The 115343-nt window shown below is 37.9% G+C and carries 96 protein-coding genes, 1 pseudogene and 1 riboswitch (1 of these 98 only partly in view); of the genes and pseudogenes, 70 read left to right on the plus strand and 27 right to left on the minus strand.

The window, feature by feature from the left end; translation table 11 throughout:
• Positions 1-61: the 5' end (the start) of an anti-repressor SinI family protein gene (locus tag AWM68_RS21130; protein WP_082820771.1), read on the minus strand. Its footprint begins 83 nt before the window's first position; 61 of the gene's 144 nt are visible here — the first part of the coding sequence; its start codon is at positions 59-61; the stop codon falls past the left edge of the window.
• A gap of 30 nt (positions 62-91) precedes the next feature.
• A riboswitch (cyclic di-GMP riboswitch) is annotated at positions 92-178 on the minus strand.
• Between the two features lie 209 nt (positions 179-387).
• Between AWM68_RS21130 and AWM68_RS18050 the strand changes: the two genes are divergently transcribed.
• Positions 388-1362 (plus strand): NAD(P)H-dependent flavin oxidoreductase, encoded by a 975-nt coding sequence (locus AWM68_RS18050; protein ID WP_066245022.1) that lies wholly within the window; start codon positions 388-390, stop codon positions 1360-1362.
• 426 nt (positions 1363-1788) lie between these two features.
• Positions 1789-2160, plus strand: coding sequence for a hypothetical protein (locus AWM68_RS18055; RefSeq protein WP_066245024.1), 372 nt, complete (start codon positions 1789-1791; stop codon positions 2158-2160).
• 418 nt (positions 2161-2578) lie between these two features.
• On the opposite strand, the gene AWM68_RS21135 is transcribed toward AWM68_RS18055, so the two are convergent.
• Positions 2579-2701, minus strand: a complete 123-nt coding sequence (locus AWM68_RS21135; protein WP_419865594.1) for an anti-repressor SinI family protein — start codon at positions 2699-2701, stop codon at positions 2579-2581.
• A gap of 429 nt (positions 2702-3130) precedes the next feature.
• Here AWM68_RS21135 and AWM68_RS18060 point away from each other — a divergent pair, with 429 nt between their 5' ends.
• From AWM68_RS18060 to AWM68_RS18115, 12 genes are all read left to right on the plus strand, one after another.
• Positions 3131-4363 (plus strand): glycosyltransferase, encoded by a 1233-nt coding sequence (locus AWM68_RS18060; protein ID WP_066245026.1) that lies wholly within the window; start codon positions 3131-3133, stop codon positions 4361-4363.
• Positions 4360-5739, plus strand: a complete 1380-nt coding sequence (locus tag AWM68_RS18065) for a sugar phosphate nucleotidyltransferase (RefSeq protein WP_066245028.1) — start codon at positions 4360-4362, stop codon at positions 5737-5739. The genes AWM68_RS18060 and AWM68_RS18065 overlap by 4 nt, the downstream gene beginning before the upstream one ends.
• Before the next feature lie 135 nt (positions 5740-5874).
• Positions 5875-6705, plus strand: coding sequence for a hypothetical protein (locus AWM68_RS18070; protein WP_156488451.1), 831 nt, complete (start codon positions 5875-5877; stop codon positions 6703-6705).
• 48 nt (positions 6706-6753) lie between these two features.
• Positions 6754-7683 (plus strand): hypothetical protein, encoded by a 930-nt coding sequence (locus tag AWM68_RS18075; RefSeq protein ID WP_066245030.1) that lies wholly within the window; start codon positions 6754-6756, stop codon positions 7681-7683.
• A gap of 53 nt (positions 7684-7736) precedes the next feature.
• Positions 7737-8465: a YveK family protein gene (locus AWM68_RS18080; RefSeq protein WP_066245032.1), complete on the plus strand. Its 729-nt coding sequence runs from the start codon at positions 7737-7739 to the stop codon at positions 8463-8465.
• Complete coding sequence (locus AWM68_RS18085; RefSeq protein WP_066245034.1) at positions 8452-9072, plus strand: CpsD/CapB family tyrosine-protein kinase; 621 nt, start codon at positions 8452-8454, stop codon at positions 9070-9072. The genes AWM68_RS18080 and AWM68_RS18085 overlap by 14 nt, the downstream gene beginning before the upstream one ends.
• Positions 9073-9087: 15 nt before the next feature.
• Positions 9088-10551 (plus strand): oligosaccharide flippase family protein, encoded by a 1464-nt coding sequence (locus tag AWM68_RS18090; RefSeq protein ID WP_066245036.1) that lies wholly within the window; start codon positions 9088-9090, stop codon positions 10549-10551.
• Positions 10535-11788 carry an O-antigen ligase family protein gene (locus AWM68_RS18095; protein ID WP_066245038.1) on the plus strand — a complete coding sequence of 418 codons (1254 nt, stop codon included), beginning with the start codon at positions 10535-10537 and terminating at the stop codon, positions 11786-11788. Before AWM68_RS18090 ends, AWM68_RS18095 begins: the two co-directional genes overlap by 17 nt.
• On the plus strand, positions 11785-12837 hold the full coding sequence (locus AWM68_RS18100) for a glycosyltransferase family 4 protein (RefSeq protein WP_066245041.1): 1053 nt from the start codon (positions 11785-11787) through the stop codon (positions 12835-12837). Before AWM68_RS18095 ends, AWM68_RS18100 begins: the two co-directional genes overlap by 4 nt.
• Positions 12838-12918: 81 nt before the next feature.
• On the plus strand, positions 12919-14292 hold the full coding sequence (locus tag AWM68_RS18105) for a sugar transferase (RefSeq protein ID WP_066245042.1): 1374 nt from the start codon (positions 12919-12921) through the stop codon (positions 14290-14292).
• A gap of 54 nt (positions 14293-14346) precedes the next feature.
• Complete coding sequence (locus AWM68_RS18110; RefSeq protein ID WP_066245044.1) at positions 14347-14664, plus strand: helix-turn-helix domain-containing protein; 318 nt, start codon at positions 14347-14349, stop codon at positions 14662-14664.
• Between the two features lie 232 nt (positions 14665-14896).
• Positions 14897-15322 (plus strand): hypothetical protein, encoded by a 426-nt coding sequence (locus tag AWM68_RS18115; RefSeq protein ID WP_066245045.1) that lies wholly within the window; start codon positions 14897-14899, stop codon positions 15320-15322.
• A 393-nt stretch (positions 15323-15715) separates the two neighbouring features.
• Here the strand turns inward: AWM68_RS18115 and AWM68_RS21570 are convergent, their stop codons facing one another.
• Positions 15716-15859 carry a hypothetical protein gene (locus AWM68_RS21570; protein WP_156488452.1) on the minus strand — a complete coding sequence of 48 codons (144 nt, stop codon included), beginning with the start codon at positions 15857-15859 and terminating at the stop codon, positions 15716-15718.
• A gap of 478 nt (positions 15860-16337) precedes the next feature.
• Between AWM68_RS21570 and AWM68_RS18120 the strand changes: the two genes are divergently transcribed.
• The 3 genes from AWM68_RS18120 (at position 16338) to AWM68_RS18125 (ending at position 18488) form a co-directional block, all read left to right on the plus strand.
• The gene (locus AWM68_RS18120; protein ID WP_066245046.1) at positions 16338-17339 is read left to right on the plus strand and encodes a hypothetical protein; all 1002 of its coding nucleotides are present in this window, start codon (positions 16338-16340) and stop codon (positions 17337-17339) included.
• Positions 17340-17421: 82 nt separating this feature from the next.
• Positions 17422-17574: an anti-repressor SinI family protein gene (locus AWM68_RS21140; protein WP_231868450.1), complete on the plus strand. Its 153-nt coding sequence runs from the start codon at positions 17422-17424 to the stop codon at positions 17572-17574.
• 569 nt (positions 17575-18143) lie between these two features.
• Positions 18144-18488: a hypothetical protein gene (locus AWM68_RS18125; RefSeq protein ID WP_066245047.1), complete on the plus strand. Its 345-nt coding sequence runs from the start codon at positions 18144-18146 to the stop codon at positions 18486-18488.
• 161 nt (positions 18489-18649) lie between these two features.
• On the opposite strand, the gene AWM68_RS18130 is transcribed toward AWM68_RS18125, so the two are convergent.
• From AWM68_RS18130 to AWM68_RS18140, 3 genes are read right to left on the minus strand one after another with little or no spacing between them, the layout of a single operon-like run.
• A complete protein-coding gene (locus tag AWM68_RS18130; RefSeq protein ID WP_066245048.1) occupies positions 18650-19099 on the minus strand; it encodes a hypothetical protein in 450 nt (149 codons plus the stop codon).
• Entirely contained in the window at positions 19089-19697 is a 609-nt protein-coding gene (locus AWM68_RS18135) for an ABC transporter ATP-binding protein (protein ID WP_066245050.1), read from the minus strand. The genes AWM68_RS18130 and AWM68_RS18135 overlap by 11 nt, the downstream gene beginning before the upstream one ends.
• Before the next feature lies 1 nt (position 19698).
• Positions 19699-21678, minus strand: a complete 1980-nt coding sequence (locus AWM68_RS18140; protein WP_066245052.1) for a hypothetical protein — start codon at positions 21676-21678, stop codon at positions 19699-19701.
• Positions 21679-22316: 638 nt separating this feature from the next.
• On the opposite strand from AWM68_RS18140, the gene AWM68_RS18145 reads away from it, so the two are divergent.
• The 7 genes from AWM68_RS18145 to AWM68_RS18175 all read left to right on the plus strand — a co-directional run bounded on the left by AWM68_RS18145 (position 22317) and on the right by AWM68_RS18175 (position 31138).
• Positions 22317-23555 carry a glycosyltransferase family 4 protein gene (locus AWM68_RS18145; protein ID WP_066245054.1) on the plus strand — a complete coding sequence of 413 codons (1239 nt, stop codon included), beginning with the start codon at positions 22317-22319 and terminating at the stop codon, positions 23553-23555.
• Positions 23509-24807 (plus strand): glycosyltransferase, encoded by a 1299-nt coding sequence (locus AWM68_RS18150; RefSeq protein WP_066245055.1) that lies wholly within the window; start codon positions 23509-23511, stop codon positions 24805-24807. Before AWM68_RS18145 ends, AWM68_RS18150 begins: the two co-directional genes overlap by 47 nt.
• A gap of 232 nt (positions 24808-25039) precedes the next feature.
• Entirely contained in the window at positions 25040-26188 is a 1149-nt protein-coding gene (gene wecB / locus AWM68_RS18155) for a non-hydrolyzing UDP-N-acetylglucosamine 2-epimerase (protein ID WP_066245057.1), read from the plus strand.
• Between the two features lie 266 nt (positions 26189-26454).
• Positions 26455-27489: an ABC transporter substrate-binding protein gene (locus AWM68_RS18160; RefSeq protein ID WP_066245060.1), complete on the plus strand. Its 1035-nt coding sequence runs from the start codon at positions 26455-26457 to the stop codon at positions 27487-27489.
• Between the two features lie 22 nt (positions 27490-27511).
• Positions 27512-28642, plus strand: coding sequence for an ABC transporter ATP-binding protein (locus tag AWM68_RS18165; RefSeq protein WP_066245062.1), 1131 nt, complete (start codon positions 27512-27514; stop codon positions 28640-28642).
• Positions 28639-30339 (plus strand): ABC transporter permease, encoded by a 1701-nt coding sequence (locus AWM68_RS18170; protein WP_066245063.1) that lies wholly within the window; start codon positions 28639-28641, stop codon positions 30337-30339. Before AWM68_RS18165 ends, AWM68_RS18170 begins: the two co-directional genes overlap by 4 nt.
• Positions 30340-30361: 22 nt before the next feature.
• Positions 30362-31138 carry an HAD-IIA family hydrolase gene (locus AWM68_RS18175; protein WP_066245065.1) on the plus strand — a complete coding sequence of 259 codons (777 nt, stop codon included), beginning with the start codon at positions 30362-30364 and terminating at the stop codon, positions 31136-31138.
• On the opposite strand, the gene AWM68_RS18180 is transcribed toward AWM68_RS18175, so the two are convergent.
• Positions 31133-31696: a glycerol-3-phosphate responsive antiterminator gene (locus AWM68_RS18180; RefSeq protein WP_066245067.1), complete on the minus strand. Its 564-nt coding sequence runs from the start codon at positions 31694-31696 to the stop codon at positions 31133-31135. The two genes, AWM68_RS18175 and AWM68_RS18180, sit on opposite strands and share 6 nt — an antisense overlap.
• 179 nt (positions 31697-31875) lie before the next feature.
• On the opposite strand from AWM68_RS18180, the gene AWM68_RS18185 reads away from it, so the two are divergent.
• Both AWM68_RS18185 and AWM68_RS18190 read left to right on the plus strand, forming a co-directional pair.
• Positions 31876-34188, plus strand: coding sequence for a glycerophosphodiester phosphodiesterase family protein (locus AWM68_RS18185; RefSeq protein ID WP_066245069.1), 2313 nt, complete (start codon positions 31876-31878; stop codon positions 34186-34188).
• A 411-nt stretch (positions 34189-34599) separates the two neighbouring features.
• Positions 34600-35586, plus strand: coding sequence for a hypothetical protein (locus AWM68_RS18190; RefSeq protein ID WP_066245071.1), 987 nt, complete (start codon positions 34600-34602; stop codon positions 35584-35586).
• Between the two features lie 136 nt (positions 35587-35722).
• On the opposite strand, the gene AWM68_RS18195 is transcribed toward AWM68_RS18190, so the two are convergent.
• Both AWM68_RS18195 and AWM68_RS18200 read right to left on the minus strand, forming a co-directional pair.
• The gene (locus AWM68_RS18195) at positions 35723-36646 is read right to left on the minus strand and encodes a hypothetical protein (protein ID WP_066245073.1); all 924 of its coding nucleotides are present in this window, start codon (positions 36644-36646) and stop codon (positions 35723-35725) included.
• 456 nt (positions 36647-37102) lie between these two features.
• Positions 37103-37969 (minus strand): SDR family oxidoreductase, encoded by an 867-nt coding sequence (locus tag AWM68_RS18200; protein ID WP_066245075.1) that lies wholly within the window; start codon positions 37967-37969, stop codon positions 37103-37105.
• 496 nt (positions 37970-38465) lie between these two features.
• Between AWM68_RS18200 and galU the strand changes: the two genes are divergently transcribed.
• The 5 genes from galU to AWM68_RS18225 all read left to right on the plus strand — a co-directional run bounded on the left by galU (position 38466) and on the right by AWM68_RS18225 (position 41792).
• Positions 38466-39356, plus strand: coding sequence for a UTP--glucose-1-phosphate uridylyltransferase GalU (galU, locus tag AWM68_RS18205; protein WP_066245078.1), 891 nt, complete (start codon positions 38466-38468; stop codon positions 39354-39356).
• A 70-nt stretch (positions 39357-39426) separates the two neighbouring features.
• Positions 39427-40455 (plus strand): UDP-glucose 4-epimerase GalE, encoded by a 1029-nt coding sequence (gene galE / locus AWM68_RS18210; protein ID WP_066245079.1) that lies wholly within the window; start codon positions 39427-39429, stop codon positions 40453-40455.
• Between the two features lie 113 nt (positions 40456-40568).
• Complete coding sequence (locus AWM68_RS18215) at positions 40569-40802, plus strand: hypothetical protein (RefSeq protein ID WP_066245081.1); 234 nt, start codon at positions 40569-40571, stop codon at positions 40800-40802.
• A 114-nt stretch (positions 40803-40916) separates the two neighbouring features.
• Complete coding sequence (locus tag AWM68_RS18220) at positions 40917-41318, plus strand: hypothetical protein (protein ID WP_066245083.1); 402 nt, start codon at positions 40917-40919, stop codon at positions 41316-41318.
• A gap of 39 nt (positions 41319-41357) precedes the next feature.
• Positions 41358-41792 carry a hypothetical protein gene (locus AWM68_RS18225; protein WP_066245085.1) on the plus strand — a complete coding sequence of 145 codons (435 nt, stop codon included), beginning with the start codon at positions 41358-41360 and terminating at the stop codon, positions 41790-41792.
• A 51-nt stretch (positions 41793-41843) separates the two neighbouring features.
• On the opposite strand, the gene AWM68_RS18230 is transcribed toward AWM68_RS18225, so the two are convergent.
• From AWM68_RS18230 to AWM68_RS18240, 3 genes are all read right to left on the minus strand, one after another.
• Positions 41844-43517 carry a bifunctional metallophosphatase/5'-nucleotidase gene (locus tag AWM68_RS18230; protein WP_066245087.1) on the minus strand — a complete coding sequence of 558 codons (1674 nt, stop codon included), beginning with the start codon at positions 43515-43517 and terminating at the stop codon, positions 41844-41846.
• Between the two features lie 177 nt (positions 43518-43694).
• A complete protein-coding gene (locus AWM68_RS18235) occupies positions 43695-43997 on the minus strand; it encodes a DUF3846 domain-containing protein (RefSeq protein WP_066245089.1) in 303 nt (100 codons plus the stop codon).
• Positions 43998-44232: 235 nt separating this feature from the next.
• Positions 44233-45147, minus strand: a complete 915-nt coding sequence (locus tag AWM68_RS18240; RefSeq protein WP_066245731.1) for an LCP family protein — start codon at positions 45145-45147, stop codon at positions 44233-44235.
• 412 nt (positions 45148-45559) lie between these two features.
• Here AWM68_RS18240 and AWM68_RS22070 point away from each other — a divergent pair, with 412 nt between their 5' ends.
• Complete coding sequence (locus AWM68_RS22070) at positions 45560-45718, plus strand: ribbon-helix-helix domain-containing protein (RefSeq protein ID WP_331710057.1); 159 nt, start codon at positions 45560-45562, stop codon at positions 45716-45718.
• Between the two features lie 312 nt (positions 45719-46030).
• On the opposite strand, the gene AWM68_RS18245 is transcribed toward AWM68_RS22070, so the two are convergent.
• Positions 46031-47824, minus strand: coding sequence for a hypothetical protein (locus AWM68_RS18245; protein WP_066245092.1), 1794 nt, complete (start codon positions 47822-47824; stop codon positions 46031-46033).
• A gap of 833 nt (positions 47825-48657) precedes the next feature.
• On the opposite strand from AWM68_RS18245, the gene AWM68_RS18250 reads away from it, so the two are divergent.
• The 20 genes from AWM68_RS18250 (at position 48658) to AWM68_RS18350 (ending at position 74682) form a co-directional block, all read left to right on the plus strand.
• Positions 48658-50598, plus strand: a complete 1941-nt coding sequence (locus tag AWM68_RS18250; protein ID WP_066245095.1) for a methyltransferase domain-containing protein — start codon at positions 48658-48660, stop codon at positions 50596-50598.
• 3 nt (positions 50599-50601) lie between these two features.
• A complete protein-coding gene (locus tag AWM68_RS18255; RefSeq protein ID WP_066245098.1) occupies positions 50602-51159 on the plus strand; it encodes a hypothetical protein in 558 nt (185 codons plus the stop codon).
• Positions 51159-53582 carry a CgeB family protein gene (locus AWM68_RS18260; RefSeq protein ID WP_066245100.1) on the plus strand — a complete coding sequence of 808 codons (2424 nt, stop codon included), beginning with the start codon at positions 51159-51161 and terminating at the stop codon, positions 53580-53582. Before AWM68_RS18255 ends, AWM68_RS18260 begins: the two co-directional genes overlap by 1 nt.
• A gap of 14 nt (positions 53583-53596) precedes the next feature.
• Entirely contained in the window at positions 53597-55450 is a 1854-nt protein-coding gene (locus tag AWM68_RS18265) for a heparinase II/III domain-containing protein (RefSeq protein ID WP_066245102.1), read from the plus strand.
• Between the two features lie 36 nt (positions 55451-55486).
• Positions 55487-56473, plus strand: coding sequence for a hypothetical protein (locus tag AWM68_RS18270; protein ID WP_066245103.1), 987 nt, complete (start codon positions 55487-55489; stop codon positions 56471-56473).
• 6 nt (positions 56474-56479) lie between these two features.
• Complete coding sequence (locus AWM68_RS18275; protein ID WP_066245105.1) at positions 56480-57757, plus strand: nucleotide sugar dehydrogenase; 1278 nt, start codon at positions 56480-56482, stop codon at positions 57755-57757.
• Positions 57754-58557, plus strand: coding sequence for an ABC transporter permease (locus AWM68_RS18280; protein ID WP_066245107.1), 804 nt, complete (start codon positions 57754-57756; stop codon positions 58555-58557). Before AWM68_RS18275 ends, AWM68_RS18280 begins: the two co-directional genes overlap by 4 nt.
• A gap of 22 nt (positions 58558-58579) precedes the next feature.
• Positions 58580-60196 carry an ABC transporter ATP-binding protein gene (locus AWM68_RS18285; protein WP_066245109.1) on the plus strand — a complete coding sequence of 539 codons (1617 nt, stop codon included), beginning with the start codon at positions 58580-58582 and terminating at the stop codon, positions 60194-60196.
• A 339-nt stretch (positions 60197-60535) separates the two neighbouring features.
• Positions 60536-60982 (plus strand): PH domain-containing protein, encoded by a 447-nt coding sequence (locus tag AWM68_RS18290; RefSeq protein WP_066245111.1) that lies wholly within the window; start codon positions 60536-60538, stop codon positions 60980-60982.
• Positions 60983-61088: 106 nt separating this feature from the next.
• On the plus strand, positions 61089-61427 hold the full coding sequence (locus AWM68_RS18295) for a hypothetical protein (protein WP_066245113.1): 339 nt from the start codon (positions 61089-61091) through the stop codon (positions 61425-61427).
• Positions 61428-61697: 270 nt separating this feature from the next.
• Positions 61698-64058: an immune inhibitor A domain-containing protein gene (locus tag AWM68_RS18300; RefSeq protein ID WP_156488453.1), complete on the plus strand. Its 2361-nt coding sequence runs from the start codon at positions 61698-61700 to the stop codon at positions 64056-64058.
• A 208-nt stretch (positions 64059-64266) separates the two neighbouring features.
• Entirely contained in the window at positions 64267-64824 is a 558-nt protein-coding gene (locus tag AWM68_RS18305) for a sigma-70 family RNA polymerase sigma factor (protein ID WP_066245114.1), read from the plus strand.
• Positions 64821-66134 carry a hypothetical protein gene (locus AWM68_RS18310; RefSeq protein WP_066245117.1) on the plus strand — a complete coding sequence of 438 codons (1314 nt, stop codon included), beginning with the start codon at positions 64821-64823 and terminating at the stop codon, positions 66132-66134. Before AWM68_RS18305 ends, AWM68_RS18310 begins: the two co-directional genes overlap by 4 nt.
• Positions 66135-67108: 974 nt before the next feature.
• On the plus strand, positions 67109-67552 hold the full coding sequence (locus tag AWM68_RS18320) for a VanZ family protein (protein ID WP_066245121.1): 444 nt from the start codon (positions 67109-67111) through the stop codon (positions 67550-67552).
• A gap of 369 nt (positions 67553-67921) precedes the next feature.
• A complete protein-coding gene (locus AWM68_RS18325) occupies positions 67922-68185 on the plus strand; it encodes an excalibur calcium-binding domain-containing protein (RefSeq protein WP_066245123.1) in 264 nt (87 codons plus the stop codon).
• A gap of 190 nt (positions 68186-68375) precedes the next feature.
• Positions 68376-70019 (plus strand): ArnT family glycosyltransferase, encoded by a 1644-nt coding sequence (locus tag AWM68_RS18330; RefSeq protein WP_066245124.1) that lies wholly within the window; start codon positions 68376-68378, stop codon positions 70017-70019.
• A gap of 20 nt (positions 70020-70039) precedes the next feature.
• Positions 70040-71032 (plus strand): UDP-glucose 4-epimerase GalE, encoded by a 993-nt coding sequence (gene galE / locus AWM68_RS18335; RefSeq protein WP_066245126.1) that lies wholly within the window; start codon positions 70040-70042, stop codon positions 71030-71032.
• An 18-nt stretch (positions 71033-71050) separates the two neighbouring features.
• Complete coding sequence (locus tag AWM68_RS18340) at positions 71051-71437, plus strand: GtrA family protein (protein WP_066245128.1); 387 nt, start codon at positions 71051-71053, stop codon at positions 71435-71437.
• 25 nt (positions 71438-71462) lie between these two features.
• A complete protein-coding gene (locus tag AWM68_RS18345) occupies positions 71463-72422 on the plus strand; it encodes a glycosyltransferase family 2 protein (RefSeq protein WP_066245130.1) in 960 nt (319 codons plus the stop codon).
• A 238-nt stretch (positions 72423-72660) separates the two neighbouring features.
• The gene (locus tag AWM68_RS18350; protein WP_066245132.1) at positions 72661-74682 is read left to right on the plus strand and encodes a hypothetical protein; all 2022 of its coding nucleotides are present in this window, start codon (positions 72661-72663) and stop codon (positions 74680-74682) included.
• Positions 74683-74812: 130 nt separating this feature from the next.
• Here AWM68_RS18350 and AWM68_RS18355 read toward each other — a convergent pair whose 3' ends face one another.
• Positions 74813-76984 carry a S8 family serine peptidase gene (locus AWM68_RS18355; RefSeq protein WP_066245134.1) on the minus strand — a complete coding sequence of 724 codons (2172 nt, stop codon included), beginning with the start codon at positions 76982-76984 and terminating at the stop codon, positions 74813-74815.
• Positions 76985-77498: 514 nt separating this feature from the next.
• On the opposite strand from AWM68_RS18355, the gene AWM68_RS18360 reads away from it, so the two are divergent.
• From AWM68_RS18360 to AWM68_RS18380, 6 genes and pseudogenes are all read left to right on the plus strand, one after another.
• Positions 77499-79376: a SpoIID/LytB domain-containing protein gene (locus tag AWM68_RS18360; protein WP_066245137.1), complete on the plus strand. Its 1878-nt coding sequence runs from the start codon at positions 77499-77501 to the stop codon at positions 79374-79376.
• Between the two features lie 381 nt (positions 79377-79757).
• The gene (locus AWM68_RS18365; RefSeq protein ID WP_066245138.1) at positions 79758-82139 is read left to right on the plus strand and encodes a S8 family peptidase; all 2382 of its coding nucleotides are present in this window, start codon (positions 79758-79760) and stop codon (positions 82137-82139) included.
• A gap of 128 nt (positions 82140-82267) precedes the next feature.
• A pseudogene (locus tag AWM68_RS22150) lies at positions 82268-82387 on the plus strand (Ig-like domain-containing protein); the annotation flags it as partial.
• A 169-nt stretch (positions 82388-82556) separates the two neighbouring features.
• On the plus strand, positions 82557-83846 hold the full coding sequence (locus tag AWM68_RS18370; protein WP_066245140.1) for an O-antigen ligase family protein: 1290 nt from the start codon (positions 82557-82559) through the stop codon (positions 83844-83846).
• 202 nt (positions 83847-84048) lie between these two features.
• Complete coding sequence (locus AWM68_RS18375) at positions 84049-84498, plus strand: hypothetical protein (RefSeq protein WP_066245143.1); 450 nt, start codon at positions 84049-84051, stop codon at positions 84496-84498.
• Positions 84499-84652: 154 nt separating this feature from the next.
• Positions 84653-85411 carry a TrmB family transcriptional regulator gene (locus AWM68_RS18380; RefSeq protein ID WP_066245145.1) on the plus strand — a complete coding sequence of 253 codons (759 nt, stop codon included), beginning with the start codon at positions 84653-84655 and terminating at the stop codon, positions 85409-85411.
• A gap of 141 nt (positions 85412-85552) precedes the next feature.
• On the opposite strand, the gene AWM68_RS18385 is transcribed toward AWM68_RS18380, so the two are convergent.
• The 3 genes from AWM68_RS18385 to AWM68_RS18395 all read right to left on the minus strand — a co-directional run bounded on the left by AWM68_RS18385 (position 85553) and on the right by AWM68_RS18395 (position 89895).
• Positions 85553-87712, minus strand: coding sequence for a S8 family serine peptidase (locus tag AWM68_RS18385; RefSeq protein WP_066245147.1), 2160 nt, complete (start codon positions 87710-87712; stop codon positions 85553-85555).
• A gap of 209 nt (positions 87713-87921) precedes the next feature.
• On the minus strand, positions 87922-88635 hold the full coding sequence (deoD, locus tag AWM68_RS18390) for a purine-nucleoside phosphorylase (protein ID WP_066245149.1): 714 nt from the start codon (positions 88633-88635) through the stop codon (positions 87922-87924).
• Between the two features lie 90 nt (positions 88636-88725).
• Positions 88726-89895 (minus strand): MFS transporter, encoded by a 1170-nt coding sequence (locus AWM68_RS18395; RefSeq protein ID WP_066245152.1) that lies wholly within the window; start codon positions 89893-89895, stop codon positions 88726-88728.
• A gap of 227 nt (positions 89896-90122) precedes the next feature.
• Between AWM68_RS18395 and AWM68_RS18400 the strand changes: the two genes are divergently transcribed.
• Positions 90123-90470 carry a hypothetical protein gene (locus tag AWM68_RS18400; RefSeq protein WP_066245154.1) on the plus strand — a complete coding sequence of 116 codons (348 nt, stop codon included), beginning with the start codon at positions 90123-90125 and terminating at the stop codon, positions 90468-90470.
• Between the two features lie 43 nt (positions 90471-90513).
• Here the strand turns inward: AWM68_RS18400 and AWM68_RS18405 are convergent, their stop codons facing one another.
• Positions 90514-92487, minus strand: a complete 1974-nt coding sequence (locus AWM68_RS18405; protein ID WP_066245156.1) for a M6 family metalloprotease domain-containing protein — start codon at positions 92485-92487, stop codon at positions 90514-90516.
• Between the two features lie 483 nt (positions 92488-92970).
• On the opposite strand from AWM68_RS18405, the gene AWM68_RS18410 reads away from it, so the two are divergent.
• From AWM68_RS18410 to AWM68_RS21145, 4 genes are read left to right on the plus strand one after another with little or no spacing between them, the layout of a single operon-like run.
• Positions 92971-93810, plus strand: coding sequence for an electron transfer flavoprotein subunit beta/FixA family protein (locus tag AWM68_RS18410; RefSeq protein WP_066245158.1), 840 nt, complete (start codon positions 92971-92973; stop codon positions 93808-93810).
• The gene (locus AWM68_RS18415; protein WP_066245160.1) at positions 93800-94825 is read left to right on the plus strand and encodes an electron transfer flavoprotein subunit alpha/FixB family protein; all 1026 of its coding nucleotides are present in this window, start codon (positions 93800-93802) and stop codon (positions 94823-94825) included. Before AWM68_RS18410 ends, AWM68_RS18415 begins: the two co-directional genes overlap by 11 nt.
• Complete coding sequence (locus AWM68_RS18420) at positions 94818-96113, plus strand: FAD-dependent oxidoreductase (RefSeq protein ID WP_066245162.1); 1296 nt, start codon at positions 94818-94820, stop codon at positions 96111-96113. Before AWM68_RS18415 ends, AWM68_RS18420 begins: the two co-directional genes overlap by 8 nt.
• Positions 96114-96407 (plus strand): ferredoxin family protein, encoded by a 294-nt coding sequence (locus tag AWM68_RS21145; RefSeq protein WP_082820778.1) that lies wholly within the window; start codon positions 96114-96116, stop codon positions 96405-96407.
• Positions 96408-96490: 83 nt separating this feature from the next.
• Here AWM68_RS21145 and AWM68_RS18430 read toward each other — a convergent pair whose 3' ends face one another.
• The 4 genes from AWM68_RS18430 to AWM68_RS18445 all read right to left on the minus strand — a co-directional run bounded on the left by AWM68_RS18430 (position 96491) and on the right by AWM68_RS18445 (position 101670).
• Complete coding sequence (locus AWM68_RS18430; protein ID WP_066245166.1) at positions 96491-97609, minus strand: Ger(x)C family spore germination protein; 1119 nt, start codon at positions 97607-97609, stop codon at positions 96491-96493.
• Entirely contained in the window at positions 97606-98667 is a 1062-nt protein-coding gene (locus AWM68_RS18435) for a GerAB/ArcD/ProY family transporter (RefSeq protein ID WP_066245169.1), read from the minus strand. Before AWM68_RS18435 ends, AWM68_RS18430 begins: the two co-directional genes overlap by 4 nt.
• The gene (locus AWM68_RS18440) at positions 98654-100057 is read right to left on the minus strand and encodes a spore germination protein (protein ID WP_066245171.1); all 1404 of its coding nucleotides are present in this window, start codon (positions 100055-100057) and stop codon (positions 98654-98656) included. The genes AWM68_RS18435 and AWM68_RS18440 overlap by 14 nt, the downstream gene beginning before the upstream one ends.
• A 335-nt stretch (positions 100058-100392) precedes the next feature.
• Positions 100393-101670, minus strand: a complete 1278-nt coding sequence (locus AWM68_RS18445) for a helix-turn-helix domain-containing protein (protein WP_066245173.1) — start codon at positions 101668-101670, stop codon at positions 100393-100395.
• 214 nt (positions 101671-101884) lie between these two features.
• On the opposite strand from AWM68_RS18445, the gene AWM68_RS21575 reads away from it, so the two are divergent.
• The 3 genes from AWM68_RS21575 to AWM68_RS22075 all read left to right on the plus strand — a co-directional run bounded on the left by AWM68_RS21575 (position 101885) and on the right by AWM68_RS22075 (position 102632).
• On the plus strand, positions 101885-102043 hold the full coding sequence (locus AWM68_RS21575) for a hypothetical protein (RefSeq protein WP_156488455.1): 159 nt from the start codon (positions 101885-101887) through the stop codon (positions 102041-102043).
• Positions 102044-102156: 113 nt separating this feature from the next.
• Complete coding sequence (locus tag AWM68_RS18450) at positions 102157-102396, plus strand: hypothetical protein (RefSeq protein ID WP_066245174.1); 240 nt, start codon at positions 102157-102159, stop codon at positions 102394-102396.
• On the plus strand, positions 102393-102632 hold the full coding sequence (locus AWM68_RS22075; RefSeq protein ID WP_331710061.1) for an immunoglobulin-like domain-containing protein: 240 nt from the start codon (positions 102393-102395) through the stop codon (positions 102630-102632). Before AWM68_RS18450 ends, AWM68_RS22075 begins: the two co-directional genes overlap by 4 nt.
• Here the strand turns inward: AWM68_RS22075 and AWM68_RS18455 are convergent.
• The 5 genes from AWM68_RS18455 to AWM68_RS18475 all read right to left on the minus strand — a co-directional run bounded on the left by AWM68_RS18455 (position 102620) and on the right by AWM68_RS18475 (position 106880).
• Entirely contained in the window at positions 102620-103108 is a 489-nt protein-coding gene (locus tag AWM68_RS18455) for a hypothetical protein (protein WP_066245176.1), read from the minus strand. The two genes, AWM68_RS22075 and AWM68_RS18455, sit on opposite strands and share 13 nt — an antisense overlap.
• A gap of 1128 nt (positions 103109-104236) precedes the next feature.
• The gene (locus AWM68_RS18460) at positions 104237-104593 is read right to left on the minus strand and encodes a hypothetical protein (protein WP_066245178.1); all 357 of its coding nucleotides are present in this window, start codon (positions 104591-104593) and stop codon (positions 104237-104239) included.
• Positions 104594-104691: 98 nt separating this feature from the next.
• Positions 104692-104967 carry a hypothetical protein gene (locus tag AWM68_RS18465; protein WP_066245180.1) on the minus strand — a complete coding sequence of 92 codons (276 nt, stop codon included), beginning with the start codon at positions 104965-104967 and terminating at the stop codon, positions 104692-104694.
• Positions 104968-105045: 78 nt separating this feature from the next.
• Positions 105046-105771 carry a CDP-diacylglycerol--serine O-phosphatidyltransferase gene (pssA, locus tag AWM68_RS18470; RefSeq protein ID WP_066245181.1) on the minus strand — a complete coding sequence of 242 codons (726 nt, stop codon included), beginning with the start codon at positions 105769-105771 and terminating at the stop codon, positions 105046-105048.
• Between the two features lie 362 nt (positions 105772-106133).
• A complete protein-coding gene (locus AWM68_RS18475; protein ID WP_066245184.1) occupies positions 106134-106880 on the minus strand; it encodes a MurR/RpiR family transcriptional regulator in 747 nt (248 codons plus the stop codon).
• Between the two features lie 166 nt (positions 106881-107046).
• Between AWM68_RS18475 and AWM68_RS18480 the strand changes: the two genes are divergently transcribed.
• The 4 genes from AWM68_RS18480 (at position 107047) to AWM68_RS18495 (ending at position 115188) form a co-directional block, all read left to right on the plus strand.
• Entirely contained in the window at positions 107047-109005 is a 1959-nt protein-coding gene (locus AWM68_RS18480) for a fructose-specific PTS transporter subunit EIIC (protein WP_066245186.1), read from the plus strand.
• 451 nt (positions 109006-109456) lie between these two features.
• Positions 109457-112114 carry a glycoside hydrolase family 38 C-terminal domain-containing protein gene (locus AWM68_RS18485; protein WP_066245188.1) on the plus strand — a complete coding sequence of 886 codons (2658 nt, stop codon included), beginning with the start codon at positions 109457-109459 and terminating at the stop codon, positions 112112-112114.
• A complete protein-coding gene (locus tag AWM68_RS18490) occupies positions 112115-113788 on the plus strand; it encodes an alpha-amylase family glycosyl hydrolase (protein ID WP_066245190.1) in 1674 nt (557 codons plus the stop codon).
• 236 nt (positions 113789-114024) lie between these two features.
• The gene (locus AWM68_RS18495; protein ID WP_066245192.1) at positions 114025-115188 is read left to right on the plus strand and encodes a glycerate kinase; all 1164 of its coding nucleotides are present in this window, start codon (positions 114025-114027) and stop codon (positions 115186-115188) included.
• Positions 115189-115343 lie beyond the last annotated feature (155 nt).

Consider the following 115343-nt stretch of genomic DNA (forward strand, 5'->3'; position numbering starts at 1 on the left):
GATCTCTCGCTTCTTTCATTAACTCAATCCACTCGTGATCCAACGTTAAAGTATTATCCACTAAAAAATCCCTCCAGAAAGTATGTATTGTCCAGGTAACCCGGCCATCATAGCTTTGTTAGCTTTAGACCCGTGGCTTTGCGCCCATTTCTTTCGAATATGTTTGCCCTTAACTGAAGGATAATTAGGTATAAGTTCCTAACACAAATTGATTATATACAAGCAGAAAAGAAAATGTTGTCAGAAAATGACTGTAATATAAATGTAATGTAATAAAATTTTGTTCACCCCCTAAAAACGAATTTAAAGGAATGATTGGGATTATGTTGAAGATACTTCCTAGAACTTCACTGAAACAAAACTAGGATACGGAAAGGATGAAGCAGATTGTCGAATAAATTACCTTTAGATTTGTCGAATCAACTCAGTTTACCAGTCATCAATGCCCCCATGTTTTTAGTTTCAAGTCCAGAGACGGTCATTGAAAGCTGTAAAAATGGTATTATAGGGACCTTTCCTTTGTTGAACGCAAGAACTTCCGATCTTTTAGAAAATTGGATGAAGCACATTTCAAAAGAGCTTCATACAGTAAAAGAAACAGATCCATCTGCCAAAATTGCACCGTGGGGAGTAAACTTAATCGTCCATCGCACTAACAAGCGTTTTGACGAGGACTTAGCGCTCATTAAAAAGTATGAGCCACCTGTTGTCATTACATCATTAGGAAATCCAAGTGATGTAACCAAAATGGTCCATAGCTATGGTGGCCTCGTATTTTCAGATGTTATCTCACTCGATCATGCAAGAAAAGCCGCAAAAACGGGCATTGATGGGCTAATTTTAGTTTGCAGTGGTGCTGGCGGCCATGGTGGTACATTAAATCCGTTTGCCTTTTTAAAAGCCGTAAAAGAATTCTGGGATGGGATGACGATTCTAGCTGGGGCAATTTCAACAGGTGAGGAGATTCTTGCTGCAAAGATTCTTGGAGCCGACCTCGTGTATATGGGAACGCGTTTTATCGCGACACAAGAATCATCAGCAAGTGAGGAATACCGCCAGATGCTAATCGACTCTACACTTGAGGATCTCATATACACAGACGCAATTAGCGGCATAAAAGGAAACTACCTATTGCCGTCACTTCAGAAAGCTGGATTTGATGTAGAAAATTTAATGAAAAAAGATTCAATTGACCTTTCATTCTCTGAATCAAAAGCAAAGGCATGGAAAGATATTTGGTCGGCAGGACAGGGTGTTGGTAGTGTGAAAAAAAACTCCTCTATAAAAGAAGTTGTAGATGAATTAAAAGCTGAGTATCAACAGGCACTTCAAATAAAAGAAGAGAACATTTTAATAAAATAGTTTCATAGTCCTTTAGAACTAAATCCCCCAAATTCACTGAGGATAAACGTGAAATTGGGGGATTTTGGATTTTTAATCGGTAATTCTATTTAAATTATGTGAGCGTTTTATATAATTCGTTGATTTATTATGAACTTGAATTTAAGTTTTCTATGAATACAACTTTTAAAAAAATCTTTTTTACATACGGGGTCTGACCCCAAACAAATACATAACACTAAATTCGTCCATTAGGAAAGGACACGGTATATGCCGTGTCCTTTCCTAAATGATCTTTTGTTACCAAATTTTTATATGAAAGAGGAGTACACAAGAAGAGGGCGAAAGTATAAGTATTATATTTATGTAATGAAACGGTGTAAAATGTAGGGGAATCATTAAAATAAAACGTTTGTATGTTCAGCCATTTAAATTGGAGGTGTTACCATGAATTTATTCTCATCCATTACGGAAGAAAGTTTTAACTACTTAATACATGATTATGGATTTTCTGAACCGGTCGATACAGATGGGAGCTGGAAGACAACCTTCTTATACGCAAACGACCAGCTAGAAATTGAAATAGAATTAAATTATCGAGATATGGACACATTTATTTTCTTGAGAAGGTTAGAACATAAACAAGGCGATACGTCTGCTCGCTTGCAGTTAGAAAATATTATTAATGTTGAGCCGGTTAAAAGTAACGGCGATCAAACAACAATCGAAGAGTTTGAAAAAGGAATAGTGAATAAGTCTGTATTATTAAAGCTAAACATTAGTCAAATCATGAACAAAACAGAAAAAATCTTCTCCTAAAAAATGAAGAGATAATTCCAACAAGCATTTATCTTTTTTATTTAGTTATAATTTGAGACATAGTCAAATTATAACTTTAAGTGAACTTTAGCTAATAGGTCCCACACAATAAGCAACTCTTAAACCAGAGAGTTGCTTTTTTGTATATGTGTTAATATTGGTGAAGCCCCAAATAGCAACATATCTATTTTTTGTTTGTGTGCTTGCATTAATTGGAGGGTACTCATTATTTTTTATTCTTGCTTAACTGATCAAGCTTATAAAGTGATATATATTGAGGACGTGCTATACCCTAGCTTAGGTTATTAAGGGACAGGCTATTTCTGTCTGCAGTATACATGTTAATCAGTACAGTATAGAAAGTCAGAAAAATGTCCGTCCGATATGTACAAAAGAGCAATTTTGTATTTGTTTGGGGTCAGACCCCTATTTTGTTAGGATTCTTTAGAAAATCTATTATTTCTTCCTTTGTAAACCCTTGTTCTCTCGCTTCTAGTATTAACTCAACCCACTCTTGATCCAACGACAAGGTATTTTCCACGTAGATATCCCTCCATTTATGCTTTTATTCAGGTGAATTGGGCTTACCCATCTTTATAGTATTTTTTTAAGATAATAGCTAGGTTTACTTATTATATTGGCATTTTTCATAGATAATATATTTCGATTATAATCAGGTGTTTTTGAAAATGTTGTCAAAAAATAGATGTAACAAAATTGTAATATATGTTCAACTGGTTGACCCCCAAATAAAATTCCGATTTTGTAAGTAACCATAATTAAAGGTTTTTCATCCTGTACATTTGATTTTTTCTATGAGTATGAAAAAATGTCAATTCTGTTCTTAAAAATGAATGTAATGTTTTAAAATTCTTGCATTATTGTCTAGTACCTTCTATAATCATAAAAAAGTGTTCTTTTTAGTGAACAAAAAGACTACTATAAAAAACAAACAATGGCAGGTGATTTCTTGAAGATCTTATACGTTTCACCAAGAATCCCTTATCCTCCTAAAAAGGGAGATCAATTGAGAGCTTATAATCAGCTAAAAGGTTTAAAGTCTTTAGGTCATGAAGTTCATCTCATCTCCTTTGGCAAAGAAGCTTCCATCCCTTATCAACTTCAACAACTGTGCAGCGAGATCTCTGTCGTACCTTTTAGCAGAATAGAAGCTTTAAAAAATATGATGATCGGGTTGTTGAAAGCTTGGCCCTTACAAACCTCACTCTACTACTCTGATGAACTTCTTCAAGCGATAGGACAGGCTACCTCAAAGAACGATTATGATATTGTTCACCATCAACTTGTGCGTTTACTTCCATATCAATCTTCTATTAAACACTTGCCTAACGTAATAGATTTTGTCGATTCAATTTCCCTAAATCTTAAGCGGTCCTTAAAAATGAAAAAATCGCTTGCAAACCCTTTCATCCGTTGGGAAGCAAATAACATACATAAGATGGAACAGCTGGCGAGTTCACGTTATGACGGGGGCATTTTTATCTCCGAGGTGGACAAGAATAATGTATCTATGAACCGCAGTACGATAACTACAATTGCAAACGGGGTTGACCTCGACTATTTTTCCTTTCAACAACAGTTAACAAATGAGAACAACCTAATTTTTGTAGGGAATATGAGTTACGCTCCTAACCGGGAAGGTGTTAAGTATTTTATCAAGCACATCTACCCTCTTATAAAAAAACAAAGAGAAGATTTTACATTCTATATAGTAGGCCGTAATCCAACAAAGGATCTTCTACGACTCTGTGAAGAACATGAAAATATTATTGTAACGGGGGAAGTAGACGATGTCCGGAAATATCTTTGGAATGCTAAACTGTTCGTCTGTCCTTTGAAATCGGGAGCAGGCTTGCAGAACAAAGTGTTAGAAGCGATGTCAAGTGGTATACCTGTCATTACGACTTCAATCGTCAATGATCCGATTAAAGCGAGAGAAGGTCAAAGTATTATTGTAAGAGATCAAGATGAAGAATTTGCTGAAGCTGTCGTTCAATTGCTTTCTGACGGATACCAGTTAAACAATATTCGACACCAGGCAAGAACATTTGTAGAGAAAAATTACCAATGGGGTCACTTAAATGCTCAATTAGTAGAGTTTTATAAAAAAACAATTGAACATCATGGAATTAAACAAAACCGTTCATCACAAACTCAAATAAAGGTTGAGGTGACACGATGAAAATAGTTCTTTTATCTGGTGGGTCAGGGAAGCGGTTATGGCCGTTATCAAATGATGCGCGATCAAAACAGTTTTTGAAAGTGTTAAAAGATGAGAACAATGAAAGCCAATCTATGATTCAGCGTGTATGGAGTCAATTAAAGGAAGCGGATCTTGCAGATTCTACTCTCATATCCACCAGCATCTCACAAGTGGATATGATCTCGAATCAACTGGATTTTACAAACGGTATCATAGTCGAGCCTGAGCGGCGAGACACATTTCCAGCGGTTTGTCTAGCTGCCTCTTATCTGTATTCAGAGCTAAATACAGATTCCAATGAAGTAATCGTTGTTCTACCTGTTGATCCTTATGTAGAGAAGCAATTTTTTAATAAAATAAAAGAACTTGAAAAAGCTCTTCAGCAATCTGAAGCAAACATTGCTTTAATGGGTGTACAGCCAACCTTTCCATCTGAAAAGTACGGCTACATCATCCCGCAGCATGAAGAGGATGTTCTCTGGAAAAAAGTAATGCATTTTAAGGAAAAACCATCACAGACCTTAGCTGAAGAATTTATAAGACAGGGCGGACTTTGGAATTGCGGTGTTTTTGCTTTTAAATTAGGATATATTCTATCACTGTTACGAGATATGGATATTACACCCAATTATGAAGAATTACTAGAAAACTATTCTATACTTTCTAAAGACAGTATGGACTATGCAGTAATAGAGAAGGAAAAGAACGTTATTGTTTTAAAATACGATGGGTATTGGAAAGATCTTGGGACATGGAATACGTTAACAGATGAGATGAGCAGGAACGTATTAGGGAAAGGAACAATAAGCGATGATTCTGTGAATACCCACTTAATCAATGAGCTGGGAATACCTATTACTATAGTCGGGAGTACAAATTTAATCGTTGCAGCAAGTCCTGACGGCATTCTCGTCTCTGATAAAGAGAAAAGTCCTTTGATAAAACACTACATTCCAAGTGACCCTCAAAGACCTATGTATGAAGAACGGAGGTGGGGCTGGTATAAAGTGTTGGAACATACGGCGATTGATGAACACCATGAAGTACTTACAAAAAGGTTAGTGATTAATCAGGGAAAGAATTTAAGTTATCATACGCACTTTTTTCGGCATGAAGTGTGGACCATTATTAAAGGCACGGGAGAGTTTGCCTTAAATGGAGTTATAAGAAGGGTTAGTGCAGGAGAAATACTTGAGATTCCTCCTAACGCCAAACACAGTATAAAAGCAACAACAGATCTTGAAATCATAGAAATACAAACCGGTTCAAAGTTAATGGAAGAAGATAAATTATCACTATACACGAATTGGCATGATCTAGAGAATTTATCGCTTAAAACATCTAATGTGATTTAACTGATAGAAACGGTGGCACTTTAACGGTTGACTTCATATCTTATAGTATCTATTAAGCTTGTCTTATCCTTTGGAAGAGGCGGGATTTTAATAGAATAACAAGCAGTAAAGCTTGTTAGGAAAGGTATGATAGTCATGACAATCCTAGCGGACAACTTTAAAGGTGCGAATGATACAGCAACTGTTCAGGCGGCCATAGATTATGCTTTTGCTAATAAAGGTTCCAAAACGGTTCTTCTCTCAGATCGAAATTATGTGATTACAGGCAAAATCGTCATTAAGGAAGGCATCCAATTGCTATTTGGTTACGCCTCACGCTTTGTGATCCGTGGTAATTTCCGAGTATTGGAACTGCAAAAAAATGCTTCCTTAGAAGGTGCTTATATTGCGATTGATGATGTTAACTTCAATTCGCAGGTTATCTACCTTGACGGAAAATACAAGTATTACAACACGTGGAACAAAACCAAGATAAAAGATATTAATATTGTGAACTGGAGCGGCAGTTACAAAGGAACTGGATTGCATCTTTATTCGAACGGAACAGGTCACGAAATCTCATTTGTTAATTTCGAGAACATTAACATTGCCGGATTAAATACAGCGATTCGACTACAAAGCGTAAAGCCTTCTACAGGGTATAGCTGGGTCAATGCAAATCGTTTTACCGATGTGTCTATTGATGATTGTGTGCAAGGAATCGTTTTTATCTCAAGTGAAAGTATCCCTAATGAATGCAGCGGGAATTTCTTTACAAACATGCAAATACAGCCCTCTGCTAAAACGGTTAAATTGTTAACCATATCTGGCCAGTACAATGAATTTTCTGGTATGGCATGGGATCTATCACAAGTGAAAAATAACACCCTAGTCGAATTTACTTCCCAAAGCTCTTATAACAAAATAAGCATTAGAAGCATCCCAGCATCTCGCATCGTAGATAACGGAAGGTTCAATGTAAAGTGAATAGTTAGAAACTCCAATTACTTGGAGTTTTTTAATTGGGGGTTTTACATGTTTAAAAAACTAACAGCCGCATGTTTGATCTCTGCTCTCCTGGCAGCTGCACTAACACTAGTTGTTCAAAAGATGTACAATCATTCGATGAGTTTGGAGAGCCATGGGGAAGATGCGAAAGATGATGCTAAAGTTATTCAACGAGCGATTAATCAAAGTTACAAAAATAAAGGAGGATTGGTTAAACTAACAGGCAACAAACGCTATGTGATCCGATCTGGCTTAATAATAAGAGAAGGGGTAACCTTAGAGCTCGGACAAAATACTAAAATACTCATCGATGGGGACTTTAGAGCAATCCAACTAGAAAAAAATGCTTCGATCATTAACGGAATATTAGAAGTAGTCGATCCAAGCTTTAATTCAGAAGTGATCCATTTGGATGGAAAGCATCAGTTTTGGTCCTGGGAACGAACTACCGTTCACAATGTATCCATCATCAATTCAAGCGGTTCACATAAAGGAACAGCTATTTCTCTTTATGCAAAAGGAAAAGAAAATTTTATTAGCTTTGTCAACTTTACAGACAATAAAGCAGCTGGCTTTTATACGGGAATTAAAGTGAAAGTTGATCATGACGAAAAAAAGGAAGGACAAAGTTGGATTAACGGAAATCGTTTTGTAAACATGACAATGGATGATTGCGTAAATTTTATTGATATTGACTCATCTGTATCAATTCCGAATGAAAGTTCAGGCAATCAGTTTATTGGTCTGCAGATCCAGTTATCAAAGCTTTCTAAAACAATCATGAAAGTAAGCGGCTCATACAATACGTTTCAAGGAATGGTTTGGGATCAGCACCTGTTGAATGATGAAGATAAAATCGTCCAATTTACTCAAGAATCTGCAAATAACAAAATGGATATGAACGTCGATGTTTTTTCTGTTGAAAATAAAGGAGTGCAAAATAGTTACACAAAGTAATTTTTTTTACACTAAACGTTCTTTATTTAGAACAACCCTTAAGGAGGTTAATGATGGAACAGAGAATAGACTTACAAAAATTTCTTCAAATAGTGAAAAATAGAGCTGTTACGATACTAGTAACCACCTTGTTTATTGCTTCTATTGCCGTAATAGCCTCTATCTATTTTGTCAAACCATCATACGAAGCGACGGAATATATCATTGTAGGTAAAGAACAGAACGAGAACAGCTATACAGAAAATCAGGAGCTCATTCGAATACTGGCATCCGCCGTTGATTTAATAAAAAGCCCTATTGTCCTGAATGCTGTGAGGGCAGAACTAGACAATCAAGATAGCCTTAAAGAGCTAGAGGAAAAAATATCCGTACAAAACAATAAGGATTCTCAAATTATTCACATCATTATTAAAGAATCAGATCCTGAACGATCAAAACAGATGGCGTATGCTGTTGGAAATGTCTCGGTTAAAAAATTAAACGAATTATTAAATGTAAAAAACCTAAAGATAGTGAGCAAATCAGAAACGGATATATCAGTTAAACAAGTTGGAAACCCCTTATTTAATATAGCGATTGGTTTATTTGTAGGGTTATTTCTAGGGATCGTATTAAGCATGCTGAGAGAATATCTGGATAACTCGATTCAAGATGAATCAGATGTAGAACAACTACTAGGGCTGCCTGTATTAGGTACAGTTCATGTAAAGGAAAAACAGAGATTTACAATTTCACACCCGCCTATAATGAAGCAAAGAGGTGAATTAAGTGCTAGGGGTTAAAAGAAGACGTACTAAAGTTAACAAAAGTGAAGAGCAGGTGAAAATACTAAGAAGTAATATTGAAATCCAAATGGATAACAATCAAGCTAATGTTCTTATGATAACTTCACCTAAAGGAGTATCACCGCACATATCTATTTCTTCTCAATTGGCCATCTCTTTTGCAGAACAGGGAAAAAAAGTATTGTTAGTAGATGCTAACCTAAGGAATCCTGAATTGCATACGTATTTTAACCTGCCTAATACAAAAGGTTTTTTAGACGTTATTTTACATGATGATAATGTCTTCACACATGCTCGTACAGATCATAGCAAGAGATTATCTATTTTAACAGCAGGAAATCTTTTCAGTACGCCAATCGATCTGTGGATTAGTAAAAAGATTGAATATGTCATAAACAACTGGAAAGATAAGTTTGATCTTGTTTTATTTCATGCTCCTAGCTATTTAGAATTTTCCGATGCTCAAGTATTGGTCAATCAATGTGACGGCGTTCTGCTTGTCGTTCGATCAGGAAAAACAAAAATAAAAGATGCTGATACGGCTAAGCAGAAAATCAACCGTTCTAATAAACCAATACTTGGTGTGATCTATCAAACGAGATAGAAAGGTGCATAATTGATGAAAGACGTGAAGCCGAATTCAATTACAAAGAATATTTTTCACCTATTTTATAGTACGGCAGGAGCCAGTTTTCTAAATGCACTTGTACTAATCTATTTAGCCTCTTATCTAGAAGCCTATCATTATGGAATGTTTAGTGTTGCGTTAGCATCAGCCATGATTATGGGGTACTTTACCGATTCTGGTCTAACGGAGATCGCCATTCGAGAAGGTTCAAAAAAGGATGCCGACTTAACCGCGATCTTAGCTTCTTATATTAAAGTAAGGGTGCTTCTGCTTCTGATTACCCTGTTAGGCGGTTCATGCTTTATATACTTTTTCTATTCAGGAAACCAAGTGTTAATCAACGTCGCTTATTACTTATCAATACCTATGGTAATAGGATTAGCACTGCAAGGCGTTGGAACCATGTTCTTTCAACTGATCCGAAAGATGCAATATATCGGATTTATCAAGATGTTATCAGCACTATTGCTCATTTGCACCCTTGCCTTTAGTATCCTATTTTCTCTTTCTCCACTTATGGTTTGCCTGATGTACGGGCTCTCCTATTGTATGGCAGGTGTCTTTGCCATAGTACTGGTCAAAAGGCATGTTCCGATTCACTTAAAGGTACCTTTTTTACCTGGTTTCTTAAAGAATTTTAGTTCGTTTATGTGCAGTGGGCTGTTATTTATTATAACCCCTCAGCTAGGGCCGATTATTTTAGAGAAAACATTAACACTTAAAGAAGTGGGACTATTTGCAGTTGCCTATCGGATGCCACAGGCGTTGCAACAATTACCCCTAATTGTTGCAGGAGCGTATAGGCCTGTGATGTTCAAGAGTTTCCACAACAACCAGGTTCATGAGCATTCAAAATTAAATGTGATGCTAATCAAAATCATGGCACTTTTTGGAATGATGATTACAGTCCCGCTCTATTATCTTTCCGATGAGTTGATTACTTTTTTGTTTGGGAAGAGCTGGCTGCCAGCCTCAGAAGCATTAAGCATATTGTCCCTTTTGATCTTAATCCAAGCCATAGGCATTGGATTAGCTGATGGTCTTACAACGAGAGGGCTGCAGAGTTACAGGACAGGCGTTCAAATGTTTTCGGTAGTAGCGGGTATTCTAGTTTATGTGTTATTTAGCAGTAACTATGGCGTAACAGGAGGAGCCTATGCTGGGCTAACCGTTGAACTCATTGCCCTTAGTGGTTTTTGGCTGTTTCTTCCGAATAAAAAAGTTGTAGCCAAAAAGATACTCTTACCTTATCTGATTTATTTTGGATTATTTATGGCTCTTTGTACCGCGACATTATCCGATTATCCATTCTTAGCTGCCGCCTTTCATCTAATAGGTATCTTGTTCCTTTTTTATCTTGATCAAGAGATGAAGGAAAACGTGTCTGGATTGCTTTATCAGGTCAGTTCAAGATTTAAGGTAAGGGAGAGAGTGGAAAATGCCATTCATAAATAAAAAAGAAAACCATTATGCGGCTTTATTTCTGCTGATCCTACTCGTTTTTTTAGGGAAATATAGCCTTGATTTTGGCTTTGCACTTAAACCTTATATGATCTTTTTATTTCTTTTCTTTGTCATTCATCTTTCAAAAATGCATTTTCAGAGGCTTCAACTGTTTGAATGTGGGATGCTGCTGTTTTATTTCGTCTATTGCCTTTCTGGCGTATTCGCTTTATATGGCACATCAAGTCTAAGGATCGTTTGTGGCATTGCTTTATATCTGTGCTGCTATTTCTTAATGAAGAGTTTAATGGGGCATTCTAAGGATTTACTAATTGAACGTTCATTGTCCTACGCAGGTATTGTCTTTAACATTGGCAGTCTACTTCTCTATTTTCTTGGATTAAAGAAGTTGAACTTTATCCTTCAAGGCGATGGTATTTATTCGATGGGCGTTTTTATGGATCGTGAATATCCGCGGTTGATCGGATTGGTTGCGGATCCCAACTATTTCGTATTCTATAACACGCTATTTTTCACTTATTTCTTGTGCAACCTTAACCTGAAGAGGAACAAGATTGGATTAATATTATGTATTCTGACAAGCTTGCTCACCTTTTCAAGAGGAGGGTTGGCGGCATATGCTGTTATTTTCTTTCTGTATGTTGTGTTCTTAAATCATCCAATCAAACAAGCAAAACTTTTAATCGGTGCATTTTTGTCTTTGGCTATGACCTTATACATTGCAGTTACGTTCTTTCACTTAGATATCTATCATGTTATAGAGTCTAGGATGCAAGATTTTTCAAATGATGGTGGAAGCGGCAGGTTCGAATTGTGGAGCAGAGCATGGCATTACTTTACGGAAAGTCCTTGGCTAGGAGTAGGAGCATCAAACTTTCTTCCCTATAATCAATACCAGTTCGGTGATTCATTACAAGTGCATAATACGTTTCTGGAAATCTTGTCTGAGTCAGGAGCAATAGGAATTTTCTGCTTTCTGCTTTTTCTATTCTTTACGGTGATACAGCTATTTCAACATAGAGTTCATAAAAAGAAACCGTACTTGTTCTTAGCCTTTTTTGGATTCTTGCTGCAGATGGTTTCCTTATCGGTCATTATCAATGATTTGTTCTTTATGTATTTAGCGATTCTTTCTGTTTATTTTCAGCAAGAAGAAAAGACTTGGGTTGACGAGTTTAAACCAGTTACACAACATACAAATCTATTGCGAGGAGGTACTAGCCTGTGAATGTTCTATTATTAACTGACAAACTGACTACAGGCGGAGCAGAGATCTATTTTTGCAATCTCGAAAACAATCTGCCGGAAGATGAAGTGACTATTTATACGGCAGCAGGGCCAGGAGAACTTTTTAGTCATATTAAACATAAAGATCGATTTTTAGAATTAAGGCGATCCAATCCGTTATACAATTTTTGGCGTGTTCGCAAACTAATTCTTAAGGAAAAAATTAATATGATTCACGCGAACAGTCTGCGTGCAGTCTTGTTATTGCTCTTTATTCGATTGACGATTCTTCAGTCGTTTCATTGCATATACACGAAACACAATGTAACGATATTGGAACGACAAGCACCACCGCTGATGGCTCTGCTTTTAAATTATTTTGTCACTCGGGTGATTACCGTCAGCAACTTTGAGAGAGAGAATCTTATAGATTTAGGCGTGCATAAGCATAAAATAATAACCATTTACAATGGAGTAGATTTAAACCAATTTCGGTATCAGGATAAAAAAACGGGACTAGTATTTAAAGTGGGTATTCTAGCTAGAATATCTGAAGAAAAAAATCATGCTTTATTTTTAGATGTTGCAAACGAACTAAAGGAATATAAAAATATTGAATTTTATGTAGCTGGTGATGGCCCATCCTTTCATTTAGTCAGCGAAAAGATTAAGGAATTAAATCTGGAGGATACAGTTAAGCTGGTAGGAAACATCCAAAATCCAGAACGATTTATTAATGAAATGGACGTGCTCCTTTTAACCTCAAAGAGAGAAGTGTTTCCGATGGTTGTTTTGGAAGCGATGGCAGTAGGTACCCCAATGATCTCAATCGATAAAGGAGGTATTAAAGAAGCGATTAAAAATAATGAGACAGGGATTCTCATTCCAAACCACTCGATTGAAGCATTTAGCTGCAAAATAAAAGAGCTCAAACAGGATAAGGCTTTACGGTTAAAGCTTACACAAAAAGCGAGAGTTAAAGTAATTCGTGAATTTTCATTAGATCAAATGGTCAATCTTACCTACAAAGAATACAGCAGGCATGGCTAATTTTTTTTAAGAGAAAGTTCTTTATTAAGAACAATATAAAATCTGAAAAGAACAGCTGCAGAATGGAGAGGAGTTGTAATAGTGTTAGAAGGTTACAAAAATCGTTTTTACCTGCTAATGATGGCATTCGGTGATTCCATACTTGTCTTTACGAGTTTTTTGCTGGCTAACGTTCTATATGGGTTATTAGATTATGGTGCAACTCCGCCATCGTATACCTTTGCCTTAACCGTCTCGTGTGCTTCTATCGCTCTCTTTTTCTTTTTCGATTGTTATTCTTTTTTGAAAAGAAAACGTATAAAATCGATTCTTATTAATTCTATTTTAGCTTTATTACTTTTGAATGTTCCGTTGCTCTTTGTAAGCAGTTTTGGGGTCATTCTTTTTTCCTTTATGATTCAAGCCATGTTAATTTGTCTATTTCGGTGTGGTTTATGGTTCAGGTCTCAACTGATGATGGGCCAAAAAAAGGTATGGGTCATTTCGGATGATTCTAATGAAAGAGGTAGGGTTATCGACAAGTTGATGAACCACACAACAGGTTGGTTCGAATTATCTGGTTATATTTTATCAAAGGATTATAAGAAGCTAGATCTATACAAAAGAGATTTAGATGCAATTTTGCTATGCCCCTCCGTTAAAGGCGATGAGAAAGAGGAGATCATTCACTATTTTTCCCGTGCTGAAAAAGAAATCCTGTTGATACCGGATTTTACGGACCTCTTAGTTGCAACGAGCGAACCACAACAAATGGATGACATGATGGTCTACTCAATTCGGCCCTCTGCCTTATCAAGTGGAAATCATGCCGTAAAACGATTATTCGATATCGTCATCTCATTCTGCCTTTTGGTTATAAGCAGTCCCGTCATGCTTCTGCTTTACGTGGTCATTCCGCTGAGCTCAAAAGGTCCAGCGCTATTTCTGCAAGAAAGAACTGGCTTGAATGGCAAACCTTATCTAATTTATAAATTTAGAAGCATGGAGAATAATGCTGAGAAGACGACAGGCCCAACCCTTGCCATGGATAATGATCCCCGCATTACGGCACTCGGCAAATGGATTAGAGCTACACGTTTAGATGAATTGCCTCAGCTCTTTAACGTTTTGCAAGGAGACATGAGCATCGTCGGACCTAGGCCGGAACGTGATTACTTCATCCAGCAATTTAAAGATAAAATTCCTCAGTACGAACAGCGTTTAATGGTAAAGCCAGGGATTACAGGTCTAGCACAAGTGCTAGCGAACTACACCACTTCGGTAGAAGACAAGCTTCATTATGACCTAATGTATATTCGTCAATACTCTTTGATTTTAGATGTAAAAATTCTTCTGCAGACGTTAAGAGTTATTCTGCAAAGAGATCAAGCACAAGGAATTCGAATCCAGTCGTTTACGTCACCTAAAGAATTAACCATACCTTCGATAAATATTAACAAACAACGGAAAGCTTAATCTAAGAGCTTAAGGGGGTTACATGAGGAGGGACGTGTTATTGATAACAATAGGTTGGGAGAGCGTATCAGGTTTTATCGTATGAACAAAAAATTAAGCATAACAACTCTTGCGTCATTAGCAGGAATATCCAAAGGACACTTAAGTAATATAGAGAACAATGGTTCCAATCCATCCATTCATATCTTAAATAAACTGGCTGAGGCATTAGAGATAAACGTAGAAAAACTTATCAATAACCCCGAAGATAAGCTAGATCCAGAATGGACAGAGTTAATTCTTCAAGCAAAAAACGAAGGCATTAGTAAGGAAGAAGTACGATCTTTCTTAGCTTATGAGTCTTGGAAGCAATTCTTAAAAAAAGAAGGCTAAGCGGAGTAAATTGAGAAACTTAAAAAATAATAGGAAATTTATTATAAAAGGGCACCTTTTGAAGGGGTGCTCTTTTGTTTGTAGTGTCCTTGTCAGGTGAACAAATTGTGAATTTTTGTATTTGTTTGGGGTCTGTCCCCAAAAGGGGTTTCAATATTCAAAAAAATATTGTAAAATAACATGAAAAACAGGTTTCGTTTTATCGGAATTGGGGAAGGAGAATATATTTAGCATGAAACATATTACATCCGGATTTGAACATGCTTTTGCGTTTTTGGCAGCTTTATTTATACTTGGTCTTTATCAAACTGTGATGGTATGGGGGAATATTAATCTGTTCTTTGAACGAATTATGGGCCTGACTTCCGCTTCATTTATTTCTTCCATACTCCTATTCTGGGCTATTGCGAGTATATTTTGGATCATTGCATTAAAAGTACTAGATCTGGCACATAAAACAAAGCTTTATAAAACAAAAAATGTATTATTCGGTATGGTTTTCTTATTTTTCGCTGTTCCATTCGGAGTGTGTATTCAAATTTATCATTCATTAGCTATTAATACAGCTGTTACAACTGTAACCACAGCAATTTTTATTATGACAATTGTTTCATTTATTATGGGTTTCGTTGTTAAGTTTAGAAAGCCTGTACAATAAAAAAATTATATTTCGAGTTTAAATAGCCTGCAGCTACTTTGCTGCAGCTTTTTTATAATTTCTTTCTATAATGGATTAATTAAATAAGATAGATATTAAATAAAAAATAGGGTGGAATGGTTACTTTCGAAATAAAACTGTCCCAAACCTTTCTCCATGAAAACGGCCCCTTACTCCTACAGAAGTGATAGGAACAACTTCAAAAGATAATGACTTAAAAGTATTACAGTTCTAGAAATGCACTGTCACACTGATTCTAAAGCTCTTACGTGGGAGAAAAGAATAAAAATAGGCGCACGTCTTACACACAAAAACTAAAATACTCTTCATCCCTCAACTTGATATGAATAAATAGTGATGACGGTTAAAAGCTTTGCTATTTACCACTACAAGCTATTCGTTAAAATCATCGATGTATCCTGAATCTACATTCTTATTTTCCTTTCTGCAGACAACCTTTATCTTTACCATGAGATAACGGTGATTATTAAAATCATAGTCATTCTCTAATGAACAGCCGGTAGGGATAATATACATAACTGCACTCCTTTGTGCCTATTAATAGTTCAATTGTATTATGGAAATTATTTACTGTAAAGGAAATATTATTCAAAATCTTCGGGTTTTTCATCATTTTTCATTTCAAGACTCTCTTTAACAAACTTAAAAGCCAATCTTAAAACTAGATTTCTTACCAGTTGTTACTTCTCCTTGTTTACCATGGAATTACCTCAATGATATTTTTTGTAATAAAACAACATACCTCCTCTAAATATGTTCTTTATAAAGAACGAAAAATGGACAAATTCAATGATTTTAGAAGTAATAACAAGAAAAGGATATATTTTCCTTGTTTTATGAGCAAATAGGACTAAATATAAGGTTTTCTAATTTGTGTAAATAGACTTATACTACCAATATGTTCTTTAAATAGAACTAACCGTTCTTTTTAAAGTGGTGTTTGCGATATTCATTGGATATCGTTTACATAAAAATTTTTTAGGAGGAATAACACATGGGAGTACTTAGCACAAAAGTTGCGGCTTCAGTTCTTGCAACATCTGTAGTAGTCGGGGGAGTAATGTTTACTGGTGGAGATACAATTAATACGGTTAAGGATCAATTGGACTCACTAAAGAACAAAGTAATTCAATATGAAACGAATGAAGGTTCACTGCTGGGAAAAATTAGTTTAATTAAAGCTGATGCTACTGACAAGTTAACTACAGCCAACACTATCATACAGAAAGCTAAATCAGACATTAACACCTTAAACGCACAAAAACAGCTTTTAGAAGATGAAATTTCGAGCTTGCAAAATGAAATAATTGGATTAAAGAAAGATGTTGAAAAATTAACTTTAGATTTAAATTCTACTAAAGATAAATTAACAGCAGCTAATTTAACAATTGCTGAAAAGGAAAAGATGCTGGCAGATAAAGAAGCAGAATTATCTCGTGTTAATAATGAACTTACGACCTTAGAAGGTACATATAATAGCTTAGTTGCTGAGTATAATGCACTAGTAACAACAAGTGAAGCAAATGCAACGGAAGCTAATCGTGCAAATAGTGAAATCACAAAAGCGAATGATAAGGTTGCAGAACTAAAGACAAAATCTGAAGAAATTAAAACAGCTACAGATGCTGCTCAACCACTTACTACTGAAGAATTAAACAGCATTAGTACAGTTAATCAACCAGATGTGTTTGCTAGTGAACTGGTTGTACAAAAACTGAATTTAACCTTTGTCCAAAACGGAAATACTGATAACTTTAAAAATCAGCATCCAGACTTAAATATACAAGAAGGAGATAGAGTCTGGAAGGTGACAAATGAAAATTCATTTGAAGTCCATATTACTTACGGGCTTTACGGTGGTGAAAACAAAACTTCAATTGCTAAGCCTGGTCAGTCTTTCTATTTGACAGAACAAGGTGGCACCATGATTATTAAGTGGAAAAATGAAAACGATGTATGGCAGCAAGTAACAAAGGCTGGAGATTACAATAAATAATTGATAGTATAGTGGGGTCCGTAATGGACCCCATTTTATATAAGCTCTTTAAAATTTTACATAAAACAATGTGGAGGTTTCATTGGAAAAAATATTAAAAAGTAATACTGGAACTCTTGATGCTGAATGGATAAAGCTGGTGCTTGAAGCAAAATATCTTGGTGTAAGTATAGAGGAAATTCAAAAGTTTTTAAAAAAAGAGGGTGTGATTTGTTTTAACAATTGCAACCTGTAAATAAATAAATGGTTACCGTGCTAATTCTAGAACAACGGACAAAGTTATATCTTAAATTGTAACGACTAGATAAGCCTTGAATAAAAGGGCTTATTTTTAATTTTGATGTGTATATTTTTTATAGCGGTTATTTAAGCCTTTTTTTTTAGGATAGTTCATGATTTTACCAAAAATGATGGCTAAGATCCAAGCTGTGCAGTAGGTTTGAAGAAAGGTCAAAGTAAAGGTATGAGTTACTTGGGACTTATTCTAGGGGTTGGCGCTTTCGTTTATAAGTTTGGGTTTTGGTTCTTAGTTATTATAGATGCTAGTTAAGTAGATACAACGATTTAAAGATTAAAAAGCAAAAAAGAACTTCTTTTTTGCTTTTTCTGTGTTTGCAGTTGTTAAAAAACGGTGACTAATTTGAAAAAGGTAGAGTATTTAAATATGAAAAACGTTTTAAATAAGACAAAAGTAGGGGTTTGTCTACAGAAAATGACTTTAGACTCGTTTTTCCAAAATTTAGATTTTTTATGGCATATATTGTATTTATATGTAACAATTGTAAATAGAAGGAGGTGATATTTATGAAGAAAATGAAATATGCAGTAGCGGCATGTGTACTTGCAATGTCGTTTGGAACATCAGCAAATGCAGCAACAGAATCAACGAACTCATCTGCGTTAGGTAAATCCTTTAGTTCTGCATGGTCTAAGACTGTTATCAATACATCCACAAAGACTTTTAAAGTGGGGTATAATACATCTTGGATTAATGAAGACTACACGCACACGTACCATAGCGGAAACTCTCATACAGCTTATGTTAAAAATACGGGTTCTGCACAGACTTTAAAAGGCAGCGCTGGTAGCTATGCAAAAGCTGAAATTCAGCATCACTCTGGTACTGTTTACTATAGCTATACGTACTAATTCATTTTTTATAAAACGTAGAGTGGTTACATACCAAGTGAATCTATCCTAAACTTATAGGTTAGGTAATTCAAAAAAAACAAGTTCTTATTAATGGAACTTGGTTTTTTTATTAGGTTAATAGTTTGCTAAGTAACTAAACAATTGAATAGATTCTTAACTTATAATTCCGTATTCCATTCTTCTTTTACAACAGATTTTAGTACATCAATAGCTTCTTGGTTCTGATCAAGAATTTCTTGATACTCTTTATCGTCAGTTTTGAAGTTTTGATCTACTTCAATTTCATAAGATCTTTCAGCTGCATCATCCGTTACGATGATCCCAGATCTTAAATTTCCTCCGTACAGAGGTACCCATATAATTAAGTCTACCTTATCCTTAATATTTGTAACGGAAAGGTTAGTGTAAGATTGGAATAAAGGAGCCTCATATACACAAAGCACCATGTCTGTTCTGTTTTTACAATAATCACCCAATGCATTCTTTTCAAAACCTTCAGCATAGCTTTTCTTTATTTTACTATTGGCATACGAATGAACGCCATAATAAGAACCTAAAGAAACAACAATTACTGCTATAATCCCTAAAATAACTTTTTTATAGTTCAATTATATTTCCTCCAAGCTTTTTTAAGTTTTCATCATGTGTTACCATCAAAATGGTCTTTCCTGATTCATTTAACTCTTTGATATGCTTCATAATAATGCTGGCGTTATAGCTATCTAAACTTCCTGTTGGTTCATCCGCCAAAACGATGGTGCATTTTTTCATTAATAGTCTCGCAATTGCAATTCTCTGTTGCTCCCCGCCGGACAAGGTGAATATCTTTCTTTTCTCGTAACCGCTCAATCCAACTTTGTCTAAAACAGATGCAACCGTTACATCATTACGATATTTTTTATCAATCATCAGTATGTTTTCTTCAACTGTCTTGTACTCTACTAAAGCAAAGTTTTGAAAAAGAAACCCCATTTTTTCTCTGTATAGTTTAATAATGTGATCATTAACAGATAAATCTAGGTTATCAATAAGTATTTTGCCAGAGTCAAGCGGTTCTAATCCACCTATCATGTTTAATAGTGTTGTTTTACCACTTCCACTCTTACCGCTGAATACTACAAATTCACCCTGCTGTATAGAACAGGAGAAATTGCTGAATATTGCACGCTCACCAAAACGTTTAGATAGATTATCAATTTGTATCAATTTAAATACCGCCTTTTAATACACGTGGTATACTGATTTTTTCGTATTTGTTTATAAACAATAAAAGAATGACACACGTATTAATCAACACAATTAGACTTGCAATAGCCACATATAATACTGAAAAACTATAAAATAATAACTTTCCTGCCAGAGCAGTAAGAACGCCTATAATAAATGCACTAATTAACAATCTAAATAATCCTTTATATCTTCTTAAAAGAGTTTTACCGAATATCTTATCAATTGTTATCTCAACAGCCCTTGAATTAAAATCCATCTTTAATATGGCTGACAATGAAATATTAAACAAGATCATGATGGTTACACTTAAAATAATATTGATGATAAGTACTAAGACTTTTTCAGCTCTTTTTTCCAAGTACAGATCTTTAACCTTATTTTTATAGAACACTTCGTTTTCATATCCTATACTTTTTATAAAATGATTAAAGTCACTTTCTTTATTAAACTTAACTAATGAATTAAATACATAACCGCTTAATTTTTCACTTGGCAGCACGCTATGGGTATCTAAGATGATGATCGGGTTTTCTTTGTAATTATCCGCCAAGTTGTCCATGTTGATATCATGTATCAATAATTTATAGGAATCTTGAATCGTAATAATTTCAAACGTTTCATTATCTTTATTTAATAAGAAATCCACTTCATCACTGTTTGTTTCATCGTAAATACCTTTCTGTTTCAACTCATCGTTTGAATATTTAGAGATAATATAATATGTATCCTTTTTGAGTCTATCAACATTCACACCTAATTCTTCAAGGTCCCTTTTTGCGTATTTATTCAAAAAGACAATAGATTCTTCAGTGTTTACCATACTGGAAGCAATTCCGCCATTATTTGAAAAATCAAAGGATAAGTACATACGAAATTGATCAAGATTTTCATTATAAAATTTAACTGCATACGCTTCATCCGTATCCATATTGGTTTCTTTTGTATATTCTTTAAAAAAGAATAAAACATTCTCATATTTATTAAACTTCTCCCAACTATCTTTTTGATTAATAGTTAGTATTGCATCGTGCATCGTTTTGAAATTGAATGTTAAAATTAAGATCGACATGATGGAAATAATCGATAATACAAAAAAAGCGAATAACTTGTAGCCAGCTGTGTAATAGCTTCTTACAAATGTCTTTTTTACATCTAACTTGAAAAGTAGAAGATAAAGGCTATTTGAGCAAAGTATAATAAATAGGATTGTTAAAACCGTAATGATCATGAATTTATATGATTCCGTTATAGCCATTCCACCTAATAATCCTATTATTGCAGCACATAAGATTGTAAATGAATTTGTACCTATTAAGGGTATTACTACATTTTTCTTATCAGTGCCATTTAGGTATCGAATTAAAGCTTCTTTTTTATAGTTACTAACTTCAAAAAATGTGAAAAAAATTATGATCAAAAAAACGAATATCCAAGCTGCAGTAATCATAAATGGAGCGTCATTCGAATAGCTATTGTCAGAAGGTTTGCTCATTCCATATTTGTCATTAGTCGCTGACCGTAATTTCTCTACATTGGTTTTAGTACCAAAGACATAATAGCTTTTTTCGTTTATATTAATAATTTCTTGGAATGGCTTAAATACAATTTTCCTTTTGCCGCTTACTAATGAACTGAATTTCGAGTTATCTTTTTTCGCCAATATTCTATCTTTAATAAAATCTTTGTTATGGGGTGAAGCATACACCGTGTAAGTAGCAGAGTTTCTTGAAGTGACATCAGAAGAAATAACATAAATTTTCAAATCAAAATCTTTACTGTATTTCTCCAGATCACGAACATACTCTTGTTTTAGCTTCTTATCCTTTACATCTGTCTGGTATATGAAATTACTCTCAAAAACCTTTCCATCTAAATAATAAATATACGAATCCCCAATAATTGTAAAAACAATTAAAAATAGAAAAGAAAAAAAGGTAAGCTTTTTTTTGTTAATCATAGTTACTCCTTGAACTAAAATAATCTGTTATGGAAGAAGTGAATAACTGTAAATTAAGTTATAAGTAAAATGAACCTTACCTACACCTATGAAAGAATCCGTAAATAAATAACCTTTGAATCCATACACCCCTCTTCACTTTCGTATTTTCCATTATATTACTTTTATTAATTCCTTAATATATTTTTTACAAAAAACAACAATTTTTGAGAAAATAGACCTTGTTAGACCTCGTCAAATAAGATATCTAGTCATAAGTAACTATAAATAGCCAGAATTCATGTTGGAATCAGGAGTGCTATATCGTCATTCCATACGGAATTCTTCAAAGAAAAGCATCTTTGGACATGAGATTTGGATTCATAGATACGAATCAAGCAAGGGAAGGATTATATGGATTAAGGGTCAATATACCGATGGGAAATAACCGAAGATAAACCGTGTACATTGGTCAGAGGATGACCAGTGATGATAGCGAACGAGTAATTTTTTATTACCTAAACTTTTTAATAAAAAATAAAAATATTGTCGTTTTTTGGTAGCTGAATATGGTATAATACAGCAGATTGTTTTATGTTTTTTACTATTTTAGGAAAAAGTGTAACGGTTTGCAATACACAGAATAGGTGTGTTTTTTCATGAAAAAAGTACTGATTATCACACAAAATTTCTATCCCGAGATTGGCAGTGCTGCTAATCGTATAACGAATATTTATAACGAGTTAAAAGATAAGGGATATGACGTCACAATACTTACTACAGAACCAAGCTACCCAAACCGCAACCTATATAAAGATACTGATTTTTGGAATGATCAAGGTCAGATGAATGATGTTGTTAGAATTCATACAAATACCCGCAGATATACGAGCAGTATTTTCAATCGACTGCTTCTTTATTTGGAGGTTGCGTTAAAGTTCATCTTAAAAATCAAGAAGATGAATACGAAATATGATTTTGTTTTTGTATCTACTCCGCCTATATTCGTTGGGTTAGCAGGACTTTTTGCTAAACATAAATTCAGTTCTAAACTGATTTTAGATGTCAGGGATCTATGGCCCGAATCCTTGCTCGGTGTAGGTGTTTTCACAAACAAATTTGTACTTAAATTGGCATTCGCCTTAGAGATGTTTCTATATAAAAAAGCAGATCACATCATCGTAAACAGTGAGGGCTTTATATCTTATATTGCAGCTAAAGGAATCCACAAAAAACGTATACAATTTATGCCGAATTCGTTGACAGAGGCTGAACTTAACTCCTCACTTCTGCAAGGTGCAAATGATAAGATCGAAGTTATTTATACAGGGAATATAGGATTAGCACAAGATATCAGTAAGTTGATAGAAGTAGCAGAGCTGTTAAAATCTTATACATTTATTCGGTTCAAAGTAATCGGTTATGGCTATAAGCGATCTGAACTCAAACAATTAATAGAAGAGAAGGGATTACAGAATATCGTATTCCTTAAGGCTCTAAATAGAAAGAACGCACTTAAAGAAGTAGCTTCATCTCATATCGCTTATGTTAGCCTTGTGGAAGAGACTGTCTTTAAGAAAGTGTTGCCTGGTAAGATTATTGACTACATGTCAATGGGGAAACCGATTGTTGGAGATGTTTCCGGTTATGCAAAAGAGGTCATTGAAAAAGCACAATGCGGGTTGACTTCAAACGATCGATCTGTTGAGATACTCGCCCAGCAAATCGTGAAACTTGCTAATGATGCAGTGCTGCGTGAAGAGTATGGACGAAACGGTCATCGATTTGCTTTTGAAAACTTAAGATGGAAAAAGAATATAAACGTACTTATTAATATGTTGGAGGAAAGAAATGAGTCAGAAAGTATGCATGTTCGTATGGAACCACTTCACAAATGACGCACGTGTGCTACGGGAATGCACAGCGTTATCTGAAGCGGGTTATGAAGTTGATCTCATCGCTATCCATGATTGGAAGCAGCCAAACATGGCAAAACGTGAAAAGAGAAACGAGAACTTTAACTTAATCCGTGTAAACAACCGTTTAAAGATCTTAGGTGTGGCAAACAGAGTGAAAAGAATCGCCATGCGTAATATTGTTACAAAAGCAGCATCCGTATTGTTTGCAGCTTTAGCTCTATGGCAAGCTCCTATTGTTACGTTAATTTTATTAGCATTATTCAGCATGCTGATTGTTAAGAAAATAAGACAAAATCTATCAAGAAGCTACATTGCGTCTCAAATGATTTATCATGGTTTAAAACGCAATTATTCTATATATCATTCCAATGACCTAAACACACTTCCACAAGGTGTTCTCTGTTCTAAGATTTTAACTTTTAAAAGGAAGAAACTCATCTACGATTCACATGAGATTCAAACAAGTCGGACAGGTTATAACAGCAAATGGTACGGAATTGCTGAAAATTTTTATCTGAAATTTGTTGATGTTACGATTCATGAAAACCATACCCGTGCAGCTTATCACGAAAAACTGTATGGAACGTATCCAGAGGTTCTTCATAACTATCCTTTCGTCCAAAGACCTGAACTGAACGATAGTGTGAACATGCATGAGCTTTTAGGTTTACCAAAAGACGAACCAATACTTCTCTACCAAGGCGGTATTCAAATCGGACGAGGCCTTGAGAAGATTGTAGAAGCTGTTCCAATGTTTAAACGGGGAACGATGGTATTCATTGGTGATGGTAAACAAAAGCCATCCCTGCAAAAACGGGTTATAGAGCTAGGTTTAGAAGATAAGATAAGATTCATAGATAAGATTCCGGTTGAACAGCTGCTGCATTACACGCGAAATGCTTACTTAGGTTTCCAAGTTCTCAATAACATTTGTTACAACCATTATTCTGCTTCATCCAACAAACTGTTTGAATATATGATGTGTGGAATTCCAGTAGTTGCGTGCAGTTTCCCAGAGATTAAGAAAGTAGTCGAAGGAAACCAAACGGGAATATGTATTGACTCCCATTCGCCAGAATCTATTGCAGAAGGTGTGAACTTCTTGTTAGACAATCCTGATGTTCACCAGCAGATGAAAGAGAACTGTTTTACGGCTAGACATAAATATAATTGGGATGTTGAGAAAGAGAATTTCCTTAAAATATACAAAAAATGCAATTATGCTGTTTAAAATACCTGTACTATAAAACTTAATAACAATTCCAATTTTATCTAAAAGGCCTCTTATTATTTTACTTACTTTGGTACATATACCAAAGTCTTCGATAAGCAATTTGGTGTTATGGGTACTTTTGAAGTAGTAATCGTTAAAGGGAACTTATATAAGCTTAATAAATCTATATCAAAAATAAAAATATAACATCGAACCTAAACTAGTAAGGGTTTGGAAGGGACTCGTAAATATGTCTACAAAACTAAAAGTAATGACGATCTTTGGAACAAGACCTGAAGCGATTAAAATGGCACCACTTGTTCTAGAACTTGAAAAACATGAAGAAATTGAATCCATTGTTACCGTAACCGCGCAGCACCGTGAAATGCTGGATCAAGTTCTTGAGATCTTTAACATTACGCCAGGTCATGACCTAAACATTATGAAGGATCGTCAAACGCTTATTGAAGTAACAAGCCGAGCACTTGAAGGTCTGGATCGCGTTATGAAAGGAGAGAAGCCGGATATCGTGTTAGTTCATGGTGATACAACGACAACATTTGTTGCAAGTCTAGCGGCTTTTTATAACCAAATTGCGGTAGGTCATGTTGAAGCGGGACTTCGTACGTGGAACAAGTACTCACCATACCCAGAAGAGATGAACCGTCAGTTAACGGGCGTAATGGCAGATCTTCATTTCGCACCGACAGACATTGCAGCACGTAATTTACTTGATGAGAAAAAGTCGGGAGATCATATTTTTGTAACAGGGAATACAGCAATTGATGCGCTGAAAACGACGGTTGCTGAAGAATATCACCATGAAGTTCTTGAAAAGCTAGGTGATGATCGTCTAATCCTTCTAACGGCTCACCGTCGTGAAAACTTAGGTGAACCGATGCGCAACATGTTCCGTGCGATCAAGCGTTTGGTGGAAGAGTACGATGACATTCAAGTGGTATACCCTGTACATTTAAACCCGGTGGTAAGAGAAACTGCAGATGAAATCTTAGCGAACGATCCTAGAATTCATTTGATTGAGCCACTTGGCGTAGTAGACTTCCATAACTTTGCGTCTCGCGCTCATATCATTTTGACAGACAGCGGCGGCGTACAAGAAGAAGCACCATCACTAGGTGTTCCTGTATTGGTTCTTCGTGATACAACAGAGCGTCCTGAAGGAATTCAAGCAGGAACGCTGAAGCTTGCCGGAACGGAAGAAGAAGACATTTACTCGCTAGCTAAAGAATTGTTAACGGATGAAGAAGAGTACGCAAGAATGTCCCAAGCGTCCAACCCTTATGGTGATGGAGAGGCATCTCGCCGTATTGTTGAAGCAATCCTCTATCATTTCGAGAAAAATACTGAACGTCCAGAAAGTTTTTATGTGAACGTATAATAAGTAGGAGCTGACTTCAATTAAGAAGTTAGCTCCTCTTTTTTAGGTATAATTGTCCTGTATGTGTTTAATTGTAAATTTTTTATAACAAAACAGGTTGTAAAATTCTGATAATTTTGTATAATGGAAGTAATCGAATACGGACGGGAAGAGACCATGAGAAGAAACCCAATTTGTAATCCTTTCTTTTGAAAGGGTTTACATTGGTGTTTCTTCTCTTTTTTCTTTGCCCGAAAATCGATCATAAACTTATAGGGGGTTGAACCATGAAAAGGTCTTTATCCATTTTTACTTCTTTAATTTTAATGATGAGTATACTCTTGCTCACGGCGTGTGCAGGGGATCAAGAGTCTGGAGATGGCGGAGGTAAAGGAAAGATTACGTTTTATTCTCCAGAAACACCTGATATGACAAAAGAACTTGGGCAAAAATTTGAAGAGCTGCATGGTGGCTCTGTTAACGTGCAATACGCGGGTACGAACGTATTGGTGAACCGTATGATGGCGGAAAAAGACAATCCACAAGGTGATGTTTGGTACGGAGGCGGAGGAATTCTTCCGTTTGAAGCAGCTGTTGACAAAGGCATTATCGGAAAATACATTCCTGACTTTGCGAAAGATTGGGATACGGTGGAAAACGGAATTAAAGTAATGCATCAAGACGGCAAGTATGTAGGTGTTGAAGTATTCGTACTCGGTTTTGCTTATAACACGGACCTTGTAAAACCAGAAGAAGCACCAAAGACTTGGGATGACCTGCTTGATCCGAAATGGAAAGGTAAAATTCAGTTCTCAAACCCAGCAGCATCTGGTACAGCAACGCTTATGGTGTTGAACCAAATGATGCAACGCGGTGAGGCAGAAGGTTGGGACTACTTCAAAAAGTTAGTGGATCAAGCAAACTCTATGCCGGATTCAGGATCTGCTCCAACGAAAGCCGTATCTATGGGTGAAGCACACATCGGTGTTGGATTCGACTTTATGGCTTACGAGCAAAAGGCAAAAGGGGAGAGCGTTGACTTCGTTGTGCCTGATAAGACGCCAATCCTTGTTAACCCGGTTTCAATCGTTGAAGGCGGACCAAACCCTGAAGGCGGGAAGAAGCTGATCGATTTCTTGCTCTCTAAAGAAGGACAACAAATTTTAGCGAACTGGTACCATATCCCGATCAATCCAGATGTGGAATCCAAGACTCCTCTTACACTTGAAAAAGTAAAATCTCATGCTGTCGATCTTGATATTGATTGGGTAAATGAGAACTACGACCGCGTAAGAAACGAGTGGAAAGAGAAATTTCAGTAATACACATTAGGGGTGGTAGAGGATGGGTTCAGTTAAAGTTTCACAACTAACAAAAGAGTTTTCTGGTGTTCATGCCTTGAAAAATGTAAACCTGGATATCCAAGAGGGCGAGTTCTTCGCTCTTCTTGGACCATCAGGCTGCGGTAAAACAACGACGATGAGATGTATCGCGGGCTTTGAACAGCCAACTTCAGGAACCATTCAAATCGGAGAGGCAAAAGTAAACCATATTCCTCCGAACAAAAGAAACTGTGGGATGGTGTTCCAAAGCTATGCGCTATTTCCGCATATGAACGTATTTGAAAATGTCGCCTACAGCTTGAACATTAAACAATTAAATTCAAGCAATATTGCGGCAAAACTGCCAATCTATTTAAGGCTTCTTAACAGAAAACTAGGAAAGTATCCGAAACCGATCGAGCAAAAGGTAATGGAAATCCTTGAATATGTTGAACTGGATAAGCATGCAACTCGACTCACAAGTGAACTGTCTGGCGGTCAGCAGCAGCGTGTGGCACTGGCAAGAGCGCTTGTCATGGAGCCAGCTGTACTTTTAATGGATGAACCGTTATCGAACCTGGATCAAAAGCTTCGTCACTCGATGCGTAATACGATCCGCCGCATCCAGCAAGATCTCGGAATCACAACGATCTTTGTAACACATGATCAAGAAGAAGCGATGAGTATGGCAGATCGAGTAGCCGTTATGGATAGCGGGGAAGTGAAGCAGATCGGAACACCGATTGAGCTATATAGCAGGCCTTCTACACCGTTCATTGCGAATTTTGTCGGTACGTCGAACGTGTTAAAAGGAACGGTTGTGGGTCAGGAGAATGGCTATTCTGTTGTAAAAGGACACGGCTTTCTTATCAAATCGACAAACCATGTCGAGCAAAAAGAAGTAAACGTGATCGTCCGTCCTGAAAACATTAAAGCGTTTAAACCAGGAACGATCAGCTCTGATGAATTAACCAACATCATTGAAGGAACCGTTCTCGTTTCCACCTATCTTGGTTCAATCGTCCGCTATGACATTAAAGTAGAAGAATACCAGCTCGTGGTGGATACTACGTTTGTTCCAGGTGAGTCAATTCTGACAGAAGGAGAGAAGGTGCAGTTAACAATCGATCCTGAGAGGGTGTTGTTAATATGAAGAACCGTCTCAGTTCATTCAACGGACTTACCCTTGTAAAAGTGTTGATCTATCTTTTCTTTGGAGTTTTCTTGCTGCTGCCCCTGGTTTCGGTTTTCTTAGTCAGTTTCACTGGCCAGCCAATCAACTTGTTGGGGTCCATTACCGATCCTAACATCTTAAATTCGACCATTGAAAAGTTCAGTTCAGCCTCATTCGATAACTATGAAAAGATTTTTACGAACAAGACGTACTTTTCAGCGGTTCAAAATAGCTTAGAGCTCGCAATCTTAGTTTCTCTTATCGTTATCGTGATGTGTATACCAATCGCATACGGAATCGCGCGTACAACGATGCCGTTTAAAAAGACGATCGCAGCACTCTGTACGATCCCACTAATCGTTCCAACGTTTATATCGGCATACGCCATCATCATCATGTTTGGCCGCGCGGGCTGGGTGACGTATATCTACAATTCACTTGGAGGGGAAGGGATGCTGCTGAATCCTTACTCGATGGCGGGAATCGTGCTCGTTCAAGTATTTTTCTTCTTCCCGTACGCACTTTGGCCGATGGTGGCAGCGTTTAAAGTGAGTGATATCTCGCTTGAGGAAGCATCACTGAACTTAGGTGCAAGAAACTGGTTCACGTTTATTTTTGTTACGTTTCCGCTCGCGATTCCTGGTGTGATTTCGAGTGCGCTCTTAATTTTCACCGTCTCGTTCTCAGACTTTGGTACACCGATTATCCTTGCACCAAAAGATCTGAACTTGCTGGTTGTTGAAGCGTACCGTGAAATTGCGGGGTTCTTTAACTGGGGTGGAGCGGCAATTCTGACCGTCATCATGGTACTCGTTGCAGCGTTCTTCTTCTGGCTGCAGCACCTTTTTACAAAAGGAAAGAACTATGGATCTGTTTCAGGGAAACCGAAACAGCAAAAGCTTAATGACTCTAAAGGGTTAACACGCACGCTATCGGTTTATTCGCTCGTACTTGTGATCATCCCTGTGCTTGCCATGATATCGATCTTGCTTCAATCTCTTGCGACAACATGGGGCAAGAATCCGCTTCCGAACGGATACACACTATCACACTATCAAACGATTTTCTCGAGTTCGATGGGCAATATTCAAAACAGTATCGTGCTAGCACTTGGCGCTCTTATCTTGAGTGTAATTATCGCGACATTCGTTTCGTACTTTGTGGTAAGACAGAACTCGTCTAAACTTGACTTCATGACGTCCATTCCACTCGTTGTACCAGGTATTGCGTTTGGTATCGCGCTCATTCAGACCTTTAACACGGCACCACTTCATCTTACGGGAACGGCACTTCTATTGATCGTTGCCTACACGATCAGAAGACTTCCTTACATGGTCCGTTCAACAATGGGTACGATGCGCGCCATCAAGCAAGATATTGAAGAGGCAGCGGTTAACTTAGGTGCAACACCGTTAACAGCGGCGATTACAATCATCGGACCATTGATGCTGCCTGGAATTGCAGCAGGATCGATTCTTGTTTTTATCACCGTTATTAAAGAAACGAGTATATCTATATTATTAGCACCAGCAGACTGGGCACCAATGAGTTTAGCGATTTTCCAGAACATTTTGCGGGGTGAATATTACACTGCAGCGGCCATGTCGGTTGTTCTCGTAATAATCGTTTTAATTCTGCAAGCCATAGCAAACCGCATTTCGAAAAATCAACTATAAGATGGATGGTGGAGGAAGAACATTGACTAGAGGGTTTATTTTTGATTTGGACGGAACGGTATATTTAGATGAAGAGTTGATTGAGGGAGCGGCAGAAGCGATTGCCGCCCTCAAACAGCGGGGGGATAAGGTCGTTTTTTTAACAAACAAGTCCATATCCACCCGCATGGATTATGTACAAAAACTTAGAAAACTAGGCATTGAAGTCGAGTTGGATGAAGTAATCAACTCCAACTTCATTACGGCAAAGTTTTTAAAAGAAGCACTAGAATCTGGTGAAGCGGCACTCGTGATAGGGGAGCAGCCACTTATTGAAGAGCTAGCTGACGAAGGTATCCCGATGACGTATGATGCGAAACAAGCAAAATTCGTCGTACTCGGCTGGGACCGACAGTTCAGCTATGAAAAAATCAATCTAGCTTTTCAAGCATGGCTAAACAAAGCGACCATTATCGCGACAAATCCAGACCGAACATGTCCTGTGCTAGGAGGAGAGATACCGGATTGCGGTGCCATGATCGGTGCACTAGAAGGTGTAACGGGTCAGCGGATTGAGTCCATTACAGGAAAGCCTTCCAAATGGATGGCTGAGTATGTCGTCTCACAAGTTCTGAAACTAGATCCTTCTCAATGCTACATGGTCGGTGACCGGCTTGAGACCGATATCCGTATGGGAATTGAGAATGGTCTGCAATCGGTTCTCGTTATGACAGGCGTAACCAATAGAGAAATGTTAACAAAATCTTTATACAAGCCGTCCTATGTTCTTGATAGTATAAAAGAGGTAGTATATCTATAGATTAAACTTCCACATGCGTGGGTCGCCAGACGACACAGCGAGCGCGCCAGCTTCAAGTGCTAACAGGATATCCTCTTTTTCTTGAATGAGACCGCCAACGATTAGAGGAAGCTTGAGCTGATGCGACAGCTGATCAATAACTTTTGGCATCAAACCAGGCAGCACTTCTACAGCATCTGGTTTACATGATTTAACCATTTCTATACCTTTTTGAATAGCCGCACGATCAATTAAGAAAATTCGTTGAATGGTAACTAACCCTTCTTCTTTTGCATATTTAATCATGTTTATTTTTGTTGTAATAATACCAGTTGGTTTCCACACGTCCGCAATGTATTTAACGGCACTTCTGGAATTGGACAAGCCCTCCATAAAGTCAAGATGAATGAAAATATACATGCCTGCTTCACGCAATTGATTGATATAGTTTTCAACTGTCGAGATGTCCCCTGTTAAAAGAAAAGCGATGTTAGCTGAACTTTTAATCGCCTTATCAATATCTTTCTGATCCTTAATCGAAGCAATAATCTGTGACTCTACCATATTAACAAGTTCCATTTCTGTTCCCACCTCGTTAGTATTTTTTGAATATTTGTACGATTTCTCTATGAAAAGTTTACCATATGTTAGCAGAAATGCACGGTACTGATGACTTATTTAGATTCTTTTAAGGAGGTGAAGTAGGTCTTTTTGCTCATCGTTTCACAAACTATTATTTCAGGAGGGTGTTTAGTAACGTGAAAACTCATTCATTGCGTCGTTTAGTCGTAACGTCTGCCTTAGCACTAAGTCTTGTGGTTCCACAGATATCAAGTCCGGTAAAAGCGAATGACACGGTTATCGTAAACGAATCTTTTGATGGTATAAGTAACGGAGCTCTTCCGAATGGCTGGAAAGTGGTTGAAGGAGATGGAAAGGTGCAGGATGGAAAGCTTGTGTTGAGTTCACCTGCAACAAACAAACCTGCACGAGTAGTTGTACCTCTAACCGACGATAAAAACGGAAACTATGTGTTCGAAGCGGATATGACCTTTGTGTCAGCTGTAGAAAATACACGGTGGGCATCGATCATGTATCGTGTACAAAAGGAGAACTATCCGTATTATCAGTTTGCGATTAGACGCGGTACGACAGCGTTAAACGGACTGGAATTTGCGGAACGTACAGAAAAGAATGCCTGGAATGTTACCGAAACCAATTTTTATAAGGAGGACTTTCAGTACAATAAAAGCTATCGTCTAAAAGTAATTGCGAGTAAAAATCGTGTGCAGCAGTTTGTGGATGGAGAACTTGTAGTAGACACGGCTGGTGCATCCAAATGGCTGGATGGGGATATTGGCTTTCAAGCGCAGGGTTCTACTGTTCAATACGATAATGTGAAACTGACTTCTTTTAGCGGTGATTTGCCGCCGGTTCCGAGTTCAGGCGTACTCCTGCCAGAAGAAGCGCCAACAAATATGATCAACGCACCGACTTTAATTGAAGGACCTGGTGTTGCGACTTACAATGACAAGACTGGATCCGCTTTATTAAAAGTCGAGTCTAGAGAGGGTACTTTATTTGGAAACGATAAATTGTTAAAAGACCAGTTAAATAGCCTTAAAACGAAGAAGATTCCAGTATTACATATTGAACAGACTGGAATAGAAGAAGCGGTTGTTGAAGCACTAAATGAAACATCTACAACAGATGTTCAAATCGTTTCTAGTAAGACGGAAATTATTAAAGCGATAAAAGAGGTAAATCCTAAGATCCGCGGTGGACTTGTTTATGATAAAAGTGCACTAAACAAACATGACCTTCAGCAGATCGTGGGAGAAGTTCATGAAAGTGGAAGTAAGATGGTGATGATTCCGCTTAAGAACCTAACGGCGGATAATGTGTATTACTTGCATAACCGAATGGTTTCGGTTTGGGGTGTTGGCGGTGACACGATGGCCGATACACATGAGCTGCTTCATTTAGGTGTTGACGGAATCGTAACAAACCAGCCAGCAAATGCCGTTACGGCGTTCAGTCAGTATCCTGAAAGAACCATTATTCAGCGTCCAATTGTTGCAGCTCACCGCGGTGTTCCATCAATGGCTCCTGAGAACACGATGGTCGGCTACCGCATGGCATACGATTTAGGTGCCGATCAGATTGAAACCGATGTACAGATTACGAAAGATGGACATCTTGTCATTATGCATGATGATACGGTGAATCGAACGACGAACGGAACAGGTGCGGTTCATCAGTTAACGTTAGAAGAGATCCGCTCGCTTGATGCAGGAATTAAGTATGATGAGAAGTTTGCTGGTGAAAAAGTACCGACGTTTAAAGAGTTCTTACAAGAATTTATAGGAAAGGATGTTGTGCTTTTAGTTGAACTAAAAGACCACGGGATCGAACAGCAAGTAATCGACGAGATCAAAAGTGAAGGCATGATGGATCAAGTTTCGATGCAGAGCTTTTATCTCGACAGCATGCAGCTGATGAATGAGATAGCGCCTGAGCTGCCGATTGGCTATCTTTTCTCAGCTTCAGTTCCTGGCTCGTATGACGCTAAGCTTAAGAACGCCAAGAAGATGGTAGACTATGGGACAAGCAATGATGTGACGCTGAATGCCAGCTACGGCACGGTGTACGCAGAGTTCATTAAGTACATGCGCCAGCGCGGACAGATGAGCATGCACTGGACGTTCCGAGCAGAAGCACCATTTGTGGACAAGCTGAAGCAAGGGTTGATTGGACCGATTACAGACTACACACAATGGTTAACAGCGTCACCAATTCAATTGGAAACACCTTTAAAGAAGCTTAATCTGAATGTAGGGAAAACACATACGGTGAATGCGAAGGCGAAAGTGAGTTATCGTGTGGATCAGCGTGAAAATATTGAGACTGAACTTTTTGTGGCGGATGATAATGGAGTAGTGCGTGTTAACGGGAACACAGTTGAAGCTGTTGCACCAGGTAAAACACAAGTTTTTGTTAAACACACGTTTGAAATGCTAGGTGAAGAGTGGAATTTGGTCTCTGAGCCGATTGAAGTGACGGTGAAATAGCATATAGTGAGGAGCTGGGCCTCTTAGTGAGGTTTTCAGCTCTTTTTTTATAGCTTTTTTTATTGTGGAAGTGATATTTAATACTTAACCGTGTGAAAATCGCAGCATCCTGCGCGAATGTGAAAAAATTATAAGAACACGTACCGTAAAAGTTACTATATGGAAGGTTTACTGATTTACTAGATTATGCTGTTTGTAGATGAAGATAAGAGTGGATGGCCACCCAATTAAAGCTGTAGCATCAAGAAAAGTACATGGTTTTTTTAAACATACGTTTAATATGCTTGGCGAAAAGTGGAACTAATGAACCTGAAGTAACTATACATACCGACAAACGGTGTAAAAATAAGGTAAAATGTGTTAAAATAACACAAATAATATTAATTATACCGTAAAAGGTTGGGACTTAAGATGAATAAACATTTATATGCAATTTTCATTGTTCTAATATCCATTTTCGTAGGTATCATTTTAGTCTGGAGTTTGAAAAGTAATATTATTCTTACTGGCTCGCATGTAACTTTAATTCTCTTGATAGCCATTCTCGGGCTCAGCTTTTCCTTTGATAAGTTAATGTTAGGAAAATTGTTTTCTATTGAAAAGAAACTGAATGAAGTAGAGTCACAAAATGAAGATATTACGGAGCAGCAAAATGAAATTCAAAAAGAGAATATTAAATTTAAAGAAGAAATGTTTTCTTTAATGTTTAATTCTTTAAATCAAGTATCCAATCAAAAGAATAATCAAAGTCAGGTTGTAAATGTTCTACCATCTAGTACAAAAGAAGAATATGAAGACGAGGTCGCAGAGCTGCAAAATGATGAAAAAACACAAGATGAAGGAAATGATAAGAGTTCTCAACATACAACAGGTTCTGAACCGACTAATGAATCTGAAAATAAAGATGTCTCAAAAAGTCATACGATAATGTTATTAAGAGAATCTGAACATTATGCAATAGAATATGTCGCCTCTAAAATGGGTTTAACGCCTTCAGAGGTTGTACCCCAAATTAGTATGAGTTTTTCAGATCAGTTGATTAAAGGGAGGAAGAGACGTTTTGATGGATTTATGGATACTCCCGATTTTCACTATTTCTTTGAAGTTCTACATGGACCATTTCGGCATGAACGTATAGATCGGATTTATAATATGGTTGCTGATATTAAAGGATATTCAGAGATAAATAGAATTCCTACTAAGTTAATTTTAATATTGGTAAACCATCCAGATGAAAAGTTTAATAAAAATGCAGATTTGGAATATGCAAGGGAAAAATATATTAGCCACATTACACCAGCTATAGAAAATAATTTAATTAACATTGAAACCTGTGAAATTGATTATGAAAAGGCAATTGATACAAAACACATGGAAGTTGCAGCTACAAAGGGATAAAATCAAAAATGAAATTTTAAAAGAGCAACCAAAATTTAAGTTGCTCTTTTTTATATCAATTAATTTTTATATAGGTTTGTTCTCGCAAAGAACCTTTTCAGAATCAGAGTTCCTATCAAGATTCACCTTAACTATTTCACTTCGTCATATAACGAACAGGGTATTGAGTAAACTGTTCACGCCATACTTCAATGGTCTTTGGTAATTGAGCGGCATATTTTTTATTGCTCGTGTAATAGATGACTTCTTTTCCATCTTTAATGGCAGCGGCATAAATAAGACCATTCTTCTCATCTATGATGATAATGGCTTCCTTGATGGTGTAAAGGCCACGAACGCCGCCGTTCACTACTTTGGCACCCCAGCCATCATGATCTTTAATTCCTTCTCCAAACATTTGCATATTGTCTACAAAAACGTGATAGTTATCGCCAGTCATTTTTTTGAGCTGTTCATCCGCTTTCGCAGATATGATTTGAACATCAGATAACGTTTTTGTTTCAGGTTTTATATCGCCTTTGACAAACTCTCCTTCAAAGGTAGTACCATTGCCTCCATAACTAAGACAAGAATCTGTTTGCGTGATAACGATTTTATTCTCTTTGTTAGAGAAAGTAAGGACACAGCTTTCGCCTGTAGTGGTGTTGTCAGAATAAGTCGCTGAAGTTGCTTCAATACTAGCGTTCCCCTCAATCATACCGATATTTGCCCCGTCAGCTACGTTTAGTGTAAAGCCAAACGTTTTGTCAGAGACATTCTTAATCTCAAGGGAACCTCCATTAAATTTTCCGACGCGAGTCCATGGACCATCCCATGCAATAGATGAAGAGTTAGCGTCAGGTGTTCCATCTGTTTCTTGTTCAACCGGTTCTTCTTGTTCAGGTGATTCTTTCGCTTCTGGGTCTTCCTCAGGCTGTTTCGAATCTTGTTCTTCAGTAGTGGTGGTGTCTTTTGTGTAAGCTGTCTCAGATTTTGCTGGCTTGCCTGTTTCCTTTTGGTTGCAAGCAGACAAAAGGAAAATGAGGATAAGGATAAAGAAAGAAAAACGTTTTGTCTTCAAAATGGCGCCCCCTAGTGAACTCACTTTTTATATGTAAATACTTTCAAAATATAGTATACTGTATTTTCCAAAATATAGAAGGGGACGATATTACTAAACTTTCCAGGTGATCTCTTGAATCCTTAAAAAGCAACCTCAAGCCCAAAATACACTCAAACCACCTTTATCATCTGAGTTCATTTAAATGAATATTGATCATTATGACCTTTTCTAAGAGCTGAAAAGGTAGTTTTGAATGCTTTTTATATGAAAATCAATGGTAACCGGGTATAACGGCGAGCACCCTGCACGAAACGGGGCTCGATGCGCGCAAATTCAACATAACTGCGCGCAATTTCAACTCAACAGTGTAAAAACCATGAACTCGTGCGCGAATATGTAATAAATATAGAACACGTACCGTAAAACATAAAAAAAGCCCCCTTCACAAGGGGGGGCTGCAATCATATAACTTTCTTAACCATTCACTACCTTACCACCATTAATATGAATCATCTGACCGGAAACATAAGAAGAATCTTCACTCGCTAAGTACACATATGCAGGCGCTAGTTCTTCTGGCTGGCCTGGTCGGCCCATCGGTGTGTCTTTACCGAACTGTTCCACTTTATCAGCTGTAAACGTAGACGGGATGAGCGGCGTCCAGATCGGACCGGGTGCTACTCCGTTCACTCGGATTCCTTTCTTCACAAGGTTATTTGACAACGACCTCGTAAACGACACAATCGCACCTTTCGTTGAGGCGTAATCGATCAACTCCGGATGTCCTTGATAAGCTGTGATTGATGCTGTGTTGATAATCGTACTTCCTTGCTTCAAATGAGGAAGAGCAGCCTTCGTTAAGTGGAACATACTAAAGATATTTGTTCGGAATGTTTTCTCAAGCTGCTGAGCTGTTATATCCTCAAAGTTTTGTTGTGGATGCTGTTCGGCTGCATTGTTCACCAATACGTCCAGTCCACCGAACGATCCGACGACATCTCGAACGGCTTGATCACAGAATGATTCCTCACCGATATCACCTCGGATTAGCAAACACTTTACGCCTTCCTCTTCAACTTGTTTCTTTGTTTCTTCCGCATCTTGAGATTCCTCTAAATAAACAATCGCGACATTTGCACCTTCTTTGGCATAAGCGATTGCGACCGCTTTACCAATTCCACTGTCTCCACCAGTAATTAACGTCGATTTTCCTTTTAATTTTCCGCTTCCCTTGTATGTAGGGTTTTCGGATTGTGGCTTTGGCGTCATTTCAGATTCTACACCAGGTTGTTGGTTTTGATGTTGAGCGGGTTGACCAGTTGGATGATTTTGATTAGACATGTATGCAAACACTCCTTTTAGGTTTTTTTCTTCTAAAACTACCTTTCCCAACTCACAACTGAATAAACATTTCCGCTGTAAATTTAAATATCTCGTCGAACATCGCAAAAGTAAAACAGTTGATTTGTTCTTTTTAAAGAACTATACTATTTGTTATTAGTACAGTTTTTCCAAATATAAAACACAAATGGTGTTTCTTTTAAAGAACACCCCATTTTTTAATATAGTTGTTCTTTATTAAGAACCGGTGATTCCTTCTTATCGTTAACAACGAAGGGGCTCGGTCATATTGTGGGTTAGTGTATAAACTAACCTTAGACGCTTGTCGTCGCTAGTATGATGTGAGGGTGGGTTAGATGCCCAGTATGATTTTCGGAAGAATTGCATATGAATTGTAAAAAAGAAGTGAAGATTCAATAAACAGGGAAGGTAAAGAGAAGGGGGTACGATATAATTAGAAGAGCAAAGTGAAATTCGATAAAAAGGAGTTCACCATATGAAAGTTAAAAAGGCGATTATTCCTGCAGCAGGATTAGGTACACGATTCTTGCCAGCCACAAAAGCGATGCCGAAAGAAATGCTTCCGATTGTAGACAAACCGACGATCCAGTATATCGTGGAAGAAGCGGTTCGCTCTGGCATAGAAGATATCATCATCGTAACGGGTAAAGGAAAGAGGGCGATAGAAGATCATTTTGATTATTCTTATGAATTGGAACAAAACCTCTTTCAAAAAGGAAAGCTGAGTCTTTTAGAAGAAGTACAGAAACCTTCTAAACTCGCAGATATCCATTATATTCGCCAAAAAGAACCAAAGGGATTAGGGCATGCGATTTGGTGTGCGCGAAAGTTCATCGGCAACGAACCGTTTGCTGTCCTGCTTGGTGATGATATTGTTCAATCAGATACCCCTTGTTTAGCACAGCTGATTCAACAGTACAACGAGTATAAATCATCCGTTATTGGTGTCCAGCAAGTGCCAGAGAACCAAGTTTCGCGATATGGAATTATTGATGGGAAACAGCTAAACGATCGGTTGTATGGTATCAATCACCTTGTTGAAAAGCCAAAGCAACAGGAGTCGCCGTCCAATGTTGCCATTATGGGCCGCTATATCCTTACGCCTCAAATATTTGAGATCTTGGAGAAGCAACAGCCTGGTGCAGGAGGCGAAATTCAACTAACAGATGCAATCGCAGCTCTCAATCGAACAGAAAACGTGTATGCATATGATTTTGAAGGCACACGATATGACGTCGGAGAAAAGTTGGGTTTTATACAAACCACACTTGATTTTGCTCTTCAACGAGATGATCTTAAATATGACTTACTGAATTACTTAACCGAGATTGTTCATGCAGCAAAAGCTGATGTACGTGCCAAATAAAAACAACCGTTTTACGCCTTAAGGGGCTGTAAAGCGGTTTTTTTATGCATATAAAAAGGAGGAATAATGAATGGCCGTTTTGGTTACAGGTGGAGCAGGCTATATCGGAAGTCATACGTGTGTTGAACTGTTAAATGCAGGTTACGGAGTCGTTGTGGTAGACAACCTTTCGAACAGCAATCGTGATGTTGTGGAACGAATACAGCATATTACAGGGAAAACTCTAACTTTTTATGAAACGGACCTTCTCGAAAAAGAGCAGCTGGAAGCCGTTTTTTCTTATCATGAGATTGAAGCCGTGGTTCATTTTGCCGGCTTTAAAGCAGTAGGTGAATCTGTGGAAATGCCTCTTCGCTATTACATAAATAATCTGATCTCCACTTTAAATTTGTGCGAAATAATGGACAAATATCGTGTGTATAACTTAGTGTTCAGCTCATCTGCAACTGTTTATGGCGATCCCGATCAGGTACCGATTACAGAAAATTTTCCTTTGCGTGCGACGAACCCTTACGGACAAACAAAGTTGATGACTGAACAAATTCTTCAAGATCTCTCAGCATCAAACCCCATGTGGAGTATTGCTTTACTGCGCTATTTTAATCCGATCGGTGCTCATGAAAGTGGTTTGATAGGAGAAGATCCAAAAGGTATTCCGAACAACTTATTGCCTTATATTTCTCAAGTGGCTAGCGGACAGCTGCCATATCTTTCAATCTTCGGATCGGACTATGAAACACATGATGGGACAGGGGTTCGAGACTATATTCATGTGGTGGATTTGGCAAACGGACATGTAAAAGCGTTGGAATATCTAATTCAGTCGTCAGGGATAGAAGCTTTCAATCTAGGGACAGGCATAGGCCATAGTGTGCTTGAAATGGTGCGTGCTTTTGAACAGGCAACAGGGCAGCGGATTGAGTACCATGTACAAGAACGACGAGCAGGAGATGTAGCTGTATGTTTTGCTAATCCTACGAAAGCCAATCGAACTTTAAAGTGGACAGCAGTAAGAAGTGTATTTGAAATGTGTCTAGATGCATGGAAGTGGCAAACTCACTCTAAGGAGCAGGCAAAGGATCGCACGCTTATTAAGTAAATGAGCAGCATATATTTTTTTACCTAAAACGTTCTTAATTAAGAACTAAATAATTGACGTTCTTAAAACATAAGATGGCAGAAAGGTTTCTGTCTAAAGAAAGGCGTGGTTACATGATTAGGCTAACTAACGGTGGGTATGTGTGCCATCTAAATGGCCACCGTATCAAAGTCGTTTACAAAGGAAACAATGTTTGCGAACTGTACCTGGAAGACGAACTTCAAGGAACAGCTCCATTCGACTATGTAAAAAAGAAACTAAGTCAGTTTGAAAAATCATGGAGTACTTCACAAATTAAAAACTATGAGTTTAAAGAGTTTTTATCTAAATTTGATCAGTCGATATAGATGAGATGGCTTCTCTTGAGAAGCCATCTTTATTAATTTTTTTCTTCACAATGGCTCTTATTATCTTTTTCCAAACACTTATAGGATGAGTCAGTTAATGGGAGGAAGAGAAAAATGAGAGCAGGAAACATATATCAGTTCAAGCATTTGAGTAAATTTAAAAGTGTAGGAGAGTTCAACCAGCAGAAGGACAGGTTTCTTCAGCAGCATCCTGATCTTTTTACTCGATCGGAGTACATCGCGTTTGAAGTGTTAAGTCAGTACAGCGTGGTGATACCAGGGGTGGCGAATGCGAAGATCGCAACACTTGTTTCCGCATGTGCCCGAAAGCAAGGAGGAGTATCCAGGGCTTCTTTTACAAGAATGCTGCGAAAAGCGAAAACAGCAGGTTTCCTGAAGATCCATAAAACATACCGATCAAACGGAGGATTCGCTCATAATGTCTTTGTTTTTCACCCAATTGATGTAGCGGTTGAAACGCAACTGACGTATCGAGATAGCGGCAAAACCCCTTAAGAGAGTAAGGAGGAAGTTACAAAAACATCACCTGAATCTTTGAATCTCTTTCTAAATCTAGAAAATAAAGATCTAAACATACGTCAGGAAAAGAACGTTACTATCACAGCTCAACCCTCTTCAACGACTCCTCAACATCAAGACCTCGATTACACCTTTGTTCCGGATAACGTTCCACAATCGTTTATCCATTCAGTTAAACCATTCTTTGATAGAGCGGAAGAAATCTATACATTTTGGCACAAAGCACTAATTGCTTATAAAAAGTTTAACTTTCGAACACCGATCGAACAACTGACTTCTACAGTGATTGAAGCGTTCAAAACATCCGTTTTCCACTATAAAAAACGCAAAATTAAAACGAGTTTTACGCAATACTTCTATGGAACCGTAAGTGGTATGTTCAGTGCGGAGAAGAGGAGAGAGCAAGCAGCGTATCGAACAATACCTCGCTATAATTGGTTAGAGGAATAAAATAAGACTGGCTCAAAGAAAATCTTTGAACCAGCCTGGTAACTATAAGTATTATCTACCTACATCAACAATACGGCCTTCAACCACAGGGTTAACATTCACTAACTCTGCTACATAGTCACGTAGGTTTTCCCAGTCAGACGCACCAAGATCCGTAACGCGTCCTTGCTCATATGCGTTCTTGAAGACTGTAAATCCATCTCCGCCTTTAGCCGTAAACGCGTTTGTTGCGATTACATATTCTTGAGAAGGGTTGATTGCCGTAAATGTGCCATCTGCGTTCTTCACTTCCATTGATAAAACACGGCTGCCAGCAGCTTTTTTGCTGTCATAAGAAAGCTTCATGCCAGAAACGTGCAGGAATCCACCGTTTTCAATTGGTGCTATGCTTACGCTGTGCTCTAGGGCCGTCTTAATTTCTGCACCAGTTAACTTCATCGTTGCAAGCGTGTTACCGAAAGGAAGTGTCGTTAGAACTTCACCATACGTAATTTCACCTTGGTTGATCGGTTCACGAATTCCGCCACCGTTTTGGAATGCCATCACTACGTTTGGATTGTATTCTTTTGCTTTATCTAACATACCATCAGTAATTAAGTTTCCGAGTGGCGTTTCGCTATTACGTACACTTACCCCACCTGTGCTAGAACGAGGGTTTTCTAATGCTTTTACAGCCGTTGCGCCAGTTGGCGTGTTTTTAATTTCATTAATCTTACTTGAGTACTTTTTCAAAAGTTCAGCTGCTTCAGGATCTTCTGATTTCCCTTTAATCTCAATCAACTTTCCAGATTGTGCAATAACTTTACCTTTTTTATCAAATTGAACATCTAGCGTTCCTAAGAAATCGCTATATTGATAGGCTTGTACGATAACCGTAGAGTCCTTTTGTTTCCCATTTTCATCTGCTGAAACGACAACAGGAGCATTTAATTGTGTATGGCTGTGACCCCCAACAATTACATCAATGCCATCTACATACTTTGCTAGTTCAAGGTCGTTGTCGTACTCGGGATTGTCATCAAAACCAAGGTGTGTAATGGCAACGATTTTATTTACATCACGCTCTTCTAATTCTTTTACAGCTTTTTGCGCTTCTTCAATATAGTTTTGGAATTCAACAGCTTCAGGACTAGAGATATCAGCCGTTTCCTCTGTTGTTAATCCAATAAAACCAACCTTTTCACCGTTCACTTTCTTAATAACAGAAGGGTAGATCTTGCTGTCTTTCGGATTGCTTGCATATTGTTCTTTATATAGAGGGCTTAATTTTTCATCTTTAGAAAAATCAACGTTCGTGCTCACGAAAGGAAAATCAGCATTCTTAACAAAGTCTGCTAATGCTTGGTGACCTTCAGGACTTGAACCAAGATCAAACTCGTGGTTTCCGAATGTCATTAAGTCGTAGTCTAATAGATTCATAAATTCAAGATCAGCTTGTCCTTTAAATTCATTAAAATAAAGGCTGCCGGAGAATATATCGCCAGCATCCAGAAGCAATGCATCTGGTTTAGCTGCTCGCACTTCTTTGACTGCGGTTACCCGCTTTGCCACGTTATCTAGACGGGCATGTGTATCGTTAATGTGCATCAGTGATAAATTAAAGTTTGGGTCCTTTTTCTTTGTTTCCTTTGGTGCTGCAAAAGAAGTTACTGCTACCTGGGAAGAAAGTAACCCTACTGCAAGAGTGGAAGCTAGTAATCTTTTAAACGTTTGATTCATTGACATACTATTACAACCCCTTTATTCAACTTTTTTCACACGTCTTAACTATAGCATTCAGGTAAATAGATGCTAGTCGAATTCTGTCGAAAACCGTAAAGAACTTTTAAAACTTAAGTAAATAGTAAGAAGGAACTAAAAAACTGCAAAACAAAAAAGCCTGCATGGTGGCAAGGCTTTTTGTTACTTCCATTTCTTCATCTTGTCTTTTAAATAATCCCGAACTTCTTCTGCTTCTGCTCGATCCAGACTTTGAAATTCACCATCATGTTTTACAATAAAAAAACTGTCTTGTGGTTTCTTCTTTCCATATGTAAGTTCGTATCCGCTGTCAACATTACAAACCATCTTAAAAGGAGAGCGATAGAATGGCTGCATATCAAGCGGCCCGTTCACGATATTTTCAAACACTTGTAAATCATTATCAATAGATATTATGGATGGACGCTTTGAGGGTTCAACCATAAGTACGGAAATTGTAGACAATGAAGTACCTCCTTTATTTCATCATACTTATTACATGATACCATTAGCCATAAAATTGGTAAGGGGTGTAAAATGAGAGGATTTTTGTCTAAATTTCCGAAAACAGTAAATTTAGTAAGAAAGTAATATATTTACGTTCACCTTGTACTTACTTGTTATCCGGCTATGGAATACAATTCTAAAAAAGTATAAGAAAAAAAACTAACCCTTAGCAAGGGTTGGTTCTAATTACCTATTATTCTAAGTTTTCTTTCAATAGTGTTTGAATGCGTGTGCGTTCGGCATCATCTACTATTCCATAATATATGCCACCGATCATTTTCCCTGAACTCTTAAACTCTGTTGATTCGATTTGATTTCTGGCATTTTTATAATTCTTCTGAATATCTTTCATTTCGTCAAAAGTCATGTTTGTTTTTACGTTGTCTCCTAATATAGAAAGTATGTTATCAAACTTTGTAATAGAAGTCACTCTTGCACCCTTGTCAATAATGGAGGTAATAACTTGTCGTTGGCGGTCATTACGGCCTAAGTCCCCTTTTGGATCTTCATATCTCATACGGGAATAAGACAATGCCTCTTTTCCGTTTAATTCTTGTGCACCTACTGGGAATGAATTTCCTTCGTATTCAAAAGCCCGCGGGTTATTTACTTCTACTCCACCAACTGCATCTACGATATCACGGAAAGACTCCATATTTACTTTTATATAATAATCGATTGGTGTATCCAAGAAGTTCTCTACTGTATCAAGTGCCATCTGCGTTCCGCCAAATGCATAAGCATGGTTGATCTTATCTTCATAGTCTTTGCCAACAATATGTGTTCGTGTATCACGCGGAATGCTAAACATGAACATTTTTTCAGTTTTTGGGTTAACAGAAGCAACAATCATTGTGTCAGAACGTCCTTTGTCACCTTTACGTTCATCCACTCCAAGGAGAAGAACGGAGAAAGGCTTTAAGTTTTCCCCTTGAACAACTGGTTTAGGTTGATCCATTTTCACTTCCTCTTGCATGTCATTTACCGTTGTTTTGGTCTTTTCATACAAATAATAGCCATATCCGCCTATACCGAGTGCAGTGACTCCAACTAATATCCCAATAATGAGAAGTATTTTCTTCATCTTCTTCTTCGCTACTTTCTTTATAAATTCATACCCCAATTAGCAGTATATCACGGGTTTCTGAGATTGAATATTCTAATCCTCATGAGCATATCGAAAAAGAGAACGTATAAACCTAATACGATGTCCAAGGCTCGCTGGCTTTAATCTTTGAGCATCTTTAGCTAAATAATGTTTAAATCTACTAAACTAATATTCTCTAATTCTTTTTCACCGAAATGCCTAACATTAAGTCTAATTGAATATTATATATGTTTTTAATGTGTATACCGAAAAACCTAGTATCCTATTATTAGCTTCATACAATGAACAAAGTTCTTTTAAATTCATAATTACACTCCCTTTTTATAGTTATATAAGTTGTATAACAAGAAAAGAATATTAAGGGAGTTATTGTCGACTTTAGTTATATAACTTATAATACTTTTATAGTCCTTTGGCAGTTGATAAAGAGAAAGACACTCAAATATTAGTTACTTTCCCAAAAGAAATGGTAACGGATATAGTAAAATATTGGCATGATCATAAAATTAAAAACAGAAATGAAGCAATCAGACAGTTAATAGAAAAAGCATTAAAGGACTCCAACAAATAAGGAGTCCTTTTTATGTCTTCTGGCAATAACACTCTTGCATACGAACTCCATTAGTTAGAATTCTTATTTCACAATGTTCTCTGAAAGCGTATCAAGTATTCTTACCATGTTTTTATTATATGATTATTTTACTCTCGCAACATAAAAACCAAGAATCCTCTCTAGTTTCATATAGAAGAAATTACTTGGTCTCTTTTTATTTAGCAAACAATTAAACTACCCTTGAAATCTTCTTCAGTTATAGAGAGCTTATTATTTCCATTTCCTTACCTACATTTGCATTATTTAGTAAATACATCTAAAGAAATATGATTAACTATTAATATAATCATTTATACTAATTTTATTATTTAAATTTTTAAGATGATCTTCATATGAACAAATCCAGGCTATTCTTTGAAAAGTGGCTTCATAACGAGGATATAACGATTCCCCAGATATTGCTCTTCCCCATAAATCCCTTATTTCCATTTCATTAAAGAAACTCTTCCAAATATCTCTATTATTAATGATATCATTAACATACTCTTTATCCTCGTTTTGCCAAATCCTCATGTTATTAGCTGCCTTTTCATCGATACCTGTTTTTATTATATTGTCTTTATAAAAAGGCACCTCTGACCATTGAGGAATTAACGTCTCCAGTATGTTTCTGTGGAGTTTATAATTTCTTTTTTCATCTGGAGTTTGGTCAAATGCTAATCGAATAAACCCAGGTGTAGCAAAAGGTGTAAAATTGTTCATGGCTCCGCTAATAGGAGCCCAACGTCTTAATCTTTCTTTTAAGTAAAAATAGTCCATTGCATTTAATCCTTGGATTCCTAATTGCTTAGCCTCCTCAAATAACGCCCAAACTTCTTTATTTACACTTTCAGCTATTTCTTCATTCCCGGCTGAGCTTGTTAGGTACCTGGATAGTCTCCAACGAGGGCCATCATCCCCTTTTTTGATAATACTTTGATAAATACTATCATTTCCATAGTAATTTGCTGTTGCGATTTCGCCCCCAGCTCCCACACACGATGCACTAATAATATTATATAACTGGTTAACGCTAACCCTTCCACTTTGCCTTACTGGTGGGTAGTCTCCATCATATGCAAAATGCAATAAATTTAACCTTTCTTTCAAATCCACTGGATTTTCACTAGCTTTTTCACTTTTTCGGTCGTTCACTATATGTCTATCATCTAAACCCACTAAGTTCATTAACTTTTGTGCTGTTTCTATTTCTCCTTGAATCGGGCCAAATGTTGTGAATGTAGAATGAACTCCCGATTTAATTAATATTGCTGATGAAACCCTGGAATCTTTTCCACCTGATAACAAAGAATTGACTGGGAAATCAAACATCCGGAAGAAGGACCGGGTTGACTCTAAGATATTAGTAATTCCTTCTTCAAATGAATGTCTATCTAATTTTCTTGGTGACACCCATAAGGATAAACCACCTATTTGTTTCAAAACTTTCGGTACATTCATTTCATTATTTAAAGTAATTTCCATACTTGGCTTAACTCGGACCGATCCTTTAATGGGACTCGTATCCCCCATTAACCAACCTGCACTTGAAAATATTTGCCAAGCATACGTGTCCATTTCTGCTTTCTTATTCATGAAAAGGTAAAGGGCTGCAAGTTTGTTAGAATAAACTACCCCTTCATCCGTTTGAAGTTCATATAGCTTCCCCATCCCAAGGCTATCGTTATAAATCTTAATACTACTATTCGTTTTATCAAGGTAACAAAAAATTAAAGGCGGAGTCAGTAAACTCATTAACGAAGGATCCTGCTTTATTCTCCTTGTAAAAAGTAACGGAGCCTCATTAATGTCAACTGGCGAATGTAAAGTTTGCTCCCACCCTTTAGGAGCATAAGTAAAGCAAGATACATATTCATTATCTTCCTGCCAGGCTGGAAATTTATATTTTTTGTTTTCAGGTTGCCAAAAAAACAGACCAATATTACTGCAAGCAGAGTGGTTGTATTGCAATCTTTCGTTTTCTAATGACGAAAAGTAATAGTTCTCTACCCGGTCTTTCCGTTCATTTAATTCATCAGCACTTACTTCTTTAAAAAATTTATAAGCCAAAAATAATTGCATCACAAGTATACCCTCTTTTTTAACGATTTTTATATTATTTTATCATAAAATAGTAAAAGGCAGGGAAAATTGTCTATTAATTGGTTATTGTTTTTGCACTTAGCAAAGTACTGATTTGTCCATGAGAACTAGCTAGGTGACATCTTGATAAATAGTGATCCGAAAAAGGTTCTCTACTCTATATATCTGAACTACCTTTATCATTTTAGCGGTTGGAACAATTTCTTAAATCATGATCTTAAAGGAGGGGTCCAGCTTTGCTGCTCTTCCCGTCCACACGAGAAATATGATGTTATTAGTAGAGAGTTAGAAGATAAATGTTCATCATAGGATAATTTTAGGTGAAAAAAGTATCTTACCGTTGGTGGCGAGGTGCTTTTTGTCTAGTATAGATATTAATTAAAATTGGAAAATAGTCCAAGCATACTATCAATAAATATTGAGCGTTAAACACGTTTTTACATAATAATACAAATCAAAACAAAAATTTACAGGTTTTTTACAAAAACATTTAAAAAATGTTTTTTTATTACAATTTTACTGCTATAATACTATGATGTATTGGTTTATAAATACCATGATAGAAAAAGGTTAATAATCAATTCAATGTAGGTTGTTTAGAAAAAGAGATGGAAACATATATCTTAACTATAGAAGATACTATCACTAACAAACAAATATAAATAAGGTTGACCTAAATAGGTCTCTGAATATATCAAATTGAGAGATTATTATATTTGAAAAATAAAAACATGATAAATACATAATGTATTTGCAATATGTAGGAACCAAGAAATTAAGCTTACAGCTTAAAGAAGTTGAGTGGAGGACATGTAATGGAACAGTATTTAGATAAAGTTTCAGAAGCATATTGTGGTGTACTTGAGAGCAGGATGGCAATTGAGTCCCGTAAAAAGATACAATGGATTGTTAAAAAAACAACAGGCCAAAATATATTAGATGTGGGTTGCAACAAGGGTATTGTTTCAATTCTTCTAGGCAGAGAGGGCAAAAAAGTATTAGGTATAAATGATGTTGCAACTAATGCAACTGAAAATGCTAAGAAGGCTCTTAATGCAGAAATGAAAGAAACACAAGAAAACGTTAAGTTTATTGCTGCAAACTTCTTGCAGGCGGAGTTAAAAGAGAAGTGCGACACAATTATTATCACTGATGTATTAGAACATTTAATTTCTTCAAAAGCTTTTTTGGAAAAAACACATAATCTTTTAAATGAAGATGGAACAATTATTATTACTGTCCCCTTTGGAATAAACGATTCTACCGATTATAAAAGAACCTTATATGTGATAGAAATTTTATCTGAAATATTTCCTTACTTTGAATTGGAAGAAATTGAATTCTTCGGCAAATGGATTGGGATTTCAGGGAAGAGAAGCAGCAAGCTGAAAAAACACGAAAATAATTTTGCGTTAGATCCATCTATTATAGAGAGAGCAGAACAAGCGTTTTACGAAATTGAAAGAGAACTGGTTACTCAAACTGAAATACAGAAAAAAATGATTAAATATAATGAATTGAAGTACGATGAACTTCAAAGTAAAAACGAAAACCTTCTAACAGAAAAGGAAAAATATAAACAAGAAAGATATAAGCTTCTTTCACAAATTGATACGTTAAACAAAACAATTGAGATTCATGAAAAATATACAGATAAAAGGGAAGTTGATTTAGAAAAAACATCTAACCTACATTTAGAAACGTTTCAACAAATAAAAAAAGAACTCCTAGATGAAAACCATAAACTTCATGAAACTTTGAGAGTTTTAAAGGAAGAAAGTAGTAAAAATCGTCAAGCGCTTGTAAACGAACTAGATGAGAAGAAAGTATTGGTACGATCTCTTAAAGAAGACAATACAAATCTTCAAGGTAAACTTGAAAGTCTTCTTATTAAACAACGAGAAGAGATTGATAAGCTAAAAAGTGAGTTACATGTTGAAAAAATAACCATGGAAACAAAGTTAAATCATTTAGCTTCAAAAAATAACGTTCTAACAAAAGAGAAAGAAACTCTTGATTTAGAAAACCAAAAACTAAAAGAAAAACTGTTACAGCAAACTCAAACGATTCAAGAATTCACAGAATCACTTAAAACATTAAAGGACGAAAAAGGAAGTCTTGAAAACGAGAAGCAACAAATAGTCATTGAGTTTGAACGGCAAAAAGAATTAACCCTTGCCACTATGAAAGAGGAAATAAAATCAGTTGAGATAGAAAAACAACAGGTCTTAACGGAATATGTTGAATTTAAGAGTAAAGCTGTTCATCAAAAGGTGCTAGCTGAAGAATCTTTGAAAGAAAAAGAACAGATTATTAACCGGCTAAAAGAACAATACCAATCCCAAAATGAAGAATTTATTACTGTCAAACAGCACTTAGAAAGTGATGTGGAGCGTTTGACTAAAGAACTAGAACAGAGCCATCTGCTAACAGATAAATTAAAGATTGCTGAAGAAAAATTAGCAAAAGATCTAGCAGACAAGAATTCAAATATTCATGCATTAAATGATCAGATAAGCCGCCTGACAGACGATTACCAAGCTATATTGGCAGATCGTGAATACCTGACTGGAACAATGGACAAAGAACGAATAGAAGAATTAAATGAAAAAGAAAAATTATTAAAAGAATTAATAACAGCCAAAACCAAAAACACGCAGCTAGAACAGAAATATAACTCCCTAAGGAATTCCAAAATGGGCAAAATGACCGTTAAGTATTGGGAGTTAAAAAGAAAAGCAACAAAGGGAGTGTAAGGTTTGAATCTTGAACTGTTGCAAAAAAAATTGGAAGAAGTTAAGAGTAAAAAAATTGAATTAATTTCAGATTTAAAAAAAAGAGAACTAGTAAAGCCGGTTATAAGAGTCGGTAAAAGTAACTGGTGGAGCTATGAGAGTCAATTTTACACTTCTGCTAGTAATGATAGATTAAATTTTAATATACCTGATGATGGACACATTTACTTTTCATATCTTGAAAATAATTTGGTTTTTTCAGCAGCCCCTAAGTACTCACTTCCGTATCAAGGTGAGACGCTTATTCATTTTGAGGGAACAGTGACAAATTCACTTGAAGCTGTATTGTTTATAATCGAGTATAAGAATAATAAAAAAACTAAAATATCCCAAATAAAACTTAATGAGCAAAAGGTTCTTGACTTGAATGGGACAAGTGGGATTAGAGTGGCGATAAAATTTAAAGGAAAAGGAAAGTTTTCTTTAAATCGTTTGTCACTTGGAAACGAAATCATTCAGGGTTTTCAAACAGTATCAAATAATATCCATACTGAACTCCTATTAACTGAGGAAAAAAAATAATGGATTACGAGGTTATGATTTCTCCTAACCCTGAAGATTTTCAAGTATTCGGAGCGGATCAAACCTATATATCGGCCATGCCAGACGAAATAACGATTGCTCTGCCTAACAAACGTTATGCTTATGTATCTCTGTATTCAACGACACCTATTTTCCAGGTGGCAGAGGGGCGAAAGCATCATTTTAAAGTAAATAGTGACAGTCATTATAAAGTTAACTTTGGTGCAATAAAAGACTCGGATGTTAAAGCAGATTTAATTGTTATGGAATATTCAAGTGATGAGCCAGTTGATGTCAAATGTATACCTTTTTACACAGAAGAACTGCTTAAATTTAATACTGAAACAATAGATGTTCGCTTTTTTGTAAGGTTATATGGTAACGGCACGTTATCTCAGCTTGAGATTGGAATGTCGGAAGTGGCTAAACAACCATCATTTGTTACTGAAATAGAGCTGGACAAGAACCAATACTTTGTACCAAAATCTGCTCAAATTGAAGTGAGCACAAATGATGTAGGACTAACCATTTCATCAGGTGAATCTGCTGGGAAGAAAGTATACGTCTCATATAAATCTACTAATAATAGTTTTAGTAAAGTGCCAAAAGAAAGTATCTTTAATATTAATACGGACTGCACGTATGAAATAACACCAATAGCAGAAGTAAATGGAAGTGGAAGCATTACACCAATCGTTATTGGTTACTCAGAAACAGAAAAGATTGAGATTATTTCGCTTGAACTTAACAAAACAAATGTAGTGAAGTTCCAGCCGCAAACTACTCAATGTCGTCTTGCTTTTACCATTATCGGAACAATTCAGGCGACTTTCAGTGAATTTAAAATTGAAGAGTATCCAATTGTACAAACTGGCGGTCATATGCAGTGGCTGAGCCCTAAAGAAGTCAACTCTCTTGGATTAACACCTAAAAAAGATTTGTCTAAGGTGAAAATAGCAGCGATTTTTGATGAGTTCACATCACAGTGTTTTTCTAAAGAGTGTAATGTTATCAGTTTTACTCCTGATAATTGGAAAACAGTGCTGACTGATGAAATGCCAGATCTTTTATTAGTTGAATCTGCTTGGCGTGGTAATGGAGGGGCTTGGACAAAAAAGGTTCAATTCACAAATGAACAATCCATATCAGAACTAAAAGAGCTGATCAGCTGGTGTAAAGAGCAAAATATCCCTACAGCTTTCTGGAACAAAGAAGATCCAGTTCACTATAATCAATTCATAGAAACAGCAAAGTATTTTGATTATGTTTTTACCACGGATTCCAATATGGTTCCTGTATATAAAGAGGCTTGCGGACATGAACGTGTCCAGTGCCTTCAGTTTGCAGCTCAGCCTGCCATTCACAATCCAATTACCATTGGTGAAAGAGAAGATGCAGCAAGTTTTGCAGGTTCTTATTATTCGAAGCATGAAGAGCGTTCCGCTGATATGCTTCGCATTTTCAATAATGCTTTACCTTATGGATTAGCTATTTATGATAGAAATTATGAAAAGGTCAAGCAAGGTTTACTGCCTAATAATCGGTTCCCAGAACATCTAGAACCATTTATTAGAGGGTCATTAAAATACTATGAGATTGATAAGGCATATAAGGGCTTCAGGGTAATGATTAACATTAACACTGTAAAATATTCACCTACAATGTTTGCCCGCCGCGTGTATGAAGGATTAGCTTGCGGAACCCCAATCATCAGCAATGTTTCTGAAGGTGTAGAAAAGCTGTTTGGTGACTTAATCTGCGTCTCTGAAAATGAAAACGAAATCGCTGAGGCATTTAAACGTCTGTTTAATGATGAAAAAGAATATAGAAGAATTGCGGTTGAGGGAATTAGAAGAGTTCTCCAAAATCACACATACGCTAAGAGGCTAGAAGAGATCGTAAATGTACTTGGATTAAACTTTGAATCAAAAGAACAATATTTAACGGTTATCGGCAGAGCTGATTCTGCACACGAAGCGCAAAGTATTGTTTCAGCATTTAAGGAACAATCGTTTACAAACACAAGATTATTTTTGATCACAGATAGTGATTTCCAGGCGGACGATCCGGCTATTAAAGTATTTACGAATGAAGCACTTCTGCAAACTTATTCTAATATTATTGATTTAGCAGGTAATGAGTATGTTGCGGTAATGTCGCCAAATGTGAAATACAATAAAAATCATCTTTTAGATCTAGCATTAGCTACCAAATATGCAAATTGGGAAGTTGTCGGTGTAACAAATGGGGACTCCCTAAAGTTCGAGCAAGTAACTTCTGTGGATATGAACAATGCCATGGTTAGTCCTGATTTATTAGCAATTTATTCATTAAAAGAATCAATCGATATACTTACAGGTTCCTCAGACTTGAACAAGCTTTTATCCAGAGGGGCAAGGATTTTATCTATAACAACTGAATAAGAGAGGATTAATAAATGGTTACAAATGTTGCTTCAATTAAATCTGAAGACCTATTGATAGTTCATAGCAAGGTAAGCAATCCCAATAAGCTTGAAAGCATATATGAAGATTATAAAAATAATATCTACATGGTCAGTGGCAGATATACAAGCGTTCATTTAGAGGATGATGAACTTTGGACATCTGAAGCTCATGATAGAAGCTGGCTCTTTTGGCATCATTGTCTTGTAAGTGTAGCGTATTTAATAGATTCCTATTATGTAGACAAAAACAAGGATAAACTTGAACTTGCTTTCTCTATTATTGAAAAGTGGTATGAAGCAAATTATCCAAACTCATTATCTATTATGGGTTGGCATGATCATTCCACAGCACTACGTTTGCTGCACATTGTTAAGTTGTACCTAGTTTTAATTGAAGAAAAAAGAGATGAAGATAAATTAGAGAAACTGTCCTTAATTGCTGAAAAACATATGGAGAAGTTAGCAGACCCTAAATTCTATATGCCAAAGCATAATCATGGAATGGATCAAGATATATGTTTATACATTGCAAGCACAGTAATAAGTAGTAAGAAAAGCGTTGAATATAAGAAGCTTGCATTAACTAGATTTTTAGATCAAGTAAGTAATATCTTTGCGGAGGATGGATCGTACCTTGAACATTCTCCCCACTATATTTACTTGTTAGCAGAAAGATTGTTGAACTTCTATAAAATATTGCATCTTTCAAATGAACGTGAGAGCGGCAAGCTTTTAGAAAGAATTGTGAAAATTATTAAGTTCTTTATTTATACACTACAGCCAGACGGAAACTTTCCTACACTCGGTGACAGTGAACTTCAAAGCTACGATCTAGATAAAGATTATTGGAATGTGTTGCCAGAAGAACTACTTCAAGCTTTAAGGTCAATTAAAAAACAGGAAACGACTGAAATTGAGTTCCCGTTAGATGAGTTCTATACGGATGGAGGCTATGCTTTTTTCCGAAATAACTGGGAAAATGATAACAGCACTACGCAGCTTACGTTCTATAGTGCATTTCACTCACGGGTACATAAACACCATGATGATCTCTCTATCGCGTTATATGGACATGGGATTCCTCTTTTAATAGATTGCGGGAAATTCACTTATCAATATGACCGTCCTGAACGTCATTATGTTACCTCAGCTTATGGACACAACACGGTTAGGCTCAATAAAAGTGAGACAGATCTTTCTAGATTGAACATTAATAAAAGCGGTATTTTAAGTTTTCTAGCAACAAAAAATATCGGATACTCTTCTGGATTTCATGCATTGATGAAAGGTGTAGTTCATAGAAGAATAGTTTTCTATTTAAAACCAAATGATTTAATTGTATTAGATCTAATAAAAGGTGATGAGGCTACCTCAGCAGAGCTTATTTTCAATCTAAGTCCGGAACTTATATCACTCAATCAAAACAATGAGACTGTTGCTTATTTGGAAAATACGCCAGCCCTTCTATTCCAGGATTTATTAAGTGATCATAATCCTTTCAAAAAGTATCGGGGTGAAATGTCTCCACTAAAAGGATGGTCATCTGCGTTTTATGGTGAACTAAAAGCTAATGATTTATTATCAAAGTCTGCCTCTGGAAATGTGATTAAATTCGCTACTCATATTCGCTTAAAAGAAGACAACCATGTACAGAATTTTTCTTGGGAAGATGATGTCATTAGGTTTAAATGGAAGAATTTTAATATAGAAACGACACTGACAGATTTCTTTGAGCACATACAAATTAATGGTAAGTATTTCAATTCTAAAAAAGTATTTAAAAACGTTAATTTGTTAGAATCAATTACAAAAAATGAATCAACATTTTTTCAAGGAATTAAGTGAAAGTAAATGAAAGTAAATTAAGGGAGTGTTCAATTTATGGGTGTTAATTTAATTGATCATTACGTATTTAATCCATTTGAGGAACTAGAACTAGAGAGTAATACTAGACTTGTAATTTATGATAATGAAGAAGAAAAGTTTGCTTTTATTAAAGAGTTAGCACCTAAAGAAAAAGCAACAGTACCGCTAACTAGTTTACAAGAACATTTAAATTATAAATATAAATATCAAGTGAAATCTGAAAATAAATGGATCGATTATGGAAAGTATAAAAAGCTCTTGCCAGAATCTAAAACGGATAAAGGAATAAAATATTTATTTTATAAATCTGAAGGCAGTGATCAATTAGTAGTAGTGTTTCAAGCAATTAACCAGAACCCTTCCTATAACTATATTAAAACGCTTAAAGATTTACCTATTAATAAATTGTTTATTAAAGATGATTACGGTGATGACGCTGCTACAAGAAGTTCTTATTATTTGGGTAAGAACAAATCATTTGATATTTCAGAAGCTACACAAGAACTTATAACGTCATTTGTGAACAATCTTCAAATAAAAAAAGAAAATGTAATTTTTGCAGGGTCCAGTAAAGGCGGATTTGCATCACTTTATCATGGTTATAAATTTGGTTGCGGTCATATTTTGTCTGGAGGCCCACAAATTCTATTAGGAGATTATTTGGGCCATCAGTCTGAAAAATCAATTAGACCACCAATTTTAAAGTATTTAGCTGGTGAAAATACTCCAGAATCAAAAGAATGGGCAAATAAATTAATGGTTGAAAATTTGAAGAATGCCAAAAAACCATATCCACAAACGGTTATTCATATTGGGGTAGGAGAACCTCATTATGAAGAACATGTAGTCCCGTTCTTAGATATGGCGAAAAAACTGCAGATTAACAATGTATCGCTTGATGCTCAGGAATATAACACACATGAAGAATTGGCAATTTATTTCCCTAAGTTTTTTAGAACGAAAATGGAACAGTTAGTAAAAAAAATTGAAATTGCGAGGTAATGAAAAATGAAAATCTGTACAATCGGTCTAGGATATATTGGTTTACCAACGTCTATTATGTTTGCTTTACATGATGTGGAAGTAGTAGGAGTCGATATTAAGCCTGAGGTTATTGAATCATTAAATTCGGGGAAGATCCATATTGAAGAGCCAGGTCTGCAGGAAGCTTTGGAGCAAGTAATTGAAAAAGGGACTTTCCGTGCAGCATTAGCACCTGAGGATGCAAACGCATTTATCATTTCTGTTCCAACTCCGAACCATAATGACACTTATAAATCATGTGATCTTTCATATGTATTGAGTGCAGTAGAAAAGACAATTCCTTACCTAGAGCATGGAAACGTATTAATCGTTGAATCAACAATCGCGCCAAGAAGCATGGACGACCATGTGAAACCTTTGGTTGAAAAAGCTGGATTTGTTGTCGGGAAAGATATTTTCCTAGTACACTGTCCTGAACGCGTACTACCTGGACAGATCATGCATGAACTTATTCATAACAACCGTATTGTTGGTGGAATTACGCCAGAATGTACAGAAGCTGGAGTTATGGTGTACAGTACTTTTGTTCAAGGTGAAATCATCAAGACAAATGCTAAAACAGCTGAAATGTCTAAACTAATGGAAAATACGTTCCGTGACGTAAACATTGCATTAGCAAACGAGTTGGCGAAAGTGTGTAATGAACTGGAAATCGATTCGTTAGAAGTTATTCAAATGGCAAACAAGCATCCGCGTGTTAACTTGCATACACCTGGTCCAGGAGTAGGTGGGCACTGTCTTGCTGTAGACCCTTATTTTATCGTTGCAAAGGCACCTGAAACAGCAAAACTTATTAATCTATCTCGTGAGATTAATACATCTATGCCGGAATACGTTGTGCAAAACGCGGAAGCAATGTTGGAAAAAACCAATGGTAAAGTGGTTACAGTGTTTGGTTTAACCTATAAAGGCAATGTAGATGACATTCGTGAAAGTCCTGCGATGGAAATTTATGAAATGCTAAAAGGAAATGAGATGTATGAAGTGAGAGCATACGACCCTCACGTACAAGCTGATTTTGTGACAGAGGATTTAGAAGAAGCGGTTAATAACTCTGATCTAATTTTAGTTCTTACAGATCACAATGAGTTTAAATATATGGATTGGTCAAAATTAGATGGTATGAAAAACAAACAAATTTTTGACACGAAAAATATTGTGTCAAATCGTAATGAGGAATTTAACTATATCAACTACGGAAACTTATATGCTCATGTTAAGAAAGAAGTTGCCCTTGTATGAGGTTTGTTTTACAAATCTTGAAGGAGCAATTAAGTAATCTTTATTTGATATTCAGGCTGGCATCCTATGATATGAAAAGCAAATATCAAATGCATTACCTGGGGGTTTTCTGGCAATTCTTAAATCCAGCTGTACAGGTTCTTGTTTACTGGGTAGTATTTGGTTTAGGTATTAGAGCTAGAAACCCTGTTGATGGTGTTCCTTATTTAATATGGCTTTTAGTGGGACTGATTCCTTGGTTTTTCATCAGCCCCACTATTGTCCAGGGGTCAAATAGTATATATTCAAAGGTTAATCTGGTATCTAAAATGAAATTTCCAGTCAGCCTGTTGCCTACCATTACAATAATCAGCAATAGTTTGAATTTCCTGGTTCTCTTGGCAATCATGGTATTGATCATGTTTCTTAATGGATTTGTACCGACTGTTTTTTTCTTTCAGTTACCATATTATCTATTCTGTACTTTTATGTTTTTGTTGGCCATTACTTTGTTATTCTCAACAGTCTCTGTTATAATCAGAGATTTTCAAAATGTATTGCAATCGTTTATGAGAATGATTATGTTTTTGCTTCCTATCCTTTGGGACATTAATCGGCTGCCGGATAATATCCAAAAGATCCTTATGCTAAATCCCTTGTATTATTTAATTGAAGGGTTTAGGAACACTTTCTTATATGAAACTTGGTTTTATGAAGACATCCTATATATGAGTTATTTCTGGTTTGTTACTTTACTCATCTTATTAATAGGATCCATCTTACATTTGAAATTAAGAAGTAAATTTATTGATTATTTGTAATTAGAATCTGGAGGCTTATTTAATGGAGCCCATAGTAAAACTGCAAAACATTTCTAAAAAATATAGCCTATACCGTAAGAACTCGGATAAATTGATGGAACTTTTTTCCTTTAAAAAGAAGAAAGATCGAAGCTTTTTTGCTGTGCGCAACATTTCATTCGAAGCAAATAAAGGTGAAACAATTGGTATTATTGGCATAAATGGTTCTGGGAAATCGACACTTTCTAACTTATTAGCACAAGTTGTTCCGCCAACTTCTGGTGAAATGCGAATGAATGGAGAGCCATCACTTATTGCGATTTCTGCAGGGTTAAACAATCAACTTTCTGGTATGGAAAATATCCAATTAAAGTGTCTCATGCACGGAATGAAGAAAAGTGAGATCGAGGAAGTCATTTCTGCAATTATTGATTTTGCTGATATTGGAAGCTTTATCAATCAACCAGTAAAGAACTATTCGAGTGGCATGAAGTCAAGGTTAGGATTTGCTATTTCTGTTCATACCAATCCAGATATTTTAATCGTTGACGAAGCGCTTTCCGTTGGTGACCAGACATTTTACGATAAATGTCTAAAAAAAATGGATGAATTTAAACAGCAAGGAAAGACCATCTTTTTTATCAGTCATTCGACCTCTCAAATTCAATCATTTTGTGATAAAGTACTCTGGATGCATTTTGGTGAGGTAAGAGAATTTAATGAAACCCGAGAAGTAATTAAAAATTACAAGTCGTTCATTAAATGGTTTAATGCTTTAGATGATAAAGAGAAAAAACGTTATAAAGAAGAGAATCTTCATAAGCAGCAAACGAAACAACCCGATATGTCTAGTTCAAGGATGTACACACAAAAATCAAAACGAAAAATGAGTAAAACAAAGAAGTGGGGCAGTTTCCTAACTTCCTTACAAATTGCTACGTTGTTTATTTTAGTAGTGTCTGCAGCGTCTCTAATGCTTTCCAATGGAAATGTACAGGCGTTAGTAAACGATCTTTTAGTAAAACAAGGAAGTAAAGAAGAGGCACCCAAAAAGAAAATACTAATCCAAAAAGAGATTAATCATATAGGTCAGGTTCAAGAAGCGTCAGCATTCGTTTATAAGGATAATAAAAAATCTGAAAAGATTGGCGAGCTTAAATTCACCGACTCTGTTTTTGTTGAAGAGCAGTATAATAATCTTTTTAAGGTTAAATATGATGAAGTTACTGGATATACAGAAAAGAAAAACATTGCTATAACCGATAATGAAAAACCAAATCAGTTGGCTGCTTTTTCTGATTTTTTTCCGCTGACTCCAGAAACTTTTGATACATCATATGAATTTTTCTTTTCTCAAATAGGAAGTAACTATGATGAAGTAAAAGAGAAATTAAGAGGATTAACAGAGGAAACCACAACAAAAGACGGTCTTAAGCAATTGCACTACGGCTACGATAATTTTATCTATCGATTTAACGAGAGTGGAACGGTTGATACAATCATTACTACCAATGTAGAAGAAACTCAAGATATAAACGCTATAAGTGAACTTGCGCTCTTAAAATCTAATAATCAATCACTATTTTATTTTTTGATGAAAGATTACGAGGTATATTTAGACTTTAACGAAAAAACAATTACTTTTAAAAAGCTTAGTTAATATATTTGATTAGGTAACAACAAGTGAGTAGTTTATACGTTGTTGTTTTTTCTGGTTAGACATTGTGCGTAATTAAGAGTGCCAGAGAAGCATAATATGTATGATAGAAGTTCAAAAGATAGTGATAAAGTTAATTAAGAATGACAAACACCGAAGCCTCTTGGGGTTTTGGTGTTTTTTTAATACCAAGCATTTTTCCTTAATCCGTTTAGTAAAGTATTGATTTTGTTATATTAAGGTCGATAAAAGAAGTATGAAATCTAGCAGGATGACAAAGACGTTATAATCTATTTTTCTTGAAAATAAGATCTTGAATAATAATTTGAAAGGAATTTTTTCATGAATAAAATTAATATAGAAATTACAATTTTAGGAGAATACTCAACATATGATGGGCTTCGTACTGAAGCAGAAAAAATGCCTAAAACATCGCGGCAGCAATTCATAAAGGCTTTAGATGTTGTAAGAAAAAACCTTACTTCTGAAAAGGTTTATTTTCTGTCTACAGGTGCCTTCAGCGGAACCACATTTGGTTACTTATTTATCACCGATACAAAAGCGGTATTAGCAGAGGTAAAGCCATTTGGAAAAGTAAAAGCACATGAACTTAAGTACACAGATTATACAGAAATTGATTATGATATTCTTAAAGCTTTTGGTATAACTGCAACTGTAATAGAATTAAAAAAACCTGGTTTATTTGGAAGTAAGAAAAATAAGATCACTCATATTCCTCAAAAAGATTTTGATGATATCTTTAAATTAATAAAAATGCAAGTTAGTTGAATTCAAGAGTATCAATGTAAAAAAATTTGAATGATGATTATTACTCCCATCACAAGAGAGAAGCTAAGGTAGTAATTTTGACAGGTTGAAGTAAAGGAGATGTTACGTGTCACGTCCCTGGACTATTGAACAACAGGTTTATTTAATTGAAGCGATACCTCAATATCGCAGTACGATTGAAGGATATGAATCAAATATAGCCAGAAAGTTAACAAGAAGCTTTTCTGAAAAGCTTTATAATAATACACCTGCCCTTAGAGATAGAAGTATTGGAGCCATTGAACAGCGTCTTCCGTATCTGGATAATTTACTTGCAGGAGCGTTTATAAAAGAAGCTTATGCAATTAAAGATCAACATTTATACCAAACAAAACCTAGAAAAGATTCGTCAGTGGTGCCAAACCGATGTAACACGAGGCACTCTTATAATGGATTCTTAAAGTAAGGTAAGGTGACTATAAGGAACAAATAAGAGTTCTGACGAGTTTGTATCAGAATAAGTGCCCGATTACTCCTTTTACTATATAGAAAGATCACATTGCTCTGCCTAATTATTAGGTAGAGTTTTTGCTTTCTTTGCTACCCGTTACAAAAGTATTATAATATTTCAATTTTCTTACATTATTATAATGAGCAGGTAACGCGTTCTCTTTAAAGAATATAAAATATAGGAATATGTATCTATTATTCCAAATACGTTTAGGGGGTATTTAGTTTGGTTAACCAAAGGATAGCTACGTCTGTAGCATTAGCCACTCTGTTAAGCTTTAGTACATTAACAGGGTTTCCTGCTGTGTCAACGGCTCAAACAGTTGATGTGAAGAGTGTACTTAGTGAGGTGAAGAGTAAGAGTGTGGCAAATCATGGTCATCATGATTCTACTTTTGATCTAGGTATTGCGAACGATGAGAGATTAATAGTTATGCTTAAAAGAGAAGGAAAGATTGAGGCTGGTGCTAGTCCTGCTCAAGCAGAACAGGCTTTAAAAAAATATTTAAATACTAAAGCTGAAGGGGCTAAGAAATCCAAAGCAGAAAAAGAGAAAAATGTACATATTGACCATTTGAATAAGGTTAGCCCGAATGGGGTTACTAAGGGAAAAGGAAATAAACTTGGACAAGCTAAAAAAGGGAATGTAGATTCCGTTAAGGAAGAAAATTGGGAAGGTGGACAATCAAAAGATAATCTACTCATTCTTTTGATAGAATTTGATGATTTTAAAGCGTCAGACATCGAAGAGAAATATACGGATATGTACTATGAAGAATATACGCCAGAACACTATAACGATATGCTCTTTAATGATGAGAGTTATGCAGGACCAAATGGTGAAACATTAATTTCCATGAAACGCTTTTATGAAGAACAATCTGGAGGCAGTTACTCTGTAGATGGTCAAGTGTCGTCTTATTGGTATAAGGCAAAACATGATGCAGCCTATTATGGTGGTAACAATAGTAATGATAATGATTCTAATCCGGGTGAACTAATTAAAGAAGCTTTAGCTCAAGCTGTAAAGGACCCATCTATTAATCTGGCAGATTTTGACCTAAATGGAGACAAAATCATTGATCAATTAATGGTTGTTCACTCTAGTGTAGGAGAAGAAGCTGGTGGGGGTGAATTAGGAGAAGATGCGATTTGGTCGCATAAATCAAGCATCTATGATATCGTCGATGGAAAAGCATATTATCATGATATCCCTGGTACTGAGTATACCGCATACGGTTATACGATCCAACCGGCAGATGGAGCAGCAGGGGTGTTCACGCATGAATTTGGACATGCACTAGGTCTTCCAGATGAATATGATACAATTTATTCCGGAGCTGGTGAAGCTGTAAGTTACTGGTCCATCATGTCAAGTGGTAGCTGGGCTGGTGATATTCCAGGAACAGAACCAACTGGTTTTAGTGCATGGTCAAAAGAGTTTTTACAAGCATCAATGCCAGGAAGTAATTGGTTCAAAAATGGTTCTATATCTTTAGAAGAAGTGAACAGTAAAGGTGTTGAAGTCCTACTTGATGAAGCTGTAACAAAGGGAACTAATAACGATGCTGTTCGCGTAAATCTTCCTGACAAGGTAAATGTTATTAATACTCCTGCATCAGGTCAGTACGAGTACTATGGCGGCAAAGGTGATGAAGTAGACCACAAAATGGTTACAACCGTTAATCTTACTTCAGCAAAAAATGTAAGTTTAGAATATGATGTATGGTACGAAATAGAAGAGAACTGGGATTATGGTATGGTTCAGGTTTCTACAGATAATGGGGCGACATGGAAGTCATTATCAACTCCTCATACAAACTCTGACCTTGTAGAGGGCGGATATCCGGCCATTAAGGCAAATCTCCCCGGCTATACGGGTTCAAGTAATGGATGGCTGCATGAATCCATTGATTTGAGTAATTATGCTGGAAAAGAAATTCAGTTACAATTCCGTTCTATGACGGACTGGGTTGCTAATCTTAATGGCATGTTTGTAGATAACATTTCTGTTAAAGCAGATGGCAAAGATTTTCTGTTTGATGGAGCTGAAGGGAAAGGGGTCTTTACACTTGATGGCTTTGAATCTCACAATGGTTCCTATACCGCACCGCATTACTATTTACTTGAGTGGAGATCTCACAACGGAGTAGATGAAGGGTTGGCTCATATCCGTCGCGGCGCAAGCTTAATGTCCTTCGATCCTGGCCTGGTTGTTTGGTATGTAGATGAAGCATACGGAGACAACTGGACAGGTGTTCATCCTGGTGATGGCTTCCTGGGAGTGGTAGATGCTGATCAACATACTCTTTCCTGGAGTGATGGTACTGTAGGGTCTACCCGTTACCAAATTCATGATGCAGCCTTTAGTCTGGGTAAATCAGAAAAAATGTTTTTAAACTATCCAGGGTTGTTTACTATGAGAGACAACTTTACTAAACGCACTCCATTATTTGACGATAGCCTAGATTACAGTAATCCAGGTCTTGTAGATGCTGGCCGTAACGTACCGAAATACGGACTGAAATTCCGCGTTACAGGTGAAAGTGCAGATGGTACGGTTGGAAAAGTATTAATCTATAAATAAAATGTGTAAACAATTATATGAAAAGGAAGCATGGGGAAAGTTCTCATGCTTTCTTTTTTTTGTTCTAGAGATACCGACACCGACGGTTAAGTAGGCTCGAAGTAGCAATATTCCTCCCTATAATAAGGAACAAAAAAATTACCATATATTGAAACTCAATCACCCCCTGCATCGTCTTATCATTAGAACGACAAGGAGGTCGTGTGATGTGGAGGAAGATCATTTGATTGCAAAAATAAACCGTAACTCACCCAGTCGTGAGGATGCGTTTAACAAATTAATGGATATGTATGGCGAAGAGATAAAACGTCTGATCTTTTCTTTTGTGAAGAATTGGCCTCAAGCAGAAGATCTTACACAGGACGTTTTTGTAACGCTGTATACGAAGCTGGAGACATTTCGTGGGGAGTCTAACATACGCAGCTGGATCTATTCCATTGCTATAAATAAAACAAAAGATTATTTGAAAAGCTGGCACTTTCGGAAGATGCAGGTGACGGATAAATTAAAAGGCGAACCCAAAACAGGGAAGAATGCGGTTGAATTGCATGTTATATCAAATACGGAAGATCGCATTCTATATGAGTCGGTTTTGCAATTACCTTTAAAATACCGAGAAGTGATTCTAATCCACTATTATAAGGAATTTTCAATCCGAGAAACGAGCGAGTTTCTTTCAATAAAAGAAGCTACCGTAAAAACAAGACTAAGCCGTGCCAGGAAATTACTTCAAGAACAATATACTAAGCTTGGAGGTGAAAGATGATGGAAGAACAATTAAAAAAGCTCTCAACCACGATGGACCAAGGGATTTCAAAAGGGAAGGTATTTACAGACAAAGATAAACAGCAAATTCTTACACGCATAAGAAAGTTATCGGTTCCAGAAGTTCGTTCCAAAAAATCACATGCACTTCTGCCAAAATTTCTAACAGCAGCTCTCTTTACAGGCATCATCTTTTCAACGTATATCTACTTTGATAAAGAACCTGTACAGCATACACAGCCGAATGTTGTAAAGAAACCTGAAGAGCCTCCAGTTAGTATTCCAAATGTTTCGGGTGAAGGCAGCTCTGCAGTATATACGTCTAATGTAGATGAAAATAAATTAACGATTTCTTTGCGTATTACTAACAATTCGGATAGCACGATAACAAATCGTTTAAAATACCGTATAACTTTTTTAAATAGTGACTTAGTTAAAGCAACAGGGACAGAATCTTTCATGATAGAACCTCCTAACGATTCTTCATTTGAATCAGGTGGTACGAAGAGTATAAGTAAGGAGTTTAATCTAACTAAAAGAGTAGCGAGAGATTCTTTGGAAAATGCAATTAAAGTAGAAGCGATAAGTGATAATAAAACACATCATTCGTTTGTGATTGATACGGTTAAGTATGAAGCCTATGAAGATATAGGAATCGTACCTCATCAAGAAGAAGTGGAAAAGGAAGAAGAAAAGAAAGAAGAACCTGTACCAATAGCTATATCAGAAGGCGAAGCCAAACAGATATTAAATCGTAATTTAGCGGATATTAAACAAACCTTGCTAGAATCTCAGAAAAAGAACAATTGGCATTCGGACAATCCTGCTACATATGAAGTGGCAGGTCCAGACTTTGAACCTTTTGTAACGGATAACTTCTCCAATAATGTATTAAAAACGTTCCTGCCTGAATACTTTTGTGAATGTGATAGTGGTATGCTTCCAAGAATTCATCAAGAGGTGCGTTTTAATGTGAATGCTATTACTGAGGACATGATCGAAATCTCTGGAATTGAGCCAGCATCAGATATGAGCAATATCGGGTCTCAATGGAGATTTAAATTAGCAAAAGAAGATGATGTGTGGAAATTGGATCATTGGGAAGAGTCGATCCTTCAAGGGGCAAACCTTAGATTAACGAAAGAAGAAGCTGGTAAACTACTTTCAACCCAAACAAATACTGTGACTTTTCAAAAAGAAATTCAAGTAAGCGGAGCAAAAGTGTATGTCTTTCAAGTTAAAGATGCGGACCATGAGTTTATGGCTGCCATTAACTCGAGTGATACTTCGTTCGTCTATAATTATGAGTAAAGAAAGAAGAAAATTGTTTGGGGTCTGACCCCGGGTCAGACCCCATCATTCAGCTAAAGTGTTTAGCGTTAATGTATTAAAGCGAATTAAAGGTGTGAATAGCAAAAGCCTTCTCTTTTTCGGAAAGAAGGCTTTTCTTGTTTTATAGAAAGAACGTGGAACTATGGGAAGGTTCTCTCGTTTTTCAGATTAATGTAAACGAATTGTTTTAAATGAAAAAATAGGCATTTTATAGGGGGCTTTAGCCGAAACTTTCTACATCATGAAGCGTATAAAATAAGTACACGCTAGTACCGATTATACCTATATGATAGAGGGTTTCTTATGGCATTTACACGAAAGAAGAAAATAGCAAAAATCTTTTTCTGGGGAATCTTATTATCCCTTCCCATATGGCTGATTGTCATCCTAGTCATTGTTACCATGTGGATCCTATTATAATAAAGTAAGCACGATTCTCGTGCTTACTTTTAAATATTTTATGTTCGAATTGTAATCCTCATGTAATCATCTAGATTTAAGTAACACTCCATGATGCAGAGCAGTAATAAAAGCAACCAAATGAAGCGTAAAAAAAAATAACGAAGCTGACTCAAAAGGTACAGAAAATGACTTTTTGATGCCAGCTTTTCATTTTTTATGATGATTTTTAAGTTTAAGTAGTCATTCTGAGGAGCTCGTGTTCTTGTTGTGCGCGCAACTTCAGCTTTCCTGCGCGAACGTGTAATAAATAAAAGAACACGTACCGTAAAAACAAACTGAGACACACCAAAAGTATGCATATTCATTTTCGTGTTAACACTGATTAGTAGGTTAGTAACTTTACTTACAGTCAGGAGTGCTGATATGGAAGAAGAAGGGAACTTTTTTGCTGGATTGGTGTGGGGGACAGTGTTTAGTGTACCTCTTTGGCTCTCTGTATGGGGTTGGGTGAAATTGATTGGATCCTGAATCGTTCTAAGAGGAGTGTCGTTATGAAGAGGTATGTTGTGGGCATACTCGTTCTTGTTTGGATGTGGTTCATCTATTATTTTACTGCATCTCCCAACTTCACTAGTGGACAAACAGGTACGTTTATACAAGAAACAGGTTTGTTTAATCAGGACATTGGACTAACAAATAGTCTGCTTAGGAAAGCAGCTCATGTTATTTTATTTGGAAGCTTTGCGATCATACTATATGTTTTCCTGAATAAGTTTATATCATCTCTTTATGCATATATATTAGCTTGGGAGCTTGCGAGTCTTGCTGGTATGCTTGATGAATTTCATCAACAATTTGTGCCGGATAGAGGGAGCTCAATAAACGATATGATACTGGACTCATTTGGAGCATTACTATTTTTAATTTTATATGTGGTAAACTCCAAAGGGAAAACCAGAAAAAAGAATAGTGTTAAAGCAACGAGAATGATTTGATAGTTAAAAAGAACTAGTCAGAAAACTCTACAATTTTACTATTTATTAACACGGTAATAAAAACGATAATAACATGGAAAAGTTTATTTTTGGTGGTGCAGCCTTGCTAAAACTTAGATTGAAGTATCACAGAATAATGTTTAACTATAACGTCACACTATTTAAAAGCAGTAAAGATAAAACATTGCGAGAAAAGTACTCCAAAAGAATAGACTTCCATGAACAACAGATACAGTCATTGAGAGAAAAAATGTAGAGACGACGTCCCTGAGAAGGGGTGTTTTTTTATGCGGAATTTTCTAATATTTGGTTGTATCATCATAACTGATGAATTACAATGAAAAAGGTAAATAATAGGGGGTGCAACAAATGAAAAAGATGATGCCAATCGTACTTGCTACAGGTTTGGTTCTTGGTGTTTCTTCGTTTCCAACAGAAGCGGCTACACCAAAGGTAAAAACGTATAAGAATTGCACGGAGCTAAACAAAGCTTATAAAGGCGGTGTTTCCCGCGCTGCAAATGTTAAGAACAAAGGCGGAAAAACAAAGTATAAGCCGTATGTATCAAAAGCTCTATATGATGCTAACAAAAAGAGCGATCGTGATAAAGATTTAATTGCGTGTGAGAGATAGTTTAAAGATTAGAGAAGAATACAAATTCCGAAAAAAGTATGTGCGATAAGCATAATGGAAAAAATAAAGAGAAACCGCTGATAATGCGGTTTTTTATTTTATGTTCTAGTATAATGAGAAATGATTCTAACACTACCATTTTTCGGAAAGGTTTTATGATGAAATGAAATTCAATATGAGATCGTATTCTATGCTTTTTGCCTTTCTAGCAGTCATCACAACATTAGCATTGACATATAGACGCCTATTTTATGGTGTAGATTTTACAGATGAAGCTTTTTATTCTGGCATTCCTTATGAATTTGTACTGGGCATTCGTCCGTTTATAGATGAGCTAAATTTTTTAACATTTCCGAGTCTAATCCTTTATCCATTCATAAAAGTCTTTTATATGTTGAACAACGGAACGGAAGGCTTAATCTTGTACAACAGGCATTTATTTTTGCTCTTTTTTATCATGGTTTCATGCATTGTGTTTTTTGTGTTGAGAAGAGTAATTTTTGTTCAAGCAGCAATACTTGTTTCGGCCACATGTTTGGCGTTTATTCCTCTAAATATCCCGGCGCTCGGCTACAATACGTTAAGTACAGGGATGCTTACCATTGGATTCTTCTTAAGCTATTACGCAATCTATCATAATCGTAAGCCTCTTTATTTTCTTTTATCTGGTTTTGCACTTGGATTAGCGGTTGTTTCTTATCCAACGTTAATTATTCCGTTTATCGTGTACATATTGATCTTGCTTGGCTTTTTAATTAAGAAAAGCAGCATTTCAACCTGGTTTCTCTTTATTGCAGGAAGTACCCTTGCAGCGATTCCTATCCTGATTATGATGTGGATGGCAGGAATAGATAACGTTATCTATTTTATCGAAAACTTAGGGTATGTTGGGAAACAGGGCGGGGGAACAGAAAAGATTTGGGATCACATTGGGTTATGGTACTCGAATTTACCTAATAAATGGATACTGCTTGTTGTTCTTCTGATCATTGCCTTAACTGCTAAAAAGAAAAACATGTTGTATCTATTGTCTTTGGTTCTATTACCAGTCTTAAGCTTTCCGTTTCAGTCAAAAGAACCTTTATTTGTTCATTCTCAGATCTGGGTAACAAATTATAGCATGCTGATGCTTGTACTGTTTATCATTCATATGAAAGACAAAACCATTCGTCGCATGTTTACGCTTATTTTCCTTCCATCACTACTTGCAGGAATAACATATTTATGGTCTAGCAGTAACGGTTACCTTGCTTCAGGACTAGGACTTTTCCCTGCATTTCTTGCACTGTCGGGTCTTATAATTTACCTTATTCAACAATCTGAGAGTCATAAGTCGGTTAAAACCGTTCTATCGTTTTCTGTACCGTTATTTATTATCATAAATTTATTGCTTCTTCAGCAGCAAAGCGTCTATCGGGATCAAGATATAAATACGTTAACGAACAAAGTAGAATCAGGTCCTTATAAAGGATTATTTACAAGTAAGACTAAGTCTGAATTCATGGAAACGTTAAGAAAGGATATGAATCTGTACGCTAAAGGTTCAAAAACAATCTTTTTTTATAACCACTTTCCAGCTGGGTATCTCTTTTCAGACATTAAACCTGCAGGTAACACGATATGGATATTCTATTATTCTAAAAACCGTTATATCCATGCGGACTATTTAGAGAAAAACGGGGAGCCCGATACCGTTATTCGAATGAAAGTGTTAGTGGACGCGAACTTAACACCGCTACGCTATTACAAAAAAGATGAATTAAACAATTTGATAAAAGAAAAGTACAGAATCGTTCATACCAATCAATATTATGATTTGTTACAGAAAAAATAATGAGTGGAAGTGGGATATAGATGATTTTAGTAGTAGGAGGAGCCGGTTATATCGGGAGCCACACCATTAAAGAGATTCTCTCAAAAGGGTACGAGGTAGTTGTTCTCGATAATTTATCTACTGGACATAAAGAAAGCTTAGATTCCCGCGTTCAATTCGTTGAAGGTAATTTAGGCAATGAAGAACTGCTTGACCATGTATTTACGACATATTCGATCGAAGCGGTTATGCACTTTGCGGCCAACAGCCTTGTTGGTGAATCCGTTCAGGATCCAGCGAAATATTATACAAATAATGTAGCAGCAACACTAACACTTCTACAAAAGATGAAAGAATACAACGTTTCAAATTTTATCTTCTCGTCAACGGCAGCGACATATGGCATTCCTGAAACAACTCCGATAACAGAAACAACGCCTGTTGCACCAATAAATCCATATGGACGATCCAAGCTGATGGTCGAGCATATGCTTGAGGATTTTCATGCTGCATATGGCATGAACTATGTAGCTCTGCGCTACTTTAATGCTGCAGGAGCGTATGAAACAGGGGAAATAGGTGAGGACCATACTCCAGAATCTCACTTAATCCCAATCGTGCTTCAACATTTGTTAGGACAGCGTGGGACCATCTCTGTTTTTGGCACTGATTATCATACAGCTGATGGCACGTGTATACGTGATTATATTCATGTAACTGATCTTGCAAAAGCACATGTTCTGTCATTAGAGAGCTTGTTAAATGGTAAAAATACGAACGCCATTTATAATTTAGGCACGGGTAAAGGATATTCTGTTAGAGAAATTATTGAAACGTGTGAAGATGTTACTGGCATGAAGGCGACCATTATTGAAGCCGATAGACGAGCTGGTGACCCAGATGAACTGGTTGCTTCTGCGGATAAGATTTATCGTGAACTAGGATGGACACCAGAATATTCACTGGAAAGAATTATTGAATCGGCATGGAACTGGCATAGGAGCCATCCTGCAGGTTTTAAGGTTACCCAGTAGATACCATGGGGAAATGAAATGAAGACGTTTCTAAAGTTTGGTACTGTAGGTGTTCTTAATACTGGAATTACGATTATTAGTTACATTTTTCTGGTTTATCTTGGGGTGAATTATTTATTGGCTAACGTGATGGCGTACGGATTAGGCGTTTTGAATAGTTACTACTGGAACCTCAGTTGGGTATTCAAAGCGTCTCAAGAAACCGCTAAACAGTACGTTTTTTTGAAATTCGTTTTAGTTAATCTTCTGACGCTCGGAATTACAACAGGCATTCTTTATATATGTGTTCAGCACTTGCATATTAACGCTATAATAGCCCAAGTAGTTGCTACGGGAGTAGGGTTGGTTTTTAACTTTTCATTAAATAAAAAATGGACGTTTACAAATAAGAAGTCATCCAGTTAACGGCACAGTTTTTGGAGGGAAAACGATGAAAGATTTAATATCCGTTGTCGTTCCGATGTACTTTGAAGAAGAAGTGGCAAAGGAATGCTATAACCGACTAAAAGCGGTAATGGATAAGAACGACATACACTATGAATTTATTTTTGTGAATGACGGAAGCACCGATCGAACAATGGATATCTTAACCGAAATCGCTCTTATAGATAAAAAAGTCAAGATTATCGATTTTGCTCGAAACTTCGGTCATCAGACGGCTGTCACCGCAGGTATTGATTATGCAAAAGGTGATGCGATCGTTTTAATCGATGCCGATCTTCAAGATCCGCCAGAAATTATTCCTCTTTTAATCGAGAAATGGAAAGAAGGATATGAGACGGTTTATGCCAAACGTAAAAAACGAGTTGGTGAATCTTGGTTTAAGCTAGTTACGGCGAAATACTTTTATCGTTTCTTAAACTATATGTCTGATATTGAGATACCAAAAGATACAGGTGATTTTCGTATCATCGACCGGAAAGTAGCTGACGTATTTAAGAACATGACAGAACGTAACCGGTTTGTACGAGGGATGTTTTCGTGGATCGGCTTCCGTCAGACATTTATTGAATATGAACGGGACGAGCGATTTGCAGGAGAAACGAAATATCCGCTGAAGAAGATGATCAAGTTTGCTTCAGATGGAATCATTGCTTTTTCCTCCAAGCCATTACGCTTAGTCATGACTCTTGGTTTTATATCCGTACTTATTTCAATAGGTGTATTCATCTACGCACTAGTCGTCAAACTATCTGGGCAGCCAGTAGAAGCTGGGTGGGCGTCACTCATGGTAGCCATTACATTCTTCAGTGGAATCCAGTTGTTAGGTCTTGGAATCGTGGGACAATATATAGCAAGGATCTATGATGAGAGTAAGAATAGACCGATATATATCGTGAAGGATACGGTGAATGTGGAGGAGCCAGCTTCGAAAGTGGTTCAACATTAAATATATAAAAAGTTCATATTCAACTAGACAAGCTGTTAAAAAAAGCTTGTCTTTTTTAATAATCGAAAGAGCTTGTGTCTATGAACAGCTCTAATTAATCAAAAATAAGGAAAAAAGCCATTTAGAAACTTTTATAATTTACCAATTATGTAGTAAAAATTAATTAGTAAACTATACCCATTTGTTTGAGGATAAGGTAAAATATTCTAGTGTTTACATAATTGGGAGGATGAGAGAATTGAAGTTTAGTAAGATTTTTGTTTTAACCTTTTTGTTTGTGGCTATTTTTTTGTTGAATCAAAACAAAATAGTAAGCGCAAGCGTTTCAAATGCGGTACAAATTAATTTGTATAAAACCTATACTGGTGAGTTTAATACCTATTACGGTAACTATTATAAATTCACGATCCCTAATGACGGTAACGTTGCACTATGGGTGAAAAGTACAGCAGATGATGGCTATGTTGTTGGTGAAATTTTAGATCAAAATGGTGAGACGTTAAGTAAAGTAGATACGTCTTACGATACATTAGTTTCAGGATATGCTATCGCTCAAGTAGGTTTGCCAAAAGGTACTTACTATATTAAGAATGATGGCGGATATGGAAGTACATATGAATTTAAAGTAAGCTATATGGCATCAAATAATTACGAAAAAGAAGTTAATGACAGCATGGCCACGGCTAACTCAATTAAATTAAAAGAATCTTATATCGGCAGAATGAAAGACGATTATGACGAGGATTTTTATACATTTACCCTTCCATCAGACGGAAAAGTCAAATTTTCTATGAAACAAAAATCCGGAGTGAAATGGTATGCCAGTATCTATAACAGTAACGGAAAACTGCACGAAGAAATTGAAACAGACAGCAGTACAACAGTAAATGGATATGAGACAAATGAGATTGGTTTGCCGAAGGGTACTTATTATATCAAAATTGAAGATGGCTTTTATACAAGGCATGAAGCCTATGAAATTAAAGTAGAGTTTACTTCAAGGAGTTATTATGAAAAAGAATTTAATAATGATGCCTCAACAGCTAATACGATTAAGCTTAATCAGACGTATAAAGGTAAAATAGAAGATTACGATGATAGTGATTTTTATAAAATTATCCTTCCCTCAGATGGGATTGTTACATTATCTGTAAATCGTAAATCAGGCATGAGCTGGCAGGCAGAACTCTTTAATACTAAAGGTGATAAACTGGAAGATTTAAATACTAATGCAAGCTCTATCGTTTCAGGTTATGAAACAAAACAAATAGGTCTGCCAAAAGGTACGTACTATATCAATCTAAGTGATTATTATGGTACGGAAGACACTCCTTATGAAATCAAGGCTGGTTTTGTTAATACAAATTATTATGAAAAAGAATTTAATAATGAAATCATGACGGCCAATGCAGTCAAATTGAACCAATATTACAAAGGGAAATTATCACAATATGATGATGTAGATGTTTTTAAGTTTTCTGTTCCAGCTGATGGAAATGTGACTTTATTAATGAAAGAGGAAAATGGTGTTAACTGGGAAGGGACCATTCAAAATAGTACTGGAAAAGAATATAGCTCTTTTGTTACAAACAGCGATGCATTTAGTGGAAACAAATATACGACAGTATCGTTAAAAAAAGGAACGTATTATTTTGTTATTGAGGGCTATGCCAATGCCTACCAAAAGACTTACGAATTTATGTTTTACATGAAATCAAATTCAGTAAAAACTTCAAACGTTAAAGTGATCAATAATAAAAGTAAATCGGATTCCATTTCTGTTAGCGGCCTAGCAAAAGGTGATGTTGTCAAAGTGTACAACTCAAGCACCAAAGGTACAATGCTTGCATCAAAAACATCTACTGGATCTTCAGCTCTTCTTTCTATTAAGCAGCTTGGAACCAAAAGCGGGAAAGTCTACGTAACCGTTACGAAAGCTGGTTATACAGAGAGCAATCGAGTGGCGGTAACCTTCACAGGTGAGCAGGCGAACGCTCTTGTTTCCAGCCAAGTGAAAATTACAAACAATAAAAAGAAAAATGATTTGATCTATGTATCTAAGCTGAAAAAAAGTGATGTCATTAAAGTATACAGTGCTTCTACAGGCGGGAAACTGCTGGCTACTTCTACATCCAAGGGAACGAGCTTAAGTATTTCTTTAAAGCAACTGGGAACAAAAGCAGGTACAGTATACATGACGATTACACCTGCTGGTATGAAGGAAAGCACAAGAACAGCAATACGTTATAGTAAAGAATAGCAACTAAAAGGGGTCTGTCCAATGGGACAGGCTTCTTTTTGGCCTTTAAGAAAAACAGGCATTATTTAAAAATTAAAATCAAAAACTGACCCAAGAGAGGAAAAACAACCACTTTGGGTCAGTCAGTCTTCTATTTCACGATCAAACTATCAAGATTGATATTAGTCGCTGTTTTCTTTGCCCCTGCATGTGTTTTTCCTGTCCACTCAATTTTCAAGGTGTGCCTGCCGGCTGATAATCCAGTTTTGGTGAATACAGGTGCTTTGTACTGAGTTGTGCTGGACCAGAGATCAACGGTATAGGCTGTTCCATCGAGTGTTACTTTTGCTATTCCTTGTGTGCTGCTTTTTAGCGCATAATAGGTAACTCCTGTACCATTGAATACAAACTCAGAAGTGGCTGCTGAATAGTTAACCGTTTTATACGTTCCCCCAGAAGCACTGCTGTTCGTTACTTGAGTCCAATTATCAGTAAATGCAATGTTAGCACTCGTATCTTGATAGGTGCCCGCAGTTACCCCTCGTTTGAAGTATGCTTTATAGCTTCCTTTTCCTTTGTAAGCAAAGAAGTCGATATAATATTTTCCTGTGGCAGGAGCTGTGTAGGAGAAGCTTTCACTAGACGTATTAAGTTTTTCAGAGTAAGCGACAATTCCGGCGCTTGAATTAACTGTCTTAGCACTAGAGTTGTATAAATACACATCAAAGTCTGTTCCTGTCGCGCCTGTCATGCTGACTGCTAATTTTTCACCTTTTACTAGGGTTACAGAATACACGTCGTTCTTATCACTAGTTGCGTCCAATGTTGAACTGACACTTGTCGTTGTTAATGGTACGCCAGGAATTTCACCATCTAAGTCCACAGCGCCTAAAGCAACTCCGGCATTGATTAACCCGCCTGTAGCGACTTTATTCGTTAGTGAAGATAATTTGGTAACGGAACCAATGATCCGATCTTTAACTTGTGCTGTTGTAAAAGATGGATTGGTGCTTACGACTAATGCTGCCGTTCCGGTAACGTGAGGGGCAGCCATTGAAGTACCGTTGAAATAGCCGTAAGAATTTTCCGGCAGGGTGCTTAAGATTGAAACTCCAGGTGCAGCAACATCTACACTCTTCACCCCATAGTTGGAGAAGGATGCGAGGTTGCCAGTGTTATCAATGGCAGCGACTGACAAAATGTTTGCAGCGTCAAATGCTGCTGGGTAGGATGGGGAACTATCGGAATTCTCTCCGTTATTTCCTGCAGAAGCTACAAACAGTGAGTTTGAATTATTAATCGCATCATATAGAGCCTGTGAATAAGACCCGCCGCCCCATGAGTTATTTGTAATCTTAATTCCTTTTGCTTTTGCGTAATTGATGGCTAATATAGCGTCTGATGTGTAACCGCCGTCAGGTCCTAAGAATTTCAACGGCATCACTTTTACGTTGGGTGCTATTCCGATTACTCCTGTTGTATTTGCTCTTCCGGCAATCGTTCCGGCAACATGTGTACCATGATCGTCCTCATATGCTGAATAATACACATCATTATTATTGTCATAGAAGTTCCAGCCATTTACGTCATCGATGTAGCCGTTTTTATCATTATCAATACCATCGTTTGGCGTTTCCCCAGGATTTTTCCAAACATTATCTTTTAGGTCTGGGTGATTAATATCCATACCCGTATCGATGATGCCTACAACGAGAGTCGTGCTTCCCTTAGATTTAGCCCATGCTGCTTCGGCTTTAATATCGATACCGGACTTTCCGGGTACCCCTAATATGGACTGTCCTGTATTCTTTAAGCCCCACAAATTACTATAGTAGGGATCCGTTACGGCCGAAGGTTTTAGTATATAGTTAGGCTCTGCATATTCAACAGCAGGGTTTGCTTTTAACTGCCGTATCATATCTTTAACAGATTCTTTTTTATCTTCAAACTTTATGAGCTGTAAACCAGTCTTCCGATCGAGTACTCTATTAAGCTTTAACCCCTTATCTTTTGCCAATGTTCCTAGACTTTGAATAGATTTATTTGGTTTGAACTTTATAAGCAGTTCTCCTTTTTTATACCCAAGTGCAGCATCTTCTTTAGATATGCCATTTTTTGAGTTGGACGGTTTTTGTTTATAAAGTGAGTAAGCAGCTTTTTCTTTCATTGTGTTCTTAGGGATATGAATAATGGAACTCTCTTGTTTGGAAAATTTTTTTAAAGTTTTACTTTCTTTTGGAGGTTCTTGTGCGGACACGACTGATGCAGAAAAGAGCAAACAAGCACCTACTAAAGAACTGAATATCTTCATTTTTAAACTCATCGAATATCCCCTTTCTTAATTGGCCTACAAAGGTAATGTATATGGGGAAGTATTGTGCTTAAGCTTATTTCTTTTCGTCTTTTTATGATTCAATAGTCCTTGGATATAGACATCTTTTGTCTGAAACATATTAGTCAAAAAATTAGTAAAAAGTTACAAATAAAACTATCTATGCACATGAAAATACTGTAAGATAGGGAAGGTTGTTCTATTTGTTGCAAAGGGAGAGTTAAGTTGAACGGTTTTAAAATCATGCCAAAATGCATAAAAAAAGCGATTCGTTATATATATCAAGATGCACCTTATGAGAATCTGTTAGAGATACAAATGCTCGTAAATTCAGCTATAGAAAAAAGATTAAACGAGAGTAAAAAATAGAGATAGATAAAATGAGGCGAGCCTATTAGGCACCTCATTTTTTTTAAGCTCAAAAAGTGACCACACCATTTCTGTTACTATTTATCTACTACTCTGTTATAATCTATTTGTAAATAAATGTATAAGTTGGTGGATAATGAAAAAGTATTTAGTTAGTTTGCTAGTCGTTACCCTTGTGATGTGCTCTATTTTTTTTACAAAACCGAAAGAAGCCTACGCTGCTGATCCAATAGTGTCTGTGTCTTTAAACATGTACATAAAAAATGCTACTGCTCTCTCCTTTTTGCCAAAAGGCACTTATAAGGTGACTGAAAGTGGAAAGACGTTGGGGTCTGGAAAGAAGTACACGGTTAAAGTGGTAAAAGGAGAACTATACCTCTATTACGGAAGTACTCTTGTTTCGAAAGGCAAGACACTTACCATTAAGCCTAATGTGGTTGCCAGTACGCACCTTATGACCCTTTACGGCAATAGGACACTCTCGTATTTAGGAACAATGAAGTTTACAGTTGAGAGTTCTAAATATATTCGCCCGATTAATAGCCTTCCCTTAGAAGAGTATCTTAAGGGTGTTGTACCTGGTGAAATGGACTCTAGCTACCATTTGCAAGCTCTTAAATCGCAGGCTATTATTGCAAGATCTTATGTGATGTATAAGTTGTATGCCAAAAAAGCCATAAACGACACACCAAACATACAGCATTATACAGGATACAATAAGGAAAATAACAAAACCGATAAAGCGATCATGGAGACGAAAGGAAAAGTCTTAACCTATCAAGGGAATGTGGTAGAGGCTGTATATAATGCTTCAAATGGCGGCTATACAGAAACGAATCAAGGCGCTTGGCCACGAGTTGGCGCTCCTAAGCTGCCGTATTTTACGGCTAAGCCAGATACGTATGATAACAAAACCGCTTGGACTAAAACGTTCTCAAGAAAACAAATCTCCTTAGTAGGGAAAAATTTAAAAAAGCCAGAATCTTGGTGGGGAAGTGTAGTTGAGAAAGATAAAGGTTTAGCAAATGTATTAAAAGAAAAACTGACAGCTTCAAATCAAACCTCTAAAATCGTTGAGATTACTTCTGTTGCACTTCCTAAAGAACGAACAGAAGGTAAGCGGCTGTTACAGGTTGGTTTTTATGTAACGTATTACATTAAAGATGCATCAGGTAAGGTCTTGAAGAACGCTAATGGGGAAGCAAAACTGTATGGAAAAAAAGTTACCATAACGGCTGACCAGTTTAGGAGTGCACTTGGGTTAACAAGCAAGTATGTAACGGGTTTAAGTAAAACATCAACACTCTTCAAAGTAACAGGCCTTGGTAATGGGCATGGGGTAGGTTTGAGTCAGACCGGTGCAAATGCAAGAGCGAAGGCTGGATTGGGCTATCGTGAAATTCTAGCATTCTATTATCCGACTACAATTTTAAAGAATGACAAAACGTCATCCATTCCTTCGGCTCTTCAAGTAACGGGAACGGTGAATTATGAAGGTGTTAACATTCGCAAGTCACCGACAACATCTTCCGTTTCGTTAGGGAAGGGAAAACTTGGCCAAGCTGTAACAGTCCTTGGCAAGACAAAAGAATGGTACAGAATTAAGATAGGATCACTGACAGGATACATGCATGAAGAATATGTGACGGTGAAGGAGGAATTAGCTTATAAGAATGGCATTACGCCAATCACTTCTGGCAGGATTCAATACTTAGGAAGTGCTCTTGTAAAAGAAAAGAATACCATTTATGTTCCACTTGTTGGCTTATCAAAGCGTTATGCTATGACTACGAAAGTTTCAGGGTCTACCATATCGATTACATCTGGAACGCGAAAAGTTACGGCTTCTCTTGTTAGCAACACCGCAACGGTAAATGGTGTTAAAAAGACGTTAAGTGTAAGACCAAAAACGATTAATAAAGCGGTGTATGTGCCTGCGTCGTTCTTGAATGAAACAGGATTAGCGTCCTATTATGAAGAAAAAGCAGAAGGCGTACTATGGATTAATAGATAAATAGAGGAAGTTGGCTCAAAAGGTGCATAAAGTGATCTTTTGTAGTCAGCTTTTTTTGTTTTGATGATGCTTTTTAAGCTGAAATTGTTCGTATGAGGAGGCGGTGGACTGGATATGAGCGAAACGGGCACCTAGTTGGGTGTAAAAAGAGCATTCCTGAGCGAATGTGTAATAAATAAAAGAACACGTACCGTAAAAAAGTACTTAAAGAAAGCTGTGATCTTAAATTACCGTACACGATGACTGCTCTCAGCGTTTGCCCTCCTAGTCCATATGTAATAGGAAAAAAGTTTTGTGGATGTATTATAAAATTTGGAAATCAGCCGATTAAATAAGAGAGTAGAAAAGTTGTTCACATTATTATTCTAAAGGGGATTGTGTATGAAAAGGATCGGCTTATTGTTTATTGCATCTGCATTTTTATTGGGAAGCAGTTGGAGTCATGATAAGGTGAATGCTGCCGGTGATTTAATAGTTACAAATGAGCTAGCAACAGATCGAGTCATCGTTAAGCTTAAAAAACCTGCAGAAAAAACAAACATAAAAGGCATGGAAGTGTTAGCGAGCCAAGAATCGGTAAAAGAACCGATTGTAACAGTAGATGTTCCAGATGGTAAAAAGCTAGATTCATATATTAAAGAGTTAGAGAGTCGAGATGATGTAGAATATGCAGAACCGGATCACCTCATAAAGTTAGACCATACACCAAATGACTATTATTTTGATGATCAATGGCATCATCAAAAAATCGAAACAGAGAGTGCATGGGATCAGACGAAAGGTAGTTCTAACGTTACCGTAGCTGTTATTGATAACGGCATTGATTTAAATGACTCTGATTTGAAGAATAAAATTGTCTCTCCGTATGATACGGTTAATAACTCATCTACTACGCTGACTGCAGGAGATCATGGTACACATGTTGCTGGGATTATTGGCAGTTCCATTGACAATTATATTGGGACCGCAGGTGTGGCTCCAAATTCTAAAATTATGCCTATTGATGTTTTTACAGGTGATGGAGCATACTCCTCTGATGTTATTGAAGGGATTTATTATGCGGTTAGTAATGGAGCGGATGTTATTAACATGAGTTTAGGCAGCTCTAATTATAACTACTCATACGATGCAGCGATCCAATATGCACATGATAGTGGAGTAGTTATTGTAGCAGCAGCAGGAAACTCTGGAACAAGTACGATGCATTATCCTGCAGCTTATGACAACGTAATTGCGGTCGGTTCAACAGATCAATCCGATGCACGCTCTTACTTTTCTAATTATGGCTACTGGGTAGACATAATGGCTCCAGGTTCGTACATTTATTCAACACTGCCTTATTCTTCATACGGTTCCATGAGTGGTACATCCATGGCTTCACCGGTAGTTGCAGGAGTAGCGGCTCTACTTTTAGCAAATGAGCCTAACCTTTCTAACTATGAAGTAGAACAGCGCTTGTATGATTCAGCCGATTACTTAGGTTCATCCTATTATTATGGATATGGAAGAGTTAATGCTAGAAAAGCACTAGGCATAGCTGAAAAAATTGCTTCACCAACGGTTTACTCTGTTTATGATTTTGATACTTCTGTTACAGGATATACAAGTGGATATGATTATTACGATATCGAAGTAACAGATGGTCAAAAAGTAATTGGAACGACCAATGATTATGGCTATTTTTCAGTGACGATACCTAAGCAAAAAGCTGGAACAAAACTTTACGTAACGGCCAAATCAAGTGGCAAGTCTAGTGATGCTGTAGAAATAACGGTTCAAGACGGTACTGCTCCAACAGCTCCAAAGGTTAATGAAATTTCGGACAAGCTTAAGACGATAACAGGAACAGCTGAAGCAGGAGTTACCGTTTATGCAATGATTGGAGATAGTACTTATTCTGCTGCAGCAAATGCCAAGGGTGCATTTGCTATTACCATTCCGCTTCAAAAAGCGGGGACAACCGTTTATGTATGGGCAAAGGACTCCGCTGGTTATTATAGCAGTACGGGTACATATACGGTAAAGGACAAAACGGGACCCGCAGCACCAAGTGTTAATGATATTACAGAGAAAGCAACAAAGGTAACAGGAAAGACGGAAGCAGGAGCAAAAGTTTCAGTCAAAATTGGTACAAAAACTTATACTGTCACTGCATCTAGTACAGGAACATTCTCAGTAACTGTTCCTTTACAAAAACCAGGAACAGCAGTTGAAGTATGGGCGACAGACAAAGCTGGTAATATAGGCTCGGTAAAAAAGGTTACAGTAAAAGACACAACACCACCAACAGCACCAACAGTGGGTGAAATTTCTGATAAATCAACACAAGTATTAGGTACGGCAGAAAATGGTTCTACTGTTACTGTTAAGTTCGGTTTAAATTCGTATTCAACCGTAGCTGAAAATGGGAAATATGCGGTTCCAATCTTTTTACAAAAAGCAGGAACGGTCTTTGAAGTGTGGACAATAGATGCGGCTGGAAATAAAAGTACAGTTACAAAGGTGGTCACAAAGGATAAAACGGCACCAAAACCACCTGTCGTAAAAGCAGTTACCAACAAATCTACGAGTGTAACGGGGACAAGTGAAGCAAACGCAACGGTTATCGTGAAAATCGGAAGCAAGAGCTATTCAGTAAAGGCTGCAGCTAACGGTACGTTTTCAGTGAAAATTCCAGTACAAAAAGCTAAGGTAACGCTAACGGTGACCGCAACAGATGCTGCTAAAAATGTAAGTACTTCCGTTAAAATAATTGTAAAATAAAACATTCAGTTAGCTATGCTTACCGTAAATACAGTTAACACTACAACCAAAATGGTTACGGGTAAGACAAAGCTGCAGTGATTGTTACGATTAAAGCAGGAACTAAAGTGGTGTGAACTGGAACGGCAGATTCAAAAGACAACTATAAAGCGACCATCAAGGTGCAAAAGAAAGGAACGCCTTTACAAGTATCGGCAAAAGACAAACCAGGGAATGTAAGTGCAGCCCTTGCTGTAAAGGTAATATAATATGAAGACCCAGAAAGCTACTCTCTGGGTCTTTATTATGGAGCCAAATTATGAAGGAAATATGAAGCAGGTTAAGTGTTTATCTGTTTTTTGTAAAAGTAGATTAATCACCTTTTCTTTCTAGTATGATGAGTTATTATGCGAATCAGAAACGAAGAAGAGGTCACTTATGACAACTTTTACTTTTAAAAAACATTATCTTACATTTAGCCTTTTTCTTAGTATAATCGTACCACCAGTCGGTATTTTCCTAGTGTTGTTTATTGGGTGGTTCCACTTGCACAAAGCATGGAAAAAAGGCGTGAAGGTAAAGGTAACACCAGGTTTGTTTTTGTTAGGTTGCATGTTTGTTTCCACAATATGTGCATCCATCGCAATGAACAATTATTCATATTTTTTAGTGTCTGCATTGATTCTAGCCTACTTAGGTTTGTATCTGAAAATCGCAAACAATCCCCTTAAAGTATTTCGCTCTTTTAAATATGTTGTTATCCTTGGCGGCGTATACTTTTATGGAATATACCCCTTTCAGCAGTGGATGATGGAAATGCCAGTTTTAAGTTATTTTACAGGTGCAACGCTAATCGGAACGGTAGGGATAGATCCGCAGCAGTATACTAGACTGATCGGCTCAACGTATAATCCGAATTTTTCTGTTGCACTGCTGCTTTTGGGATTATCTTTTCTTTTTGCGGATTGCTTGAAGAGTCTTGAGAAAGGTACGTATACTAAATTTTCCATACAATTGGCTGCTGTCTGCATGTTCAGTCACGCCATTTTATTAACAGGTTCCAAAGCAGGGTTTGTTACGATGCTTATTCTTTTCGTTTTCTTTTTACTCAAATGGAACAAGTGGATTTCTGGTGCGCTTATTACTTTGATGATATTAAATATTCCGTTGATCACAAACGTGATGCCAAGGAGTGATGAACTGTTTGTATCTGCAGAGGTTAGAAAAGAAATATGGAGAAATTCTTTTAGCCTTTGGCAACAGCATTCTTTGTTCGGCGTAACACCTATTGGGTTTTACGATGGATATTTCAGTCGTTTCAGTGAACATGTTCCCCATGCGCATAACATGATTCTAGGGGTATTTACCGAATATGGTGCTTTAGGTGGTATCGCTTTGCTTATTATTTTATTTATAAATGGGTATAAGATCCTTTACTTGGCTTTGTCGGTGAAAAATAAAAAGATCTATTTCGATCACTTTCTGTTGTCATTACCTGTAGTTTTTTTAACAGGTGTTTTTGATTATGTATTATACTCTCCTCAGGTTGCCGTCATGATGTTGACACTTTTAGCATGCTGGGATCAATATACAGCGAAGGTTTCGTTTACGAGTGTTAATCTTGTTCAATTAAAGACAAAAGTGATGAATCTATCTTTGTATAAGAGTAGAAAACAGCGAACGACCAGTTGGGAAAAAGCGAATAGTAAACAGGTAAGTAAACGTTAACAAGCCCCTGATGTGTAAAGGGGCTCTTTCTCTTTACTTTCTTTAAGTAATTTTGAAGCATCTCTAGTATATTCTCCATACATATATGATGTTTTCGATACCTTATATGATTGACATTCAGAAAGAAGTTAATATATTCCAAATTAATAAGAAGGAGGTTGAAGTTTTTAAAAGAATAGAATGATGTACTTGAGAACTTTCGGTGAAAGAAGGGAATCTTCTGAAGAATTTATTATGCTTGTTACTCCTATTGGCTAGTAGTGGTTGTTCTAATTTTAATGAAAATCCAAAAGTCCAAGGTGCAAGACAGATAGCGCAGTTAGAAGAAGAGGGAAGAAAGATAGTATTACACGAGGGCAAAAAGCTTTTAGAAAGAGATACCGATTTTGTAATTGATACTTCCTCAGCAAGAATATGTGTTTTTGAACGGACAGAGTCCGAAATGGTTAGAAGTGAAGAGTTTCCTATGGAAATAGAAAAAACATTTAAAGGCGCTTTTGATAACGAGCCTAAATTATATGCTTCTCACTTGCCAGTAGGTACAATATTACACTTCCAATTAGAAAACAATACGGAACATTTTTTTGTGAAAGAAAATATGAGTGAATCTTATAAGGTATATCACTGTGAATATTATAATGATGAGAGATAATTAGAACAGAATATAAAAGCAAGTAGACACTGTTCCACTTAGACTTATTAGTAGATATATGGCAAAATAAATGATACCTAATATTTGTTATCTATCATTGAGAAGAATGGTAAATTCATTCTAACGTTTACATAAACCGTATTTAGGAGGAACCATGTTACAAAAATTCGGTTTTTCACAATATGAAAGTCAGGTGTTCGAAGTCCTCGCGTCGAGTGAGGAGCCGATGGACGCAACAAACATCGTTAAATACTCCGGTGTCCCGAAATCCAAGATATACGAAGTGCTATCGCGTATGATTGAAAAAGGGATGGTGCTGGATTCAGTTTCGGAAAAAAAGAAGCTATATACCGCGCTTCCGCTGTCGATCGTAATTGAAAAACTTACGACGGAGTTTCAGGAAAACGTGGAGCAGCTTAAAAACAGTACGAGTAAGAGAAAGTTCTATGATGAACACGTTTGGAGTCTGAAAGTGGATTCGTCCATACGAGCGCAGACGATGCAAATTCTGCAATCGGCGGAGAAGTCTATTCGAGTCTCAGGCTGGCAGGACGATATTCAAGAGGTTCTACCGATTCTGCAAGAAAAAGAAAAGCAGGGTGTTGATGTGGAGGTTCTTGTTGTGGGTGAACTGGAGTCAACGTTATCCCATGTACATACGCTGATCCCAGCACAGGAACATCATTCGTTGGAAAGATTCCGATTAGTGGTGGTCGATGAAACTGAGGTCATTTTTGCGGGGATGGAAGGACAGAGCTGGCAGGCGTTGAAGACCAAATCACGTCCATTTATAAAAGTATTCATCGAGTTTTTTTATCATGATGTAGCGCTTGCAAAGATTACGGAAAAGCATTCTGAACTGATGATGAACGATGAAGAAATTAAGAGTGTATTGATGAAGTTGAGGTATTAAAAAGTTAAAGGTAACAACGTTGAATAGCTGCTAACTAATGATCTGCATTTAATCATAAAAAAAACTACACCCCTTATTGTTAGAATGTATCTAACATTTGGGGCGTAGTTTATAACTAGTATAGTGTTAATACAATTACCACTATTTAAAAACAGAGATGGAATCCACGTTCACTTCTGTAGAAGTTTTCCGAGCAACAGGATCTGCCTGGCCCGTCCATTCAATGGTTAAAACGTGCTTCCCTGCGGGTAATCCAGTTTTATTGAAGATTTCTTGCTTATACTTAGGTGTAGAAGCGTACAAGCTATAATTGGCTGACTTTCCATCCAGTGTCACTTTTACAATTCCTTGTTTACTATTTTTAATAGCTTTGTAGGATACTCCTGTACCATTAAACACAATTTTTACCGCTGAGCCGGCTTGGTTAGCACTTGTGTATGAACTTGCCGATGCACTTCCATCAGATATTTTACTCCATGTTCCTTCATATCCAAAATAATGACTTGTGTTTTCATATGTTCCAGCCCCAATGCCTTCTGTTACTGAAAGAGTATATTTTCCAGCACCGGAATAAGCATAGGCGTTTATATAATAAGTGCCTGTTTTAGGAGCTATATAAGTAAAGGATTCTTTGGATGTATTAGCAATTTCTGAGCTTGCTACAATGCCATTGCTTGAATTTACAGTTTTTGCAATGTCATTATAAAGATAAAGATCAAAGTCCGTACCTGCATCACCAGTTAGTGTCGTCTTCAGCTTTTGACCTTTTAATAGCTTGATAGAATAGACATCATTTTTATCTTTACTGGCATCAAGTGTTGTATTGATACTTGGTTCTTTCCAAGCAATGCCGGGAATGTCAGAATCCGCCTCGAAACTAACGGCTTTCCCTGCATTCACAAGTCCTCCTGTAGCGACTTTTCCTGTTAAGGTAGAAAGTTTAGTAGTCGTTCTCATAATGGCATCCTTTATTTGAGCAGGAGTGTAAGTCGGGTTTGCGCTTTTAACTAATGCTGCTACTCCAGCAACATGAGGGGTAGCCATAGATGTTCCATCAAGATATTCGTAAGCTGTAGAATAATCTCCTCCCATAATAGGGAATGTACTTAATATACCTTCACCTGGAGCGGCAACATCTACACTTTTTACACCATAGTTAGAAAAATAGGAAAGATTCCCTGTGTTATTTATCGAAGCTACAGAAAGAATATTCGGCAGATCATAAGCAGCTGGATACATTGGAGATGAGTCAGCGTTCATTCCATCATTGCCTGCTGCAGCTATAAATAAGGTTCCTGAGTTTTTAATTGCATCCTTTAATGCTTGTGCGTTTTCTCCTCCGCCCCATGAGTTATTAAGAATCTTTACTCCTTTTGATTTTGCATATTCAATCGCAAGGATCGCATCTGATTCATAGCCTCCATAAGGACCAAGGAACTTTAGTGGCATAATTTTCACGTTTGGAGCGATCCCGATAACGCCAATATTATTGGCTTTTGCCGCTATTGTTCCGGCAACATGAGTTCCGTGGAAGTCTTCCTCTCCTCGAATGAACAATCTATTATTTTTATCATAGAAGTTCCAGCCATTCACGTCATCAATGTAACCATTTTTATCATTATCAATTCCGTCATTAGGAATTTCTCCAGTGTTTACCCAGATTTTATCTTTTAAATCAGGGTGATTGATGTCTATTCCTGAATCAATCACGCCAATGACAAGAGAGGTATTGCCTTTTGTTTTAGCCCATGCCGCTTCTACATTGATATCAATACCTTTTTTACCCACTTGTCCTAATATTTCCTGTCCTGTATTCTTAAGTCCCCATAATTTGCTAAACAGAGGATCATTGACCGTTGTAGGCTTATAAAAATAGTTTGGTTCTGCATATTCAACATGAGGAGAAGCATTTAGTTCACGTAATACATCAGCCATTTTTTTATTTTTGGAGAATTTAATAACCTGTGTTCCTTCTTTATTCAACACCTTTGGATTTGTTAAACCTAAAGTAGTGCTTGTAGCTCCTAGTTTTTTCATAGAGTAATTATTTTTGAATTTTACAATTACCTCGTTTTCTTTATAGTTCTTAGCTTCGTTGTTATTAAAATATGTAAGGATTTTCTTCTTTTTAGCTGCGCTGGTTTCAACTTTTATAATTTGCTCTTGGATCTTTCCGGCTACCTTTTTCTCATGTTTAACTTTTTGAAGCACATTTTCAGAAGTGACAGCAAATGCAGTCGTTGTCCCAAACAATAAGCAAAACGCGCCACATACACTTATTATCTTTTTTGGTACATTCATTCTGTAGTCCCTCCAATTTTTTAATACATAAAAACCAATTCAATATGATAAGAACAAAAACCTCCATAATACCATTTATTGGATGGGTTTTTATTTCGACAAAAAGGGGGGGATTTAGCGTTTAGAAATAATAAAAAAGCCATCTAATTCATAATTGATATGAATTAGATGGCTACTTGTATTACTGGAAATGCCAAGATTCTATATAATTACTCTCCCTCCGAACTCACAACTTCCAACGCCATTTCAATCATATCATTAAATGTCGTCTGACGCTCTTCAGCAGAAGTTTCTTCACCCGTAAAGATGTGATCACTTACTGTCAGGATCGATAGTGCGTTCACACCGTATTTTGCCGCGATTGTGTAAAGTGCTGTTGTTTCCATTTCTACAGCTAGTACGCCGTTTTCAGCAAGCTTTTTCACGATATCCATGCTGTCGCGGTAGAATAAGTCAGCCGTTAACACGTTACCAGCTTTGATCTTCAAGCCCTTTGCTGTTCCAGCTTCATACGCTTTTCTTAAAAGATCAAAGTTCGCGCAAGGTGCGAAGTCGATGTTAGGGAACGTTAAGTGGTTCATGCGAGAATCGGTTGATGCTGTCATCGCTAGGATGACGTCACGAACTTTTACGTCTTGTTGGATTGCACCACAAGTACCTACGCGAATTAAGTTTTTCACGCCATACTCACGGATCAATTCGTTTGTGTAGATCCCGATTGATGGAATCCCCATGCCTGTCCCTTGAACAGATACGCGCTTTCCTTTGTATGTTCCTGTGAATCCGAGCATGCCGCGAACTTCGTTGTAGCATGTTACGTCTTCTAAAAATGTTTCTGCGATATATTTCGCACGAAGCGGATCTCCTGGTAATAGAATGCTTTCTGCGATTTCACCTTGTTTTGCACCAATATGGATACTCATTTGTTCACCATCACAACGGCTAAATTGTAATGGTTTCACCTCCTACAAAAATAATTTCATCTACTGTTATCATGCCATAGTTTTCGCAACCTAGCTAATTGTATGTGTGCTGACTTTGGAGCTCTTCTTTTTTGTCATTGAAATAACAGCTGTTCCTAAAGCCAGTATAACCAACAATCCGCCGACAGTTGCGTTCATCTCGACAGATGCGCTCTCAATCACGATTCCGCCGATCATGGACCCAAATGCAATTCCGAAGTGAAGCGCAGAGTTGTTCAGACTTTGCTGGATGTCGGATGTTTCAGGAGACGACTCGATTAAATAGCTCTGCATCGCAGGCGTGATGGCCCAGCTAAGCATGCTCCAAATAATCATCACTATAAGAAACAGCGGAAAAGCAAACGTTGTATATGGAATCATAAAGATTGAGAACGCAAAAACGATAATGACGCCTAAAATGGTAGGCTTCGTGCCGAACCGGTCAGCGAGCATGCCGCCGATCCCGCCTCCAAATACGGCCGCAATACCGAATATCAAGTATACGATGCTGACCCACGTCCCGTTAAGTCCGAGCGTCATTTTTAAAAATGGAGTCAGGTACCCGTAAAGTGTGAGATGCCCCGCCAAGAAAAGGAACGACGTGATCTGTGCGAATAAGATGCGTCGGTTTTTTAACGTTTGAAGCTGCTGTTTAATTGGAATCGCCGGCTTTGCCTCTAAGCGTCCCATAAAAAAATACACGCCGAGTATGGATAAAACGGTGAGTGCTGTGATTAAGATAAACGGAGCACGCCAGCCGAAAGCATTTCCGAGCATTAAACCTACTGGAATCCCCAGTACGAGGGAAGCACTGATCCCCATAAACACGACACCGATCGCACGAGCCCTATATTTCTCTTCAACAATATTAGAGGCCATCGTTACACACAGGACAACGAGTAACGAACCACTTGCTGCTGATAAAATCCGCGCAACGAGTAGCATAGAATACGTCGGACTGACGATTACAAGTGCGTTTCCTAGCAAAAATATGATTAACGAGATTAGCGTTAATCGCTTTCTCTCAATATGAGCGGTCATCGTCAGCAAAATGGGAGCTGCGATGGCGAAAACGAGAGAGAAGATCGTTATTAAAAACCCAGCTTTCCCGAGGCCCACCTCAAGATCTGATGCAATCAGATCAAGGATTCCCCCAATAATCAACTCGACCATCCCGACAACGAATGAGACGATCGTTAATAAGTAAACACGTTTGTTCATATCTATCTACCTTCTTTATAATAAAAGTTACCCCTGTAATGGTAACTTATTTTAGAGGCGATATCAATAACAAAATATGAATTAAGGGTTGTTCGACAAGGGTTATGAGTGAACGTGTAACAGATATAAGAACACGTACCGTAAAAAAAACCCAATATTCCACCTTCCGCAACGTAATTGTAAGAACTATAATGAATTTATAGACAGAAAAAGGGGACAAGGGGATTATGACAGATATTTTATGGACGATTTATTTAGGGATTCTCGGTGCGTTTGCGATTGGTTACCTCATCAAAGGTGGCTATAAAACGAACTCTGCAAAACTGGATTTTGTGATCACCATCATTACGTGGATCGGGTTGTTTGGTTATGTGACAAGCAACGAGCTGTTAACACCGCTCGTGTGGAAGTTTGTTTTTTTCGGAGGACTGATGTGGGATTTAGCTTACGGATTGAAGAAGTTTAATGAAGATGCGAACGAGATTCCAAGAGCGGCTCGGCCTGTTGTGTTTGGGTTAACGGCCATCATTATGATTGGACCTTTATATTATGGACTTTTTCAATATGCCTTTTAAAAAAAGGAGAAGGGATCGCATGTGATCTCTTCTCCTTTACTTTTTACTTCCCTTTACCAGGGCCGACCTTGTGAACCACTGTTGAGGTTTTGCTGCTATCTGTTTCAGAAGTAGTTGTAAAGGTTAGCTCTGTTGGCTTTGGACCGTTCTTCGCATCGGGAATCTTCACATAAACAGGAACTTGTACAGTTTCGCCAGATTTCACTTCGATCACATTGTTCTCTAACTGAAGTTCCCAGCCAGCTTCTGTTTTTGCGTTAAGTCTGAAAAGATCGGTTGCATCACCTGTATTGGTAACGTTGAAGTTATACACCGCTACTCGGCCAGGTACGGCAAATTCCTCAGAACTTCTAACCGTTTCAACGCCACGCTTATAAGGTCCAGCGCCATCCATATGTCTTACAGCCACCCGGTAACTAAGTGCGCCTTGTTTATCTACTTTTTTCTCTAACACATAAAAGTGAAGTCGATTGTGCTCGTCTTTATATTCACTCACAACACCATCCGCTGTTCCTGCTTTAAAGAGGGAGTCGGCGAGCTGCTGGAAATCACCTTTTGACATCATCGCTTCTGTTCCGTCCGGTCGTTTGAAATCCACTTGATTGATGTCTTCTTTATGAGAGTCGATCACCCAGATGTTTGGTGCGGATTCCGAGTTTTTCGTTTTGGCGAGCAACACACCTGCATCTGGCGCAAAAGAATCGTAACCTACACGATCGACAACTTCAATCGTATAGTTGTTGTACCATTTTGCTCCTCGTTGCATATCGGCACGCCAGTCATCTTTTAACGAATTTGCTGGTGTCAGATCTTCCATCGCGATTTGGATTCCGTGCAGTCCTGTTCGTCCGAATTCCTCACCAGTCGGTACTTCACGCGCTAGAATATCTGCAAAAGCAGGTCCCGTTTCTGCAAGCTCATCACGATTCAAACGTAAATATTGACCTTCATCCAAAAAGCCTTGTTTGATTTTGTTACGAAGCATGTGGTGTGATGGAGCAGATGCGCCAAGAGGAGAAGGGACCATCCATCTTGTGTGCGGTCCGCCTGGGCCGTTGAAGCTGCCGCGGCTCATCAATTCCCACGGACCTGAATATGTTCGTGATACTGGATTTGCATATGGATTGTTATAGTTGTCTCCTAAATTCATGATGTGGCCGAACTCATGAGCGAACGTCCCCATTCCATCGTTCTCCCCTTGAATGGATGTCCCGCCGCCTGCGCTAGACCAAATACTTTTTGCGGCATACCAAGAAGTCCAGGGTACATAACGGGTTACGGCTGAATTCGGCATTCCCGCATATGGTAGTCCAAACGGTTTCGTTACAGATTCAGGTGTTTGGAACATCATTTCGCCTAGCTCCTGCCACACACCAGATTCATCATAACCAGCGTGCACGATAAAACGGAAATCGTATTGTTCACCAGAAGCAGCGATATCGGCCTGTGCTTTTTGAATGGCTTCTGATCGGAGATTTTTACCTGTAAAACCTGCTGGCATGTTCTGCATCTGATTAAATTCGTTCAATCCATATTGAAATTCGTTGTGATCCATGCGGTACGTTCCGAAAGCATCGAGCTCAACGGCCCACTTGCCATAGGAATTCTCACGCCAATATTCATCGATCGTTCTGTAGTTGTTGAGTGCTTGAGGTTTGTTTAAGAAGTCTAGCCAAAACTGCCCCATCTGATCTCGAGGGATGTTACCCGTATTGATGGGATTGCCTGCAATTTCTGAGCCTTCAGGCTGGCTGAGGATAAATTCACGGTCTGGGAAATCTACAATGATAAGTGCGCCTTTAATGACGCGTTCTGGCTGAACATCTGTATTCCGCCAATCGATGCCTGGAACGGGGCGGTAATCATTCCAAGTCATGTCCCGCGGCAGCGTCCAGGATTCTTTGTCCACCGGTTCTGGGAACGCAGGCAATCCAGGCTTGTCCGCATAGGCGGTGGTCGAGACGGTTAATAGAAGAAAACCGAGAGAAAGAGAGGCAAAAGACTTTTTACTCAACATTCATGCAACAACTCCCTTTTTAAATTGTCTGACAATTTTATAAATAACATGAAATGAATGGGAATTGCATGCAGAAAAGCTTGATTGTCGAGAGAATAGGGAGGAAAACCCAGTTTTTCTGATGGTAGAGGATTAGAATAGGGAGAATTTCGTGTGAGAAAGGGGCTAGGTGAGATTGTTTTTGAGTTTGAATGGAGAGGTTGCGCGTGAATCCAGCTAAATTGCGCGCAGTTCAAACAATTGTGCGTGAAAAATGCACATTCTTGAGCGCAAACAAGGTGATTCTGCGCGTAAACAGTACGATAGTGCGCGAACTTGTAACTGATATAAGAACTTGTACCGTAAACTTCATTCATTTGTCTCTCTCAACTCATTTTAAATGAAAAACCGTCATGTATCGGATAAGCCCCCCATATAGTAGTAGTAATCATCATACTAGTGGCTTCTTATGTGAGAAATGCCTGTGATTAGAGGAGGGGTCGAATGCTTCATATTGTGGCTTGTATCAAGCAGGTGCCGGATACGAAGATCATCAAGATGAACCCGAAGACGAACACGATGGACCGTGCGAGTGCGCCTGCTATTTTAAATCCATATGACGCACATGCGGTGGAAGAAGCGGTGCGTTTGAAAAAGAGATACGGCGGGACGGTTTCCGTTTTGACGATGGGTCCGCCGCCAGCGGTGAAAGCGATCAAGAAATGTATCGAGATCGGGGCAGACGAAGGCTACATGATTTCCGATCGAGCGTTTGCCGGGGCAGATACCCTCGCAACGAGTTATGCGCTCACAAAAGCGATCGAAAAAATCTCTAAGATCAAACCAGTCGATCTCATTATTTGCGGAAAGATGACGATCGACGGTGATACGGGACAAGTTGGACCAGGAATTGCGCGCCGATTAGACATGCCTCCGCTCACGTCGGTCAATAAGGTAAAAGAAATTAATGTGGAAGAAGGCTATGCAATCGTTCACCGAAAACTGGAGGATGGATATGAAGTCATTCAATCAACGATGCCTTGTTTGATGTCGGTGGAAAAAGAAATCAACGAAGTACCATACTCCACGATGACGAACATGCTGAAAGCAGCTCGCTACCAGCCGATTATCTGGGCCGTCGCGGATCTAGAGGATGTGGAGAGAACACAGCTTGGACTGAAAGGTTCGCCGACCATCGTTTCAAAAGTTTGGGCACCGACGAAACCGAGTGGCGGTGAGATGCTAGAAGGCGACGCGGCCGCACAAACGGAGCAGCTGCTTAACCTTTTATTAGAGAAAAAAGAACTTTTTGCAGTGAAGGGAGGGTCTGGCGTTGAGCTTTGAGGACTATTCAGGCATTTGGGTTTTTATTGAGGTAAAAGACGGCGAGGTTGTACCCGTCTCACTTGAGTTGTTAGGAGCGGGGAAGGAACTGGCGGACAAACGAGGTACGGAACTTGCTGGCGTCCTGATCGGTGAGAACGTCAAACATCTAGCAGACACAGTGTTTGAGTATGGTGCTGATACTGTTTATGTGTATGATGACGCGATTTTTAAAAATTACCGAACCGAATCGTACATGAAGGCGTTGCTGGAGTGCTGTGAAAAATATAAGCCGGAAGTGATTCTATACGGTGCGACGTCAACCGGAAAAGACTTGGCGAGCGCTGTTGCGACCGATCTACCAACAGGTCTCACGGCGGACTCTACCATTTTAGACATTGAAGAAGATACAGGATTGCTGCTAGCGAGCCGACCAGCATTTGGCGGTAACATCATGGCAACGATTCTATGCAAAAAGTATCGCCCGCAAATGGCGACGGTCCGGCCAAAAGTGATGAAGGCACTTACGCCAATCCTCGGCCGAACCGGTAGATTAGTAGAAGAGAAGACTTCTTTAAAAGAAGATGACATTCGTACGAAGGTACTCGAAATTGTGCAGCACACAACGAAAAAGGTTCGGATCGATGAAGCGGACATTATCGTTGCTGGCGGAAAAGGGCTAGGAAGTGAGAAGGGATTCCAGCTCGTTCATGAGCTTGCTGAAACGGTAGGTGGTGCGGTTGGTGCGAGCCGCGATGTCGTTGAAGCAGGTTGGGTCGAGCATCATCATCAAGTCGGACAGACAGGTGTGACCGTAACGCCAAAAATCTATTTTGCTATAGGAATTTCAGGTGCCATTCAGCACATTGTGGGGATGCAGAACTCTAGTCTGATTATCGCGATCAACAACGATCCTGAAGCAGCGATCTTCCAATCAAGCCATTACGGAATCGTAGGGGATGCGTTTGAAATTGTACCGCTTTTAATCCAGCAATTTAAACAAGCGTTTAACCAGGAGGTGGTCGACCATGTCTGAAAAATTTGATGTCATCGTTGTCGGGGCAGGTCCTGCCGGGATTTCTTGCGCTTACGAATTGGCTAAAGCTGGGGTCAACGTGTTATTAATTGAACGCGGCGAGTATCCGGGTTCGAAAAATGTAATGGGTGGCGTGCTTTATCGCAAAATGATGGAGGACGTGATCCCCGAGTTTTGGAAAGAAGCACCGCTTGAGCGGCCGATCGTCGAGCAGCGGTTCATGATGATGGATAAGGAGTCTGCGGTAACCGTTGGCTACAAAGGAATGGAATGGGGCAAAGAGCCGTACAACAACTTTACCGTATTGCGCGCGAAGTTTGATCAGTGGTTTGCTGGAAAAGCGGTTGAACAAGGTGCACTTTTAGTTAATGAAACGGTTGTTTTAGAGTGTATTGTTGAAGACGGGAAAGTAGTCGGTGTGCGTACGGACCGGCCAGATGGCGAACTTTATGCGGATGTTGTGGTTTTGGCGGACGGGGTAAATTCATTATTAGCCAAGTCACTCGGGTTTCATAAAGAGTTCAGGCCAGATGAAGTGGCACTCGCAACAATGGAAATCATCAAGCTTGATAAAAAGACGATAGAGGACCGCTTTAATTTAGAAGAAAATCAAGGAACGACGATCGAGCTTTTTGGAGACGCAACAAAGGGCATTCTCGGCACCGGATTTCTCTATACAAACAAAGATACACTGAGCCTCGGGGTGGGTTCACTTCTATCTGGGCTGATTAAGCATAAGATTAAACCGTATGAACTTTTAGAGTATGTGAAGAACCATCCGATGATTCGTCCTTATATTGCTGGCGGTGAGCCGGTCGAATATTTGGCGCACATGATTCCAGAAGGCGGCTATAAATCAATGCCAAAAGTGGCGGGGAACGGGGTGCTTGTTGTTGGTGATGCGGCGCAACTCGTGAACGCGATCCACCGCGAAGGCTCGAACCTTGCAATGAAATCTGGTCAGTTTGCGGCTGAAGCGGTGCTGCTCGCGAAAGAACGCGACGATTATTCTGAGGCAACGCTCAATCATTATAAAACAAGGCTGATGAGCAGTTTTGTCGGTCAGGACATGAAAAAGTACAAAGATTCTACGCACCATTTCGATAAGTTCCCGCAGTACTTTGAAAAGTATATTCCGATGGCGAATAAGGCGATGAGCCAGATGTTTACGGTGGACGGTACATCGAAATGGGAGAAGCAGAAAAAGATTTGGCGTGATGTTGGGACAGCTGGCGAGAAACTAAAACTTGCTCGTGACGCATACCGGGCGTGGAAGGTGATGAAGTAAATGAGCGAAAGAAAGTGTCAGACTATCGAAGAAAAGCAATATCTCGTTCGTTTTAACGCAGATACGAAATCACATCTTACCGTCATGGATGCCGATGTTTGTTTGAACCACTGCCCGGATAAAATATGCACGATCTTTTGCCCGGCAGAGGTGTATAAGTGGGAAGAGATCCGGATGCATGTCGGGTATGAAGGCTGCCACGAATGCGGAAGCTGCCGGATCGGGTGTCCGCATCAGAACATTAAGTGGGAATACCCAAAAGGCGGGCATGGGATCGTGTTTCGGTTGGGATAAATGGCTGGGAGAAGGGAATTTTTTTAAACAAGTGTTTAAACGCTGTATCAAAAAAGCACGCTGAAACGTGCTTTTTTTTGGTGTTATTTCAAAATTCCTGTCTTTTCAATCGTCACATCAACCTTCGTATTTATCGGTATGGACGGATAGGTTTTGCGCCAGTCAAGAGCTTTCCAGGCTATAGGATCGGTTTCTTTTATTTTTCGTCCAATTCCCAACACATCACTGTTGGCTTTTTGGGTCTTTTTCATGAGCGATTGGGATCTTTTCGTTAAGTCCCGAGATATGGTTTCTTCTAACTTTTTAATCTGCTTTGAGCTGATTTTTTCGGTTCTAGGGTATTGGTGGATAATTACTTTAAGATCCAAATGGATATTAACCATTGGCTTTCCTGAAGCATCTTTCTTTATATCCAGCTTCCTTTTAGATTTTTTAACTCTATAAGAAAATTGATTGTTTAATTTCTTTTCATCATTCAGATATGATTCAAGATCGGTAAGTTCTCCGTAATCATCCATCAATAATAAAAGTAGGGGACAATCTTTTATAGGAAGCATCTTTCCAGAATAAGCATTATTACTGATCAAACCAGCTCCTGATACTCGTATATTGCCATTTATTTGCTCTAATACTGGGAGTATAAAATCTTTTCCTGGTTCATTAAAGTAAGTAAATAATGTGTTCAGCGTTCCTTTGGGAACAATAGAATTGCTTTCAGAAGCATCAATGATTTCATACAATCCTAAGGCAATAGGGTTTGTGCCGATCTCTTCTAGTGAAAAGATATCACTTGCTTCCGCTCCCTTTACAATCGCTACTTTACTTCCTAAATAGGGATCTGGAATACGATAGAAAAAATCGAGATAGGAGTTTAAGTTTTTCTTTGCGAAACTTTCTCCAAACAAAACAATGCGTGATTTTGAAGCAGATAAAGGACCGGTATAATACGTTCTTAATTCCCGATATGTTTCTTCTATAGAATAACCAGTAGCAGAAGTAATCTGATTTTGAAAATCAAAAATGCCTGTCCCCTTAGGAATGATGTTCAGGACAACTATTGTAGATTTAACTTTTTCATCCTGCAAATCAAAACTAACGCCGTTCATCACTTCTTGGTCCACAATTAATTTTTGATCCCAGCAACCGGTTAGCAGAGGAAAAACGAACAATAGAAGGGTTATTTTTTGAAAAGTATTCTTCATCCTTTTATCCCTTTCAGTTTTGCAATGATGAGCAGCAAAGCCGGAAATATAAATACAAAGATGATATTTAAATAGATCATGATACTAGACAAGGATTCTTTCATCGAAAAACTTATTGGGAACAAACCTAAGCATAATAAAATAATCGCAAGGATATACACTGATTTTTTTCTTTGGAATGAAAATATGTTTTGGACACCAAGACTTGCATTAAAAAGCTGTATAACAAGTGTGGTGGATATAGGCACAATCCAAAAGGAAAGAAAGATAATATCAATTCTCTCAACAAATTGAAATGACATCCCTCTAAAAAGATATAATAACGGCTCATGAATAAGGCTGAATTGCACGCCGCTAAAAGAAATTACACAAGTAATAAATAAAAATATATACAGCGTTAGGGAAAACAAATTTGCGAACGAGAGAACCTTTAAGCTCGTCTTAGGGTTTTTGATATATGGCATGATGAATAAAATAAGTTCGAAACCAATAAGTGAAACGAATGCATCAGGACTTGCTTTAACGATATCTGTAAAACTGTTTGAACCAACAGGTTGCAGCCTTCCAAAGTGAATATCTTGAGGGTAGACAAGAATAAGTAAAAAGATCAAGACGATAAACAAAAATGAAAAAAAGAGAAACGCTCTTGAAATCGTTACTATTTGCTCCTTCGCAATATAAGATGTTGCAATGAGAAGCATTAAGATGATTGCCCATCGTGGGGTCTGATGAAGAATCCATGTGTTGATCACATCTGTAACAAGGATCATGAGCAGCATGGAAAACGATATAAAATACAGCACATAAAGGATGTTAACGATCTTTGCTAAAAAATTCCCTAAAAGTCTATGGTTTAGTTCATAAAACGTTTCCTTAGGTGAACTTCTGCTTAACGCCACAAGAATGATAATAATCCCTTGTGCCAAAACTCCAGCGATTAGAAGAGACATCCAGCCGTCTTGCTGTACATGGTTATACAGGATATAGGGAAGACCGAGGATACCAATACCAATCTGGGCTTGTATAATTAAGAAAAATAAATTCTTATTCGTGAGCATTCGTATCCTGACCCTTTCCATTTTTAGGCTGTTTGTTTAGGAATGATTGAAATATTTTAGGTGCCTCAACATAAGCTATTCCTGCAGAAGTCAGTTTAACAAGGTGTGTCGTATAAACCATTAATCCGAATGCAATCCCAATAAAGCCAAACATAGCTGCAAGGAAAATTAATGGAAAACTCATTAGCCTAATAGTTGTGCTCATTTCCCCGATTGGAATGACAAAGGATGAAACGGCAGTAATCGCAATAACAACAACCATGGTGTTTGAAATGAAATTGGTTTGAACGATTGCTGAACCGATCACAATAGCCCCAACTGTACCAATGGTTTGTGCAACGGCTGAAGGAAGTCTGACCGATGCTTCCTTCAACAATTCCAAAACAATCTGCATCATGACCGCTTCAACAAAAGGATGAAATGGGACATTCAAAACGGAAAGTTTGAGTGTATAAAAAGTGCTCACCGGTAAGATTGCAGAATGGTACGCATTAACAGCGATATAAAAAGCCGGGAGTGTAACCGACAATATAAAAGCCAATAATCGTAAAGAATAATAAAAAAAGTTAACGAACCATCGGGAGTTATAATCTTCAGGGCTTCTTAAAAAAGAATAAAAGGATATAGGCGTAATTAAAGCAGAAGGTTCATGCTCAAGAAAAATTACTGTATTCCCATTTAAGAGATTAAAGGCTGCCCGATCAGGCCTTTCCGTTCTCAAGGATTGCGGGAAAGGGGAGTACGGATAATCCTCGAGTGCTTCTTGTATCTGTCGGGAGTTAATGAGATCTTCATTCTTTATTTTTTCTAACCTGCTTTTAATCGAATGAAGGACGGTCGGATCCACTTTTGACTCTAGATAACAGATCGCAACTTCAACATTTGTTTCCGTTCCATAGGTTTGATACTCCACTTTTAACTCTGGTGTTCTGAGCCTTTTTCGAAGCAAAGATATATTTGTACTGGCATTTTCCACAAAACCATCATGTGAACCCATCGTTACTTTTTCATTAAGAGATTCATTGATTGCGCGCTTTTCATCTGATAGGGTTGTAATGGAATAAGCGATGTTGCAATCTTCCATTATTAAAATGGTATTCCCCTCTGCTAAAGAGTCACTAATGTCTTGATAAGTAGTCATGATAGAAAATTGTTTAGTGTCTAATGTATTCTCGATACTTTCGGATTTCTGTTTGTTGATCGGACTGATAATATGAAGTTCGATCGATTCTTTATCTGCAATCGTATCAAGATATAAAAGAATAATGGCTTTACCATGAAACGTTAATTTTCTTCGCTTTAAATCCGCCGTTTGCTTCATTTTATCTTCTATTATTTTTAAGTTTCGCGTTAAATCAAAACTAAGAAATTCATTTTTGGATTCTGCCATTGTGCATCAATCTTCTTTCTTTTCAGTCGATAGTATGCAGTATAGACGCGAACCTCAGTGAATATTCCTTGAGGCTTGTTTAGGAGAAAGTCAATTGTTATATAACGATTCCTATTGATATAGGCAGGGGTTGGATGGAAGGCTGATCGGGGGACACGAGGACCTAAAAGGAGACGGGGGGTGTCGAGACCGAAGAGCAGCTACAATTGCTTGAGCAAAAGCCATGTAACGAAGCTGAAGGCTACTTCTTCAGCAATCAGCCTGAGGGGTTCATGTTGATTTGCAAACTCCATTGCATAGAAAAAAGCACGATTAACGTGCTTTTTTCCTCTTACCTATATGTACGTAACTCCTTGGTCGTACATTTTTCTCATTGCATCCATAGCGGAATTGTAATACATACTCGCCTGTTTATATTTCTGGTTGTTCTCAAAGTATTTTCCGAGTACCGGATAATATTCAGCCAAAAAAATCCATTCATTTCTTTTTTTAAAATAAGGAATCATTTCTTTTATCATAAATCGAACGGTCGGTTCAATGAGCTCACCGTGAGTAAATAACTCTTTGTAATAGAGAAAATGTAGTTCATAGCCTCTGTATATGGGGTTATCTTTTACCTGGTCCATCCATATGTCTAATAACTTTAGTCCTTTTGCTGGTTGATTTGCCTTCTCATAACTTTTTATAAGCGCGTAGATCGTCATAATTTTTGCGATAAGAGGTTCGGTTTCTTTCGCTTTTAAACTTTGAGAATATTGTTCGATCGCTTTTTCTGTTTCCCCTTTATGATTAGCAATACTACCTAAATTGTGATAAATAATTCCTTTTAGCGGCTCGTCTCCAAAAGAATTTGCTATTGTTTCAGCTAACAGTAATTGCTTAACAGATTCATCAAAGTTTTTAATTCTTGTGTGAACGATGGATAGGATAATTCTACAGTCTGCACATCTTTTAAAGAAATAATTTTTTTCAAATATCGTTAGTGCCGATTGGGTGTATTCTAAGGCAATTATATTTTTAAATAACAGGTTTGCAGTAAGGCCAATCATATAAAGCATATAGCCTCTTTCCCATTCCTGAAAACGGTATTCTTCCGCTAGTTTTTCAGCCTTTAACATATAGTTATAAGAGTCTTCAAATTCTTCCATATAAAAACTGAGCTGTGATCTAGCTATAAAATAGTAAAAAGCTTTTTCACCTTTAATGACATCATCAATGTAAGCAACCTCATTTAACATTTCAGTAACTCCATTTATTCCCTGCGTAGTCATCATAATATAAATGCTTTTGAATATTTTGTTCAAAATATCCTCTTCTACGGATTGTGAAGGTGAATCTATTAAATAATCATACTGTTTTTGTGCAGTTTGATAATCTCTCTTATAGAGAGAATAGAAAAGGTCTACGTAATTTTGTATAATACTTTTTTCGTTCGTAGCATTTAACCTAATGGCTAACCGTTCTGCCAAAAGCTGCTGTATTTCCTCAGATGGTTCCGTAACGCTATTTTCAATTTTGCTCAAATAAGGAACCGAACAGATGCCGGCTGCGAGTTCTTGTTGGGAAAGATTTTTTACTTTTCGGAAATAACGTATCTTTTCTCCTACATTCATAGTTGTTATCCCGCCTTTTAAATCGTTTACAGATTTTAGAAATAGAATGATAGTAAATTAACATCTTACCTAAATATACAACAACTTTAACTATAAGAGGAAACTAGTATCAAATTAATCAATTTAATGCACTAAAACCCTGCATGTTTCCCAATTTAAAATGCATATTTTTTAGGTATAATTAACTATAGAAACTAACAACCAGGGTGATAGCATGACTATTGTAAGAGGAGATCTCGTAACCTATCAAGATGAATTACACAGAGTACTCCACGTGTATTCTTCAGATTATCTTGAGATTCGGAAAGTGAATGAAAGATACTTATCTCGTGTCATATTGGTTCATAAATCAGAGATTACGCCCCAATCATAAACTTGTATATATCTGACTCAAATGTATTCACAATTGAGTCTTTTTTATGTTGTTATAAACGGGAGTAACCATTCTTTAAGTCAAAGCGTCTATACCTTTGAGGAGGGAAGTGTATGAAGCGAATATTATTTGTGTTCGTTTTTATGGTAGTCATATGCTTAAGTGCTTGCTCTTCGAATGGAAAATCCTCTTTAAAAGAACAAAAATTGCTTGTGTCCACCTATGGTGAATTGCCAAACACAATAGAAACACAGAACATGAAGATCGAAATCAAAACAGAAAAACAGGCATATAAAAAATCAAACACCATTAAACTTAGAATTGAGAACAAAGGAATAAGGAAATCAACATAGAATTACCCTATTTACTAGAGTTCTACGATACTGGATCTTGGTGTGAGGTTCCTTTTGCGGATGGTGGTGATTTTGCGATGGTGGGTGTTGTGTTAAAACCAAATTCTTTTCACTATGATTTAATAGAGTTTGGAAACTTTATGTATGATCTAACACCAGGAAAATATCGGATCGTAAAGTCATTTGGAATAGATGGATCTAAAACCACGCTCGGTACGGAATTCTATTTAAAGTAAACCTTTATAAAATACAAACAAACGATGCTAATGGCTATCGCGCCTATTGTAAAGAGGTAGATTCTATCAGTCTCTCCAGCATGGCCTTTTCCACTTTTTATTCTAAAAAGCAGCCACATATCAAATATTGCAAATAGTAAAGAACCACCCATAAGTGCAAATGCGCCCCATATACGAAAAATAAATCTTCCTATAAACAGCCCTGTCACCCCGTGCAAAATGACGAAAACAGGTACACTCATTTTGTAGTTTACTCCTAATCTGCATACGAAATATTCTATGATTCCTGACGCAATAAGACCAAAAAAGACGATGATAGCTGCCGCAATAAAACTTGTCATGATGGGGAATAGCAGGTACTCTATGCCTGTTTCGGTACTGTTTTCTAAACCTGATAGTATGATTAAAACGAGAGAAAAGGTTAAACTTGTCATGATCGTTGCAAAAATCTTACGTTTTCCAAATGCTTCTTCCACTACGATTACTCCTTAAAGATTATTATAACGATAAGAATACAAATACCAACGATAGGAAAAATACATAGAGTGTCGATGTCGAAAGGAATAATGCGATAATCTCCCTTTTTACCAGCCTGCCAGAAAAGTAATAGAATAAGCTTCCTATCGCCAGTAAAGGACAAATTAAGATAAAGAAGTATAGATCTCTGTAAAATAGTAAACTAAAAAATACACTAATCCCTGTAGCTAGCAGTAATAATAGAGATAGATTAAATACAAGACTTTTGTTGCGGAACCTATAAAGGATCTTTTCGGCTATATAACAAATGAAATATACAAACAACACAAAAAAGGGAATAAGATTTGGAACGCCCGCGAATTCTCCTTCAAAACCTAAACTGAGGAAAAAGTAAAACATCGTAAATAAAAATGATGAACCAGCACCAATGTAATAGGGATTACTTTTTAGTTTGTTTAGCATTTGTTTTCAACTGCTTTCTATGAGTTTTCCATTTACCATTATTTTCATCGTATACCTTTTTCAATGTTTGAAAAAGCTTTTCTTTTAAATTTGAATGGAATGTTTTAGGTTGATGATCTTGGCGTGGCCAACCATGCTCCTCACATACTTGATGTAATCCATCTTCATCCTCATCTCAAACAATATATTTCCTTATTTTCCTACTATACCTTTATTATGTAAAAACGTCTGCACTTTTTTAATAAGCAGTCTTGCAGTCTTTGTCGCGTTTGAAGTGGTTACTTTCGCTTTAATTCTTTGAATTTGAGTGGGAGTGGTATGAAATTAACAGAAATTGTACAGATTCTACTTTTAAATGAGCAACTTAGTTAAAAACGATCAGTTTAATAGTCATTTTAGGCGCTGTTGGGATGTATTTTTAGATGATTGAGCGAAACAAGTGTTGTACTGAGCGAAACGAGGGTCTGATTGAGCGAACGTGTAATAAATATATGTACACGTACCGTAAAGCCTTTATGCAATGCATCCAATAGTGACCCTCAGAAGACATAATAAAAATGAACTGGCACATGCTCCACTTCATTGTTGCAAAGCTTATGTAATTTAAAAGCCTATGTACACTATTTCACAATCCAGGGTAAAAAGAAAAGCGAGGGTAAATCGGGTTATGCTTCTCTTTGTAGGGAATGCTGCTGTTCGATGGTGCTCAGCAGATCTTCCTGTGCTTTTTGACTCAGCTCATTTGAGTAGTCGATCGCGTCGTATATGGATGCAAAGTGCTGTGATGTGTAATAAGGTGATTTATAGCAGTGCACACTTTTCGTTTGGGAAGGGTAGATGAGAACCTTCCAGTGGTAAACGTCCCGCTGCTTTTCACTGCCTTCCATCGCGATCAGCCAATGTGTTGAGCTTTCGAGCGCCTCGTCTTCCTCTGCTTTTCTTAAAAGAGCAGCTCGATCGTTTTCACCGATCAAAATAGGGACTTTTTCGTAAAACTCCCTTAAATTCGGGTAGTTGCTCATAACCTCTCTCCTTTCAAACATGATTTGTCCATTTCACAAAGTACATGTTTTTCTTATTAAGACATTATATGAAGGGAGAGGGGAAAAGATGATAGGGATCAGAAGAAATACATGCACAGACCAAGGACGCCTGCAGCCACCATATATAAAGAGAGCAGCAGCATAATAATCTTCGTAATAATAAACGACTTCTCTGCTATTTTTGTAAAAAGAGCAAAGTCTGAATCCCACAGCCACTTCCTCTTGTCTTCACGAAACCACGCGTATTTTTTGAGCTCCTTTTGATGTTCTTGCTCTGTATATTTAAATAAGATCAATAGAAAAAAAGCGACTCCTGGAATGAAAAATAACAATCCGAACGTTAGAGAATTCATGTTTATCCATCCTTTTTGTTCAATAATAAAACCAGATACTGAAGAGTTCAGCATCTGGCATAAAATAAGTGCATTCCTTTAAAACCGTCTTCTTTTGTTGCGACGCGGTCGGCGTGGTCTTCTGATCTTGATCTCTTTTACCTTAACAAACCGGACTCCGATAAATAAGAAATACGTGGCTAGAGCGACATAAAAGAAAATGGGCACGCTCTCAAACTGGTTTTTCGCCACCAGGTAGAACATATAGAACAAAAACAGCGAGATGATCGTCCCGTATCTTGGCATCGGGATGTCTTTGAAACTCGGAATCCTCATCGTGCTGACCATTAAGAGGCCAAGTCCATAAAAGAGAAGAACAAAGATCCAAAGCGGAATCCATTTTACGAAAAATACTAAAAAGACGACGATTCCTCCAGCTAGCGGAATGGGGATCCCTTTAAAATATTTCATCGATTCTTCTGCAGCTGTGATATTAAATCGAGCAAGTCGGTATGCGCCGAATAACGGGAACAGACCCGCAAACAGGAATCCCCACATGCCTAAATGTGCGAAGTAAGTGTTTGCTACAAAAAAGGCAGGAGCAACGCCAAAAGAAACGACATCTGCTAATGAATCCAGTTCTTTGCCGAGGTTGCCTGAAACACCTAAAATCCTTGCTGCTCTTCCGTCAACAGCATCCAGCATCATGGCGATAAAAATGAGTATAGCCGCATTTCGAATATCCCCATTTGTTACGTATCCGATGGATAGAAAACCGCAAAATAAATTTCCTAAAGTGAGTAGGTTCGGTATATGTTTTTTCATTGTTCACGTCCTTAAAAAATACTCTTCTCTATATAATAGATGATTTTTTAGGGAAAAGTTATGTTTTTTTTATATAAAGGAGTAGTTTAACATAGATTTAACTTTTAGTGCCTTCAATAGGATGTGTTTCATGTGTTCGAACGCTCTTTTCATGATCATGTAAGTCCGATTGAGCGAAACAACGTCACTTATGAGCGAAACGGAAGGTGTTTTGAGCGAAACAGGAACGCTATTGAGCGAAAAGGGTATGAGATTGAGCTAAACAAGAGCCTTATTGAGCGAACGTGTAATAAATATAAAAACACGTACCGTAAAACGGAATCTCGCTGCCCGTACCGAAATCTAAATCCGCCCACTAACACTCACTTCACACTTTTCTTCAAATACGTCTCAAACAAAAGGTCAATCAAAAGCATCAACGTGGATCTTGCGGTAATATCATAGCCCGCAAACTTCACGCGGCCGACGGTCATGCTTAAACTTGTTTTCACCATCTTACCCAAAGTAGAGTCCGATGCATTTGTGATCGCAGCTGTGTTCACCACTTTATAGGATAGCTTTTCGGCAGCTTGCACCAATGTTTTTGTTTCGCCGCTTGATGAGATGAAGAACACAAGGTCATTTGGCTCGACCATGTTTGGTAAAAGATCGATCATATGTGACTCATATGTATAGTGCGTCTGCTTGTTCGTCTGCATAAGCAATTTGCTGAAATACTCGGCCATCATTTTAGAAAGTCCGACCCCAACGACGATTACGCGCTTGGCGTTTACAATTTTCTCACTCAATTTTTCGAGCTCATGCAGTTGAATGGTCTCAAACGCCGATACGAACTCGTCTTTATACCGATCAACAGGATTGTCATTCAGCAACACCTGCTGGTTTTCGAGCGTCTTCAGAATGTACTTTAGTTCTGAAAAACCTTCCAATCCTAATTTGTGGGACATCCTTACTATCGTCGTGGTGCTCACGTTATTAACTTTTGCGATCTCTGTCAATGAATGTTTTTTCGCCACATCTACATTTCCGTCAATGTAATAGAGTACTTGTTTTTCAGTTGGTGTAAGGTCGGCCAAGTGGCTTCCGAAATGATCTAGTATCTTCCCCATGTACGCACTTCCTCTTTTCCGAACGATTCTTTCCCTTAGTATAGCCCATTTTTCATTCTGTACAAATGTACCGACTCTGTACAAAGATAACGCTTACTTTCGTGTTACAAATAGAGTATAGAAAGTTGAAAGTGTTTTCATACTAGGGGAGATTGGAGTGAACGTCATGGAACTTAGAAACATGACCGATAAGAATTTAGTTCTGTTCGATGTGGATGCTCAAAATAAAGAGCAAGTGATAAAACAGCTAATTTCAAAGATTAAAAAGCAAGATTATATAGAATCAGAAGAAGCTTTATTGGAAGCGGTTTTGAAACGTGAAGAACAATCACCGACAGGGATGGAAAGAGGTCTAGCCATTCCTCATGGTAAATCTCCAACGGTAAAACAAGCGGTTTTCGCTGTTGCACGTTTGAAAACGCCACTCGCAGATTGGGAAAGCATCGACCCGAACAACAAGGTTCAATTGGTATTTCTGATCGCGATTCCAGAAAGTGAAGCGGGCACAACGCATTTAAAAGTATTGTCTACACTAAGCACAAACTTGATGCGAGACGGGTATTTAGAGAATCTGATGTCAGCAGCAACACCAGAAGAATTTTTGAACAGACTGGATGTTGAAGAAAAGACTGAAATTGCATCTGAAAAAGAGTTCACGAAAACGGTTGTTGCCATAACCGCTTGTGCAACAGGAATCGCGCATACGTATATGTCCGCTGAAGCTTTGGAAAAAGCTGGTCGAGAACTTGGCGTACGTGTTCTTGTAGAAAAGCAAGGGGCGAACGGAATTGAGGATGAGCTAAAGGCTGATGTGATCGAAAACGCAGACGCAGTGATCTTCGCGACCGACATTGCGCCAAAACGAAAAGAACGTTTTGCAGGAAAAGCGTATGTCGCAACACGTGTTGCTGAGCCGCTTAGACGAGGGAAAGAAATGATTCAAAAGGCGCTAAACAACCCAGACGGACTTGTTGAAGCGGATGAAGAAGAATCTTCTACTACACAATCAAGTGGCGGCGGATTCTTTAAAGACATGGTACAAGCTGTCATGACAGGAATCTCATACATGATTCCGGTTATCGTTGCAGGTGGTCTTATGATGGGGATTGCGAAACTTGGTGCGATGCCGTTCGGACTTGTTAACGAACTCGGTGATCCGAAATATGCGACACACTCAAATGAACTTTTTGTTATTTTGCATCATTTAGATAAGTTTGGCGGATTGATCTTTAAGTTTATGTATCCGATATTCGCTGCTTTCGTCGCATATTCACTGGCTGACCGTGTAGGGTTAGTAGCCGGATTTATCGGAGGAGCTTTTGCAGGCGGACTTCATTATACGTTCTGGAACAACCCTGATGGTATTCCGTCTGGTTTCTTAGGTGCTTTAATCCTTGGTTTGGCCGCTGGTTATATCGCTCGTTTCTTGAACCGTAAAATACAGTTGAACAAAAACTTAGCTGCGATGAAACCGATGTTTATCATCCCGGCGATCTCTGTTTTATCGATTTTCTTCTTAAACTTTTACATTATAGACCCCGTGTTTGGCGGTCTGAATGTTGTACTGCGCAACTGGATCGAGTCTGCGCAAGGAACAGGTGATGTTGTTTTAGCATCTATCATCGCTTCAGCAACTGCTTTTGATTTAGGCGGACCGATCAACAAAGCGGCAGGTGCGATTGCAATCGGGCTTGCGGCTGACGAAGTATATCCGTTAACACCGCGTGTGTTGGCAATCGTTATCCCGCCGATCGGTCTTGGTCTCGCTGTTCTTATCGACAAGTATGTGGTTGGCCGCCGTGTGTTCCCAGCTGATCTTCGTGTAGCGGGTAACACGTCATTATTACTCGGATTCCTTGCGATTTCTGAGGGTGCGATTCCGTTCATGCTTCGTAACCCGTTGATTACGATTCCGATTAACATTATCGGTGCGATTCTTGGCGCGAGTACAGCTGTCTTGTTAGGTGCAGTTCAATGGCTGCCGCTTCCGGCAATTTGGGGCTGGCCGCTTGTTGAAAACCTATGGGCTTATCTTTTAGGACTCGTTGTCGGTGCTGCGTTCATCGCATTTGCAAATATCTTTGTACGTTTTGCGATTTTAAAGAAAAAAGAGAGACAAGCGTAAATTTTTGTGTGAAACGCTCATTTTCGAAATGAAATTGCCTCATTTATATAAAAGTGAGCTGATTCTGATTAAGAAGAGATTGTAAGCCTCATATTACAGGGTTTGAAGACGTCAATTTAAGCGGTGTGAGCGGGTATTTTCCTGTTATGAGCGAAAAGAGGGTTGTATTGAGCGAAAAAGGGGAAGTTGTGAGCGAAACGAAGGTCTCATTGAGCGAAACAGAGGACTTTATGAGCGAAAACCACCCCTGACTGAGCGAACGTGTAACAGAAAAAAGAACACGTACCGTAAAACACAACTCGATCACGAGTTGCCCGCTAATACGGCACCCAAAAAACGCCAATCTCATCAATCACACCTTAATAACAAAAATAAAAAAGGGGCGCATCTTATAAAAAGATGACCCCTCTTTTCATTAAAAGTGGAGCAAGCATCTTGGGAGGGAACCAGCATGAAACAAAAAAAAGTGTATGTTGTACCGCATTCGCATTGGGATCGCGAGTGGTATTTTACGATAGAAGATTCGAACCTTTTACTCGTCGAGAACATGGACCGATTGATGGATGTTATGGAGAATGATCCTGAATATACAGGCTATGTGTTTGATGCACAGAGCTCGATTATCGATGAATATCTAAAAATTCGTCCAGAAGAAAAAGAGCGTTTGGGCCGCTTAATTGCGGATAAGCGTATTTTTGTAGGACCTTGGTACACGCAAGCCGACTCACTCCTTGTAAACAGAGAGTCGTTGATTCGTAACTTAATGTACGGAACACGTATCGCTGAAAAAATGGGTCACTCGATGAACGTTGGCTACCTGCCTGATATTTTCGGTCAGAACACGTATCTGCCGTCCATGTTCAAGGAGTTTGATATCGATTATAGCGTGCTGCAGCGCGGTATTTATACCGATCAGTTGAAAGGGGACTTGAACTTCACGTGGAAATCACCTGACGGCGAGAGCGTAAAGGCGAACAATATCTACTTCGGCTACGGTCCTGGGAAGTTTTTATCAGATGACCCTCAGTACATGGAAGAGCGTTTGCTCCCGATTTTAGAGAAGATTGCAGACATGAACGGAAGAACGGATAACTTGCTGCTGCCAGCTGGCGGTGACCAAGTGCTCGTTCGTGAGCATTTTCCCGAAACGATAAAAAAACTGAACGAAAAAGATGAGAAGCATGAATATATCCTATCTGATTATGAAACGTTTATGAAAGATACGTGGGAAAACGGAGATTTTGAAAACGTCATTGAGGGTGAGCTGATCGCGACTCAAAAATCCCGTATCCACAATACGATTCGATCACAGCGTTATGATATTAAAAAGCTGAATGATATCGCAGAAGAAAAAGTGATCTACGAGTTGGAGCCGTTAGCAAGCATGGCGAGCACGCTTGGATTTAAATATCCAGGGAAGTGGCTTGATGAGATGTGGAAGATGCTTTTCGACGTTCATGCACATGACAGCATCGGCGGATGTAATTCGGATGACACGAACCAAGAAATCGTGAACCGATTGACAAAAGTAATACGCATAGCTGATGGGTGCTTGAATCTGCTCAAAAAACAGATGACAGGAGCAGTTAGCCGCAAGCTTGGCAAGGATTCTATTTTTGTGCTGTTCCACCTGCTGCCTAAGAGTTCAGAAGGGATGCAAAAAGTAGTTCTTTTTACTAAGGAAAAAGGGATTGGTATTCGTGATCTGAAAGGTGATGCTGTATCGTTCGACAACCTAAAGCAAGAATACATTTCTGGTGGAAAGACGATTGTTGTAACGGCAGAAGGTGAAAAAGAAGTAGAAGCGCCTGGTTATTACCGAAACGAAGTGCTTTTACATGATGTAAAACTCCCGGCTATGGGCTATGAAACGTTTGAAGTGGTTGAAGGCAGCGGTGAAAATGAGACCGTTAATCCATTAAACAGCTGTTTAATAGAGAACGAAAATTTCGCCATTTTTGAGGAAGATGGTCAGTTGCATTTAACCGTTAAATCGCTCCGTAAAACGATTAAGGATTTTATTAAGTTCGAAAATGTGGCTGACGCGGGTGATTCTTATGACTTCTCGCCACTTGAAGGCGACTCTGCAATCTATTCAAAAGCTCTGGAGTCTGTGTATGTAGAGGGAAGTTCAAGCACGGAGTTCATGGAGGTCGTTCATGTTTTGCAAGTGCCAGGGGACTTAGAGGAGCGAAAAGAAGGTCAGGCCACAAAATCATTAAGTATCGTGACGCGTTTTGAACTTCGAAGCGGTGAAGACTTTGTTCGTGTGACGCACGACATCGAGAATGATGTAAAAGATCACCGTGTGCGTGTGTTGCTTCAGACTTCTGTTGAGGCACCTGACTATTCATTTGGTGATCAAGGCTTTAGCTTGATTCAGCGTCCGACGATTAATCCTTATATAGCAACATGGAAAGAAGAGAAGTTTGCTGAAGCGCCAGTGCCGATCTATCCTCTAGAAAACGTAGCTGGAGTGACGAACGGAGAGTTAACGGCGGCTGTTGTGACCAAAGGAATCAAGGAATATCAGCTGATCAAAGAAACGGGTGAGCTCGCGTTAACGTTGTTCCGAAGTGTTGGTTTGCTTGGCCGCGACAACTTAGCTTGGAGACCTGGCCGTGCATCTGGCATCAACAACAAGGTGGTGACGACACCTGACGCTCAATTGCAGACGAAGATGACGTTTGAATATGCGATTTTTGTCGGAAAAGGTCATGATGTTAAACAGCTGTTTAAACGAGTGGATGATTATCGCGGTCACAGTGTGAGTTATCAGAAGCAGACCTTAAACACATTTGAGGAGCGACTCGATCGCTTCGAGATTCCTTATCCGGTTGATGCGCTTCCTGCGAGATTCAGTTTCTTACAAACAGAGGGAGACGTTTACTTCAGCTCGATGAAAAAAGCGCATGACGACAATTCGATGATTCTTCGTTTGTTCAATCCATCTGATGTGGAGCAAACGATTAGTTTTTCGAGCGAACACATCCAATCTATCATGCAAACGAAATTAAATGAGAAAAGTTCGCTTGATATTGAGGGAGACGTAATAGTAAGTCCTAAAGGATATGTAACATTGAAATTGGTTATGAAGGAGAATGTGTAAATGAGTTTTCCAGAAAAAGTTGAGAATCTGTTAAAAGAGATCTACGGTGAAAATTTTTCGTCTCATTATAAAAGCGAGATTGTGAAGCTTGCTGAGAGCTGGAGAAAGAAGAAGTGGAGCGAAACAGCTCCACTTTCTGAAAAGAACGTTTATCTCATCACATATGGCGACATCATCAAAGAAGAGGGAGAGCCGACGTTAAAGACGCTAAACAAATTCATAAATGAGTTCGCGAAAAACGAAATTACGGATGTTCACCTTTTACCGATGTTTCCATACACGTCAGATGATGGTTTCTCGGTTGTGGATTACCGTGAGATTCATCCAGATCTAGGGGATTGGACAGATATCGAGCGTTTTTCTGGTGATTACCGATTGATGTTTGATTTTGTAGCGAACCACATGTCTAAATCCAGCAAGTGGTTTCAAGGGTATCTAAAAGGTGAGTCAGAGTACGCGAACTACTTTACCCCTCGTGAGGAAGAGTTTGATGCGTCAAACGTTGTGCGCCCTCGAACATCACCACTGTTTCATGAGTACGAAGGCGGAAAAACAGCTTGGACGACGTTTTCTGAAGACCAAGTGGATGTGAACTTTAAGCATTTTCCTGCATTGCTTGAGATGACAGATATTTTGCTAGAGTATGCGTACAGAGGCGGGACAAGCATCCGTTTAGACGCAATCGGCTTCATGTGGAAAGAATCTGGAACAACGTGTATTCATTTACCGCAGACGCACGCGATCATTCAGTTATGGCGTGAGATTTTAGAAGAGTTGAAATTAAACACGCTTTTGATTACTGAAACGAATGTTCCTCATAAAGAAAACATCAGCTATTTCGGAAATGGTGAGAACGAGGCGCACATGGTGTATCAGTTCTCACTGCCGCCGCTCGTATTGCACACGTTAACGACACATGATGCGAGCAAGTTAACAGGATGGGCAAAAACCATTGAAAAAGTGTCTGACTCTGCAACATACTTCAACTTCTTAGCAAGTCATGATGGAATCGGCATGCGTCCGACAGAAGGCATTTTAACTGAGGATGAGCGAACGGCCTTGGCAAACAAAGTGATAGCAAACGGCGGTCGCGTGTCGTATAAGAGCAATCCCGATGGTACGGAATCTCCTTATGAGCTGAACATCAATTACATGGATGCGCTGATCAATAAGGAAGAAGATGTGAGTGAAGATTTTCAAGTGCAGAAGATGCTTGCGGCGCACTCTGTGTTGTTTTCTGTAATGGGTGTTCCAGCTGTTTATTACCATTCCCTTTTAGGTTCGGAAAATGATTATGAAGGGCTAAAATCGTCAGGGATCAACCGCAGAATCAATCGCGAAAAGTTTCAGTATGATGAGTTGGTTGCTGAATTGGAAACATCCACTCGCCGTCAAAAGGTGTTCACTGGCTTGAAGAAATTAATTCGTACTCGTCAGCACGAACCTTCGTTTTCTCCGTTTGCTTCACAATTGATTTTAGATTTAGGTGAGCAGGTATTTGCACTTGTTCGCAGAAATGAAGAAACAGGAGACACGGTGCTGTTTGTCATGAACGCCTCGAACGACATGGTTACCGTTGACCTTCCATTCGGCGGACAGGACTTATGGAGCGGAAATACATTTGAGAAATCTGTAGAGCTCGTACCGTATCAATTTATGTGGATTAAAAAATAATCTTTTGGTTGCTCTTGGGAAGTAGTTGATTTCCGTTTCAGGTGCTTCGCTATCCGCGGGGCAGGGTGGTGAGCCACATTTGGACGTTTTACTTTTTAAGTGTCTCACCTACCCGCCTGTCCCGCAGGAGTCTCACACCTTACACTCCAATCAACTAGTCAATGAAGAGAATTTAGCAAAATTTCCTCTGGTAACAACCTTTTAAAAAAGAATAAAAAATAAAGAAGGTGGACCTAATGAAGATTGTCATCGCTCCCGATTCGTTTAAAGAAAGCATGACAGCGGCTGAGGTCTGCAAAGCTGTTGAAGCGGGATTCCGAAAAGTGTTTAAGGATGCAGAATATGTGTACATTCCCGTTGGTGATGGAGGAGAAGGAACGGTTCAGTCTGTTGTTGATGCGACGGGTGGAGAGATTGTGAATGTTCGTGCGACCGGTCCGCTCGGGGAAAAAGTGAATGCTTTTTACGGACTGACAGGTGACGGAAAGACGGCGGTGATTGAGATGGCCGCTGCTTCCGGTTTACATCTTGTACCAAGAGAAATGCGGAATCCGTTGGTAACCTCAACACGTGGAACGGGTGAATTAATTTTAGATGCGCTTGATAAAAAAGTGGAGCGGATTGTGCTTGGCCTTGGTGGATCTGCGACAAACGATGGTGGAGCTGGGATGGCTTCAGCTCTCGGTGTGAAGTTTCTGGATGTGAACGGGGAGGAGCTTCCACCTGGCGGAGAGCCACTTGGTGAGCTTCTAACCATTGATGTTTCTGGAATTGACAAGCGTTTAAAATCAGTTAAAGTTGACGTGGCGTGTGATGTGACCAATCCGTTAACGGGACCGCTTGGAGCTTCAGCTGTTTTTGGACCACAAAAAGGTGCAACTCCTGAGATGGTGGGCATTTTAGATAACAGTTTAAAAAGGTACGCCGAAGTGGTTGAGCGGAATCTTGGTGTAGAGGTGGATTCGCTACCAGGAGCCGGTGCGGCTGGTGGACTTGGAGCAGGTGTTGTAGCGTTTTTGGATGGGAAACTGCAGAGCGGAATTGATCTTGTACTTGATGTCATAGGATTTGAGGATGCTGTTCGTGATGCGGATCTTGTGATTACGGGTGAAGGCCGGATTGACTTTCAGACGGTCCATGGAAAAGCTCCAGTCGGTGTAGCGAAACGCGCAAAAGCTGTTGCGGGTGAGGTACCTGTAGTTGCCATTGCAGGCAGCATCGGTCCTGATTATGAAGCTGTGTTTGAGCATGGTATCGATGCGGTGTTTAGTGTGGTGAACGGGGTGGTAACGCTAGAAGAAGCACTGGCCAATGGATCGGTTAATGTTGAAAAAACAGCAGAGAACATCGCGCGATTGCTGAAAATGAATTTTAAAACGGAAAAAGCTGACACAAAGTGATTTATTTACTTTCTGATTTCCTTTTTGAAGGTATTTTTTGAACTGAATGGTGCACGTGTGCTTTGTGTGCGTGAAACGAAGATCCTAATTGAGCGAAATGGACACTAGTTTGCGTGACAACTGAGTAATCTTCAGAGGAATGGACACTAGTTTGC

Source organism: Fictibacillus phosphorivorans (assembly GCF_001619875.1).
Classification (GTDB): Bacteria; Bacillota; Bacilli; order Bacillales; family Fictibacillaceae; genus Fictibacillus; species Fictibacillus phosphorivorans_B.

Coding starts and splice junctions, on each gene's coding strand:
- AWM68_RS18055 (WP_066245024.1), top strand. CDS start 1,789: ATGAATTTATTCTCATCCATTACGGAAGAAAGTTTTAACTACTTAATA.
- AWM68_RS18065 (WP_066245028.1), top strand. CDS start 4,360: ATGAAAATAGTTCTTTTATCTGGTGGGTCAGGGAAGCGGTTATGGCCG.
- AWM68_RS18070 (WP_156488451.1), top strand. CDS start 5,875: ATGACAATCCTAGCGGACAACTTTAAAGGTGCGAATGATACAGCAACT.
- AWM68_RS18075 (WP_066245030.1), top strand. CDS start 6,754: ATGTTTAAAAAACTAACAGCCGCATGTTTGATCTCTGCTCTCCTGGCA.
- AWM68_RS18080 (WP_066245032.1), top strand. CDS start 7,737: ATGGAACAGAGAATAGACTTACAAAAATTTCTTCAAATAGTGAAAAAT.
- AWM68_RS18090 (WP_066245036.1), top strand. CDS start 9,088: ATGAAAGACGTGAAGCCGAATTCAATTACAAAGAATATTTTTCACCTA.
- AWM68_RS18095 (WP_066245038.1), top strand. CDS start 10,535: ATGCCATTCATAAATAAAAAAGAAAACCATTATGCGGCTTTATTTCTG.
- AWM68_RS18115 (WP_066245045.1), top strand. CDS start 14,897: ATGAAACATATTACATCCGGATTTGAACATGCTTTTGCGTTTTTGGCA.
- AWM68_RS21570 (WP_156488452.1), bottom strand. CDS start 15,859: ATGTATATTATCCCTACCGGCTGTTCATTAGAGAATGACTATGATTTT.
- AWM68_RS18120 (WP_066245046.1), top strand. CDS start 16,338: ATGGGAGTACTTAGCACAAAAGTTGCGGCTTCAGTTCTTGCAACATCT.
- AWM68_RS18125 (WP_066245047.1), top strand. CDS start 18,144: ATGAAGAAAATGAAATATGCAGTAGCGGCATGTGTACTTGCAATGTCG.
- AWM68_RS18140 (WP_066245052.1), bottom strand. CDS start 21,678: ATGATTAACAAAAAAAAGCTTACCTTTTTTTCTTTTCTATTTTTAATT.
- AWM68_RS18145 (WP_066245054.1), top strand. CDS start 22,317: ATGAAAAAAGTACTGATTATCACACAAAATTTCTATCCCGAGATTGGC.
- AWM68_RS18150 (WP_066245055.1), top strand. CDS start 23,509: ATGAGTCAGAAAGTATGCATGTTCGTATGGAACCACTTCACAAATGAC.
- wecB (WP_066245057.1), top strand. CDS start 25,040: ATGTCTACAAAACTAAAAGTAATGACGATCTTTGGAACAAGACCTGAA.
- AWM68_RS18160 (WP_066245060.1), top strand. CDS start 26,455: ATGAAAAGGTCTTTATCCATTTTTACTTCTTTAATTTTAATGATGAGT.
- AWM68_RS18165 (WP_066245062.1), top strand. CDS start 27,512: ATGGGTTCAGTTAAAGTTTCACAACTAACAAAAGAGTTTTCTGGTGTT.
- AWM68_RS18170 (WP_066245063.1), top strand. CDS start 28,639: ATGAAGAACCGTCTCAGTTCATTCAACGGACTTACCCTTGTAAAAGTG.
- AWM68_RS18180 (WP_066245067.1), bottom strand. CDS start 31,696: ATGGAACTTGTTAATATGGTAGAGTCACAGATTATTGCTTCGATTAAG.
- AWM68_RS18190 (WP_066245071.1), top strand. CDS start 34,600: ATGAATAAACATTTATATGCAATTTTCATTGTTCTAATATCCATTTTC.
- AWM68_RS18200 (WP_066245075.1), bottom strand. CDS start 37,969: ATGTCTAATCAAAATCATCCAACTGGTCAACCCGCTCAACATCAAAAC.
- galU (WP_066245078.1), top strand. CDS start 38,466: ATGAAAGTTAAAAAGGCGATTATTCCTGCAGCAGGATTAGGTACACGA.
- galE (WP_066245079.1), top strand. CDS start 39,427: ATGGCCGTTTTGGTTACAGGTGGAGCAGGCTATATCGGAAGTCATACG.
- AWM68_RS18215 (WP_066245081.1), top strand. CDS start 40,569: ATGATTAGGCTAACTAACGGTGGGTATGTGTGCCATCTAAATGGCCAC.
- AWM68_RS18220 (WP_066245083.1), top strand. CDS start 40,917: ATGAGAGCAGGAAACATATATCAGTTCAAGCATTTGAGTAAATTTAAA.
- AWM68_RS18230 (WP_066245087.1), bottom strand. CDS start 43,517: ATGTCAATGAATCAAACGTTTAAAAGATTACTAGCTTCCACTCTTGCA.
- AWM68_RS18250 (WP_066245095.1), top strand. CDS start 48,658: ATGGAACAGTATTTAGATAAAGTTTCAGAAGCATATTGTGGTGTACTT.
- AWM68_RS18260 (WP_066245100.1), top strand. CDS start 51,159: ATGGATTACGAGGTTATGATTTCTCCTAACCCTGAAGATTTTCAAGTA.
- AWM68_RS18265 (WP_066245102.1), top strand. CDS start 53,597: ATGGTTACAAATGTTGCTTCAATTAAATCTGAAGACCTATTGATAGTT.
- AWM68_RS18270 (WP_066245103.1), top strand. CDS start 55,487: ATGGGTGTTAATTTAATTGATCATTACGTATTTAATCCATTTGAGGAA.
- AWM68_RS18275 (WP_066245105.1), top strand. CDS start 56,480: ATGAAAATCTGTACAATCGGTCTAGGATATATTGGTTTACCAACGTCT.
- AWM68_RS18280 (WP_066245107.1), top strand. CDS start 57,754: ATGAGGTTTGTTTTACAAATCTTGAAGGAGCAATTAAGTAATCTTTAT.
- AWM68_RS18285 (WP_066245109.1), top strand. CDS start 58,580: ATGGAGCCCATAGTAAAACTGCAAAACATTTCTAAAAAATATAGCCTA.
- AWM68_RS18290 (WP_066245111.1), top strand. CDS start 60,536: ATGAATAAAATTAATATAGAAATTACAATTTTAGGAGAATACTCAACA.
- AWM68_RS18310 (WP_066245117.1), top strand. CDS start 64,821: ATGATGGAAGAACAATTAAAAAAGCTCTCAACCACGATGGACCAAGGG.
- AWM68_RS18320 (WP_066245121.1), top strand. CDS start 67,109: ATGAAGAGGTATGTTGTGGGCATACTCGTTCTTGTTTGGATGTGGTTC.
- AWM68_RS18325 (WP_066245123.1), top strand. CDS start 67,922: ATGAAAAAGATGATGCCAATCGTACTTGCTACAGGTTTGGTTCTTGGT.
- AWM68_RS18330 (WP_066245124.1), top strand. CDS start 68,376: ATGCTTTTTGCCTTTCTAGCAGTCATCACAACATTAGCATTGACATAT.
- galE (WP_066245126.1), top strand. CDS start 70,040: ATGATTTTAGTAGTAGGAGGAGCCGGTTATATCGGGAGCCACACCATT.
- AWM68_RS18340 (WP_066245128.1), top strand. CDS start 71,051: ATGAAGACGTTTCTAAAGTTTGGTACTGTAGGTGTTCTTAATACTGGA.
- AWM68_RS18345 (WP_066245130.1), top strand. CDS start 71,463: ATGAAAGATTTAATATCCGTTGTCGTTCCGATGTACTTTGAAGAAGAA.
- AWM68_RS18355 (WP_066245134.1), bottom strand. CDS start 76,984: ATGAGTTTAAAAATGAAGATATTCAGTTCTTTAGTAGGTGCTTGTTTG.
- AWM68_RS18360 (WP_066245137.1), top strand. CDS start 77,499: ATGAAAAAGTATTTAGTTAGTTTGCTAGTCGTTACCCTTGTGATGTGC.
- AWM68_RS18365 (WP_066245138.1), top strand. CDS start 79,758: ATGAAAAGGATCGGCTTATTGTTTATTGCATCTGCATTTTTATTGGGA.
- AWM68_RS18370 (WP_066245140.1), top strand. CDS start 82,557: ATGACAACTTTTACTTTTAAAAAACATTATCTTACATTTAGCCTTTTT.
- AWM68_RS18380 (WP_066245145.1), top strand. CDS start 84,653: ATGTTACAAAAATTCGGTTTTTCACAATATGAAAGTCAGGTGTTCGAA.
- AWM68_RS18385 (WP_066245147.1), bottom strand. CDS start 87,712: ATGAATGTACCAAAAAAGATAATAAGTGTATGTGGCGCGTTTTGCTTA.
- deoD (WP_066245149.1), bottom strand. CDS start 88,635: ATGAGTATCCATATTGGTGCAAAACAAGGTGAAATCGCAGAAAGCATT.
- AWM68_RS18395 (WP_066245152.1), bottom strand. CDS start 89,895: ATGAACAAACGTGTTTACTTATTAACGATCGTCTCATTCGTTGTCGGG.
- AWM68_RS18400 (WP_066245154.1), top strand. CDS start 90,123: ATGACAGATATTTTATGGACGATTTATTTAGGGATTCTCGGTGCGTTT.
- AWM68_RS18405 (WP_066245156.1), bottom strand. CDS start 92,487: ATGTTGAGTAAAAAGTCTTTTGCCTCTCTTTCTCTCGGTTTTCTTCTA.
- AWM68_RS18410 (WP_066245158.1), top strand. CDS start 92,971: ATGCTTCATATTGTGGCTTGTATCAAGCAGGTGCCGGATACGAAGATC.
- AWM68_RS18420 (WP_066245162.1), top strand. CDS start 94,818: ATGTCTGAAAAATTTGATGTCATCGTTGTCGGGGCAGGTCCTGCCGGG.
- AWM68_RS21145 (WP_082820778.1), top strand. CDS start 96,114: ATGAGCGAAAGAAAGTGTCAGACTATCGAAGAAAAGCAATATCTCGTT.
- AWM68_RS18430 (WP_066245166.1), bottom strand. CDS start 97,609: ATGAAGAATACTTTTCAAAAAATAACCCTTCTATTGTTCGTTTTTCCT.
- AWM68_RS18435 (WP_066245169.1), bottom strand. CDS start 98,667: ATGCTCACGAATAAGAATTTATTTTTCTTAATTATACAAGCCCAGATT.
- AWM68_RS18440 (WP_066245171.1), bottom strand. CDS start 100,057: ATGGCAGAATCCAAAAATGAATTTCTTAGTTTTGATTTAACGCGAAAC.
- AWM68_RS18445 (WP_066245173.1), bottom strand. CDS start 101,670: ATGAATGTAGGAGAAAAGATACGTTATTTCCGAAAAGTAAAAAATCTT.
- AWM68_RS21575 (WP_156488455.1), top strand. CDS start 101,885: ATGACTATTGTAAGAGGAGATCTCGTAACCTATCAAGATGAATTACAC.
- AWM68_RS18450 (WP_066245174.1), top strand. CDS start 102,157: ATGAAGCGAATATTATTTGTGTTCGTTTTTATGGTAGTCATATGCTTA.
- AWM68_RS18460 (WP_066245178.1), bottom strand. CDS start 104,593: ATGAGCAACTACCCGAATTTAAGGGAGTTTTACGAAAAAGTCCCTATT.
- AWM68_RS18465 (WP_066245180.1), bottom strand. CDS start 104,967: ATGAATTCTCTAACGTTCGGATTGTTATTTTTCATTCCAGGAGTCGCT.
- pssA (WP_066245181.1), bottom strand. CDS start 105,771: ATGAAAAAACATATACCGAACCTACTCACTTTAGGAAATTTATTTTGC.
- AWM68_RS18475 (WP_066245184.1), bottom strand. CDS start 106,880: ATGGGGAAGATACTAGATCATTTCGGAAGCCACTTGGCCGACCTTACA.
- AWM68_RS18480 (WP_066245186.1), top strand. CDS start 107,047: ATGGAACTTAGAAACATGACCGATAAGAATTTAGTTCTGTTCGATGTG.
- AWM68_RS18485 (WP_066245188.1), top strand. CDS start 109,457: ATGAAACAAAAAAAAGTGTATGTTGTACCGCATTCGCATTGGGATCGC.
- AWM68_RS18490 (WP_066245190.1), top strand. CDS start 112,115: ATGAGTTTTCCAGAAAAAGTTGAGAATCTGTTAAAAGAGATCTACGGT.
- AWM68_RS18495 (WP_066245192.1), top strand. CDS start 114,025: ATGAAGATTGTCATCGCTCCCGATTCGTTTAAAGAAAGCATGACAGCG.